This is a genomic window from Kribbella sp. NBC_00889, from assembly GCF_045207705.1.
Lineage (GTDB): Bacteria > Actinomycetota > Actinomycetes > Propionibacteriales > Kribbellaceae > Kribbella.
This window is the reverse complement of the sequence record NZ_CP108783.1, coordinates 2,044,195-2,159,537: the sequence shown is the minus strand read 5'-3', so window position 1 is coordinate 2,159,537 and position 115,343 is coordinate 2,044,195. Positions and strand designations below refer to the sequence as shown.

The following is a 115,343-nucleotide window of genomic DNA, read 5'->3' as shown; positions in this document are numbered from 1 at the left end:
GTCACCGGGCCGTTCACCCGGACGACGACGGGCAACGACTGTGCATCGTGGCCGGCCTTCTCGGCGGTCTCCCGGAACAGGGTGATCGAGCCCTCGAGCATCTCCCACGTCATCATGATCGGGTTCAGCCCGACACCGAGCCGGGCCGCGCGCTCGATCGCGGGCGGTAACATCGACCCGGCCAGCAAGGCCACTCCGTCCGGGCCGACGGGCTTCGGCCCCATCCGCGACGGCGGCCCGACCCGGTAGAACCTGCCGTCGTGCTCGACCGGATCCGGGCCCCAGACAGCCCGCATCGCGGTGATGTGATCCTTCATCCGCGCACCACGCTGCGTCGTGGGCACGCCCGTCGACTCGAACTCGGCCACCATCCAGCCGACCCCGATGCCGGCGAGCAGCCGTCCGCCACTCAAACGATCGACGGTCGCCAGCCTGCGCGCGAGCACGACCGGGCTGTGCAGCAAGGCGTCCAGCACGCTCGTCCCGAGGGTGATGGTGCTGGTCCGGGCGGCGACGTACGCCAGCGTCTCGATCGGGTCGTACACGGAGCCGTACCCCTCCGGCAACGGCACCGGATCTCCGCCACCGATCGGCACGGCTCCGTCGACCGGATCCATCAGCCGCTCGAACGACCACACCGAAGCCAGGCCGATCCGCTCGGCCTCCTCGGCGAACGCACCGATGGACTCCGGACTCGCTTCCGCTCCTGACGTACGAAGTTGCACGCCCAGCTTCATCCCGACTCCCGTCCTCGTCTCCGCACAACCCTCGTCACCGCACAGTGCCGTCGCCCAGCTAAGCCGCTCGCGCTTTCAGATCGCTTTCAGGCCCAGGGCTTTCAGGGTCAGAGCTGTCAGGCCCAGGACTTCAGGCCCAGAGCTGTCAGGCTCAGAAGACGACGCTCCAGCCGGAGCGCTGGGCCTGGGCCGCGGTGTACGCGACGCCGTGGACCTTGAGGCCGGCGCTGTTCAGCAGGGTGATCTCGCCACCCTTGTTGCCCAGCTGGACAGTGGACGGGAGGTGGACGAGGAGCGAGGCACCGGGTGCCAGCACACCCGCCGGGACCGGGCCGACGTGGAGTGCGCGATCGACGAGATGCCAGCCGGTCAGGTCGACCGCGTCCGGCGACGCGTTCAGCAGGGTGACCGTCTCGGCTTCAGGCGCAGGGCCGACCGGGTTGATCAACGCAGCGACGATCTGGACCGCCTCGGCGCCGAACTCCGCGACCGGCGCGTCGACGAGAGTGTGACCGGTCTTGTCGTCGGTGTGCCACGACTGGCTCTGGAACGCCAGGAAGATGCCGACCCAGCGTTGCTGGTCCGGAAGCCCGATGATGATCGCGCCGTCCTGCCAGACCCCGTCGTCCTTGCGGAAGGCACCGACGTTGCCCTGGTTCATGTGGATGTCATGTACGCCGTTGCCCGGCCGGAAGCCGAAGACCTTGTCCGGTACGCCGTCCTCCGGACCCCAGCGCTCGCCGAACGCGTACACGACCGCGGCCGGCTCGCGGATCGCCCGCTGCACCTGATCGTCCAGCAGGTCGGCCAGATCGTTGCCCGGCCCCTCGACCTCGGCCGGCAACGGCCGCAGCAGGGTGCGATCGAACAACGTCTGCCGTACGTAGTCCAGGTTCACCCCGGCCGCACCCGTGTCGAGCCGATGCCAGCCCCGGGTCAGTCCGGTCAACTGTGCGGTGACCGGATGCCGGAAGTCCTCGTCGACCCGGTAGAGCAACTCCGACGGGAACTCCTTCGACTTCACATTCACCGCGATCCGGTAGTCCACCCGGGCGTCGTCCACCAGCCGGATCTGGTAGTGCGGCGTGTCCGAATCACCTTCCCGGCGTACGCCGACCGCCCGGCCGACCAGTACGCCGTACGACTTCAACGGCATGGCTACCCCCTCCATCACATTCCCCACTACCTAGGAGCCCACGAGTCCGCGGGTAATACAACGGGCCGCGTCTTGTCGGTGGTGGCGTGTAGGAAAGGGGGAATGAGATACGGACTGATTCTTCCGGGTGGGTCGGCGGTCGAGCAGCTCGAGCAGGCGGTCGCTGCGGAGGCGGCAGGCTGGGACGGGGTGTTCGTCTGGGAGGCGGCGTACGGAGTCGACGCTTGGGGGCTGCTGACAGCGATCGCGGCCAGGACGAGCCGGATCCGGCTCGGCACGATGCTGACGCCGCTGCCGTGGCGACGGCCGTGGAAGGTCGCGAGCCAGGTCGCCACGCTGGACCAGGTGTCATCGGGCCGCGCGACCCTGGCGGTCGGGGTCGGCGCCGTCGAGACCGACCTGCCACGAACCGGCGAGGAGCTGGACCTGCGGACCCGGGCGGCCAAGATGGACGAGGGCATCGACCTGATCCGCGAACTCTGGGCCGGGCGATCCACCTATCACGGTGAGCACTACGACTACGAGTGCGCCCGCGACGACCTCGCGCAGGTCGGACGGCCGGTGCAGGAGCGGATCCCGATCTGGGTCGTCGGCGTCTGGCCGAGACCCAAGTCGATGCGCCGCGTCCTGCGCTGCGACGGCGTACTGCCGCAGTTCCAGTCAGGCCAGGACTCGCCAGACGAGCTGCGGCAGGTCCGCTCCTGGCTCACCGCCCAAGGCGGCTCACCAGACCTGGACGTCATCGCCGAAGGCGAAACCCCAGCCGACGACCCTGCCGCCGCGTCCGCCTTGGTCAAGCCCTGGGCCGACGCAGGAGCCACCTGGTGGCTGGAAACCCGCTGGGAAATGCCCCACCACTCCCCCGAACGCATGCACCAGGTCCACACCCGAATCACCGCCGGCCCGCCGACCGAACGCTGAGTCCGCCGTACGCCGGGGTGCGGAGCAGATCAGCGGAAGTCGCGGGAGGGGGTTTTGGCCGCTAGAGGGAGGCGTTGGAGGTGGTCGGCGGAGAGGTTGGTGACTTCGCCGGCTCGTTCTACGCGGCCTCGGATGATGAGGGCTCCGGCGGTGCGGGCGACGGTGGCGTGGCGGTGCCAGCAGCCGACGGTGATGACGATGTTGGCCATGCCGGTCTCGTCCTCGAGGTTCATGAAGGTGACACCGGAGGCGGTCGCCGGGCGCTGGCGATGGGTGACCACGCCGGCGACCCGGACCCGGGCGCCGTTCGGGACTTCGCGGAGCTGGGCCGCGGACAGGATGCCCTCGGCACGGAGTCGCTCCCGGACGCGCTGCATCGGGTGACTGGTGGTGGTGATCGAGGTGGACCACAGATCCGCCATGTCGGCCTCGATGTCGCTCATCCCGGGCAGGGTCGGCGGTGGCCCGGCGGCGGTGATCCCGGCGAGCTGGCCCGGCCGCTCCTCGGCGGCACGACCGGCCTCCCACAACGCCTGCCGGCGATCGAGGCCGAAGCAGTCGAACGCCCCGGCCGTGGCGAGCGCCTCGACCTGCGCGGCGGTGATCCCGGTCCGCCGGACGAGGTCGGCCATCTCCGTGAAAGGCCCACCGCGCTCGCGTTCCTCGACGATCAGCTTCGCGCCCTTGTCGCCGATCGTGCGCACCTCGGACAATCCGAGCCGGACCGAGAACACGCCGTCGCGGCGGTGCCTGGTGGTGTCGGACGGCGCCTTCGGATCGAACGGGCCGACCAGCGGCTGCGGATCGTTCAGACAGGCGTCCGATCCCGTCGGGCCGGTGAGCTCCTGACCGTCGACCAGTTGCTCGAGCCCGGCGTCCACCCCCGACAGGTGCAGGTGCGGACGGCGTACCTCGACGCCGTGGCGGCGGGCGTCGGCGACCAGGGACTGGGGTGAGTAGAAACCCATCGGCTGGGCCCGCAGCAGGGCGGCCAGGAACGCGGCCGGGTAGTGCAGCCGCAGCCACGTGCTGGAGTAGACCAGCAGGGCGAAGCTGATCGAGTGGGACTCGGCGAACCCGAAGTTCGCGAAGGCCTCGATCTTGTCGTAGATCTCGTCGGCCAGGTCACCGGTGATCCCGTTGCGCGCCATCCCGGCGTACAGCTTGTCCTTCAGCGACGAGATCTTCTCGATACCGCGCTTGGACCCCATCGCCCGGCGCAGCAGGTCGGCCTCGTCGCCGTCGATCTCGCCGACCGCCATCGCCATCTGCATCAACTGCTCCTGGAACAGCGGCACGCCCATGGTCCGCTCCAGCACCGGCCGCAGCTTCGGGTGCAGGTAGGTGATCGGCTCCTCACCGGTCCGGCGGCGGATGTACGGATGAACCGCACCACCCTGGATCGGGCCGGGCCGGATCAGCGCGATCTCGGTGACCAGGTCGTAGAACCGGCGCGGCTTCAGCCGCGGCAGCGTCGCCATCTGCGCCCGCGACTCGACCTGGAACACGCCCACCGAGTCCGCGCGGCACAGCTGGTCGTAGACGCCCGCCTCCTCCTTGGGGATCGTGTGCAGCAGCCACGACTCCCCGATGTGCTCGCGGACCAGCTCCATGCAGTACTGCAACGCGGCCAGCATCCCCAGCCCGAGCAGGTCGAACTTCACCAGCCCCATCCACGCGCAGTCGTCCTTGTCCCACTGCAGGACAGTGCGGTTCTCCATCCGGGCGTGCTCGATCGGCACCACCTCTCCCACCGGCCGCTCGGTCAGCACCATCCCGCCGGAGTGGATGCCCAGGTGCCGCGGGAACTTCAGCAGCTCGGTCGCCATCGCCACCACCTTCGGCGGGATGTCGTGCTCGGTCGAGGTGATCTCCGGGCTCCAGCCGTCCACCTGCTTCGACCAGGCGTCCTGCTGACCGACCGAGTACCCCAGTGCCTTGGCCATGTCCCGGACGGCGGACTTCGGCCGGTACGAGATCACGTTCGCCACCTGGGCGGCGTTGCGGCGCCCGTACTTGCGGTAGACGTGCTGGATCACCTCCTCGCGGCGGTCGGAGTCGAAGTCGACGTCGATGTCCGGCTCCTCGGTCCGGGTGGTGGCGAGGAAGCGCTCGAACGGCAGGTCGTAGAGGATGCTGTCCACCGCGGTGATCCCGAGCGCGTAGCAGACCGCCGAGTTCGCCGCCGAGCCGCGGCCCTGGCAGAGGATGCCGTTGTCGTGCGCGTACCGGACGATGTCCTCGACGATCAGGAAGTACCCCGGGAACTCCTTCTCCTCGATGACCGCCAGCTCACGCTCCAGCCGCTCGTAGGCGTCCGGCCGCTGCCCGCGGGTCCCGTACCGCTTGGCGGCACCGTCGAAGGTGAGGTGCCGCAACCACGACATCGGCGTCTCCCCCTCCGGTACGTCGCGCAGCGGCAGCTTGGGTTTCGCCCGGGCCAGGTCGAAGGCGAGCTGGTCGGCCAGTGTCACCGATCGCGCCACGGCCCCGTCGTACCGGCGGAACCGGAACGCCATCTCCTCCCCCGAGCGCAGGAACGCCATCCCGCTCGGCGGCAGCCAGCCGTCCATCGTGTCCAGGTCCCGCCGGGCCCGGACCGCGGCCAGTGCGGCGGCCAGCTTGTGCTGCGCCGGGGTGGCGTAGTGAACGTTGTTCGTGGCAACTACCGGGAGGCCTCGGTCGGCCGCCAGCCCGGCCAGGATCCGGTTCCGGGTCGTGTCGGCCGGAAGGTGGTGGTCGATCAACTCGACCACCACCCGGTCCTTGCCGAACAACCCGGTCAGCCGGTCCAGCTCACGCCCCGCGGCGGCCGGGCCGTCGGCGTGCCCGCCGAGCTCCAGCGCCTGCCGGACCAGCCCCTTGCGGCAGCCGGTCAGGATCAGCCAGTGGTCACGCCCCTCCGCGGCCAGCCTCTCCAGGTCGTAGACCGGCTTGCCCTTCTCACCGCCGGCCAGTTGTGCCTCGGTGATCTCGCCGGCCAGCTTGTGATAGCCCTCCTGTCCCTCCGCCAGCACCAGCAGGTGACTGCCCTCGGGATCGGCCACGCCGTTCTGCGGGCCGGTCAGGCCGAGCGACAGCTCCGCTCCGAACACGGTCGGCATGGTGTACGCCGCTGCCGCCTCGGCGAACCGGGCCGCGCCGTAGAACCCGTCGTGATCGGTCAGCGCCAGCGCGTGCAGCCCCTGCCGGACCGCGGCCTCGACCAGGTCCTCCGGCTGGGAAGCACCGTCCAGGAAGGAGAAGTTGGAATGCGCGTGAAGCTCCGCGTAAGGCACCGCGTGCTCCGGGCGACGGACGGTGTCAGGCACATACGGACCGCGGTGCTGCGACCACGCCGGGCTGTCGCCGCCGTCGCCCGTCACCGGCCGCCCGCCGTGACTGCCCGGCCGGGACCGGTCCGACAGCTTCCGCTCCAGCTCCGACCACTTGATCGGCGGATTGTTGTAGCCCATCACACACCCTCCTATCAGGATCAAGACTAGAACATATGTTCGAAGAGGCGGTAATCTGAAACCATGCTTGGTCGGTTCACGGTTCGCCCGGCCGACGACGGATCGAACGGATTCGGCGTCTGGGACGGTGCGGTCAACGGGTGGCGTGCGATGGGTATCGACAGCGAGACGGAGGCCCACCGGATAGCCAGCGATCTCGACGTCCAGTACGACGCTCACGGCCCACGTCCGGCGGACGCCGTACGGCGGGTGGACCCGGCCCAACCGGTCCAGCGCGCCGAGTGGCAGGACGGCGAGCTCGACGTCTGGATCCGCGACAACGGCGAGTGGCTCGGCCGGGTCTGCGACAAGGACGGCCACATCACCTGGATCCCCGGCACCGACCTCCGCCCGTTGTAGGCAGTCGGGTTGGATGGGCGGCATGAGCACTCAGACCGACGCGGAGGTGGCGATCCGGGCGGCCGAGGCCGGCGCCGCGGTCGTCCGCGCCAAGTACGGCGTACCGCTGGCCAGGTACGACAAGTCGCCCACCGACTTCGCCACCGAGGCGGATCTCGAGGCGGAGCGGGCGATCCTCGACGTCCTGCGCACCGCGCGGCCCGGCGACGCGGTGATCGGCGAGGAGTACGGCGCCGACGGTCGGGCGGCCCGGACCTGGCTGGTGGATCCGCTCTGCGGCACCCTCAACTTCGCCGCCGAGACACCGCTGTTCTCGGTGAACGTCGCCCTCCAGGGACCGGGTGTCGCCGCCGTCGCGCAGCCGCTCGCGGGTGAGGTGTTCTGGACCGACGGGACGACCGCCGCGGTGCGCCGCGACGGTGCCGACTCGCCGGCAACACCGTCGGCGACCTCGCTCCTGGTCGACGTCGATGTCGACGATCCGCCCGGGGGCGACTTCATCGGCGCCCGGATCCTGACCGACCCGACCCTCCTGGCGACCTTCGGGCTTCGGGTGTCGTCGACCACCCTCGCGCTCGCCTGGGTGGCTGTGGGTCGCCGGGCCGGTTACATCACCAACGGCTCGCTGGTCGACAGCGTGCACTTCACCGCCGGCATCCAGCTGTGCCAGGCGGCCGGCTGCGTCGTCACCGACTTCCGCGGGCAACCGGTGCACACCGGCCCTGGCCTGGTCGTCGCAGCGGACACCGCAACCCACGATCGTCTGCTGGAGGTCGTTTCCCGCTGCTTGAGGTAGCCGATCGGTGTCAGCGGGCCGGCTCGCGCGAACCGGTGGCCAGGGCGGCGAAGGCGAGAGCGAGCGGACGCCATGCGGCGTACATCTCGGTCTCGGCCGCGCGGATCTCGGCCAGCCCGCGCTCCATCTCCGGACGAGCGGTGCCGGCCCTGCACTGCGCCTCGTACCACCCCTTGACGATCCCGTACGACGCCTCCGGGTGCCACTGAACGCCCCACACCGATCGACCGATCCGGAACGCCAGCAGATCGCCGTCATCGCTTCCGGCCAGTTCGATCGCGCTGGGTGGCGGTACGGCCACGGTGTCGGCGTTCCACGCCACCGCGGGCGGTCCGGCCGGGCCTGGATCGAACACTGGACCGAGCACTGGATCCATGGCGGCTTCGGCGGTCCAGACCGGCCGGAGCACGCGGGAGTTCTGGCCGTGCGATCGGGAGATCACCTTGCCGCCCAAGGCGTCGGCGAGCAACTGGTGCCCGAGGCAGATGCCGAGCGTCGGCACCTCCTGTCGCACCGCGTCGGCGAGGAGCCTCTTGATCGGAGTCAGCCACGGCACCCGATCCGCGTCGTGCACGCCGGGCAGACCACCTAGCACGATCAATCCGGAGATCCCGTCCGCGTTCTTCGGCACGGGATCACCGCCGTACGCGCGGCAGACCCGAAACGGTGACAACCAGTCGGTGAGATGGCCCGGCGGGCAGAGTTCGTCCGGCTGCACGACGAGTAGATTCACGGCCGCCAGACTACGTCGCCGTTCGGTTGACATGTGGTGGCTGGATGCCAGACTCCGAGCATGACCCGCTACGGGCAGCAGTTCGGGCCGGACTTCACGTTTCTCGGGGTGCCGGCCTGTGATCTGGACGATCCGGCCTCGTACGCGGATGCGCAGGTGGTGATTCTCGGTGCGCCGTTCGACGGCGGCACGTCGCATCGGCCGGGTGCCCGGTTCGGGCCGATGGCGATCCGGATGCGGGACTACCTGGGCCACGACGGATCGCGGCCGAGTCTCGCGTTGCGCACCGACGGTCTGGTCGAGCTGAACGTCGTCGACGCCGGTGACGTCGAGATGTACTCCGGCGACATCGAGGTCGCGCTGCCCGCGCTCGAGGCGGCGGTCGAGACGGTGACCCGCTCAGGTGCGATCCCTGTCGTCCTCGGCGGCGACCACTCGATCGCGTTCCCGGACGCGAAGGGTGTCGCGAACGTCCTCGGCCACGGCCGGGTGTCGATGCTGCATTTCGACGCGCACGCCGACACCGGCGACATCGAGTTCGGGTCGCTGTGGGGCCACGGCCAGCCGATGCGCCGGCTGATCGAGTCCGGTGCGTTGCGCGGGGATCGCTTCCTGCAGATCGGGTTGCGCGGGTACTGGCCGCCGCCGGACACGCTGGACTGGATGGCCGAGCAGCGGATGCGCTCCTACGAGATGACCGAGATCGTGCATCGTGGCCTGGACGAGTGCCTGACCGAGGCGTTCGTGATCGCCACCGACGAGTGCGACGGAGTCTTCCTGTCCGTCGACATCGACGTCTGCGACCCCGGCCACGCGCCGGGCACCGGGACCCCCGAGCCCGGCGGCCTGACCGCTCGTCAGCTGCTCGACGCGGTACGCCGGATCTGCCTCGAACTGCCCGTGGCCGGGATGGACGTGGTGGAGGTGAGTCCGCCGTACGATCACGCCGACATCACCGCGGCGCTGGCGAATCGGGTGGTGCTCGAGGCGGTGTCGGCGATCGCTCGCAAGCGCCAGGACGAGCGCAATGGCACGCGGTGGGATCCTGCCCACCCGCTGTTGAGTGACCGGCCGGAGCCGGGCTGACCTGTTCCGTCGGCGAATTCCGAGTGCCACACTCCGGATTGGGGGTGGGGAGACCTCCCTCGAGGGGAGGGCATCATGGGGATGACGGTGCGGCAACTGTTCCGTCGCAAGCCGGTCCCGGAGATGGCGCAGGAGAGCGGCACCGACACCGGGAAGAGCGAACTCGCCCGGACGATCGGCTTGTTCCAGCTCTCCATGTTCGGCATCGGTGCCACCATCGGCACCGGCATCTTCTTCGTCCTCGCCCAGGCGGTGCCGGTCGCCGGACCGGCGGTGATCTGGTCGTTCGTGATCGCCGGTGTGGTCGCTGGACTGACCGCGATCTGTTACGCCGAGCTCGCCAGTGCGGTCCCGGTGTCGGGATCGTCGTACTCGTACGCCTACGCGACGCTCGGCGAGCTGCCGGCGATCGGGGTCGCCGCCTGCCTGCTGCTCGAGTACGGCGTGTCCGCGGCCGCGGTGGCCGTCGGCTGGTCGCAGTACCTGAACGAACTGTTCGACAACCTCTTCGGCTTCACCATCCCCGACAGCCTGTCGCAGGCGCCGGAGCAGGGCGGTGTGTTCAACCTGCCCGCGACGATCCTGGTGCTGCTCTGCACCCTGCTGCTGATCCGCGGCGCGAGCGAGTCGGCCACTACGAACGCCGTCATGGTGTGCATCAAGATCGGCGTCCTGCTGCTGTTCATCGTGCTCGGGCTGAGGGGCTGGGACGCGAACAACCTGTCCGACTTCGCCCCCTTCGGCATCAGCGGGATCACCTCCGCGGCCGGCATCATCTTCTTCTCCTACATCGGTCTGGACGCCGTCTCGACCGCGGGTGAGGAAGTGAAGAACCCGCGGCGGACGATGCCCTTGGCGATCCTGATCGCGCTCGTCACCGTCACCGGGCTCTACATCCTGGTCACCCTCGTCGCGGTCGCCGCCCAGCCGTCCGGCGAGTTCGAGAACCAGGAGGCCGGCCTGTCGGCGATCCTGGAGAAGGTGACCGGCGCGACCTGGCCGGCCACCGTACTCGCCGCCGGCGCGGTGATCTCGATCTTCAGCGTCACGTTGATCGTGATCTACGGCCAGACGCGGATCCTGTTCGCGATGGCGCGCGACGGGATGATCCCGGAGCTGTTCCACAAGGTGAACCCACGCACCCACACGCCGGTGCCGAACACCATCATCGTGGCCGTGCTGATCGCCCTGCTGGCCGGGCTGATCCCGATCAACTTCCTGGCCGAGATGACCAGCATCGGCACCCTCGTCGCGTTCCTGGTCGTGTCGATCGGAGTGATGGTGCTGCGGCGGACCCATCCCGAGCTGCCGCGCGGATTCAAGGTGCCGGGCTATCCGGTCACACCGATCCTGTCGATCCTCGGCTGCCTGTGGATCATCAAGGACCTGCGCGCGGTCACCATCTGGGTGTTCCTGATCTGGCTCGCCGTGGCAATGGCCTGGTACTTCATCTACGGCTTCAAGCACTCACACCTCGGCAGGCACGAGCACGTCGGGCTGATCCACGACGACGACGGGCCGACGCCATGACGATGATCGTCGGCTACGCCTCGGACGAGCGCGGGAAGGCGGCGCTCCACCTCGCGGCGATGCTGGCCCGGTCCGCGCACGACGACCTGATCGTCTGCACCGTCGTACCGGCGCCGTGGACGCCTGGGATGGCGCGAGTGGACGCGGAGTACCAGAACTACCTCGCGCAGACCGCGGACCAGGCGCTCGAGCGGGCCCGGAACTACCTGCCGGGTGACGTGCCGGCGACGTACGTCCGGTACAGCGCCCGGTCGGCGCCGGCCGGTCTGCTCGAGGTGGCCGCGCAGAACGACGCCCGGCTGATCGTGCTCGGGTCGTCGTCGGCCGGCGCGTTCGGCCACATCTCGCTCGGCAGCGTCACCGACCGGCTGCTGCACAGCTCGCATGTCTCGATCGCCCTGGCCACGCGGGGATTCCGCTGCCCGGGGGATGCCAGCGTCCAGCGGGTGACCGCGGCCTTCGGCGGCACCGAGAGCGCGGAGGAGCTGGTCCTCGCTGCGGCAGCGGTCAGCGCCGACGCGGGTGCTTCGCTGCGGATCGCCACGTTCGCGGTGTGGTCCCGTCCGGCGTACACCACTCGGCTCGGCACCGACTCCGAGGACCTGGTGATGGACGAGTGGCGGGCGGAGGTGGAGAAGACCGTCGCCGCCACGCTGACCCAGGTGAAACACCTGCCGCACGGGCCGCGAACGGTCGAGACGGTGATCGGCTCCGGTGCGAACTGGGCCGAGGCGATCGACGACATCGGTTGGGAGCCCGGCGACATCCTCGTGGTCGGGTCGAGCGAGCTCGGGCCGGTAGCGCGGGTGTTCCTCGGCTCGCGGGCGACCAAGATCCTTCGGCACTCCCCCGTCCCGGTCCTCGTCGTACCGCGCAACCGGGCCGAGGAGCTGGCCGGACGCGCCGCTGAGAACTGACCATGCACCAGGCCGACCGGAGCGACCTGCTCTCGCTCTTCCCGGCCGGCAGCGGCCTGACCGGCGACGGCATGCTGGTCGTCGCCGGCTGCCGTGCGGACGACCTGGCCGCCGCGTTCGGTACGCCGGTCCTGGTCGTCGCCGAGGACGCCCTTCGCTCCCGCGCCCGCGAGTACCGCGAAGAGCTGTCCGCCCGCTGGCCGGACTCCCGCGTGGTCTTCGCGTCCAAGGCCTTCCCCTGTACGGCGGTCCAGCGGGTGATGGTCGAGGAAGGACTCGGCCTGGACGTCGCCGGCGGTGGCGAGATCCTGACCGCACTGAAAGCCGGTGTCGATCCCGGCCTGATCGTCCTGCACGGCAACGCCAAGAGCGACGAGGAGATCGCGCTGGCTGTCGAACACGGCATCGGCCTGGTCGTGGTCGACAACGCCGACGACGTCGACCGGCTGGAAGCGACCGGCCGCACCCAGGACGTCTTGGTACGCATCATCCCCGGTGTCACCGCCGATACCCACAGCCATGTGCTGACCGGTCACGAGGGCTCGAAGTTCGGCCTCGCCCCACCCGACGCGGCCCGGTTGATCCAGCGCATCGAACGCAGCCCGCGGCTGCGGATGCGCGGTCTGCACGTCCACGTCGGCTCGCAGATCCTCGATGTCGAGCCGTTCGCGGAGTCGGTGGAGCCGCTCGCGCAACTCGGCGAGTTCGAGGTGTACGACCTGGGCGGCGGCCTCGGCGCCCGCTACACCTGGTCCGACGAGCCGCCCACGGTGGCGGCGTACCTCGATGCTCTGATCGGCGCGGCGAAGCAGCACCTGCCCGCATCCGCGCACCTCATCATCGAACCTGGACGCAGCATGGTCTGTACGGCGGCGACCACGATCTACCGGGTCACCACGGTCAAGCGCGGTGCGATCACCTTCGTCGCGGTGGACGGCGGGATGGGCGACAACCTGGAGGTCGCGTTGTTCGAGCAGCGGTTCGAGGCCGGCATCGTCGGACGGTTCGAGGGTCCCGGGCTGGAGACCGTGACCGTGGTCGGGCGGCACTGCGAGAGCGGCGACGTCCTCGTCGACGGCGTACCGCTGGCGGGGCCGGCTGTGGGTGATCTGCTCGCCGTTCCCGCGACCGGGGCGTACTGCTACACGATGGCGAACAACTACAACGGCAATCGCCGGATCCCGGTGGTCTTCGCAACCGGCGGCCGAGCCCGGCTTGTCGTACGACGGGAGTCCTGGGACGACCTGATGGCCCGGGACGTGGACTGATGGCGACCCATCCGCTCGAACCGCTGGACGAGGACGAGTTCCGGCAGACCGCTGCGATCCTGCGCAGGGACCGGGAAGTCGGCGGGTCCTGGCGGTTCGCGGCGATCGAGCTGCTGGAGCCGGCCAAGTCCGCGGTCCGCGCTTGGCGTCCCGGCGACCCGGTACCGCGGACCGCGTTCGCCGTCCTGTGGAACCGGGCCGACAACCAGACCTGGGAAGGCGTCGTCGATCTGACCGGCGATCGGGTGGTGTCGTGGATCCAAGTCCCCGGCGTCACCCCCAACTTCACCGGCGACGAGTACCACGAGGTCGACGAGGCGATGCGCGCCCATCCGGACGTGATCGCCGCGCTGGCCGAACGCGGCATCACCGACCTGTCGCTGGTGATGATCGAGGTCTGGACGTACGGCAAGGCGCTGATGCCGGAGAAGTACCGCGACCGTCGGCTCGGCTGGTGCGACATCTGGTACCGCGAGACGCCCGACGGCAACCCGTACGCCCACCCGGTGTCGGGCCTCAAGGTCGTCGTCGACATGAACACGCTCGAGTTGCTCGAACTCGAGAACGACCACGACCACGGGCAGCCCGCGGTCGACGCGGAGTACGCGCCCGGACCGTGGACCGGCGTACTCCGCACCGACCTCAAGCCGCTGCACGTCACCCAGCCCGAGGGCGTCTCGTTCACCGTCGACGGCACCGAGCTGAAGTGGCAGAACTGGACCATGCGGCTGGGCTTCAACCACCGCGAGGGCCTGGTCATCCACCAGGTCACGTACGACGACCATGTCAACGGCCGCAGCGCCATCCGGGACATCGCCTACCGGATGTCGTTCGCCGAGATGGTGGTCCCGTACCGGGACGCGTCCTTCGACCACTACCGGCGTACGGCGTTCGACATCGGCGAATGGGGTCTCGGCTTCATGACCACCTCGCTCGGACTCGGCTGCGACTGCCTCGGCGAGATCGTCTACCTGGACGCCGTACTGCACGACACCCACGGTGAGCCGGTCACGATCAAGAACGCGATCTGCCTGCACGAGGAGGACAACGCCGTCTTGTGGAAGCACGTCGACCACACGACCGGTGCCGAGGTACGGCGGATGCGCCGGATGGTCGTGTCGTGTCACGCGACCGTGGCGAACTACGAGTACTTGATCTACTGGCGCTTCTATACCGACGGCAACATCGAGTGCGAGGTCCGGGCGACCGGGCTGATGGTCACTACGCCGTTCGCCGCGGACGGTACGCCGCCGGCCACCGGCACGGTCGTCGACAAGCAGACGTACGCACCGTTCCACCAGCACTTCCTGGTCGCGCGGCTCGACCTCGACGTGGACGGCGACGCGAACACCGTGCAGGAGGTCGACTCCCACGCCCTACCGGTGTCGGACGACAACCCGTACGGGCTGGCCGTCGTCACCGAGGCGACCCCGATCCGGTCCGAGTCCGACGCCGCCCGCGACTTCGACTGGGCGGCCCAGCGCACCTGGAAGGTGGTCAACCCGAACCGCGTGAACGCCCTCGGCACCAATCCGGCGTACAAACTGATCCCGAGCGCGTCGATCCCGGCACTGATGGACCCCGGTACGCCGCAGTACCTGCGGGCACCGGTGATAGGGCACACGCTATGGGTGACCCGGCAGCACGACGAGGAACGCTGGCCGTGCGGCGACTACCCGACTCAGTCGACGGTCGACGACGGGATGACGCGCTGGATCGCGGACGACGAAGCGCTGGAGAACACCGACGTCGTGCTCTGGTACGTGTTCGGCATCCACCACGTCACCCGGGTCGAGGACTGGCCGGTGATGCCGGTGGACACGATCGCCTTCTGGCTGAAGCCGTTCGGCTTCTTCGACCGCAACCCGGCGCTCGACGTCGCTCCCAGCAGCGAGCATCACGACGCAGGGCACTAGCGGCGCCCGTTGCCGCTGGCGTCCGGACCCCCGTTCTGGTCCGCCGGCTGGGGGGCACCCAGCATCTTGCGCGGTGGCGCCTTGAAGTGGCGCAGCGGCATGCCCTTCAAGGCGCCTTCCATCGCGGTCTGCCACAGCGGCCCGGCGGTGCCGGAGCCGGTCGGGTCGGAGATGTCCCGGCCGTCGAGGGTGTGGCGGTACATCAGGTTCGTGTAGGGAAGGTTCGCGTCCGCCACAACTGCGGCGCCGGCCAGGTTCGGCGCGTAACCGGCGTACCAGACGGCGAGGTTGTCCTGGATCGTGCCGGTCTTGCCGGCCAGGTCCCAGTTGCCGAAGTTCAGCCGGCCGCCGGTGCCGCCAGGCTCCATCACCGCACTGAGCACCCGGTTGACGCCGTCGGCGACCTGCGGGGAGAGCGCCTGGTTGCAGTCGATCTGCGGCGTGTCGATGTACTTGCCGGCCTTGTCCCGCACGGAGGCGACGACCAGCGGCTTGCAGTACTTGCCGCGGGCCGCGAACGTCGCGTAGGCGTTCGACAGCATCAGCGGGGTCACATAGCCGACGCCGAGCGTCATCGAGATGACCTGGTCGAGTGGATGCAGCGTCTGTGCGTTGTACATCCCGAGCTTGGTCGCGACCCGGGCGATCGGGCACAGCCCGACCCGCTGCGACAACTGCAGGAAGTAGGTGTTGGTCGAGAACCGCGCCGCGTCGACCATCGTGAGGTTGCCGCCGCGGGTCGAGTTCTGCGGGGTGTAGTCCGGGTCCCGGGTCCAGCCCGAGCAGGTGCGGAACCGCTTCCCGCTCAGGTTGATCTGCTGCGGGGAGTTGATCCGGTAGTTCAGCGGCACGCCTTTCTGGATCGCCGCCGCGATCGTGAACGCCTTCATCGTCGAGCCGTTCTGGAACCCGCCGAACCCGCCGGCGTAGGACTTCTCGACGTTGTAGTTGTAGTTCGTGTGGTTGCGGCCGTTGCCGTACGGCTTGCTCTGCACCATCGCCTTCACCAGGCCGCTACCCGGCTGGACGATCGTGATCGCCGCGATCGCGGTGTCGGTCGACTTGCTGTGCGCGGTGATCGACTTCTGCGCGGCCCGCTGGATCCGCGGGTCGATCGAGGTCCGGATCAGCAGCCCGCCGGTCTTCAGGTAGTGGTCGCGATCCTTGACCGTCACGCCGAGTGCCGGGTTGTCCAGCAGCTTCGAGACGACGTACTCGCAGTAGAAGGGGTAGCGGGAGCTGGCGCAGCCGTTCGGCACCGGCAGGACCCGCTTCAGGTTGATCACCGCGGTCTTCACCGCCGCGTTGGCCTGCCGAAGTGAAATCACCTTGAGCTCGAGCATCCGCTTCAGCACGACGTCGCGCCGCGCCTTCGCGCGCGCCAGGTCGTTGGTCGGGTCGTAGCCGGTCGGGTTCTTCACCAGGCCGGCCAGCATCGCGGCCTGGGGCAGGGTCAGCTTGTCGGCCGTGGTCCGGAAGTAGTGCTGTGCCGCGGCCTGGACGCCGTACGCGCCGTCGCCGAAGTTCACCAGGTTCAGGTACCGCTCCAGGATCTCGTCCTTGGACAGCTGGCTCTCGATCGCGATCGCGTACCGCAGCTCGGTCAGCTTGCGCTCGTAGGTGACCGCGGTGGCCCGCTGGCGTTCCTCGGCGGTCTTGGCCTTCTCGACCAGGCTGAGCTTCACGTACTGCTGGGTGATGCTCGACCCGCCCTGCTGGACCTCGCCCTCGGTCTGGTTGCGGACCATCGCCCGGATCGTGCCCTTCGCGTCCAGGGCCCCGTGGTCGTAGAACCGCGAGTCCTCGATCGCGACGATCGCCCGGCGCATGATCGGGCTGATCCGGCTCAGCGGCACCGGGATCCGGTTCTGCTCGTACAGCGTCGCGATCAGGCTGCCGTCCGAGGCGAGGATCCGGCTCCGCACCGCCACCGGATCGACCACGAGCTCCCGCGGCAGATCCTGCACCGACTTGGCCACCTGCTCGCTGCCCTGTCCGGCGAATCCGGCGAAGGGGATCGCCAGTCCGGCCGCCAACGCGCCGGACAGTACGCTCACGCCGATGAAAGTGATCAACGAGTGAGCCTTACTGCGACCGCCCCTCTCGGTCCGCATACCTCCAGGTTAGGTGAGTGGTCCAACTCCCGGTAGACCGGAGATGATTGCCTCGATCAACCGTGGGCGCAGTTCGTTCGCGGTGATCACCGCATCGACCGATCCGACCTCGACCGCGCGGTGGATGTTGTGCACGCGATCGAACCCGATCGCGACCTCCCCCAGCTTCTCCGCGCGTACGGCGGTGCGTACCTCAGCCAACTCGGTCGCGAGCGCGGCCCGCTCTGCCCCGGTCGCCTCGCCGACCCGCTCGGCCAGCGACGCGACTCGCTCGTCGGCTGCCGTTCGAGCGTCGACCTCACCGGCGAAGACGACAGCGGCCGCCGGCGCTCCGCCGATAACCGACGCGAACGAGCCGTCCACCGCCAGCACGGTCATCGACGGGTTGAGCGCCTTGGAGAAGACCACGAACGCTCCACCGTGGTAGCGCGACACCACGCAGAACACGATCGGGCCCTGGAAATTCACGATCGCGCGGCCGATCTCCGCGCCGTACTCGAGCTGGAGGTTCCGCATCGAGTCCGGCGAGCCGTCGAAGCCGGACAGGTTCGCCAGCACCACCAGCGGCCGGTTGCCGCTGGCCGCGTTGATCGCCCGGGCCGTCTTCTTCGACGAGAGCGGGAACAGCGTGCCTGCGGTGTAGGTGTCCGGCCCGTCGGTGGGCGGGAACCCGCGCCGCGGCACCGACTTGGACTCGATGCCGATCAGGCAGACCGGGTAACCACCCAGGCGCGCGTCCTGCACGACCGCGGTGTCGGCGTCGGCCATCCCGGCCCAGCGCTCCAGCACCGGATGATCCTGGTCCGTGACGGATCGCATCAGCGTGCGGATGTCGAACGCCTTCTTGCGGTCCGGGTTCGTCGCCACGGAGAAGATCTCGCCGACGGTCCGGAAGTCGCTGCCGGGCGCGCTGTGCGGGTACGTCGTGACATCGCGATCCAGCGGATCCGACGTCTCGGCCCGGCGCGGACCGATCTCCCCCGGGACGACGTACGAGTGGTCGTAGTGCGCCATCAGCACATCGCGGGCGCCCTTGAGGTCAGGAGCCCAGTACTGCGCCTGGCCGTTCGGACCCATCACCCGGTCGTAACCGCCGATGCCGAAGTTGTCCTCGGCCGAGACGCCACCGGCGAAGTCCAGCGTTTGCTTGCCGGTCAGCACCATCGCGCTGTCCGGCGTCATCACCAGGATGCCCTTGGTGTGCATCAGCATCGTGGCCTCGGCGTTCCAGTACGGCTGCGCGCCGACGTTGATGCCGGCCACGACGACGTTGATCTCGCCGCCGTCCTGGGTGAACTCGACGATCCGCTTCAGCGCCTTGGCGACCCAGTCCATGTTCTCGGTGCCGGAGTCCATCGAGATCCGGGCACCGGCCGACAGCGAGTACCACTCGACCGGCACATGCATCCGCTCGGCCAGGTCGAGGGCTGCGATGATCCGCGAGCACTCCCCCTCGGCGACCGCGCCGAGGGCCTTGGTCGGATCGCCGCTGAGCGCGACCCGGGTGATGCCTTCGGGGTGCCGGGTGGTCGGCGTACTGACGATGCCGAGGATGACGCCGGCCTTGTTCAGGCCGCGCGGGCGGTCCACCGGGACCAGGGCACCGCTGTCGTCGAGGTCGTACTCGACGAAGGAGCCGCCTGCACCGGCGACCATGCCGCTGACCTCGTACGGGTAGATCGTGTTGCGCCGACGCGACCGCTGCACCTTCTGGGCGTAGTCGTCCAGCGGCATCAGCCGTCCGGTCGGCGGCTGCTCGACCGAGGTGACGACACCCGCACCGGGCTGGTAGTAGAACCGCGCCGCCACCAGGTTGACGCTGCCGTCCGGCGCCGCGACCCGACCCTGGACCAGGACCTCCTCGATCCCGGCGCCCGCGGTCATCGGCGCGATGTTGCGCTGCAGCGCGGTGACTTCGTCGACCTGAGCCTCGACCACCGGCCAGATGTGCACCCAGACGTGGTTCATGTCGAGCTTGGCACCGGCCGCGCCGCGGTCGGTCCGGGCCCGGCGGATCGCCTCCAAGCAGTTCGCGATCGCCCGCTCCGCGTGCGGCAGCGAGGTCACCTGCCCGTCCTCGTCCCGCACGACGACGAACTGGCGAACCTGCGCGAGCGCGACCAGCCGCTGGTCGGCTTCGTTCTCCCGCGACACACAGTGGTACAGCAGTACGTCGTCCGGCCCGTCCAACCGGGTGATCCGGAAGTCCCGCAGCCGCCACAGGTTCAGCCGCCGGCCGACCATCGGGTGGACGCCACGGACGTTGTCGTCCTCGGCCACCGAACCGCCGGCCGGGCGATAGGTGAAGTACGACACCGGCCGCCCCTGACCCGGTGCGATCGCGACCGAGAACCGGCGTACCCGCTGGGCAACCGGCTGGTCGGCGACCATCCGGCGGTACAGGTCGGACGCCTCCTGCTGGGAGGCCGGCAGGTCCGGGCCGTACAGGTAGAGCTCGACCACGGCCTCGTGCCGGGGCGGGCGCGCGTCGATCTGCGCGGTCAGCACACGGGACAGGCCGCTGTCCGGGTCGGCCAGCTCGGCCACCGTGCCCACCGAGGTGACCAGATGACTCGGCCGGTCGTCGATCGTGTAGTCGGCGGTCGCGAACGGCCGACCGTCGACGGCGAACTCGCGCAGGTCGTGCAGTTCGTACTCGCGGTAGTGCCGACGGATCAGCACCTCGAGCATCGGCTCGCGCTCACCCCAGCCACGCTCCAGTCGCTGCGCCAGGAACCGGACGATCGGCTCGGGGATGGTGGCCAGCGCGTCGACCCGCTCCTTGCGGTCCGCTGCCTCCGGATCCGCCGCCAGCGCGGCGACCTCGTCGCCGACACCCTCCAGGACCGACGCCCGCTCCGCATCCACCTGCGGCTGGTCGAACCACCGGAACCGCACGCTCCGGGCCAGGTCGCCGATCACCGGGAACCGCAGCTGGGTCGCCAGCACCAGGCGGTCGAGCAGGTCGTGTGCGGACTCGTCGACCGGCGACACCGGCCGCGGCTCGGCGATCCAGCGCTGCAGCAGCGACGAGACCAGCAGCACGTCCGGAGTGGAGCGCTGCTGGGCCAGGAAGATCCGGAAGACGGCCTCCTCGAGCTCGGTACTGCGCTCCAGGTCGGTCACGCCGTACTGGCCGAGCACCCGGGTCAGCCGGGCGCGGAACTCGGCCGGCAGACCACCTCGGTCCGGATCCAGGCTCTGCAGGTAGGTGTGGAAGTGCTCGCGTGGGCTGTGCACCCGGTTCTCGGTGCTGATCTCCTCGCCGGCCGGCCGGTTGCGGCTCAGCTCGACGAAGTCCGCGAACACGCGCAGCAGGTCGATCTCGGCGACGACCGGAGGGTCCGCCAGCTCGGACCGCGCGGACAGGTAGTCGGCCAGCATGCCGCCCTCGTCCGACGGGTCGATGTCGAACCCGAGCAGCATGCTGCGCAGGTCGTCCAGACCCCGCTCGACCCGCTCGGCCGAAGACTTCTCCCCGGATCCGTTCGGCAGATCCAGCTGTACGCCGTTGTCCGTCGGAGCAGCCGCCTCGGCCCCGGAGTCGTCAGCGACCGGCTCCAACCGCAGCAGGGGTGCACCGGTCTCGACCTGGCTGCCGGTGGCGACGAGCAGTTCCTTCACGGTCGCCTTGAACGGCGCGTAGAGCACCGTCTCCATCTTCATGCTCTCCAGCACGAGCACCGGCGCACCGGCCTCGATCTCGGCCCCGGTCTGCACCGGCGTCGCGACCACCAGAGCCGGCGCGGGAGAACGCAGTACGCCGCCTTCGTCGCGGCTGACCCGGTGGGTCACACCGTCCACCTCGATCAGGTGGACCGGACCGTGCGTCGCGGTGACGAGGCGGAACCGCTGCCCGCCGACCACGAGCCGGCTGGTGTAGTCGTCGAGCCGCTCCAGCTCGGCGTCCACCACCTTGAGGTGGTCGTTGCCGGTCCCGACACCGACCCGGAACCGGTCCGGCCCGATTCGCGCCACCGTCACCCGGTAGCTCGCCCCGCGCAGCTTCAGGTCGATCGCACGACCCACCTCGTGCTGAATCTGCGGACGACCGCCGTGCGCGGTCTCCAGCAACCGCACTCGCTCGACCTGCTCGGAGTCTTCGTACCCCTCGATCGCGGCCGCGACCAGAGCGACGCCCGAGTGCCGGTGCGAGACCAGCCGCCCCTCGCCGCGGACCCGATCGATCCAGCCGGTGTCGGCGCTGCCGTCGATCACCTCGGGCTGGTCCAGCAGTTCGAGGATGAAGCTCTTGTTGGTGGCGCCGCCCTCGATCAGCACCGTGGTCGCCCCGACCGCCCGGCGCAGCCGCGCCAGTGCCTCCTCGCGGGTCCGCCCGTAGCCGATGATCTTCGCGATCATCGAGTCGAAGTCGGCCGGAATGCTGTCACCGGCGCTCACACCGGTGTCGACCCGGATGCCGGGTCCGGACGGCAGGTCGAGTACGGCGATCCGCCCCGGCGACGGTGCGAAGTCGCGGTCCGGGTCCTCGGCGTTCAGGCGTGCCTCGACCGCGTGCCCGCTCTCGACCGGCTTCGTGCCCTCCAGCAGGCCGCCGTTCGCGACGTGCAACTGGGCCTTCACCAGGTCGAACCCGGTGGTCAACTCGGTGATCGGGTGCTCCACCTGGAGCCGGGTGTTCACCTCGAGGAACGCGAAGCTCTTCTCGCCGGGGTGATACAGGAACTCGACCGTCGCCGCACCGCGGTAGCCGACCGCGAGCGCGAGTCGCTCGGCGGAGGCCTTCAGGTCCTCGACCTGGCCGGCCGACAGCAGCGGTGAGGCGGACTCCTCGATCACCTTCTGGTTCCGGCGCTGCACGGAACAGTCCCGGACGCCGAGCGCCCACGCCGTCCCCTGGCCGTCAGCGATGACCTGCACCTCGACGTGGCGGGCGCCGGTGACCAGGCGCTCCAGGAACACCACGCCGCTGCCGAAGGCCCGCGCCGCCTCGTCGCTGGTCCGCGCGTACGCATCGGTGAGTTCGTCCGCCGACCGGACCACCCGGATGCCGCGGCCACCACCGCCGGCCGTTGCCTTGAGCATCAATGGGTAGCCGATCGTCCGGGCCGCCTGCAGCGCGGCCTCCAGCGACTCGACCGGGCCGCGGCTCCAGGGCGCGACCGGTACCCCGACCTCCTCGGCGATCAGCTTGGACCCGATCTTGTCGCCGAGCTTGCGCATCGCCTCGGCCGACGGCCCGATGAAGGTCACGCCGATCCGCTCGCACAGCTCCGCGAAGGCGGGGTCCTCGGCCACGAATCCCCAGCCGACCCAGGCCGCGTCGGCCTTCGTCTCGCGCAGCGCACGCTCGAGCACGGCGAGGTCCAGGTACGGGCGCGCCGACGCCGGCCCGAGCGGGTAGGTGATGTCGGCCTCGCGGACGAAGGTCGCGGTCCGCTCACCGTCGGTGAACAAGGCGACAGTCTCGATCGGGTCACCGCCCTCGGCGTTGACCTCGCGAACCGCGTTGATCAGCCGCATGGCGGCTTCACCCCGGTTCACCACTGCGATACGCTTGAACATCGACCGCCTCCGTGTCTCACCCTGTTGTCACAGTTGGGATCGCCAACCGCTGGCACAGGTTTTCAGCCTTGCCTGCCTACCGTCGAGTCGGCCCCCCATCCAAGCGTGTTTCCGCCATCTTCGGCGTGACCCCGCGCGTGCGGAAGACTGCGGGCCAAGGGTGGAGTCTCTGGAGGGGAGGCACTGTGTCGGGTGTGGATGAGTTGGTCGCGCGGCTGCGGGTCGAGGTCGGCGGGCCGGTCCTGGTTCCTGGTGACGAGGGGTTCGCGGAGGAGGTCGCCGGTTTCAACACGGCGGTTACGCACAGTCCGGCCGTCGCGGTCGGGATCACGTCGGAGGCGGACGCCGCAGCCGTCGTACGGGCGGCGGCGGACAGCGGTCTGCCGGTGCGGGTCCTCGCGACCGGGCACGGATCGCCCGCGGTCACCGATGGGGTCCTGGTCACCACGTCCCGGTTGACGGGCGTGACTGTCGATCCGGACCAGAAGGTCGCCCACATCGCCGCGGGTTCCCGGTGGGCGGAAGTCATCGCCGCGGCCGGACAGCACGGGCTCGCGCCGATCATCGGCGCCTCCGACGCGGTCGGGTGCATCGGCTACACCCTCGGCGGCGGCCTGGGTCCGCTGGCCCGGACCTTCGGCGTCTCGTCGGACTGGGCTCGCGGCTTCCGCGTCGTCACCGGCACCGGCGAGGTGGTGACGGCGAACGCGACCGAGCACCCCGACCTGTTCTGGGCGCTGCGCGGCGGCAAGGGCGGCCTCGGCCTGGTCACCGCGATGGACTTCGCGCTGGTCGAGTTGACCACGCTGTACGGCGGTTCGGTGTTCTTCGACGCTCCGGACATCGCCAGGGTGTTCATGACGTGGGCGAGCTGGACCAAGACGCTGCCCGAGACTGCGAACTCCTCGGTCGTGATCCTGCGGCTGCCGCCGCTGGAGTTCATCCCCGAGCCGTTGCGGGGCAAGACCGTCCTCAACGTCCGCTTCGCCTTCGTCGGCGACCCGTCCACAGGCGAGCGGCTCTTCCGACCGATCCGCGACGCCGGTACGACGATCGTCGACTCCGTCGGCGAGATGCCGGCCACCGACATCGCGCTCATTCACAACGATCCCAAGGGCCCGACGGCCGCGTGGGACCAAGGTGTGTTGCTCCGTGACATCGACGCCGGTTTCGCCTCCGCGTTCCTCGAGGTCGTCGGGCCGGATCAGCAGGTCCCACTCGTCGCGGCGGAGATCCGGCATCTCGGCGGCGCGGCGCACCGCGACGTACCGGAAGGCAGTGCGGTGGGTGGACGCGGTGGCGCGTACAGCCTGGTGATGATCGGTGTCCCCGATCCGGGCTTGTTCGAGACGGTGCTGCCCGCTACGGCGGGTGGCGTGCTGGATCGGCTGTCGGCCTGGGTCTCCCCCGAGACCACCGTCAACTTCGCGGCCGGCTTCTCGCTGCCGGGCTCGTACGAGGCGGCGTGGCCGTCGGACACCTTCGCCCGGCTGGCCGACGTACGAGCGTCGTACGACCCGCAGAAGCTGTTCCCGTACGGGCCTGCCTAGTCGCGCCAGGAGTGCTGGGGTTCGTAGCCGAGCAGGCGGCGGGCCTTGTCGATGGACAGCAGGGTGTCGTTCGGGCCGAACGGGCGCTTGACGGGGACGCCGGGGAACACCTCGGCGAGGAGCTCCTCGTTCGGCCGCGACATCACCGTGTCGGCGTTGGCGACGATGAACACGTCGGTGCCGGTGATGTCGTAGTCGAGCGCGCGGCGGACGGCCTGCGCGCCGTCGCGGGCGTCGATGTAGCCCCAGAGGTTCCACTTGCGCGCCTGCGCGTCGGCGTCGAACGACGGAAACCGTGCATAGTCCTCGGGGTACATCACGTTCGAGAACCGCAGGCCGATCAGCTTCAGGTCCGGATGCCAGCGGCACAGTTGCCGGGCCAGCTCCTCCTCGAGCGTCTTCACCAGCGAGTACGTGCTGTTCGGCCGCGGCGGGTAGTCCTCGTCGACCGGCACGTACGGCGGGAACTCGTCGAACGGCAGGCCGAGCACGGTCTCGCTGGACGCCCAGACGATGTTGCGGACTCCTGCCCGCAAGGCGGCCGAGAACACGTTGTAGGTGGCCGTCATGTTGTTGTGGAAGGTCGCCGCGTTCGGCCGCAGTCCGGGCGCCGGTACGGCGGCCAGGTGAACGACGGCGTCGACGCCGTCGTGGCGGTCGTCGATTCCGGCGATCGCCTCGTAGGCCTGGCCGAAATCGGTCAGGTCGACCCGCGACGCCACGACACCGGTCCGCGCCGGCGGTGCCTGGTCCAGAGCGACCACGTCCCAGCCGTGGTCCAGCAGGTGATCGACCACCGCCCGGCCGAGTTTCCCGCTACTTCCGGTGACCGCTACCCGTGCCATCCGCACTCCTTCGAGTCGCTCGCTGACCCACCAACCCGATCATGGCACGCGTCTCACGACACAGGACCGTTGGCCAGGAAGTGGACACTCCGCCTAGGCTCGAAGGCGTGAAGCTTGCTGGGCGGATGAATCGACTGGGTACCGAATCGGCGTTCGAGGTGCTGGCCAAGGCGAAGGCCCTGGAGGCACGCGGCCGCGAGATCGTGCACCTCGAGATCGGCGAACCGGACTTCGACACCCCGGAGCACGTCGTCGCCGCCGCGCAGCAGGCGCTGGACAAGGGCCACACGCACTACGTGCCGGCGCCGGGCATCCCCGAACTGCGCACCGCGGTCGCGGACTTCCTCGAGCGCACCGGCCGGCTGACCACGACGCCGGACAGGGTGCTCGTCACGCCGGGCGCCAAGCCCATCATGTTCTTCACGATCATGGCGCTGTGCGAGGAGGGCGACGAGGTCCTCTACCCGGACCCGGGCTTCCCGATGTACGCCTCGATCGCGGCGTTCGCCGGCGCGAAGCCGGTGCCGGTGCCGCTGCGCGAGGAGAACGGGTTCGTCATCGACCCCCAGGAGCTCGCGTCGCTGGTCACCGACCGGACCAAGCTGCTGATCCTCAACTCCCCGCACAACCCGTGCGGCAGCGCCTCGACCCCCGAACAGTTGGAGGCGATCGCCGAGATCGCGATCGCCAACGACCTCGTCGTACTCAGCGACGAGGTCTACTGGGCGCTGCGGTACGACGGGGACCACCACAGCGTGCTGGACGTCGACGGCATGGCCGAGCGGACCATCCTGCTCGACGGCTGGTCGAAGACGTTCGCGATGACCGGCTGGCGGCTCGGGTTCGGTGTGTTCCCGGAGCCACTGGTCGAGCCGGTGACCCGACTGCTGATCAACTCGGTGTCCTGTACGTCGGCCTTCAGCCAGTACGCCGCGATCGCGGCATTGGAAGGACCGTGGGACGACGTCGAACGGATGCTCGAGGCCTTCCGGGAACGCCGCGAGGTGATCGTCTCCGGGCTGAACGCCGTACCGGGTGTGTCGTGCGTCGAACCGGGTGGAGCGTTCTACGCGTTCCCGAACATCAGTGAGCTCGGGCTGTCCGCGGCGACGCTGGCCGATCGGCTGCTCGACGAGGCCGGCGTCGCCTGCCTGCCGGGCACATCCTTCGGGGCGTACGGCGAGGACCACCTGCGGTTCTCGTACGCGAACTCGGTCGAGAACATCCGGCGCGCCCTCGACGCGTTCGAGGCACTGGTCACGAGCTGACGAACGCCTGGTGGACTTTCGTCGCGGCGGTGACGATGTCAGACAGCTCCGCCTCGTCGGCCATCAACAGACTCTGACGGATCCACACGACCGTGTCCGCGGCCTCCTCCGCGACCGGGCACGGCTGCAGGTCGGAGTACGCCTGGAGTGCGCTCTCTCGGGACAGCGAGCGGTAGCCGGCATCCAGCGGAACACCTTCGGCCGCCATCGCCGCGAGGAAGTCGTCCTTGCCGTGCCCACCGAACGCGGCCGGGTCGTAGCGGACCAACCCGAGGTGATGGCTGCTCGCGGTAGTGCCCGGCGGCTCCGGCAGAACCTCCAGACCATCAACGCCGGCCAGCTCCCGGCGGAGGAACTCCACCGCGCGATGCCGGGTCTTGACCTGGTCGTCCAGTACGCCGAGTTGCGGCAGCAGCACGGCGGCCTGGAACTCGGTCATCCGCAGGTTCCACCCGACATCCGGATGTTCGTACCACCCGCCCTCGAGACTCCGGCCGACGTTGTGCAGCGCCCAGACCTTCCGGTACACGGCCTCGTCGTCGGTCACGATCAGCCCGCCCTCGCCGGCCGTCATCGCCTTGCTGGACTGGAAGCTGAAGCACGCGGCGTCACCCAGCGTCCCGACCGGCCGATCGCGCCAGGTCGCACCATGCGCCTGCGCCGCGTCCTCGACGATCGGTACGCCGTACTCCGTCAAGGCATCGACGTCCGCGGGGGCACCGGCCAGATGCACCGGCATGATCGCCTTGGTCCGCGGACTGATCAGCCGCCCGACCGCGGCCGGGTCGAGATGGAGTGTCTCCGGCGTGACATCGGCCAGTACCGGCCGCGCGCCGGCCAGCACCACCGCGGTCGCGCTCGCGACGAACGTGTAGGCGGGCACGATCACCTCGTCGTCCCGGCCGACCCCGAGGGCGCGCAGCGCGAGGAAGAGCGCGACCGTCCCGTTCACGACCGAGACGCCGTACCGCGCTCCGATCGACTGAGCGAAGGCGGTGGTGAACTCGGCCACCTTCTGACCGGAGGTCGCACCCCAGTCGCCGCTGTCCAGCACCTCGAGCAGGAGTTCGCGCTGCTCCGCGGTCGCGGGCGGCGGCCAACTCGGCCAGCCCGCGGTCCGGACCGGCGTACCGCCGTCAAGCGCCAAAGTCGTTGCCACTGTCATCGACATCCCTCCAGGAGCCGGGTCATCGTGCCGAACAGCAACAGATCGCGGTCGGCCTGATCGATCGGCGCGAGTTGCACCCGGCCGACCCCGACCCGCAGATCCAGGAACAGCGCGTCGGACCCGAAGACCATCCGGTCCGCGCCCACTGCATCCACCAGCCAGGCCACATGCCGCGCCGTGGTCCGGGACCCGCAGAGCTCCAACGTGACATTCGGGTACGTCGACGCCACCTCGGCCGCCGCCGGGAACCCGGCCGGCAACAGACCGGCGTGACCCATCAACAGCTTCACGGCCGGATGCCGTGCGGCAACGGCCGCGAAGTGCGCCGGACCGCACCACGGCGAACCGAACATGCCATGCGCGAGCACTACGCAGCCGCGCTCGGCCGCCAACTGGAAGGCGGGTTCGTACGCCGGGCCGTCGAGCGCGTGCTCATGCGTGTCCGGGTGCAGCTTCAGCCCGATCACACCTGGCGCGTCGAGCAGATCGGCCGTTCGTCGCGCCGCCTCGGGGTCGTGCGGGTCGTAGACGGCGTACCCGAGAAAGCGGCCTGGAAAGCGCTCGATCTCCTGGAGCAGCAGGGCGTTCCCGGCGCGAGAGTCCGGGCCGATCGCGAGCAGGTGCGAGACACACATCGTCGCGACGCCGCAGCCGTCCATCACCCGCACCAGGCTCTCGGTCGAACTGTCCGGGATCGCGAAGGCGAACCACGCCCCGAGATGACCGTGGGCGTCGATGATGCCCGTCATCCGACCAGGCCCAGGATGTTGCCGCTAGCAATCAGTCCGACCTCGTCCGCCGGCAGCTCCAGGTGGTCGAGCTGGAACCGCGGCCCCGCGTCGTCGGTCAGTGGCGCACCGGTCCCGAACAGCACCCGGTGGGCGCCGTACCGGCGTACGACCCATTCGACCGCGAGGTGACCGCACAACGTCGCCGTATCGACCCGCACCTCGGGATGCGCGTCCATCAGGTCGGCGAGCTCGCGCAACGCGCGGTAGCCGGTGTTGATCAGCACGATCCGCAGCGACGGCACCTCGGTCGCGAGCCGGTGGATCTCCCCCGGACCCACCGACTCCAGCGCCAGCAGTACCGAGACAGCGCCCTCGGCCAACTCCCGCGCCACCGCGATCCCGTGCGGCGCGGTCAGCAGGAACCGATGCTCGGCCGGGCACATCCGCACCACCCGAGCATCCGCCGGCACGCCGGTTCCCAACGGCCCGGGTACGACGACCGGCGCCCGGATCAGCCGTGGATCCGCCGGCAACTCGGCCACCACGGTCGGGTCGTAGTACAGGTCCTGCGAATGCACCACACACGCCGCGTCGATCGCCAACCGGTCGAGCTCGGCCAGCAGACCCGGCGCATCCGCACTCGGTACGTCGCCCGTCGGCACCGGACCGACGATGCGATTGACGTCGACAACTCTCATCCTGTCAGCGCTGTCTGGAGAGCAGATCGTTGGACTGCTTGGCCGCCGCATCCAGGGCCTCTTGCGGTGTCTTCTTGCCGGTCAGCACGGCCTGGATCTCGACCGACAGCAACGTCATCACCTGGCGGGCGGCCGGGTTGACCTCACCTGAGTAGGCGTACTGCAGGGCTTCCTCGAACTTCTTCGCCTGCTCGTCGGCGGCCGGCACCGGCGCGTCGGTGCGTGGGGACAGGAAGTTGGACGCGGTCGCCAGGCTGATCTCCTGCTTCGGCTGGGTCATGAAGCCGAGGAACTCCTCCGCCGCGTCGACGTTCTTCGATCCCGCGTTCACCGCGAGCCCGCCGGGCAGCCCGAACCCGACCCGCTTCTTGTTCTCCAGTGGTGCGCCGACCACGACGTTCGCGGCGCCCCAGCTCGCGGCCACGGTCTTGGCGTCGATCAGGGTGTTCGTGAAGCCCATCGCCACCTGCTGCTTGCCGAGCGCCTGGTCGGCCACCACGTTCGCGTTCGACAGGGCGCTCTTCGGGATCCCGCCGTCGTCATACAGGCCCTTCAGGAACGTCAGCGCCTCGACACCGGGTGCCTGGTTGAACGCCACCGATTTGCCGTCGTCGGCGAACACCTTCCCGCCGGCCTGCCACAGCAGCGGGTAGAAGCTGAGGTTCAGCGACGCCTCCGGCGAGGCGGAGTAGTCCAGCGTGGCGACACCGGCCTGCTTGAACTTCGGCACGGCCGCCTTGATCTCGTCCCAGGTCTCCGGCGGCTTGGTGATGCCGGCCTTCGCGAGCAGTTTCTTGTTGTAGACCGTCGTGGTGACCGTGTGGTAGATCGGCACCGCGTACAGCTTGCCGTCGACCTTCAGCGCGTCCAGGGCGCCGGGCAGGAACTTGTCCTTGTCCGCGTCCAGCACCTTGTCGACCGGTTCGAGCGAGCCGGACGTGACGAACTGAGGGATCTGGTCCGGCCCGAGCAGCAGGACGTCGGGTCCCTTGCCGCCGGAGAACGCCGTCGCCAGCTTCTGGTCCCGGTTCGCCCAGGGCTGCTGCTCGATCCGCAGGTCGATGCCGGCGTTCGCCGCCTCGAAGTCCTTCTCGATCTGCGTCCAGTACGTCGTGGCCGCCTTCTCGTCCGCGATCACGGGGTACATCCAGACCGTCACGACCGCCTGGTCCGAGGACCCGCCGGACCCGCTGGAACCGCCGCAGGCACTCAATCCGGCCACCACCGCTACTGCGGCCACGGACCCCACGACCCGGCTGATACCGACCTTCATCAGGACCTCCCAGACGTACGCACGGCTGTGACCGCCTTTACGGTCATGACCGAAAATAGTGCCTGAGTCACGGGTCACGTCAAGGGGTCGGGCCGGACTAGTCCGTCTTGTTCTTGAGCTCGGCGGCCTGGCGGCGGACGTCGGCCTGGGTGGCCCGTTCGTGCTCGAGCCAGTCGGGGTTCTCCGACTTGATGGCCTCGATCTCGTCCGTGGTCAGCGCCTCGGTGACGCCGGCGCGGGCGAGGCCGCTGATCGAGACGCCGAGCTTGGCCGCGACGACGGGCCGCGGGTGCGGACCGGTCCGGCGCAGCTCGCGGAGCCACTCGGGCGGGTCGGCCTGGAGCGCGTTCAGCTCGTCGCGGGAGACCGCGCCCTCCTGGAACTCCGCGGGGGTCGCCTGGAGGTACACCCCGAGCTTCTTGGCCGCCGTGGCCGGCTTCATCGTCTGGGGTGTCTTACGCGCCGTCATGCCGCAAGGGTAGCGACCATGCCCGTCCTGGCGTGACGCCCGGTAACCTGGCCACCGTGACCGGCCCCCGACCCACCTTCCGGCTGGGCTATGTGCCCGGCGTGACACCTGCCAAGTGGGTTCGGATGTGGGCGGAGCGCCTTCCCCGGATCCCGCTGGAGCTGATCCAGGTCACCGCCGCCGACGCGCCGGCCCTGGTACGTCGCGGCGAGGCGGACGCCGTACTCCTCCGGCTCCCGATCGACCGCGACGGCCTGCACGCCATCCCCCTGTACGTCGAGCAGACGGTCGTCGTGGTTCCGAAGGATCACCTGGTGACAGCGGCCGACGAGGTGACCACCGACGACCTGGCCGACGAACTCATGCTCCACCCGCGGGACGACGTCTTCGACTGGGAACGCCCACCCGGACGGGTGATCGACGAACGTCCCGCGACCACGGCGGATGCGATCGCACTCGTTGCCATGGGCACCGGGTTGCTCGTCGTACCACAGTCACTGGCCCGGCTGCACCACCGCAAGGACCTCACCTACCGGCCGCTCCTGGACGCACCGGAGTCGCAGGTCGCGTTGAGCTGGCCCGAGGACGAGACGTCAGAACTGGTGGAGCAGTTCATCGGGATTGTCCGCGGCCGGACGGTCAACAGCAGCCGCGGCGCCCAGCCCGCCACGACAGCCCCGGCCAAGAAGGCCGCCGCCAAGAAAGCGCCGGCCACCAAGGGAGCGGGTAAGAAGCCGGGCAGACCTCGCCGCCGCTAGCGCGCAGCCGTGGCCCTAGGTTGAGTCTTCAACTATCATCGAGAGGGTCCCGACGAGAGAGGTTGTTCGATGGCGATCTTCCGCTTGAATCATGCGGTGCTGTACGTGCGGAACGTGGCCGAGAGTGTCGCCTTCTACCGCGACGTGCTCGGGTTCGGCTACACCGAGGGCGGCGACGCCTACCAGGGCGCGGCCTTCCTCCGGGCGCCCGGCTCGACCAACGACCACGACCTCGGCCTGTTCGAACTCGGCCCGCAGGCCGGCCCATCCGGTGCCGGGCAGACGACCGTCGGGCTCTACCACCTCGCCTGGGAGGTGGACACCCTCGGCGACCTCGAGGACCTGTCCGCCACGCTGGCCGAGGCCGGCGCCCTGGTCGGTTCGTCCGACCACGGCACCACCAAGTCCCTGTACGGCAAGGACCCGAACGGGCTGGAGTTCGAGATCGTCTGGATCATCCCGGCCGACCTGCTCACCGACGAGGACCGGGCGAAGGCCGGAGTACGCCGGCTGGACCTCGCCGCCGAGGTCGAGAAGTACGGCCGCGACGCCCGCAGCGGCGTCGGCATCTCCCGCATCCTCGCCTGACCATCACCTAGTGAGGTGCTCGGCGATCCGCAGGGAGTTGGCCAGCACGGTGAGCACCGGGTTCACTCCCCCGTTCGTCACGTGCACCGAAGCGTCGGCGATCCGGACGTTGTCGTGGCCCCAGACCCGGCCGTACGGATCGGTGACCGACCGCGCCGGGTCGTCGCCCATCCGGCACGTGCCCGCCTGATGCTGCCCGCTGCTCGCCTGCCGCGTCGTACCCACCCCGCCGACAGCCGTCCGGACCGCGCCCGCTTCCTCCAGCCACTCGTGGGCCTTCGCGCTCATGAAGGCCTGCGACCGGACGTCCTCCGGGTGGATGGAACCGCTGATCCTCACGACCGGATTGCCGAAGCGGTCGCGGACTCGCTGATCGACCTGCACCCGGGATTCCGCCGACGTGACCTCCTGGATCGGCCCGACAACTCGCAGCATGCGTCGCGCCTCCCGCCGCATCGCCAGCTTCCCCTCCGCCCCGGCCCGCGGGATCAACCCGGCGCCGGTCAGATAGTCGTACGTCGCGGCCGGCGTCGGGACGAACTCGTTCGCCAGCATCCCGCCACCCACGATCCCGTCGTTCCCATGCCGGAAGTCGCAGGTCGCGATCGAGACACCTGGGCCGATCAGATCGGCCAGCTCGTCGTCGAACAGCCCGACCGCGCCGGCGTACACATGAGCCTGCAGATGCCGGCCGACCTGGTCCTGGTTGTTGCCGAGGCCATCGGGTTCGCGGTCGTGGGCGCTGTTGAGCAGGAGCCGCGGTGTCTCGGTCGCACCGGCGGCGATCACGACCTCTTCACACTGCACGGTCCGGCGCCAGTGACCGTCCTCGGCGACCAGGGCGACACCGGTCACGCGGCCGGACGCATCGGTGACCAGTCGCTCCGCAGTCGTCTCGGTGACCAACGTGCACCGTCCGGTCGCGAGTGCGGCCGGAAACGCCGTGTTGTGGGTCCCTGACTTTGCTTCGACCGGGCAGGCGAATCCGACGCACTGCCCACACCGCACACAGCCCGCCCGTCCTTGGTAGTCGACCGAGTTGATCAGCAGCGGTACGTCGAGAGTTCCCCAGCCCAGCCGCTCCGCGGCTGCCGCGAGCCGTGTCGCCGGACCGGTGCGTGGCATGGGCGGCATCGGGAGCTCCCGCGGCTCGTGCCACGGGTCCACACCGCCGCCGCTCACCCCGAACCTCTGCTCGGCCAACGCGTAGTACGGCGCCAGGTCGTCGTACGTGATCGGCCAGTCCGACAGAGCGCTCCCTGAAGGAACTCCGTAGGTGCTCGCCATCGCGAAGTCGCGAGGCACGAACCGCCAGGCCTGGGCGCCGTACACCCGAGTGCCGCCACCGACCGTGAAGGCGTTGTTGCCCCATCCACCGTCCGGCGGCACCACCTGCCGCGGTACGCCGTCGACGACCGCGACCCGAGGGCGTCCGAACGGATCCGGGTCGGTCAGCGCGGGCAGCCCGGCCACCGAGCGCGGGTTCCGCAGGTGGTCGCGGGACAACGACGCGGTCGTCGGGTAGCGACCGGTCTCCACGACCAGCACCGACCGCCCGGACTCTGCCAGCACCTGAGCGGACGCACCACTACCCGCGCCGGAGCCGACCACGATGCAGTCGTAGCGATCCACCAACTCCGACCGCGGCGTGATGCGCAGGTCGGTCTGCACCGGCTCCCACGCCCCGGCCTTGTCCGCCTGCCAACCGACCATGGTCCACGCCGACGGCCGGACCTGCCCATCCCCCGCGTAGAAGCCCTGCGCGATCATCCGCACCAGCCAGGCGCCATCCGGATCAGCCAGCACCAGGTCGAGGTCCGGCTCATCCCCCGCGACGTCCAGTGCCCGCTCGACCCGCACGAGCCAGTCCGGCCGGTCCTCGGTCACCACTTGCTCGATGAACCCCACCGCTCCGGCCTCGGCCGCCGACGGGAAGTCGTCCGCCGGGATCGCGATCTCCGCCAACCGCCCGAGCACCATCCGCTGCCGTTCCGACAACCCCACAGTCCGATCCCTTCGCCGATCGACGAGCATCAGCCCCAACTCAATCACGCCGTCGCCGTTTGTACTTGCCGGTCCATTTTTTTCAAGCAACGCTGTGGGCATGGCACTTGACGACTACTACTTGCTCGGCCGGTCCGGACTGCGCGTCAGCCGGCTGGCACTGGGCACGATGAACTTCGGCACCGGCGGACTCCACGCGCCGTACGGGAAGACCGAGGACGACGCGCGATCGATCTTCCGCCGGTACATCGATGCCGGAGGCAACTTCATCGACACGGCGGACTTCTACACCGCCGGTGAGAGCGAAACGATCCTCGGCAAGCTGATCGAGGAAGCCGGACTCCGCGAGCGGATGGTGCTCACCACCAAGTTCACCAACAGCGTCGACCCCGGCGATCCGAATGCCGGCGGCAACGGCCGCAAGCACATGATCCGCGCGGTCGAGGAGTCACTGCGCCGGCTACGCACCGACTACCTCGACCTGTTCCTGCTGCACACCTGGGACCGCATCACCCCGATCGAGGAGGTCCTGCGCACCTTCGACGACCTCACCCAAGCCGGCAAGATCCGGTACGCCGGCCTGTCCGACGTACCGGCCTGGTACGCCGCTCGCGCCCAGACACTCGCGGACGCGCATTCCTCGGTGCCGATGGTCAGCCTGCAACTGCCGTATTCGCTGGTCGAGCGGACGATCGAGACCGAGCACGTCCCGCTCGGCCAGACGCTGGGCCTCGGGATCACGGCGTGGAGTCCGCTCGGCAGCGGATTCCTCACCGGCAAGTACCGCCGCGACGACGCGCAGGGTGTGACCGGCGACGGGCGGCTCACCGGCGACGCCGCTCCGGTGCGGACGTGGACCGACCGGCACTGGGACCTGCTCGACACGGTCAGGTCTGTGGCGGACAAGCTCGGTGTGACGATGGCCCAGGTCGCCGTCAACTGGGTCGCCACGCAGCCCGGCATCGCCTCGGCGATCGTCGGCGCCAGCACCCCGGAGCAACTCGGCTCCTCGCTGGCGTCCCTCGAGTTCGAGATCCCCGCGGAGTTGCGATCCACGCTCGACGAGGCGAGCGCCGTACCGCCGGAGTCGGTGTATCGCATGTTCACGCCGGAGTACCAAGGCTGGCTGGTCAACGCCGGAGCCAAGGTCGCCGACAAGCCGGCCGGCTACCAACCGCCGGTGCTCAACTGGCGGTGATGTCCCCGCGGAGGTAGTCCAGGCAGAGGTCCAGCGCGTACTCCAGGTGCTTGGCCGAGCCGGACGACATGAGGATGACGACCCCGCCCTGGACCGACGCGATCAGGGCCGCGGAGGCGCGGGCGGGGTCCACCTCGGCCCGGATCTTGCCGTCGGCCTTCATCTCCTCGATCCCGGCCTGGACCCGGCGCTGCCACTGTGCGAGCAGCTTGCCGGTCACCGCCTGCGCGGCCGGGGTGTGCCGCCCGATCTCGGTGATCAGCACACCGAGCGGACAGTTCACACCCTGCCGGCGGTACTTCTCCACGACGACGTCACGCCACTCCCGCCACGCTTCCCACGTGGTCAGCCGCCCGAGCTGCGGCTCCTGGTCCTCGATCACCCGGTCGGCCTCGCGCTCGGCGACCGCCAGCAGCAACTGCTCCTTGCCCTCAGGGAAGTAGTGGAACAGCTGGCTCTTGCCCGTCCCGCTCCGCCGCCCGATGTCGTCGAGCGTCACCGCCCCGACGCCACGGTCACGGATCTCCGCGGCCGCCGCGTCCACGATCCGATCCCGCGTCGCCGCACCCTTCGCCGTCAGCACACCGTCGACTGTACCCGCCGGTCCAGTCAGGTGGTCACGGGATGCGGACGGTACGGCGCTTCCACCAGCGCTCGCTCCTCCGCGGTCAGCGTGAGGTCGACAGCAGCCACCGCGTCGTCGACATGCTGGGTGCGGGTGGCACCGACAACGGGAGCGGTGACGCCGCCGGCGCCGAGGAGCCAGGACAGAGCGACCTGAGCCGGGGGCACACCACGATCGGCGGCGACCGCGTGGACGGCCTTCACCACCGCTTGGTCGCTCTCGCCGTACAAGTCGTCGGCGACCGGGTCGCTGCCGGATCGCGTCGTACCTCCTCCGGTCCGGGCCAGCAGACCGCGGGCGAGCGGGCTGTACGGAATGACGCCGACGCCCTGGTCGACGCAGAGCGGGATCATCTCGCGCTCTTCCTCCCGGTAGACCAGGTTGTAGTGGTTCTGCATCGAGACGAACGGGACCTGTGTCAGCTGCTGGGCCACCCGCTGCGCCTTCGCGAACTGCCAGGCGAACATGCTCGACGCTCCGAGATAGCGGGCCTTCCCGGCCCGGACGACATCCGCGAGCGCGTCCATCGTCTCCTCGATCGGCGTGTCGTCGTCCCACCGGTGGATCTGGTAGAGGTCGACGTACTCGGTGCCGAGCCGGCGCAGCGACGCGTCGATCGCGTCCAGGATGTGCTTTCGGGACAGGCCGCGGTCATTCGGTCCGGGGCCTGTCGGGTAGTACACCTTGGTCGCGAGTACGTAGTCCTCGCGGCGGCCGAAGAACTTCCGCAGCAAACGGCCGGTCAGCTCCTCGCCGGTGCCCTTCGAGTACGCGTCGGCGGTGTCGAAGAACGTGATCCCGGCGTCCACTGCTCGCCGTACGATCGGCTCCGCGGCCTCCTCGCCAAGGTGCCACTCCCGGGCGCCACCGGTGCCGAAACTCATCATCCCCAGGCAGATCCGCGAGACCCGCAGACCGGTCCCGCCCAACCGGACGGACTCCATCAACCGCGGCCGCCGTTCAGCTCGGCCAAGGCACCGAAGACGCGCTTCGGCCGCCAGCCACCGTCGTCGTCGGTCGCGACGAGCCCGTACGACGAGAGGTCGAGATCGTGGGCGGGGTCGCCGGGCCGGTGTGGCAGTTCGTACCCGGCGAAGCTGAACCAGAACGTGGCCGCGAGCTCGATCCGGTCGAACTCCTCGACGAGCTCCAGCAGGTACTCCACTTGTTCCTCCTCATCGCGCTCGTAGTGCCCGTTGATCGCGGGCGGGTCGACGGCCCGGTCGACGATCATCCAGCCCGAGCCGCCCCGCGCGGCGGCGCCGCGGTAGGCGCAGCAGCCGAACTCAGTGACGGCGACCGGCTTGCCCCACTTCTGCCGGGCCAGCAACTCGTCGTGGAACGTCGCCGCGTTCTGCTGGTCGCGGTACGCGTCGATGCTGACGATGTCGAAGAGCTCCCAGTTCACGTCCTCCCACATCCCGGCGGCGTAGGTGATCCGGCCGCCGAACTCGGCGCGGGCCGCGGCCACCAGCCGCTGCTGTACGTCGCCCCACCGCGCGAGGCCCTCGTACAGCTGCGCGAGCTTGTCCTGATCGGTCCAGGTCGCCGGATCGGCCATCGTCGACAACCGCTCCCCCGACGTCTCGCCGGGCACGAATCCCTTGCAGAACACGGAAAGCTCGCAGCCCAGCACCAGGACGACGTCGCCCCGGCCGCTCGTCCGCAACGCCTCGGCGCGCGTCGCGCAGCCGGACAGGAAGGCGATGAACTCGTCCGGCTCGAGATCCATCGGGACCGGCGAGAACCACAGGTCCAGGCCGGCGTCGAGGGCTGCCTCGCCCGCGATGGTGAGCCGGTCCGGGTCGTTGCCCGAGACCCGGACGGCGGGAGCGTGCAGGTCGTCGGCGATGGTCCGCAGTTCGTCGCGGACTGTGCCGGCGTCGAAGCGCCGGCGCGTCGAACGGCCGTCGTACTGCAGGCCGGTGTCGTAGTTCACCCCGAGAGGACGCATGGGCACTACGGTAGCAAGCAATCTCATACTCAGTACATCTTTTTATCGAGTACGAGTTCACTTACCCTGGCGACGTGGACCAGCACCCAGCGCCAGGGCGCCGCGAGCGCAAGAAGGCCGAGCTCCGGACCCGGATCTCCGACGTCGCGACAGCGCTCTTCCTGGAGCGCGGCTTCGACGCGGTGTCGGTGTCGGAGATCGCCGAGGCCGCCGACGTCGCCCGGCCGACCGTGTTCGCCCACTTCGCCCGGAAGGAGGACCTGCTCTTCGACCGCTACCCGGAGGCCGAGGCCCTGGTGGTTGCCGCCGTCACCGATCGCCCGGCCGGCACCTCCGCGGTCGCGGCGTTGTCCGAACTGATGATCAGACTGGCCGACGAAGGGCATCCGCTGTCCACGATCCGCGGTCGTTTCGCGGCGTTCTGGCGGCTGGTCGAATCCTCACGTGCGCTGCAGTCACGCGCTCGCGAACTGCTCGACCACCTCGAGCAGGCGATCGCCGCTGCGATGGAGGCCACCGACGTACCCGATGCCCGCCTCACCTCCGCCCTGGCGGTCGCTGCGTATCGGACCGTCCACCTGGAGTCGATCCGCCGGATTCTGGCCGGTGACGACGAGGCTGCGGTCGCCGCTGATCACCGGGCTCGGATCGGCTCCGCGCTCGCGCGGGTCGAGGACGCTGCTACTTCAGGTGGCGGGCGATAGTCCGGGCGCAGTCCAGCGCCTCCATGTGACTCGAGTCGACCTCGACGTCGTAGCTGACGCCCTCATGGACGAGGGTGGCCTGCAGAGCCGCCATCCCGACCGCCCGGTCGCCGCGGGCCAGTTCGCGCCCGGCAGCTACCTCGGGGTCGCAGTGGACTCCGACCCAGAGGATCTCGACCTCGCCCGCAGCGTCCCGCCAGCGCTGCTGCGATGTGGCTCCGCCGAGGAACACGTCGTCGATGACGACATTCGCACCTGCCCGGCACATCGCGACGATCCCGGCCGTCCAGGCCGCTTCCAGCCGCCTGAACTCGGGGCCGACCACGACCTCGCCGTTCGGGCCGATGTGGATCCCGTCGTCCGACGCCTGCATCGCGGCCGGCATCGCCTCGACGAAACTGTCCGCCCCGAACGTCAGCCAGCGCTCGTCCAGGATCGCCTGCAGGCACCGGATCATCCCGGACTTCCCCGAACTGGACCCACCGTTGACCACCATCAGCCGACCCGTCACGCCGGCAACGATAGCGATTCCAGGGGCTTGCGACTGGTCCGGGCCCAGCTCCGCCCGGCCAGCAGCAGGAACGGTACGGCGAGGAGCTGGATCACAGCGCTGATCAGGTAGGCCGTGCCATAGCCCCAGACATCGGCGGACCGGCCGAGCGTGGGCTGGATGACCGCCCCGCCGCCGGAGGCGAGCAGGTTGTCCGACGACAACACCGTCGCTCGCTGGGCCGACGGGATCTGGCTGTTCAGCAGCGCCTGCCGGACCGGCCCGATCGCCGCGAACATGACGGCCCACAGGCTCAGCAGCACGAGCGCCATCCAGAAGCCCGAGACCAGGCCGATCAGCACCAGCGTGAGCACGGTGACTCCGGTCGCCACGAGCATGAGCGTCGTACGAAAACGGAACAGGCGACCCAGGTACGCCGCGGAGGCGCCGCCCACGATCTGCGCACCGGCGACGAGTCCGGCCGACAGCCCGGCGACCGCGTACGAATCGGGGTTGCCGTACAGCTCGAGGAGATACGGCTGTGCGGCGTAGAAGCCGTAGACGCCGACGCCGGCCCCGAACAGACCCGCGAGCATCAGCCAGCGGACCGGCGGATTGAGCAGCCCGTGGGTCAGCGAGGCCCGGAGGATGCCGCGCATCTCACCGGCCACCGACACCCGCGGCTTCGGCGTGAAGCCGACGTCGCGCATCGACCGCCACGCCACGACGAACGTGACCGCGAGCAGGACCGCGCGGACGACGTACGGGACACCGAGGTTCGTCCATTGGGCCAGCAGCCCACCGGAGATCGAGCCGACCAGCATGGCGACGCCGTTCGCGATCTGGCCCTTCGCGAACGCGGCGTCCAGCTCACCGTCGTACCCGGTGGCGTGCAGGCCGTCGACCAGCCAGGCCTCGGTCGCACCGCTGAAGAACGTGAACCCCAGCCCCAACAGCGCTGAAGCGCCCGCCCAGGCGACGAACGGCGCGTGCTGCTGCCAGAGCAGCAGGTAGAGCAACGTGGACCCGAACAGGGTCGCCGCACCCAGCAGGTACGACGCCCGCCGGCCGACCGTGTCGGCGACGACACCGGTCGGCACCTCGAACAGCATCATGCCGATCGTGAAGAACGCGTTCGCGGCGAAGGTCTCGCCGATGCTCAGGCCGGCGTCGAGCAGGAACAACGTGTTGATGCCCCAGATCATCGACGACGCCCCGGTCGCCACCGCGCTCAGCGTGACGTACGTACGCAGGATCCGCTCCGGACTCATCAGGTCCCTCCTTCTCGGTCACCTGGTACGTCGGAGTGGTCCGCCGGTTCTCGACGTCGGTCCGCGGAACGGCCACCCCGGGGCGGTAGGGTTCCGGCCCGTGAACGCTTCTGGTGCGCCCCACGGCTCTGCGCGGGACACGGTGCGGCTGGCGGTGATCGTCGCGGCACTCGGAGTGGTGTTCGGCGACATCGGCACCAGCCCGATCTACACGTTGCAGACCGTGTTCAACCCGGAGGACCCGCATCCGGTCCCGGTCAGCACCGACAACATCTACGGCGTCGTTTCGCTGATCTTCTGGTCGGTCATGATCATCGTCACGCTCACCTACATCGTGCTGGCGATGCGGATCGACAACGACGGCGAGGGCGGCATCATGGCCCTCATCACCCTGCTCCGCCGCTGGGGCAGCCAGCGCGGCGGCCGCGCGGCAGTGGTACTGGCCGCGCTCGGCATCTTCGGCGCCTCACTGTTCTTCGGCGACAGCATGATCACGCCGGCCATCTCGGTGCTGTCCGCGGTCGAGGGACTCAAGACCGTCGAGGCGTCGATGGCCGACTACGTCGTACCGATCACGGCGGTGATCATCGTCGTACTGTTCCTGGTCCAGCGGCGTGGCACCGCGGCGGTCGGCAAGGTGTTCGGTCCGGTGATGATCGTCTGGTTCGTGGTGATCGGTGCCTGCGGCATCAGTGGGATCGTCCAGCATCCCGGCATCCTCCGGGCGTTGTCACCGACGTACGCGGTCGGCTTCCTGACCGGCCACTTCCATTTCGCGTTCTTCGCCCTCGCCGCCGTCGTCCTGTCCGTCACCGGCGCCGAGGCGCTGTACGCCGACATGGGTCACTTCGGGCGCCGGGCGATCACCCGTGGCTGGCTGGGCATGGTCCTGCCGGCCTGCACGCTGAGCTATCTGGGTCAGGGTGCGCTGATCCTCGAGGACCAATCCAACCTCAGCAGTCCGTTCTTCCTGCTCGTCCCGGACTGGGCCCGGCTGCCGCTGGTAGTCCTGACCACAGCCGCGACCGTGATCGCCGCGCAGGCGGTCATCACGGGGGCCTACTCGGTCGCGTCCCAGGCGGCGCAGCTCGGGTATCTCCCGCGGCTGCGGATCGCGCACACCTCGGAAACCACGATCGGCCAGATCTACGTGCCGTGGATCAACTGGCTGCTGCTGACCTCGGTGCTGACCCTGATCTTCGCGTTCCGCAGTTCGGCGGCACTCGCCTACGCCTACGGCATGGCGGTCACGGGCACGATCACGATCACCACGTTGCTGTTCTTCTACGTGGCGCACATCCGGTGGAGCACCCCGCGCTGGATCATCGTCACCGGCGCAGTCCTCCTGCTGTCGGTGGACCTGCTGTTCGTCGCCGCGAACCTGACCAAGATCCTGCACGGTGCCTGGCTGCCGCTGCTGATCGCACTCACCGCGTTCACGATCATGACCACGTGGCAACGCGGCCGGGCGATCGTCACCGCCGAACGCGAACGGCTCGAGGGCCCGCTGGACCAGTTCGTCGAGGAGCTGCGCTCCGGCGGGCTGGTGGCTCAGCGGGTTCCGGGTACGGCGATCTTCCTCAACCGCGGCCGCACGACGGCACCACTGGCCCTGCGGGCGAACGTCGAGCACAACCAGGTGCGGCACGAGCACGTGGTGATCGTCTCGATCGAGACCGAGCCGGTGCCGCGCGTCGCCGACGACCAACGGGTGACCGTCGACGACCTCGGGTACGGCGACGACGGGATCACCCACGTCACCGCGCGGTTCGGGTACATGGAGACGCCGGACGTTCCCGCGGCGCTGGCTCTGCTCGACCCGGAGGCGACCGAGGGCCGGATCGACCTGGAGCGGGCGTCCTACTTCCTGTCCAAGATCGAGCTGCGCAAGGGACCGGCGGCGACGATGGCGACCTGGCGGAAGCACCTGTTCATCGCCACGTCACACATCACCGCGGATGCCGCCGAGTACTTCAACCTGCCCCGCGACCGGACGGTCATCATCGGCTCGCACGTCGAGGTCTGACGACTACAACCAGGGCGGCGGCGGTGGTGCCGGCTGGCCGTCGGGCCTGAGCACATCCTCGTAGGGACGTCCGGTCAGGTACGCCGCGCGCTGGTGCAGCGGACCGTGCACCTGCGGGTCGGCCTCACTCTTCGCGCGGATGTCGGCGCAGAGTTCCTCGAGGAAGTCGGCCGGCAGGTCGGCAAAGGTGATGCCGGTGTCGAGGTCGACGGCATGGATCATCACCTCCATGCTGCGCATCCACGCCACCTCGGTCGCCGGGATCGGGCGCCCCTGCGCGCTCCGCACCTGGGCCTGCCACTGCTCCTCGGTCAGCTCCGACATGGCCTCGGCCAGGGTCTGCGCAGTCACCTGGAACCGCTGCAGCAGTTCATCGGCGGGACGCTGCGACCCGGCTTCGATGTCGGAGTTGCGCTGCTCCGGCGACGTGTACATCCGCCGCTCCTCGCCGGTCCGCGCCCAGTGCACCAGGTTGCCGAGGGCCTCCGCGTTGTTGGACAGGTGCGCGGCGACATGCTTGCGCGTCCATCCGGGCAGTGACGACGGAGCCTCGAGATCCGCGTCCGCGAGCGCTCCGGCGCACAGCGCCGTACCTTGGGCAACCCAACCGTGACTGGTGGCGAGTGTGCGCGTCATGCTCGAAACCTAGCGGACCACGGTGAACCCTTGGTCGGCTGCGTACGGCGCGCGTTCTTGCAGGGGGTCGGTGATCTGGTGAGACTGAGCGCGCCGGACATATGCGCACAGTGAGGAGGACCGCGGATGGTGACGACGATCGGGGTTGTCGGTCCGTCGGATCTGGTCACGTCCACCGGCCGTGTCCTCGCCTCCCAGCGCGGCATCGAGGTCGTGCCGCTGCGCTACCGCCGCGAGACCGACACCCCGAAGGTGATGGCCGAGGCGCCACCCACGGTCGACGCCTGGCTGTTCACCGGAGTCGTCCCGTATCAGATCGCCGCGGCGAACGATCTCCTCGACCGCCCCGCCGTGCACGTCGAGTACACCGGCGCGACCCTGATGCGCGCGCTGGTGCAGCTCCTCCGCGAGGGCCGCGACATCACCTCGATGAGCATCGACATCCTGGACGAGGCCCAGGTCCACGAGACGCTCGGCGAGGTCGGGCTGCCGACCCGCGGCATCCGCGTCCTCCCGTACCGCCCCGGCCTCAGCTCCGACGACGTCCTCGCCTTCCACCGCGAGGCCCGCGCGACCGTCGCCATCACCTGCATCCGGTCGGCGTACGAGAAACTCCGGACCGAGCAGACGACGCTCCGCCTGGCGCCTTCGGTCCACTCGGTCCGCGCGGCGGTCAACGGTCTGCTGTTGGTCCACGACGCTCTGCGCAGTGACGACGCGCAGATCGCCCTCGGCCTGGTCGAGATCGCAGCCGAGGGCGAGAGCGCCCTGCGACGCGAGGCCGGCTCTCTCGGCGGCAGCGTCATCCGGTACGACGACAAGCGGTTCCTGGTCGTGGCCACGCGGGGACCGCTGGAGCAGGCGACCGCGGCGTTCACCGAGCTCGGCATGCTGAACAGGCTCAAGGAGCAGTTCGGACCGGTGCGCATCGGGTTCGGCATCGGCGGCTCGGGCACCGAGACCGAGGCGCTGGCCCGCCGCGCCCTCGGCCGCGCGAAGACCGCCGGACGAACCGCCGCCGTGATCTCGCTGCGCAACGACATCGACCTGGTCCTCGTCGGCGGCGGCGCACCCCGCGCGCAGCAACGCTCGAAGCTCCAACTCCTCGCGCAACGCGCCGGCCTGTCCAAGGCCACCCTCGAGCGACTCCAGGAGTTGGTCCACGCGACCCCCGACGTCGGTCTCACCACCCGGACCGTCGCCGACCACCTCGGCATCCAGCCGCGCACCGCCCGCCGGGTCCTCAACCGCCTCGAACGGGCCGGCCTGGCCGATGCCACCGGCACCCAGGCGGGCCCCAGCAGCGGCCGCCCGCTGATCATCTACCGCGTCCATCTCTGACCTGTTGACGCCCCGAATCGGGCCCGCGTAGGGTTTCGGGATAATTACAGCCATGACCGTAATAGCGGTTGGCTCATCCCGGGAGGCCTTGTGGACAAGCGGTTCACACGGAGACTGATCGGCACTGTCGTCGTTTGCGCAACTTTGCTGAGTGTTGGCAGCTCCGCCACGGCCGCAGTTCCGGCCAACCCCGAAAAGCCGGTCACAATCGACACCCTCGGCCCGGCGTCCGCCGTCACCTCGACCAGCGTGGCCGAGCAGGTCGGTGACCGGATCTGGACCGTGACGTCCGGCGTCTCCCCGGTGCAGGTCGGCGCCTTCGACCCGATCACGCGCACCGTCGATCGCAAACTCGCGCTCCCCACCGGCGCCGGCGCCTGGGCCATGGCGCACCTCGGCACCGATCTGTACGTCGGCCTGTACACCCCCGGCGACGTCTACCGCATCGACACCGCGACCGGCACCGCCACCAAGGTCGCGCAGTTCGGCTCGTTCATCTGGTCGATCGCCGCCACCCCGGACGGCAAGATCGTCGCCGGTACCTACCCCGACGGCGCCGTCCACGAGTACGACCCGGCCAGCGGCACGACCAAGTCTTACGGCGCGGCGATCGCCGGCGAGCAGTACGTGCGCAGCATCGCCGCCGACGCGACCACCATCTACGCGGGCGTCGGCACCAAGGCCCACCTGATCGCGATCGACCGCGCGACCGGCGATCGGCACGACGTACTCCCTGCCAGGTACGCCGACCGCACCTTCGTCGCCACGCTCACCCTGTCCGGCAGCACGCTCGCCGCCGGCCTCTCGCCGACCGGCACGATGCTGCTGTTCGACACCGCCGACCTCAGCAACCCGGTCGAGGTGCAGACGCCCGGCGGAGATCAGTACGTCACCGCCATCACGATCGACCCGCCGACCGGCGACGTCTACCTCGGCACCCGCCCGTCCGGGACGCTCTACAGGTACCGCGGCAGCACGCTCACACCGCTCGGTTCGCCGTACGACGGCGCGTACTTCAACCGGATCTTCGTCGACGGATCGACGATCCGGGCCGAGCTGACGAGCCAGGTCGTCGACTTCGACGAGGCGACCGCCACGTTCAGCGGCACCGACCTCGGCCAGGCCGGACTGCCACCCGCGCCCGAGCAGGCGATGGGTATCGCGGCCACGGAGACCTCGGTGCTCGTCAGCGGCAAGGCCGGCATCCAGGTCCACGATCTCGCCACCGGCACCAGCACGCGGACCTTCCTGCCGGGTGAGGCCAAGACCCTGACCCCGGTCGGCGATGACGTCTACCTCGGCGTCTACACGCTCGCGCGGTTGTGGGCGATGAAGCCGAACGGCTCCGGCCTGCACGAGCTCGGCCAGATCGGCAACGAGCAGACCCGCCCCACCGACGACGCGTACGAGGCCCGCTCGCGGACCTGGCTCATCGCGACCGAGCCCGACTACGGGAAGTACGACGGAACGCTCACCGAGCAGCATCTGGACACGGGTATCCGTGAGGTCCACCGTGGCGTCGTACCGCACCAGTCGGTCCGCTCCGTCACCACGGACTCCGGAATCGCCTACCTCGGCGGAGCCACGCGCAACAGCCTCGGTACGACGCCCATCTTGCCCGAGGCAACGGTTGTCGCCTTCGACCTTCGCAGCAACCGCCCGCTGTGGGAAGTGGCACCGCTGGCCGGCGCCCAGAGCTACAGCGACCTCCTGACCTACCGTGGCAACCTCTACGCGACCACCGACGACGGGCGTCTCGCTGTGCTGGATCCGCACACCGGCAAGCTGCTCTCGACCGTTGTCCTCGGCACCAGTCAGAGCCGGCTGACGATCGCGCGTTCCGGGCTCTTCGGGACGGACAGTCAGCGCGTGTTCCAACTCGTCCCGAACCGCGAGGGCGCGCCGACGGTGACGACGGTCGTCGACGGACTGGCCGCGCAGATCTACAGCTACCCGCTGATCACGACGTCGCCCACCGGCGACGCCCTCTACACCATCAAGGGCCGGGATCTGGTCCGCATCGGAAACCTGCCCGGGGAGAAGTGAGCCGATGACCCAGCTCTCGCGCCGTACGCTCCTGGCCGGGGCCGGGGCCGCGATCACGACCGTGGCCACTGCCGTCCCCAGCGTCGCCGCGGCCGGCGACGGCCCGATCGACGGGAGCACACTGCCGACCTTCGGTCCCGCCTGCCTGACCGCCGCCGTCGTGGCGATGGCCGTCCACGACGGGCATGCGTACGTCGTCCGCCGGGGCATCGTGCCACCGCGACTGAGCGAGATCGACCTGACCACGCGAAGGGTCACCAGGACCGTCGAACTCCCGGTCGGCGAAGGCGGCTGGGGCATAACAGTTGCCGCCGGCAAGGTGTACGTCGGGCTGTACCCGGTCGCCGACGTGTACTGCTTCGACCCGGCGACCGGATCGGTCGCCCGCGTCGGCAGCCTGGCCGGAGCCGGCGGGTTCGTCTGGGACATGGTGACCGCACCCGACGGCCAGGTCTTCGCGGTCAGCTATCCGAACGGCACGATCTGGCAGATCGACCCCAGCACCAACGCACTCACCCGCCTCGGCACGCCGGTCACCGGAGCGCAGTACGGGCGGTACGTCGGCGCCGCGGGCAACTTCGTGTACGCCGGGATCTACACGCCCTCGGAGCTGATCGGCTACGACCGGAGCAGCGGCGAGTTTCGCGATCTCACGCCCGAGCCGATGCGCGGGCAGAAGTTCGGCCCGTTCGCTGCGACGACCGACCGGCTCTTCGCGGGCAGCGACGGAGCGCTGTCCAGCATGGCTCTCGATGGCACCGACGTCCGAACCGTCGCGCTGCCCGCAGGCGAGACGAGCATCGACGCGATCACAGTCGGCGCGGACGGCACGGCGTACGTCACGACCCGCGGCTCGGGGACCGTCTGGTCCTGCGGTCCGAGTGACACGAGTTTGACCGCGGTCGCCACCCCGGCGCCGGCAGACGAGCACCGCACGCTCCACCTCCTCAACGCGACCACACTCCTCGGCTCGACCGGATCCGGGGTGCTCTGGTGGCTCGACCTCACCACCGGCGAGGTCGAACTGCTCGATCTGATCGAAGCCGGCTTCACCCCGGCGGCGGACAAGCCCCAGTCGATCCAGCTCGGCGATCCGCACCTCTACGTCGGCGGCCACTGGGTCGTGACCGAGCACACTGTCCCACCAGGTGCAGGCGCCGGTCGGCGCATCCGGGTGCCAGGTGAGGCGAAGACCCTGACCTGGCTCCGGGGAGAGCTGTACAGCGCCCTCTACCCGAGCACCGAGGTGGTGCGGATCAACCCGCGCAGCAACGAGGTCCACAGCTTCGGGACGATCGGCCACGACCAGCAGCGCCCCTGGCAGGCGGCGTACGACCCGAAATCGAACCTGCTCGCGATCGTGTCGGCACCAGGCACCGGCAAGCTCACCGGCGCGCTCACGCTCCTGGACCCGAGGACCGGCAGCCTGGACGTCCACTACGGCATCCTCCCGGACCAGAGCGTGATGACGGTCGCGATCGACGACGGCATCGCCTACCTTGGCGGCGACGTCGTCGGTGGTGGCGGGATCACCCCGACCCGGACCTCGGCCGCGATCGCAGCGTTCGACCTCCAACGTCGGCGAGTGCTGTGGACCGCCGAGCCGCTCGCCGGTGAGCGCTCGATCCAGAGCGTCGCGGTCAAGGACGGCATCCTGTACGGCGTACTGAAGCGAACCAGCGGCGGCTGGTTCACGTACGACCTCAGGACGAAGGCGGTCGTCCGTGGCATCAACAAGTTGTCGGGCTACGGCCAGATCTTCACCGACCGCACCGGGGTCTATGGTGAAACGAACTTCGGCGGCAATCTGTACCGGCTCGGACCCGGCCTGGCCGAGGCGGAGCTGCTGGTGAACAACCTCGGCGACGGGTGGTACACCGTGCCTCAGCTGACTCCGGTGTCCGGCCGGCGGCACGTCGTCTGGGGCCTCGCCGACCGCGATCTCGTCCAGCTACCGTTGCCGTAAGCAACCTCAACCACGTGAGGACGCGTTTCGATGGACAACACCACGCTCGCCCGTGACGGCGGCACCCCGGTGCGCACCACTCCCCTGCCGTCGGTGTTCGACTCCTCCGGCCGCCGGTTCGGCGACGAGGAGGTCAAGGCCGTGGAGAGGGTGCTGCGCAGCGGCATGCTCTCGGCGACCTGGGGCACCGAGGTCCCCGCTCTGGAGCGGGAGTTCGCGGACCTGCTGGGCGCCGGACATGCGGTCGCGTGCAGTTCGGGTACGGCGGCGCTGCACCTCGCGGTCGCGGCGGTGAATCCGGAACCGGGTGACGAGATCATCACCACGCCGATCAGCGACATGGGCACGGTGTTCCCGATCATGATGCAGAACGCCGTACCGGTGTTCGCGGACGTCGACCCGATCACGGGGAACCTCGATCCGGCTGCCGTCGCCGCCGCGATCACGCCGAGGACGAAGGCCGTGCTGGCCGTGCACCTGTTCGGCAAGCCGGCCCCGATCCGGGAACTGCGGGAGCTGTGCGATCAGCACGGGATCGTGCTGATCGAGGACTGTGCGCAGGCCTACCTCGCTCCGGTCGGTGACACGTTCGCCGGGCGAATCGGGCACATCGGCTGCTTCAGCCTGCAGCAGACCAAGCACATCAGCGCCGGCGACGGTGGTCTTGTGGTCACCGATGACGCGGCCCTGGCCCGGCGGATGCGGCTGTTCGCCGACAAGGGCTGGCCGCGCGACACCGACGAGCGGACCTATCTGTTCCTCGCTCTCAACTACCGGATGACCGAGCTGGCCGGGGCGGTGACCCGCGCGCAGTTGTCACGGGTGCGAGAGATCGTCGCGGATCGTCGTACCGGCGCCGCACGCGCCACGGCCGGGATCAGCGACCTGTCCGGCATCACGGCGCCACCGGACAGCGGCGATCACGTGTACTGGCAGTACCCGCTGATCATCGACCCGGAGGTCGCGGGCGACCTGCACGAGTGGGCGGCGGCCCTGACCGCCGAAGGCGTGCCCGCGGTCGGCGGCTATCTGACCAGCCCGCTGTACGCCGCGCCCGCGGTGCGCGAGCGGATCACCTACGGCCAGTCCCAGTTCCCACTGCAGGATGTCGAGTACCCGCCCGGCCTCTGCCCGAACGCCGAGGAGCTGATCAACAGCCGGCTGCTGGTCCTTCCCTGGAACGAGAACTACACCGACGCGGACGTCGACGACATCGTCGCCGCGATCCGCAAGGTCCACAGCGCATTGGCCCGGGAGGCCTGATGAACGACCCTGCGCACCTGCTGGACTGCGACGTACTGGTCGGGCACGACGTCACGACCGGTCGCTGGAGTCGCCCCGACGCGGTGCAGGACGTGTTCAAGGCCACCGGGATCTCCGGTGGTGTCGTGTCCTCGCTGCGAGCCGTGCACTTCGACGTACCGACCGGGAACGACGAGGCGCGGCAGGTTGCCGACAGCAACGGCTGGTCCGCGGGCCCGGTGCTCGACCTGCGCGACGTGCTGGGCGCCGAGCGGGAACTCGAGCGGATCCTGGCCCAGCCGGACCGGCCGCGGACGGTCCGGCTCGCGCCGACCGCGCAGGGTGTGGAGCCGGGTTTCCCGTCGTTCGACCACGTGGTGCGGCTGCTGGTGGAGGCGGACCTGACGATCTTCGTGGAGGGTGACGTACGCAAGATCGGTACGCCGTTCCGCGGCCTCGGGGCGCGCGTCGTGTTCCTCGACACGCACTTCTACCACCTCGGCGACTTCATCGTGCTGGCCCGCGCGGAGAGCGGGTTCCACACCTCGACCCGGATGCTCACCGGGCCGGACTCGCTGGAGATCGTCGCCGCTGAGGTCGGCGCCGAGCGGTTGCTGCTCGGCTGCCGGACGCCGTTCCACGAGACCCACTCCGTGGTCCGTCGCCTGCTGACCTCGAAGCTCACGCCCGCCGAGGTCGCCCAGGCCGGCAGCAAGTCCCTGACCAACCTCCTGGAGCCGGCATGCTGATCGACGTACACGCGCACTGGGGTCCGTGGTTCTTCTCCATGGACGTGCGCAGCATCGACGTCAACATCGACCTGATCGACCGCTTCGGCATCGACCTCCAGCTGGTCTCCGCGATCGAGGCGATCGTGTACGACGCGCCCGCGGGGAACCGCTCGCTCGCGGCGCAACTCCCGGCCGACTCGCGGCTGCGCGGCATGCTGGTGGTCGACCCACGCCGGCTGGACGAGGCCCGGGCCGATCTCGACGAACTGCTCGCCGGTGACGGACGCTCCCGGTGGGTCGGCGCCAAGATCCACACCGAGTACAGCCGCACCCCGATCGCGTCTCCCGGCATGCAGGCCGCGATCGAGCTCACCACCGAGTTCGGGCTGCCCACCCTGGTCCACACGTGGGGCGAGAACGTCGTCGATCTCGCCGACGTAGCGGCCCGTGTCCCGGACGCTCAGGTGATCGCCGGCCACATGGGCGCCTTCGGCTGGCCGCACCTGCCCGAGGCCGCGTCCCGCTCGGACCGCATCTGGTTCGAGCCGTGCTGGTCCGCCCCCGACGCCCACCGGATCCGCTGGGTCCTGGACCAGATCGGCCACTCCCGTCTCATGTTCGGGACCGACGCCACCCTCATCGACCCCTCGGTCGCCCTGGGCGCCTTCGAAGCCGCCAACCTGACTCCGACCGAGCACGACGCCATCATGTGGCAGAACGCCACCAGTCTGTTCAGCCTCTGAGCGGCTGGTTCGGGGACACGAAGACGACGATGTCGGTCTCGGGGCCCCGAACGGGTGGTTCCAGCCAGCCGATCCGGCGGTAGAACGCGAGCGAGTCGTGATTCTGGTTCCAGGCCAGTAGCCAGGCGCGCGGTTGCTCCTGGGTCGCAGTCTCCAGCAACCGCCGCCCGAGTCCGGTCCCGCGGGCGTGCGCGAGCACACCCAGCTCGTCGATCTCGAAGGCACCGACCAGCAACTCCTCGACCTGCTCCGGCCCGAGCCGCTTCTGCACGCTCCCGTAGGACCGATCGGTCCGGAACGGTGCCGGCGTGATCCAACCGGTCACGAACCCGGCGATCCGTCCGTCATCGGACCGCTCCACCCAGGCCTGGAAGCCGTCCCGCCGAGCGTCGCCTTCCAGCCGCCGCCGGAACGCGACCCGCGTCTCGTCCGGATCCCGGTGCTGCCACGGCGGCACCGTGAACACCTCGACGTACGCCTCCGTCAACTCGTCCGCGATCTCCAGCACGCCGGCCCCATGGCTCTCCACGAGCTCACCCTAATCAGCCCTTGGTGCAGTGGACGCCGGTGGCAGGCGTCCACCGCACGGCGGTCAGGTGGTCGCGGGCTCGGGCTCGGGTTGCGGCGCCGGCCTCGCCGGTGGTGGAGCGGCGGCGATGGCCTCCAGCTCGGTGCGGAACTGAGGGAGCATCCAGCGCAGTGGCTGGTCCAGGACTCTGGCGATGGTCGCCTCGTCGACGCGCAGCAGGTCGGCGATGCGGGCCAGCGCGTCCGGTTCGTCGGTGGCGGCGTGGAGCAGATGCACCACCTCGTGCCGGTGGGCGAAGACGGCCAGTGCGGCGGCGGCCAACCCCGGATCGATCTCGGGCGGACTTGCGATTTCCCCGTTAACAGTCACGCATCATCAACCCGATCCACCCCCGATCGGTTACGTGTCAGTCGTTTCGATCACCCTCCGCCGGGCAGCCAGCCGACCTTGCCGATCAGGTACGTCGCCCCCACCAGGGCAGCGATATCGATCAACGTGTGGGCCACGACGAGCGGGCCGACCCGGCCCCAGCGCCGGTACAGGTAGCAGAAGATGACGCCCATGATGACGTTGCCGGCGAAGCCGCCGAGGCCCTGGTAGAGGTGGTACGAGCCGCGCAGCAGCGAACTGGTGATCGTCGCCTGGGTGGTCGACCAGCCCAGCTGGTCCAGCCGGTGGTTGAGGTAGCCGAGGACGATGACCTCCTCGAGTACGGCGTTCTGGACGGCGACGAGGATCAGGATCGGGATGCGCCACCAGTAGTCGGGCAGCTGGGACGGGTCGACGGACAGGTTGGCGCCGGTGGCGTAGGCGGCGAGGTAGAACGCCAGACCTGCGCCGCCCACGCAGGCGGCGACGGCGGTGCCGCGGCCGAGATCGCGGACCCGCTGCCGCAGGTCGAAGCCGATCGTGTGCAGAGACTCGCCGCCGCGGGCCAGGAAATGAGCGACGAGGGCGACCGGAACCAGGGCGTTGACGATCGCGAACACCTGCCAGGTGAGGTCCAGCCACGGGCGTCCCGGCGCCCGCGAACCGACGATGACCGCCGTCTGCCCGCTGATCGGCTTGGCCGACGTCAGTACACCGGTGAACGAGATCACCGCGGAGAGGGCCGACGCGCCCAACGACAGTGCCAGGACCAGCCAGATCTCCTTCGTCAGGACCCGCCGGTCGGCCACGGCGGGCGCGGGTGGTGGTCCGGCGGCCTCACCCGCGGAGCTCGTCATGCCTCAACTATCCACCGCTCCCCCAGCCGAACCGAGCAGGCCTACGACGTGAGTCAGGAGGTCGGCCGGCTCGACCGGCAGCCCGAACTGCGACTGGACCTGAAGACCGTCCGAGAGCGCGATCAGCACGGTCGCGATCAGCTCCGGGTCCGCGGACGCAGTGAACGTTCCGGCGGCCTGACGGGCGCGCACGGCGTCGGCCAGCGACTCGCGCAGTCGTGCGTAGCGCTCCGCGAAGTACGGGTGGGACGGGTGCTGTGGGTCGCCGGCCTCGGCGGAGAACGTCGAATAGAGCTGGACCAGACCCGGTACGTCGCTGTTGTGGCGGATGATCGCGGTCAGTTTGGCGATCAGGTCCGACTCGTCGAAACGGTCGACGTCGGCCTCGTCGCGGGCCCGGAGCACCGCCTCGAAGAGCTTCTCCTTGGAGCCGAAGTAGTGCAGCAGACCCGCCTCGCTCAGGCCGACCGCGGCGGCGAGTTCCTTGGTCGAGGTCTTGCGGTAGCCGTGCCGGGCGATCACCTCGAGCGCCGCGGTCAGGATCTCCTCCCGCTTCGCGACCCCCTTCGCGTACGGACCTCTGGCAGCCATGCGGGCGATGCTACCGAGACCGGGAACGAAAACCTAGCGATACTCGGTTTTGGCGCGTACAGTCGTCGCATGAACCCCAGCTCAGCCGATCTCGCCGCACTGCTCGGCCGCCTCACGCTCGAGGAGAAGGTCCGGGTCCTGACCGGACAGGACTTCTGGTCGACCCACCCGCTACCCGGCATCGGCCTGCGCTCGATCGTTCTCTCGGACGGGCCGAGCGGCGTCCGCGGTCCCGTCTGGGATGAGCGCGATCCGTCGCTGAACCTGCCGTCGGCCACCGCCCTCTCGTCGTCCTGGGACGTCGAGGTCGCCCACCGGTACGGCGTCGTGTCGGCACTCGAGGCCCGGCGCAAGAACGTGGACGTCGTACTGGGTCCGACGATCAACCTGCATCGCTCCCCGCTCGGCGGCCGGCACTTCGAGGCGTTCAGCGAGGATCCGGTGCTCACTGCCGACCTGGCCGCTGCCTACGTGGCCGGCGTGCAGGAGCTGGGTGTCGGCGCGACGCCGAAGCATTACGTCGCCAACGACTTCGAGACCGACCGCTTCACCGTCGACGTCGAGGTGAGTGAGCGGACGCTGCGCGAGGTCTATCTGCTCGCGTTCGAGAAGGCGGTCTCCGAGTCGAAGGCCTGGCTGGTGATGAGCGCGTACAACTCGGTCAACGGAGCGACCGCGACGGAGAACGACCTGCTGGAGACACCGCTCAACACCGACTGGGGTTTCGACGGGGTCGTGGTGAGCGACTGGACCGCCGTACGCAGCGTCGAGAGCGCCAAGTACTCGCAGGATCTGGCGATGCCCGGACCGGTCGGCGCGTGGGGTGATGCGCTGGTCGACGCGGTACGGGCCGGTGACGTCAAGGAAGAGGCGATCGACCGGAAGGTACTGCGGCTGCTCGCGCTCGCTGCCCGGGTCGGCGCGTTGGAGGGATACGAGAAGCCGGCCGAGGTGCCGCAGGTCGACGGCGTCGCATTCTCCCGGACCGCGGCCGCCGAGGGGTCGGTCCTCCTCCGGAACAGCGGAGAGTTGCCGTGGAGCGCGGTCTCGCGGGTGGCGATGATCGGCCACAATGCCCGCAACGCCCGCACCCAGGGCGGTGGGAGTGCGACCGTCATCCCGTCGTCCGTGGTCTCGCCGCTCGACGGGCTCCGGGCCGCGCTGCCGGATGCCGAGGTCACGTACTCGCTCGGCGCCGTCGTACAGGAAGGTGTCGCCGAGCTACCGCTCGCCGCTATGGTCAATCCGGCGACCGGGCAGCCGGGCGCACGGGTTCGATTCCTGGACGCCGAGGGTGCCGAGTTGTTCGCCGAGGACCGGCTCTCCAGCGCGCTGGTCTACCTCGGCGGCGATGCACCGATCGCCGAGACATCGGTCGTCGAGTTCCACACCACCTACACCCCAGCCGAGTCCGGCGCGGTTCTGCTCGGCTTCGCGTCCGTCAACCGCGGCCGGATCTTTGCCGACGGCAAACTCCTCCGCGAGGACGTCGCCGTACCGGTGGGGACGGATCTTGGTGCGGCGCTGCTGTCGCCGCCGTCGATCTCGGCGCCGCTGGAGGTGACCGCCGGCCAGGCCGTCGACGTTCGAGTGGAACTCGAACTGTCCAAGCCTGACGGCGGCCTCGGCAACGCCATGAGCATCACCGTGGGCGTCGAGCCGGACCGCTCCGACCCGCAGGCGGTGATCGACGAGGCCGTCGCGGCGGCCGCGGCGGCGGATGTCGCGGTCGTGGTGGTCGGGACCAACTCGAAGGTCGAGTCCGAGGGCTACGACCGCAGTTCGCTCGCACTTCCCGGCCGTCAGGACGACCTGGTCCGGGCCGTGGTCGCGGCCAACCCGCGCACGGTCGTGGTCGTCAACGCAGGCTCGCCCGTGCTGCTGCCCTGGCGTGGCGAGGTTGCCGCGCTCCTGGTCACCTACTTCGGTGGCCAGGAGTACGGCAACGCCTTGGCCGACGTACTGCTCGGCGTCGTGGAGCCCGGCGGGCGGCTGCCGACCACCTGGCCGCGCGAGGAGGCCGACGTACCGGTGATCGACGTGACACCACGCGACGGGGTGGTCCGGTACGACGAGGGCGTACACATCGGGTACCGCGCCTGGCTGAAGGCCGGTACCGAGCCGGCGTTCGCCTTCGGCCACGGCCTCGGCTACACGACCTGGGAGCTCACCGACCTCCGCGCGGTCGATCCGTCGTCGGTCGCGCTGACCGTCCGCAACACCGGCGACCGCGCCGGCAAGCACGTCGTCCAGGTGTACGCCGAACGCCCTTCGACTGCTGTGGATCGTCCGGCCCGCTGGCTGGCCGGCTTCGCCGTCGTACGTCTCGCCGCAGGCGAAGCGCGGGAGCTCACCGTCCAGCTCCACAACCACACCTTCGAGCACTGGGACAACGGCTGGACCACCGAACCCGGCACCTTCACGCTCCGCGCCGGCTCGTCGGTCACCGACCTCCCACTCGCCTGCCCGATCGAAATCCGCTGACCGGCGCCGGTCGTCGTACGACGCGACGACCGGTGTCGGACTGCCAGTACAAGACCGAGCGCCCGGACCGGCGACGTTCGAGAAGACCCGCATCGGTCAGCACCCGGAGGTGGTCCGAGATGGTGGCCAGCGACAGACCGGTGGTCGCGACCAGGACCGTCGTACTGACCGGCTCCGCCGCCTCGACCAGGATGCGGGCCCGGTTACGGCCGAGCAGCTGCACGAGTGGCTCGGCGGGTACCTCGGTCCCGGCGAAGATCCCGGTGACCGGATAGGTCAGCGCGAACCGGTCCGGTTTGCGCCAACTCACGTTGACGCCCGGACTGTGGGCCGCGATGAACATCAGGTCGCGACCCCGCACGTCCGTGGTCGGGTAGTCCCATCGGTTCACCTGGATCCGCCCGTCTCCCAGCCAGCGGACATCCGGACCGAGCCCACGCAGTACGCCGGACCACCCCTGCTCGCTGAGTCTCGACGTCCGCGACACGATGTCGGCCTGCAGCACCCGCAACCGCCGCGGCCAGTCCGGCTCGACCGTCTCCACCCACACCCAGCGCAGCAGGTCCGCAGCTTCAGCCGCGAGCCCTGTCGAGGTCAGCAGAATCTCGGGCAGCGGCGTCCGTACGACGCTGAGGTCGGCGCGGATGTGGTCGTCGTTCAGGCTCGTCAGCAACCGGAGCTCGTCGGCCAGCACCTGGTCCGGCTCGAGGGGCGGCACAGTCAGGAAGTCGGCGACCCAACTGCGGCCGAACGCGTTCTCGACGAGCGCGGCCCAGACCGGCCGGGCGGCCAACTGGGCCTCGAACGCGGCCTTGTGCTGGTCCTTCCAGGCCCGGAACCACGGCTCGACCGGCCGCTGCAGCAGCTTCAACGCGGACACGGTCTCAGTCAGCTGCGACGTCCCGAACCTGGCGAGGGCCAGGGTGTCGGCGTCGACGAGAAACTCGGACAAGGTTTCGCCTCCACCCGAAACTGTAGGCCGCGGACGCCCTGCCGTCGAAGCTGCCGACATGAGCACCTACCGGGAGATCTTCAGGAACGCCGAGTTCCGCAACCTCTGGGTCGGCAGCGCCCTCGGCAACGCGTCGTCGACGATGACCAGCCTCACGCTCGCACTGATGGTCGACGCCGCGACCGGGTCGGCGTTGCTGGCGGCCTTGATCATGTTCGGCCCGTCGCTGGCCCAGGTGCTCGGCGCCTCCACGCTGATGTCGGCCGCCGACACCGCACGACCGCGGCGAGTCCTGACCGCGCTCGCCGCCCTGTCGACCGCGGCGGTCGCCGCCCAGGCTGCCCTCGATCTCACCGCGGGGATGCGGCTCCTCCTCGCACTCCTGGTGGCCTACGGGCTCTCGATCGGAGGTGGCGTCCGCTGGGGGCTGCTGAACGAGGTGGTCGACGAGGACCAGTTCATCCTCGGCCGATCCGCGATGAACCTGTCGGTCGGTGCGATGCAGATCGCCGGCTTCGGCATCGCCGGATTGTTGCTGCAGGCACTGAGCCCGGCGACCGTGCTGTGGATGGCGACGGCCTGCTCGGCGCTGAGCATCCCCGTCCTCCGCTTCGGTCTGCACGATCGCGCACCGCGACGCAGGGCCCGGACCAGCCTCGGCGAGACCTGGCGAGGCAACCGCCTTCTCCTCGGTCAGACCAGGACCCGGCCGTTGCTGCTCGCCCTGTCGCTACCGAACGGCCTGATCGTCGGCTGCGAGGCCCTCTTCGTCCCGTACGCCGGTCCGCGCGCGGGCTGGCTGCTGGCCGCGGGAGCCGCCGGGATGATGACCGGCGATCTCGTCGTCGGCCGCTTCCTCAGCCCGTCCGGTCGTCGTACCGCCGGTCGTTGGTTGCGGTACCTGCTCGCTGTCCCGTTCCTCGGGTTCGCCTTCGACCTGCCGATCGGCGTACTCGCGGCTCTGGTCGCTGTCGGCAGTAGCGGCTATTCGGCATCCTTGTCGCAACAGGAGGTGCTGGTCGAGCTGACGCCGGCCGGCCTCCGGGGGCAGGTGCTCGGCGTCGAGTCCGCGCTGCGGATGACAGCGTTCGGGATCTTCGCGATCCTGGCCGGCACGCTCGCCGACCTCACCGCGCCGGCACCCTCGATCACCGCCTTCGCGGCCGCGTCATTGCTCGCCTCGCTCGTCCTCACCCGCCCGCTGGCGAAGGTGATGCGGCCCGGTGGCCGGATAGTCTCGCCGCATGGAGATAGCGCGGCTGAGGAAGGTCTCCAAGCGGTACGGCCGACGGGAGGTTCTGACCGACGTCGATCTGCACCTGCAGGAGGGTGAGTTGCTGGCTCTCGTCGGCGCCAACGGTTCCGGCAAGTCGACAGTGCTGAAGCTGATGGTCGGGCTGTCCCGGCCGACGACCGGCACAGTACGGCGTACTGCGCAGATCGTGAGCTACGTACCCGACGTCTTCGCGTCGCACGACCGCCTCTCGGCCTCCGCTTATCTGCGGCATATGGGACGAATCCGTGGCCTGACCGCTGGGGCTGCCCGGCAACGGTCCGGCGAGCTTCTGGACAGGCTCGCACTGAGCGGCGGCGCGGACACTCCGATGCGGAAGCTCTCCAAGGGCAACGCGCAGAAGGTCGCGCTCGCCCAGGCACTGCTCAAGCCACCGCAACTGCTCGTCCTCGACGAACCCTGGTCCGGCTTGGACACCACGGCCCACGGGACGCTCCGGGAACTGCTCACCGAGACGGCCCGCGAGGGTGGCGCGGTCGCGTTCACCGAGCACTCGGACCAGGTCGTGAAGTCAACGGCCACGAGGGTCTGCGAGATCCATCAGGGCAAGCTCGTCCAACGCACCACGAGCACACCGCACCAACTGACGGAGATCGAGCTGATCCCCGGCGCCGACCTCGAGTGGTCGCACCAGCCCGACGTTCTCGAGGTACGACGCCACGACGCCGGCGTCACGTTGATCCTGCCGACCGGCAGCCACGACGCCGCGTTGCTGACCGCCCTCAATCACGGCTGGTCTGTGGTCTCGGTTCGACAGGTGAAGCCCGAGTGAGTGCCCTCTACCGGTATCTCCTGGCCAGCGTTCTGCTCTCCCAGCGTTACTTGCCGCCGACCCTGATCTTCCTCGCCGCGCTCGCCGTCGGCGTCACCTCGGACAACGGTCCGCTGCAGGCGTCGTACGCGTTCTGTGTGCTGGCCATGCTGATCTGCAGCACCTGGCTGGCCGTCAGCATCGTCAACCACGAGGACCCGACCCAGCGCAAGATCACGCTGGTGATGATGGGCGATTCCCTGCGCGTGCTCGCGATCACGGTCACCGTCGTACTCACCTGGAGCGTCCCGCTCATCGCGGTCGGCCTGATCTATCCGATCGTCACCGGCAAGCACGTCATCACCGCCGGCAACCTGACCGTCGGCGCCGTCGCCCAACTGGCCGCCGCGATGATCGGCACCGCGATCGGTCTGCTCTGCTCGCGCCTGGTCATCCCCCGCATCGGCATCGCGACCCTGACCGCGGCCGCCGCGATCCTCGCTGTCCTGCTGATCCGCTGGGTCTCCCCGATCCGCCCGATCATGACCCTGCTCTCCAACGACCACACGGCGACCGAGGACGCCGTACCGCTGACTCTCCTGACCGTTCTCTGCGCAGCCATCCTCGCCGCCGCCCTCCTCGCGACTCGCGGCATCGCCGACCGCAAGGAGTGACGCACCATGCGAAGTTGTGGTCGGCTCTTGCGTTGCGGCGCACACTGACCGCATGGGGGGATCGGACGGAGACCACGGATCGCTCCCCGGCCGCGACCGGGAGCAGGCGTTGCTGGCTCGCGCCTTACGGAGTGCGGCCGAGGGCAGTCCACGGGCGCTGTTCGTCCACGGCGAGGCAGGCGTCGGCAAGACGCGGCTGGTCCGAGAGACCTGCCAGGCCTCGCAGTTGCGAACGGCGTGGGGCAGCTGCGTCCGTTTCGCCGCCGCCGACCTTCCGTACACACCCATCGCCGGTGTGCTTCAGGACTGGCTGAACAGCGCAGGACCGACCGAGCGGGACGAGGTCCTGGCCGGCGCCGACGAGCTCGCGGCCCTGCTCCCCTCGATCGGCTTCGGTACGGCGATCGCCGGCGGACGACTGGTGCCGCTGGTTGATCTCGTCATCAGCCGGCTGACCGACCGCCGGCCCACGGTGGTGGTCGTCGACGATCTGCAATGGGCGGACGCGGCGTCCCTCGATGTGCTCGCCTACCTGATCGCGGGTTTCCGGAACCAGCCGTTGGCGCTGATCGCCACCTGCCGCGACGAGGCGCGGTCCGAAGGACACCCCCTGCACGGCTGGCTGGCCGACATGCGCCGGATGCCGTCGTTCGAGGAGATCCACCTGGAGCGGCTGGACCTCGAATCGACAGCGGATCAGATCGCGGGCCTGACCCGGCATCCGCGGGATCTGGAGCTGGCCGCGCAGGTGCAGGCGATGTCCGACGGCAACCCTTACCTGACCGAACTGCTGGTCCGCGATCTCCCTGACCCGCAGGCCGCTCCCGTCGCTGTGCCGGACGCCCTGCGGGATGCGCTGATCGCCCAATGGAATCGCCTGTCCCGGGAATCCAGAGATCTCACCCGTCTGCTCGCGGCCGCCGGCCGACCGGTACCGCTCGCTGTCCTGACCAGAGTCGCCGGAGAGCACGGCATCAACCCCGAGTACGTGACCGACTGCCTGACCGAGGCCGAGACCCACGGTGTCATCGAGTCGACCAGCGGCACACCATGGTTCCGCCATCCTCTGATCGCCGACATCCTGTACGACGGTCTCCCGCTGACCGCGGCCGGGAAGGTGCATGCGACGTACGTGCGAGTGCTGGAAGCCACGCCTGACGCAGCCGCCGCCGACCTGGCCGCGCACAGCCACCTGGCCGGACGGACGGACGACGCCTTTCGATGGTCGCTGCAGGCGGCTGACGAATCAGCCCGGTTGCATGCGGCGGCGGAAGAAGCGATCCATCTGCGCCGCGCGTGCGACCTGTGGGCGTCCGTCTCGGTCCGCGGCTCGACGCGCGACCGGATCCAGTTACTGCGGCGAACAAGTGCGGCGTACTCGAAGATCGGCGAACCCGGCGAGGCGGTCGCCTTGCTCGACCGAGCACTGGCGTTGGTCGACCGAGAGGCTGAGCCCCTGCTGGCCAGCGCGATCCTCACGAGTCGATCGAGGGCGCGTTCAAGTGATGGCGCCCCCTCGGATCTGGCCGACGCGCAGGCGGCTGTGGACCTCGCCTCGTCGGATCCGGACAGCCCCGAGTACGCGATGGCACTGGCCGAGACGATGCATGCTCAACAGGCGGTTGAGGTCGCCGAGCGGTCGGGCTCTGAGGACGCGCTCACGAGAGCACTCTGCAAGCGTGCGGCCGCGACGTACCTGCGGAATCCGTCCGACGCGCTGGCAGACGCCACACGAGCCGCGCAACTCGCGTTGTCGCACGGAAACCTGCGCGACCTGCAGGACGCGACGGTTGGCCGGCTCAATGCTCTGATCCAACTCGGCCGGTACGACGAGTTCCTGCAGGACGGCGTGACGGCGTACTGGCACCTGATCGACGGCGGCGCCGGCAAGTCCTGCCACGCCCTGGTCTTCCTGCTGATCGAGGGACTGCTGGATTCCGGTCGGTGGGACGAGGCACGTGCGATGGTCCGGACGGCGCTGGCCGCTCGCTGCTCCGGTGTCACCGGCGCCGGAGTCCGAGTGGCTGCCGCGCTCCTCGCCGCGAGGTCGGGTCAGGACGCCGAGGCCGGACTGCATCTGGCGCGGGCCGGCGAACTCGCACCCGGCACCGTGCGCGATCTCCAGGACGGCTTTGGAACACTGCCGGCCGAACGCCTCGGGCAGTAAGGGCCGGCGTGACAGAACGCGGCTTCCGCCCCATCCCGCCGACCATGGTCGGCGGGATGGGGCGGACTCAGGACACTAGCGGCTGAAGCCGGCGGTCAGACCGCTGAGGAGCTGGCGGCGGCCGAGGGCGTAGAGCAGCACGATCGGCAGCGTGGTCAGCATGACCGACGCGAGAACGGCGGGGACGTTCACGCTGTACTGGCCTTGGAAGGTCCACAACGCCAACGGCAGGGTCCGCTTGTCGGGGCTCTGGGTCAGGATCAGCGGGAGCAGGAAGCCGTTCCAGACGGCGAGGCCGTTGTAGATGCTGACCGTGACGAGTGCGGGCCGGGTCAGCGGCAGCGCGAGCTTGCGCATCATGTCCCACTCGGTCGCGCCGTCGACGCGCATCGACTCGAAGAGTTCCTTCGGTACGTCGCGGATGAAGTTCGTCAGCACGAGCACCGACAGCGGGATCGAGAACGCGACCGACGGCAGGATGAGTGCCAGCAGGCTGTCGTAGAGCTGCATCCGGATGATCAGCAGGTAGACCGGGATGATGGTGGCCTGCAGCGGGATCGCCAGCCCCATCAGGAACAGGCCGTTGACCCCGGCAAGGAAGCGGCCGCCGGCGCCGCGGATGATCGCGTACGCCGCCATGAACGAGATCGCGACGGCCGGGATGATGGTGCCGACCGTGACGATCACGCTGTTCAGGAAGTACCGCGGGAAGTCGGACTCGATCACCAGTTTGTAGTTGGTCATCGTCGGGGCGCTCGGCAGGGCGAACGGGTTCTGGGTGAAGTAGTCGGTCTGGTCCTTGAAGCTCGTGACGACGATCCAGTACAGCGGGATCAGCACGATCGCCAGCCAGATCCAGCCCGCCAGACCGCCGAACCAGTTCAGCTGTAGCAGCTTGTGGGCACGGACAGGCCCGCCGCGCGCGCGCCGGGACGCCGTACTCGTGCTGCTGGTGGCCACGGCCATGTCACGCACCTTCCTGCTGGCTGGCAGTCGTACTGCCACCGAGCCGGCGCAGCAGCAGAGCCAGAGCCAGGCCGAGCAGAACGAGGACGACGGCGATCACACTCGCCGGGCCCATCTGGTTCGACATGAATCCGGTCTTGTACATGTCCAGGGCGAGAACCTCGGTGGCGTCGCCCGGCCCGCCCGCGGTGAGGACGAAGATCAGGTCGAAGAAGGTCAGCGAGCCGACCACCATCAACGTCGACGACGTGATGATCGTGTACTTGAGCTGCGGAATCGTGATGCTGAAGAACTGCCGGATCCGGCCGGCGCCGTCGATCGAGGCGGCCTCGTACATCGTGGTCGGGATCGCCCGCACCCCACCTTGATAGATCAGCGAGTGGAATGGGATGAACTGCCAGGAGACGATGAAGACGACCACCCCGACGGCGAGGTTGCTCTTGCCGAGCCAGTCCTGGGTCAGGAAATCGAGGTGCAGCCCCGGGCCCAGACCGAAGTTCGGGTCGAGCAGAGCCTTGTAGGTGATGGCGATCGCGGCCGAGCTGAGCAGCAGCGGAATGAAGTAGAGGACGGCCAGGAACGCGCGGTACCGCTGCCGTCCGGCCAGGAACGTGCCGAGCAGCAGGCTCATCGGAGTCTGTACCAGCCACGACAGGATCATGATCTCGAAGGTGACGAGGATGCTGTGCCGCAACGAGCTGTCGGTGAGCACGGACTGCCAGTTGGACAGGCCGGCCGGGGTGATCGGGCCCAGGCCGTCCCAGTGGGTGAAGCTGAGGACGAGTACGCCGATCAGCGGGACGGCGCCGAAGACGACGAACATCACCAGCGCGGGCAGCACCATCCAGGCGACCGGACCGCTCCGCCCGGCGGCGGAGCGGGCGCCGGACGAGACCTTCCGCCCGGTCGGCGGCGCGACGGGCGGAGCGGTCACGGTCATGGGGCTTCCCTGCCTGGACCGAGGCGTGGCATCAGCACGGTCACTGGCCGATCACCGCGTTCATGTTGTCGGCGAACTGCTGCGGTGAAATGGACAGCTGGAAGAGCTTGGCGATGTTGTCGAGCAGCGTCTCGGCCTGGGTCGGGCTGAGTGCCTGGTCCCAGGACTGCGCGAAGTTCTTCGCGTTCGCCGCGGTGTCGTAGACGAAGTTCAGCCACGCGGCGTCGTTCTTGTCGGTGATCGAGGAGAGCTTGTCCTTGGCGCTCTTCACGACCGGGATGTTGCCGGACTTCACCCAGGCATCCACCGTGGCGTCGTCGAGAGTGTTGTTCGCGATGAACTTCTTCGCGTTGTCCTTGTCGGCCTGGCTCGCCTTGGAGGAGATCGACATGTACTGACCCGGGTTGCCGACGGTGTCGGTCGGGTCGCCCTTGCCGCCGTCGACCGGCGGGAAGTTCATGTACCCGAGGTGCCCACCGGTGACGAAGTCCTTGCCGGAGGCCTTCATGTTGCCGTAGGTCCAGGCGCCGTGCAGCATCATCGCAGCCTTGCCGGTGTAGAGCAGCGCCTGGTCGGCGTTGGAGTCGGCGGTGATGGACGAGAAGCCCTTGATGAAGCCGTTCGCCTTGATCAGCTTCTGCATCTCGTCGAGCGCCTTCAGTGCGGACGGGTCTGACCAGCCGTCCTTCTTGCCGTCGTAGATGTTCTGGAAGACCTCGCTGCCGCCGATCCGGTCGAACAGGAACTCGAGCCACATCATGTTGGTCCAGCGCGACTGACCGCCGAGCGAGAACGGCGCGATGCCCTTGTCGTTGAACTTCGGCACCAGGTCCATGATGTCGCCCCACGACTGCGGGGGCTCGGCGCCGATCTTCTCGAACGAGCGCTTGTCGTAGAACAGCACGATCGGCGTCACGGTCTCACCAGGCACCGCGTAGAGCTTGCCGTTGACTGTCGCCGCAGTGAAGGCGGACGGGAAGATCGAGTTCTTCAGGTCGGTCTGCTGGTTGAACCAGTCGGTCAGGTCCTCGACCTGGTTGGCTTCGACGTAGGCCTTCAGGCCGCCGCCGCCCCAGCCCCAGATCAGCGTCGGTCCCTGGCCGGCACCGATGGCGGTCTTGATCTTCGCCTTGAAGGCGTCGTTCTGGAACTTGGTGGTCTTGATCTGGCTGCCCGAGTTCGCGTCGTTGAACCGCTTGACCTGCGCGTCCCGGATGGCCTCCTGCGGCTGGCCGGTGAGGTACCAGTACGTCGTGCCGGTGCCGGCAGCCGCGCCGGTGGTCGAACCAGGTGTGGTCTTCGGGCCGGAGCTACCGCAGGCCGCGAGGCCGGCCGCCAGTGCGCCCCCGCCGACGAGGCCGAGGAACGTACGCCGAGATGTCGCCATGGGATCCACTGTGATCTCCGTACTCCATGCTGCTCCGCCGGTCGCGGAAGCACCGGACAATTAAAAGATGTTTCGTAACGTAGATTTCGAACTTGTCGCTGTCAAGACTTGAACTACCGGCTCTTTGCGGTCACAGTGAGGTCACGGAATCGCCTGGTCACACAGGTGATTCCCAGACTTTGTGAGGACGGCGACGATCGCTTAAAGTTTTCGAAACTTTTCGATACTTTGTCACAACCAAGAGCGCTGATTTAGGGAGAATTTCTTGTCCAGCTCGAGCGACCAGCCGTGGCGGGACCCGGGACTGCCGGCCGACAAGCGGGTCGAACTGCTCCTGCAGGCGATGACGCTTCGGGAGAAGATCGCACAGCTGGGCAGCCGCTGGGCGGGCAACGACATGGCCGACACCGAGCTGCCCGCGGACGAGACCCTCAACGTCGCGCCGATGGAGGACGTCTTCGCCACCGGTGCCGCGCCGTCGCTGGCCGAGGCGAGCCGGGACGGCCTCGGCCACCTGACCCGGGTCTGGGGCAGCGTCCCTCGAACGGTCGAGCAGGGCGTGGCCGAGCTGATCCGGCAGCACGAGGTCGTGCTCGAGAGTTCCCGGCTCGGGATCCCCGCGCTCGTGCACGAGGAGTGCCTGACCGGATTCACGACGTACGGCGCGACCGTCTACCCGGCGTCGATCGCGTGGGGCGCGACGTTCGATCCGGAGTTGGTCGAGCGGATGGCAGCCGCGATCGGCCGTGACATGGCCGCGGTCGGCGTTCATCAAGGGTTGTCGCCGGTGCTGGACGTGGTCCGCGACTATCGGTGGGGTCGGGTCGAGGAGACGATCGGCGAGGATCCGTACCTGGTCGCGATGCTCGGCTCGGCGTACGTCCGCGGGCTGCAGAGCGCGGGCGTGCTGGCGACGCTGAAGCACTTCGCCGGGTACTCCGCGTCCCGGGCCGGCCGCAACCACGGGCCGGTGTCGATGGGACGGCGCGAGTTGCTCGACATCATCCTGCCGACCTTCGAGACCGCGATCGCGACGGCCGGCGCCGGATCGGTGATGAGCTCGTACTCCGACATCGACGGGCTGCCGGCGAGCGCGGACTCCTGGTTGTTCACCGAGGTCCTCCGCAACGAATGGGGGTTCGGCGGCACGGTGGTCTCGGACTACTGGGCCGTGCCGTTCCTCGCGTCGATGCACCGGGTCGCCGCCGACAACGCCGACGCCGGCGCGGTCGCGCTGACAGCCGGCACCGATGTCGAACTGCCGGACACCATCGGCTTCGCCGGCCTGCTGGACAAGGTGAAATCGGGCGAACTGTCCGAGGAACTGATCGATCGCGCGGCCCGTCGGCTGCTGTTGCAGAAGGCCCGGCTCGGTCTGCTCGATCCCGACTGGACCCCGGCGGGCTCGGTCGGCGCAGCGGCGATCGACCTCGACTCGGCCGAGAACCGGGCCATCGCGCGGCAGCTCGCCGAGCGCTCGGTCATCCTGCTCGACGCTGGATCGGCGTTGCCGCTGTCAACCGACCTGCGCCGGGTCGCGGTGGTCGGGCCGTGTGCCGGCGATCCGCGGACCCTGATGGGTTGCTACGCCTTCCCCAACCACGTCCTGCCGCGGTACCCGGACCGCGGCCTCGGCGTCGAGGTGGTCACGCCGGTCGATGCCTTGCACAACGAACTCCCGGACGTCGAATTCCTGTCTGCCAAGGGATGTGACGTCATGGGAGACGACCGCTCCGGGTTCGAGGCCGCCGTCGCCGCTACGCGCGACGCCGATCTCTGCATCGTGTACGTCGGTGATCTCTCCGGACTGTTCGGCCACGGCACGTCCGGGGAAGGCTGCGACGCCGAGGACCTGCGGTTGCCGGGAGTCCAAGGCGAGCTGCTCGACCAGTTGCTTGCCACCGGCAAGCCTGTCGTCGTCGTGGTGGTTTCCGGGCGTCCTTATGCGCTGGGTGACATCGCGGACCGGGTCGCCGGACTCGTGCAGGCGTTCATCCCCGGTCAGGAGGGTGCCGCCGCGATCGCCGGCGTACTGAGTGGCCGCATTGTGCCGAGTGGCAAGCTGCCGGTGCAGATCCCGCGGCACGTGGGCGGGCAGCCGGGGACCTACCTGCAGCCGGCCTTGGGCAGTGTCGAGAGTGCGGGCATCAGCGGCCTGGAGGCCGCGCCGCTCTTCCCCTTCGGGTACGGAGCGTCGTACACGACGTTCGAGGTCGGTGACCTGCGGCTGAGCGCGACGGAGATCGGGAACGACGGTGAGTTCACCGCGACTGTCCGGGTCCGCAACACCGGCAACCGGGCCGGTGACGAGGTCGTCCAGCTCTATCTGCACGATGTCGTCGCGCGGATCGCGCGGCCGCTGAAGCTGCTGACCGGGTTCGCTCGGGTCTCGCTCGAGCCGGGTGCGGCGGTCGACGTCACCTTCCGTGTGCACGCGGATCGCACGGCCTACACCGGGCCGGATCTGCGCCGGATCGTCGAGCCCGGCGCCATCGAAGTGATGCTCGGCACGTCGTCGCAGGACCTGCCGTGTCGCGCTGTCGTCCGGATCACCGGGGATGTGAGGGTGGTGGGTCACGAGCGCATGCTGACCACGCCGGTCGACCGCACCCCGGTCACCGCCGATGCCCCGGGAGGAGGGTGATGAGATGTCACGGTTGAAGGGACGCGTCACCCTGGCCACCGTCGCCGGCACCGCCGGGGTGTCGATCGCCACGGTCTCCAAGGTGCTCAACGGGCGCAGCGACGTCTCGCCGGTGACCCGGGCGCGAGTGCAGGAGATCCTGGAGAAGCACGGGTACGTCGGCCGCCGCCCGGAGACGGTCGAGCGGGAAACGGTCGAGTTGTTCTACCAGGGCATCGTCAACGCGTACTCGGTCGAGGTGATCCAGGGCGTCGTCGACGCCGGTCAGGCAGCCGGGGTGGACGTCATACTGAACGCACATCCGCCGCACCCGCAGACGTCCAGCTCCGGACGGGCGGCCCGGTGGATCCGCGAGGTGATCGCGTCCGGGCGGCGGGCCGCCATCGGGATCACCAGTGAGCTGGCCGACGCCGACCTGGCCGCGCTGTCGCGGGCCCGGCTGCCGCTCGTGGTCGTGGACCCGGCCAACATCCCGCAGCCCGACGTGACCAGCGTCGGCTCGACCAACTTCGCCGGCGGCATGGCGGCGACCCAGCATCTGCTCTCGCTCGGCCACCGGCGGATCGCGTACGTCGGCGGTCCGCCGACGTCAGGCTGCAACCAGGCCAGGATGAGCGGGTTCCGGAGTGCGATGGAGGCGGTCGGTGCCGCGGTGCCGTCCGACTACATCTGGCTCAGCGACTTCCTGTACGACGACGGCCTCGCCGGCGGAGCGGCGCTGCTGGACCGACCCGACCGGCCGTCCGCGATCTTCGCCGGCAGCGACGAGGTCGCGCTCGGCGTACTGGAAGCAGCCCGCGCCCGCGGTCTGCGAGTCCCCGAGGACCTGAGCGTGGTCGGCTTCGACGACACCCAGATCGCGCGGCTCGCGTCGCCGCAACTGACGACGGTCAAGCAGCCGCTCCGCGACATGGGAGCGGTCGCTCTTCGCACCGCGCTGCAACTCGCCGCCGGCGAGAAGGTTGCCTCACACCACGTCGAGCTGGCCACCACCCTGATCATCCGAGGCTCCGCCGCCCCCAACCGAATCCGCTCGGTCTCCTGACCGCTAGTCCTTGTCTTGGGCAACGATTTCGGGTTGGTCCTGGGTGGCGGCCCAGCTGGCCAGCAGTTGGAACGCGTCCGCGGTCGGTGAGCCGGCCGGCGCGGTGTAGACGACCAGGGCCAGGCCGGGGTCGGACGGGAACTCCATCGCCTCGAAGTTGATCTCGAGGTCGCCGACCACCGGGTGGTGCAGCTTCTTCACGCCGGTCCGGTGGAAGCGGACGTTGTGCGCGGCCCACCGGGTCCGGAACGTCTCACTGCGGGTGGACAGTTCGCCGATCAGTTCGGTCAGTGCCTTGTCGTGCGGGTTCTTGCCGGCCTCGGATCGCAGTACCGCCGCGATGTCGTCGGCCGCGCGTTCCCAGTCGACGAAGAACTCCTGTGCGGCCGGGTCGAGGAAGATGAACCGGGCCGTGCTGGCCGGGCGGCGCGGATCCGCGAACATCGGCGCGTAGAGCGCGCGGGCCATCCGGTTCGCCGCCACCACCTCGAACCGCGCGGTGCGGATCCAGGCCGGCGCATCGGTGATCGCGTCCAGGATCTGCTGCAGGGCCGGACGAACCCCCTGCACCGCCGGGCGGCGCCGTACCGGGGTGGCGTCGGACTCGTGGGCGAGTGCGAACAGGTGCGTGCGCTCGGCGTCGTCCAGTTGCAGCGCGCGGCAGAGAGCCTCGAGAACGCTCTCCGAGGCGCCGGCCAGGTTTCCCCGCTCCAGCCGGACGTAGTAGTCGACCGAGACGCCCGCCAGCAGGGCGACCTCCTCGCGCCGCAGTCCCTTCACCCGGCGATTGCCGCCGTACATCGGCAGGCCGGCCTGCTCGGGGGTGAGCCGGGCACGGCGGGAGCTGAGGAATTCCTTGATCTCGGCTCGATGGTCCATGTCGTCAACACTACGGACCGTCGCGATCGCAAGGGAGGCACTGGCGTTACCTGGAACGACAGTGACTCCCTCGCCCACGCTCCGTGACCTTCACTGAGACCATGCGAGCGACTTACATGTACAGCGCCGGCGACGTACGGGTGATCGACGTACCGGACCCGGTGATTCAGCAACGAACCGATGCGGTGGTGCGGGTGACCGGCTCCTGTATCTGCGGCAGCGACCTGCACCCGTTCCACAACCTGCCGGCGATCCCCGGCGGCAAGTCGATGGGACACGAGTTCGTCGGCGTGGTCGAGGACGTCGGTGCCGACGTGGCGACGCTGCGGAAGGGCGACTTCGTCATCGCACCGTTCGCCTGGTCCGACGGGACGTGCGACTTCTGCCAGGAGGATCTGCAGACGTCGTGCCGGCACGGCGGGTTCTGGAACGCGAACGGCGTCTATGGCGGTCAGGCGGAGGCGGTCCGGGTTCCGCTCGCGGACGGGACGCTGGTGAAGGTTCCGGCCGGCGAGGATTCCGGGCTGCTGCCGTCGTTGCTCAGCTTGTCCGACGTCTACGGGACGGGTTACCACGCGGCTCTGAAGGGGGGCGTCGACGAGCGCACCTCGGTCACGGTCATCGGCGACGGCGCGGTCGGCCTGCTCGCTGTACTGTCGGCCCGGCAACTAGGTGCCCAGCGCATCATTCTGATGGGACGGCACAAGAAGCGGACCGACCTCGGCGTCGAGTTCGGCGCGACCGAGGTCGTCGCCGAGCGCGGCGAGGAAGGCATCGCCAAGGTCCGCGAACTCACCGGCGGCGACGGCACACACGTCGTACTCGAGGCCGTCGGCCACCTGCCGGCGTACGAGCAGGCTGTTGGTGTTGTTCGCCCGGGCGGCGTGATCAGCCGTGTCGGCGTACCCCAGTACCTCGATGCTCCGGTGGGCTTCCCCAGTCTGTTCGGCCCCAACATCACGTTGACCGGCGGACCGGCGCCCGCCCGCGCCTACATCGAACGTCTGTTGCCCGGCGTCCTGTCCGGAAAGGTGAACCCTGGCAAGGTTTTCGACCAGACCGTCACCTTGGACCAGGTCCCCGAGGGCTACCGCGCCATGGACAACCGCGACGCCCTCAAGGTCCTGATCCGGTGACCCGCTCAAGGCAAGACCGCTACCTCGCAGTGACCGAATCGTCACAGTTGGTAAGATCTTTGGGCAGATGTGTTAATTCCGTGACGAAAATGTCCCGGTGAAGCCCCTCCGGGACTAATCTGCCGGACCATGCACAGACGCGAGCCGGCCCGCCCCAAGGTCGTCCAGTCAGTGGTTCTCTTCCTGCTGACCAGCGCTCTCGCCGGAGCGCTCGTCGCCGGCCTGGCCCTTCCGCTCGCCGGACTGGCCGGGGTGACCACAGCGAAAGCCCACGACACGGTCCAGTACCTGCCGCAGGACCTCAAGGCGGCGCCGGTTTCCCAGAAGAGCATCATCCAGGCGGCCGACGGCTCGCTCATCGCCACTCTGTACCAGGAGAACCGGGTACCGGTGACGTTGCCGCAGATCAGCCCGATGATGCGCAAGGCGATCGTCGCGATCGAGGACGACCGGTTCTACGAGCACGGCGCACTGGACCTGAAGGGCACCCTGCGCGCCCTGCTGCGGAACCAGTCGCAGGGTGCGGTCCAGCAGGGTGGCTCCAGCATCACCCAGCAGTACGTGAAGATGAACCTGGTCGAGAAGGCGAAGACACCGGACGAGGCTGCGGAAGCCACGGCCGACACCTACGAACGCAAGGTCGCCGAGCTCCGTTATGCGATCGCCGTCGAGAAGGAGTACTCCAAGGACCAGATCCTGGAGAAGTACCTGAACCTCGCGAACTTCGGTGATGGTGCCTGGGGCATCGAGGCCGCCGCCTTGCACTACTTCTCCGTGCACGCGTCCCGGCTGACGCTGCCGCAGTCGGCCATGCTCGCCGGTCTGGTGAAGAACCCGACCGGGTACGACCCGACGAACAACATGAAGCGGGCCAAGGAGCGCCGCGACGTGGTGATCCGGCGGATGCAGGAACTGAACATCGTCACCGCCGCGCAGGCCGCGACCGCGCTGAAGACCCCGGTGATCGATCCCAAGAAGGTCCGCAACGTACCGAACGGCTGCGCGAACTCGAAGTACCCGTTCTACTGCGAGTACATCGTCTCCCAGCTGAAGAACAATCCGAGTTTCGGCAAGACCCCGCAGGCCGCGGAGAACTACATCGAGACCGCCGGTCTGGTGATCCGGACGTCGCTGGACCCGAAGATCCAGAAAGCGGCCGAGGACTCGATGAAGAAGCACTCCAAGCCCACTGACCAGGCAGTAGCCGCGGTCACCATCGTCGAGCCCGGCACCGGCCTGGTGAAGGCGATGGCCCAGAGCAAGCCGTACGGCAACGGGAAGGGCCAGACGTCGTACAACTACAACGTCGAGAAGTCCTACGCCGGTGGGTACGGCGGGTTCCAGAACGGTTCGACGATGAAAGCGTTCACGATCGCGGCCGCGATCGAGAAGGGTGTCCCACTCACCTACCGGATCACCTCACCGCAGCAGATCGACCTGAGCGGCAAGAAGTTCAGCACCTGCAGCGGTACGGCGTCCGACCCGGACTACAAGCCGAAGAACTCGACCAAGACGATCCTGGACCCGTCGATGATCGACGCGGCGAAGGCGTCGACGAACACCTACTTCCTGCAGCTGTCCGAGCAGGTCGGTCTGTGCCCGATCGCCACCATCGCGTCCAAGCTCGGCATGCAGGACGCCCAGACGATGAAGCCGCTGCAGCAGGTCCCGTCGTTCACGCTCGGGTCCGCCGGTCTGATCACGCCGCTGATGCTGGCCAACGCGTACGCGACCTTCGCCGCCCGTGGCAAGTTCTGCACACCGCTCCTCGTCACCGCGGTCACCACCAGCAAGGGCAAGTCGATCCCGGTCAAGGGCCAAAGCTGCAAGCAGGCGCTCACCCCGCAGGTCGCGGACGGCGTCAACTACGTGCTGAACAAGGTGATGGGCGACGGCGGCACCGGCAGCAGGCTGAAGTTCGGCCGCAGCGACCTGGCCGGCAAGACCGGAACGATCAACGGCAACATCGCCGTCTGGTTCGCCGGCTACTCGTCCAGGCTCGCGGCCGCGTCGGTGGTGGCCGACGCGACGCCGAAGTACACGGACCTGGCCGGGCTGACGCTGAACGGCAAGAAGATCGGGAACGCGTCCGGCTCCGGGACCGCGGGGCCGATCTGGGAGACGGCGCTGCAGGGAGCCTTGAAGGGTCTGCCGTCGACCCACTTCGTGCAGCCGGACGACAAGACGATCCGCGGCGATGTGAAGGACCTGCCACAGCTCAAGGGGGTCCTCCCTCCGATCGCGATCGTCCAGCTGCAGCAGCTGGGCTTCCAGGCCGAGGTCGCGCCGGCGCCGGTCGACTCGGACGCACCGGCAGGCACCGTCGCGTACACCAGCCCACGCCAGGAGGACGGCGCACCAGCCGGTGCGAAGATCACGCTGTACCTGTCGAACGGCAGTAGGGCAATGCCGCCTCCGCCGCCGACGACACCGGGACCACCCGGTACGCCGCCGACGATCCAGCTGCCGCCGGGCTGGCCGAACTGCCCGCCGACGGACCCGCGCTTCCCGAACTGCCGGAAGCGCTGACCCTGTCCACAGTCGCGGTCGGGTGATCACTAGGCTTGGACCATCACCCGACCGTGAAAGGACTCCCGTGAGCGTCGACGAGCTGACCGCCCAGCGTGACCGTGCCCGCCAGGACTACGAGGCGCTGGTGGCCAAAGGGCTGAAGCTGGACCTGACGCGGGGGAAGCCGTCACCCCGGCAGCTCGATCTTGCCAACGGTCTGCTCGGGCTCGACGGTGATCCGGTCGGAGCCGACGGGACCGACCTGCGGAACTACGGCGGCCTGAACGGGCTGCCCGAGCTGCGGGCGATCTTCGCGGCGGATCTGCAGGTGCCGGTCGAGCAACTGCTGGCCGCCGGGAACTCCAGCCTCGAACTGATGCACGACGCCGTGGTGTTCGCACTGCTCGGCCTGGTGCCGGGCGCCGAGCGGCGATGGGCCGACCAGCCGGAGATCGCGTTCCTGTGCCCGGTGCCGGGGTACGACCGGCACTTCGGCATCTGCGAGCGGTTCGGGATCCGGATGGTCCCGGTGCCGATGACGCCGGACGGCCCGGACATGGACGTGGTCGAGCGCCTGGTCGCCGAGGACGCCCGGATCAAGGGCATCTGGTGCGTGCCGAAGTACAGCAACCCCGACGGCTCGGTCTACTCCGACGAGACCGTACGGCGGCTGGCCGCGATGGAGACCGCGGCGCCGGACTTCCGGATCTTCTGGGACAACGCGTACGCCGTACACCACCTGACCGACGCGCCGGCGGAGATCGCCGACGTGCTCGCGCTGTGCGCGGAGAACGGTCACCCGGACCGGGCCTTCGTGTTCGGATCCAGCTCGAAGATCACCTTCGCCGGCTGCGGCGTCGCGTTCTTCGGCTCGTCCCCCGCGAACGTCGAGTGGTGGCTGAGCCACACGGTCAAGCGGAGCATCGGGCCGGACAAGATCAACCAGTTGCGGCACGTCCAGTTCCTCCGCGACGCCGACGGGCTGCATGAGCACATGCGGAACCTGGCCGGCCTGATCCGGCCGAAGTTCGACGCGGTCGACAAGATCCTCACCGCCGAGCTCGGCGGCACCGGGCTGGCGACGTGGACGAGCCCGGCCGGTGGCTACTTCGTCAACCTCGAGGTGGCAGACGGCTGCGCCCGCGAGGTCGTCGCCAAGGCGAAGGCTGCCGGCATCGCCATCACCCCGGCCGGCGCGACCCACCCGTACGGCGACGACCCGGCCGACCGCACCATCCGGATCGCCCCGACGTACCCGGAACTCCCCGAGGTGGAGGCCGCGATCGCCGGTCTCGCCACCTGCGTCCGCCTGGTCGGCACGGAGAAGCTCCTGGCCGGCTGAGGTCAGGCGGTCGGCAGCTCGAAGATCAAGCAGGTGGAGGTGGCGTGAGCCAGCAGCGCGCCGGCCTCGTCGAACAGCCGTGACTCCGCGACCGCAGTACGGCGGCCGCGGCTGACGATGCCGCCTTCGCAGCGGAGCAGACCCGACTTGATCGTCACCGGCTTGATGAAACGCGTCATCAGGTCCAGCGAGGTGTAGCCGAACCCGGCCGGCAAGGTCGAGTGGACGGTGCAGCCGGCGGCCGTGTCGAGCAGGGTCGCGATGATCCCGCCGTGCACGGTGCCGAGCGGGTTGTAGTGGAATTCCTGCGCCGGCATCAGCACGGTGACCCGGCCTTCCTCTGCCTCCATCCCGGTGGCGCCGACCAGTTGCAGGATCGGCGGCGCCGGGATCTCGCCGTTGCCCATCGCGTGCAGCATCTCGAGCCCGGACGTGGTCCCGATCCGCGCCGCGGTCAGAGCCGGGTCGGTCCACGAGAAGGTCCGGCTGCGCGTCTGCTCCTGAGTCTCCGTCATGGACCGAGCTTCACACGCCCCGGCTGGGTCCGTCAACGAGACCTAGCACTCACTACCGTTCAAGCGTATGAAGACAAGGGGTTCCGACCCCGGCCCTTGCCTCTGGCGCCGCTCTCGCTAGGCTGCTGGGCGTACTGGGGGAGGTTTGCGTGAGGAAGTTCAACACACCGCCTGACTGGCCCGATCCGCCGACGGCGCGGTGGCGGCCGCCGAGACGCTGGCGGCCGAACGAGTCGTGGCCGCCGGCCCCGGCGGGATGGTCCTTCTGGGTCGACGAGCGCGGGCGCCCGGTCCGCGGCCCGTTCGGACGGTACGGCGGTCCGAACACCGTCAAGCTGGCGGCGGTCGTCGTCGTCCCGCTCGCCCTCATCGGCGTGCTGCTCTTCTACAAGCCCTTCAGCAGCGGCGACACGGTCACCTCGACGGCCCCGGAACCAACGGCGATCCGGTCCACATCGGTCGCACCCACCGAGTCGCCGACGCTGCGTCGTACCGAGAAGCCGACCCGGCAGATCGAGCGCACGCCGACGTCGACACCGGCACCGGAACCGTCGCCCACGCCGCAAGGAACGCTGGTCGTCGAGCCAACGGCCCCCGGGCCGTCAGCGACGCCGACCGTCTCGTCGACCTCGTCGACATCGGTCGTGAGCGCGGTCCAGTACCGGGACTGCGCCGAGGTCCGCGCCGCCGGCAAGGCGCCGCTCCATCGCGGCGATCCCGGTTACTCGCGCGACCTGGACCGCAACGGCGACGGCATCGCGTGCGAGCGCGGCAACTCCTGACGCGTCCGGATCACGGCCGGACGACCACCGGCTGGAAGGCGGCCTGCACGTTGGCGCTGGTCGGGGTCACGTACTCCGTGGACGGCACGTAGAAGTCGGAGTCGAAGTGCGTTCTGCCGGCCGCCGCGGTGCCGTGTCCCCTTCCTGCCACCTACAACTGGATGGCCTGCCGGCTACAGGCGGATGGACTTCTTGTTCATGAACTCCTCGATGCCGGCCGGCCCGAGTTCGCGGCCCATGCCGGAGCGCTTGATGCCTCCGAACGGGAGGTCGGCCTGGGAACCGCCGGCCCGGTTCAGGTAGACCATGCCGGCCTCGATCTGTTCGGCGACGCGCCGGGAGCGCTCGTTGTCGGTGCCCCAGACCGAGGCGCCGAGACCGAACGGCGTGTCGTTCGCGAGGGCGATCGCCTCAGCCTCGGTCCCGGCCTTGAACACGATCACCACCGGCCCGAAGATCTCCTCGTAGTACGCGTCCATCTCCGGCGTGACGTCGGTCAGCACAGTCGCCTCGAGGAACGCGCCCGGGGTGATCCGCCGGCCGCCGGTGCGCAGGGTCGCGCCCTGCTCGACCGCCTTCGCCACCTGGCCCGCGACCTCGTCCGCGGCCGCATCGGAGGCGAGCGGCGGCAGCTTCGTCTCCGGGTCGGCGGGGTCGCCGGGGACGTAGTACTCGGCGACGCGCTTGGTCAGGCGGTCGACGTACTCGTCGTAGATGTCGGCGAGCACGATCATCCGCTTCGGCGCGTTGCAGGACTGACCGCAGTTCCGCATCCGGGCTGTGGCGGTCGCGTTGACGGTTTCGTCCATGTCGGCGGTGTCGAGCACGATCAGCGGGTCGGACCCGCCGAGCTCGAGCACGGTCTTCTTCAGGTTCTTACCGGCTTCGGCGGCGACCGACACACCGGCCTGCTCGCTGCCGGTCAGCGAGACGCCCACGATCCGCGGGTCGGCCAGGATCGCCGGGATCTGCCGGCTGGACGCGAACGTGTTCACGTACACGTCGTCCGGTACGCCGGCCGCCCGCAGGATCTCCTCGATCGCGCGACCCGAGCGCGGGCAGATCGACGCGTGCTTGAGCAGGATGGTGTTGCCGAGCACCAGGTTCGGCGCGACGAACCGGGCCACCTGGTAGCACGGGAAGTTCCACGGCATGATCCCGAGCAGCGCGCCGATCGGGCCCTTCGTGATGACCGCCTGTCCGCCCCTGATGTCCAGCGGTTCGTCCGCCAGCAACGCCGGTCCGTTCGCGGCGTAGTACCGGAAGATGTCGACCACGATGCCGACCTCGCCGCGGCCCTCGTTGATCCGCTTGCCCATCTCCTGCGTCATGGTCGCGGCCAGCTCGTCGCTCCGCTGTTCGAACAGATCCGCGGCGCGCGCCACGATCGCGGCCCGCTCCTCGACGGTCCGGCGTCGCCACCCCGGATAGCCGGAGTGCACCCGCCCGATCGACTCCCGCACCTGTTCGTCCGTCGAGTTCGCGACTTCCTCGATCAGCACACCCGTGGCCGGGTCGGTGACTGAATACATGGGTCCTCCATCCACAGTCGACGCAAGCGCCCAGGCTAACCACTTCACTCCATACTGTATACAGTGATCTCACCTGTTGTCGTCAGGGGTGTCGCCAAGGCATGCTCATGGCTGTCCCGCCCACTCGTTGATCGGATGCCCGCCCGTGTCTGAGCTACGGAAATACCGTCTTGTCGTTGTGCGGCTGGTCGCCGTACTCGCTGCTGTCTCGGTGCCGAGTCTCGCGCTCGCCGCGCCGGACGCCACCGCTCCCCCGGATCCCGCGAACGCCTGGCAGTACCCGCACTGGCCACAGAAGCAACCGTGGCAGGAGTCGGGCACGGCCGGGCCGGAACAGCGGATCGCCACCACGGCGAAGGACGGCCTGCCCGGGCCGATCGATCCGCAGAACTGGGAGAACCCCGACCACATGACCTGGAACGACTACCGCAAGCCGCCCGGGACGAACTGGGCCGATCCCGCGGTGCCGGGATCGGCGCGGACGTTCAAGGGTGCGCTGGTGCTGGTCGACTACCCGAACCAGGACTTCGTCATCACCAAGCCGAAGGGCTCCACGCCGTTCGGCAACCCGAGCGCCGAGGCGAACGGCGTACCGCGGGACCAGGTCGCACAGTTCTACAAGAACTTCCTCAACACCCCCAGCGCGCTGAACCACGGACACACCCTGCACGAGTACTGGATGGAGGACTCCGGCGGCCGGTACGGCGTCGACCTGACCGCGTTCGGTCCGTACCGAATGCCGGGCAAGTCGCACGAGTACGCGATGGAGTTCCAGGGCGACTCCGCCTGCCCGGCCGGTGACGACTGCACGAAGGACATCCGCGCCGACGGCCGCGCCGCGTGGGTCGCCGACCAGGGGCCCGAGGTCCCGGCCGGGTTCGACTTCGTGTTCTTCCTCAGCGCCGGGCAGGACGAATCGTCCACCTGGCAGGAGTTCGGGATGATGAAGTTCCCGAACAAGGAGGACGTCACCGACGACTTCGGCCCGCCCGACCCGGCTTTGCCGAACTGGTCGGACACCCGGTACGTCGACTGGACCTCGTGGGCTGCCGGCGCCTCGATCTGGCCGAACGCCGGCGGCGGTTCGTCGACCCAGGCCGAGAGCTCCGGGATGGCGGTCTTCGCACACGAGTTCAGCCACATCCTGGGGATCGGCGACAACTACAACAATCCGTACGGCGTACCACCGAGACGCGCGTACACCGGGATCTGGGAGATGCTCAGCCGCGGCAGCTTCAACGGTCCCGGCGGACCACACAGCCGGTGGATGATCCCGGCCACGGGTGGCGCCTCGATGGGCGCGCAACACATGCTGCGGAACAAGCTGAAGCTCGAGATGGTCGACGAGCAGAATGTGCTCCGGCTGTCCCGCGAAGCCCTCGCCTCGTCCGGTGTCGTGGTCGCCGACGTCACCGCGCGGTCCGTCGAGCCGGGAGCAAAGGGCCTGTCCGGGGTCAACATCGAGCTCGGCGGCGCCGGCGATCTGGCACCGCCCTGTGACGTGAACACCGACGCGTTGTGCGACGGCCGCGGCTACCAGAACTACACGGTCGAGGTGGTCGACCGGATGGGCACCGACTCGTTCACGCCCGACTCCGGGGTCCTGCTGGCGAAGACCAAAAACCAGGACCGGGCGCCGTTCGAGTGGGTCGTCGACGCGAACCCGCAGGACATCAAGATGACCGACTACGTGCTGCCCGACGGCACCGAGGTACCGATCACCATCGGCGACTACCGTCAGCTGTCCGACGCCCTGTTCCACGCGGGTACGAACTCCGGCAGCGAGTACGAGTACACCGACACCGCCAACCGGCTGCACTTCTACATCACCAACATCCACCACGACAGCAAGGGCGTCCTGTCCTACACGGTCGCGATCCGCTCGCTCGACGGCGCCGGCCCGCAGAAGCGTGGTGTCCGGGTCCTGCCCACGGTCGCCAAGCCGGGCCAGGGCGGCGTCCAGACCTGCAACTTCTCACTCACCAACACCGGCATGGCCGGCACCGGAGCACAGCACCCCGAGGACGTCACGTCGTACCTCAAGGGCGATGTGTACCGCATGTCCGTGAAGGTCGACGGCAAGAACTGGAACGTCCAGCTGCCCAACGCCCTGGCCACTGCCAACGCCCGCCAGCACGTGAACGTCCCGGTCTATGCCGAGGCCGGCACCGCTCCACTCGCCAAGATCACTCTCACCGCCACCTCCGAAAGCGACCCCACCAAGCAGTCCACCGCCACCTGCGTCGCTATCAAGCGGTAAACAGGTCGGTCAGTGCGTCGGGCGTCCACGACAAGTGGACGCCCGGCGCGGCGTACAGGTAGTCGACGATCCGCGGTGTGGTCCAGCCGTGGGATTCGGTCAGGCCGGTGGCTATCCATCGCAGGTACGGCGCTGTGGGGGCGACCGGGTCCAGGTCTGAAGCGTTTCCGTGGGTGACGGTGAACATCGGAAGGCCGTCGCGTTCGCCGAGGCGGGCGACGGTTTCGTAGCGGCCCGGACCCATGGTGTGGAGGGACTCGACGTTGGCCAGGAGGCCGGCGAGGTCGCGGGCGAACGGACCGCCCGGCTCGCGACGCATCTCCTGCGCGGCGACGTCGCCGAGCTGGCCCGAAGTCAGCAGGTACGCACGTCCGGCGACACGGCCTGGCCCGGCCGGTTCGTAGAAGGCGGACCCGCCGCCCCAGACCTTGGAGGCCCCGGCGAAGAGAAGCCGCCCGGGTACGTCGACGCCCGCGATCTGCTCGGGATCGCTGTGATCCCGGCAGCCCGGATACACCCGCATCCCGCCGGCCGGGCGACCACCGGCCAGGTAGCAGCGGAAGCGGTCGAGCGCGAGGTTGGAACCGTAGGCGACGTACCAGACTCGCTCCATCGAACCTCTCAGATCGGGAGGGGACGCTCCACGAAGGCCTGCTCGGCCTCCGCCAGCACGATGCGGGAAGCATCACGGTACCGGCGATCCGCCTCGGCCGGAGTGTCGCCCACAGCGGTCATCCCGAGCCGGCCCTTCTCGGTCAGGCAGCTGATCATGTGGAACACCACGCCGACCTGCCGAGCCTGGTCGAAGTGCAGCCCGTGCCGCGCGACGATGTCGAACAGATCCGCGGGCATCAGGCCCTTCAGCAGTTCCGACTCCAGGTGATCGGTCGCGACCAGATGTTTCTCCTGGCCGGTCGACGTCAGGAACAGCGCAGTCCGAGGGTCGTAGCGCCCGTCGGTGAGGTACTGCAGCGTGAGGAACGGATGTGTCGTCCCGCCCTTGCGCAGGTTCAGTTCGATTGCGTACGGCGTCCAGCCGCCGAGCTCGTCCTTGACCACGACGAAGTCGATCGCGAATCGCCCGAGTGCTCCTTCACTCGCCAGCCGCCGCCCGATCGTCGCGGCGTGTTCGGAGATGATCCGCGCGTACTCCGGCGCTGCCGGGAAGATGCACCCCAGATAGCTCTGGCCGCTCGCTCCGCCGAGCAGTTGGTCGTGCGTCGACAACATCTCGACGGCACCGCCGGGCACGACTCGCAGTTGCACGCTCGGACTCTGCAACTCCGTACCGACGATCCGCTCCTCGACGATGCCACCGTTCTCCGCGAACTTGGCGACGTACGTCTCGAACGGCATCTTCTGCGACTCCAGCTCCATCGCCCGCAGTCGTTCCAGCACCTCGTCGCGCTCCCCCGCTGACCCAGGCGCGGGCAAACCCTTCAGCCGCACGACCGCGTTGCCCTCGCCGGACACACCTTCGTTGAGCTTCACGATCGCGCTGTCCATCGTGGGCCGTTCGGCCCGCATCGCCAGCAGTGCGTCGGCGATGTCATCGAGGGTGCGCAGGTTCTCCGCCCCGAGCGGATGCGGTACCCCGATCTCGGCGAACATCCGGCGGCACCCGGACTTCGAACCCAGTGGAGCCAGCCGTGGATCGGCGGCGTACATCGGAATGCCGAGGCTGATCGCGACGTCACGCTCGAGCTCGGTGGTGTTGTAGGGAATCAGGTGCGAACGCATCGGATTGGGGATGAGGTCGGCGAGCCGCTGGAGCAGCCGCGGCCGAGCCAGCAGCTTCTCGCTGAGCGAGATCGGCGTGGCGTCGTTCACCGCGATCAGCGACAGCCGGGCCCGCGCATGACTCGGGATCACGCCGGGCAGCAGCGCCAGGTAGTACTCGATGATCTCGGGCGCGATCGGTACCGAGGTCACGTAGATCATCCGCAGCCGCGGCTCCCGCAACAGGATCAGCAGGAACAGGAACCGTTCCTCGTAGGCCTGCATCATCGTCCCGGTCCCGGCCGACTCGGTCCGATCCAGCGTCAGCGACGGTACGACGACCACCGACTCGTCGTCGTGGTTGAGCCGCATCGCCTCCCACACCCCGGCCATCCGCGACTGCAACTGGTCGAAGTACTGGTACCGCTCGTCCTCGGTCAGTGTGGACAGGCCACGAGCCGCCTCACCCGGAGCGGTCCACAGGTCGCCGGTCATGACGCGACCTTGGAGTTGTCGAGACCGCGAATGCTGTATGCGTGCACGGTCCGGCTGAAACCGCGGACCTCCCGCAGCCCGGCGTCCTCGCCGATGACCGCGTTGCCGGCGGCGCTGTAGACCCGTTCGGTAGCGAGGATCTGCCATGCCTCGGCATCGGCGCACAGCCGCGCGGCCAGGTTGGTCACGCTGCCGATCGCGGCGTAGTCCAGCCGCCCGTCGAACCCGATCGTGCCGAGCGTCGCGTAGCCCTGGGCGATCCCGATGCCGAGCCCGAGGTCGTGCCCGCGACGGCTCCACGCCTCGGCCAGTCCACGGACCCTGGTACGCATCGCGACGCTCATCCGCAGAGCGCGCAGCGGTCCGTCCTCGCAGCGCACCGGGTCGTTGAAGAACACCATCAAGCCGTCGCCCGCGAACCGTTCCAGCGTTCCCTCGAACCGGAAGATCAGGTCACCGAGCGCGTGGTGGTACTCCTCCAGCACGCCCATCACCTCCTCCGGTTCGCTCGCCTCGGCGAACGTGGTGAAGCCGCGCAAGTCGCAGAAGACCACCACGATCTCGCGCCGGTGGCTGGCCAGGAACGACTCGTCGCCGGAGTCCACGATCAGCTCGGCCAACTGCGGGCTGAGGAAGCGACGCAGCCGGTTCATCCGCTGCAGTTGCGAGACCTGGCTCTCGACCCGCGACTCCAGTTCCTGGTTCCACGCCGACAACTCCGACGCCTGGCGCTTGATCGTGTCCTGATAGTCCTTGATCCTCGCCAGCGAGGCGACCCTGGCCAGCAGTTCGCTCTGGTTGACCGGTTTGGTCAGGAAGTCGTCGGCGCCGGCCTCGAGCGCCTTCACCTTCTGCTCGTCGCCGCTGGCCGTGACCATCACCACCGGCAGGTACGCCGTGTCCACCTGGTCGCGGATCCGGCGGCACACCTCGTAGCCGTCGATCCCGGGCATCAGGATGTCGAGCAGCACGAGGTCGACGTCCTCGGCCGCGATCACCTCCAGCGCCTGATCCCCCGATGACGCGGTGAGGACGTCGTACCCGCGCGGTGCGAGGATCGCCTCCAGCAGTCGTACGTTCGGTGGTTGGTCGTCGACCACGAGCACCTTGGTCATCGTGCACCTCCGAGCTGGAGGAAGTCCCGGACTTGCTGTGGCAGGAGGCGGACGCTGATCGGCTTCTCGACGTACCCCGTGAAGCCCGACGCGAACGCGTGCTCCCGATCGTGGTCCATCGCGAACGCGGTCACCGCGACGACCGGTACGGCGCGACTGTGTTCGCTCGCACGGATCCGGCGCAGGGCCTCGGCACCGTCGATCCCGGGCAGCTGCAGATCCATCAGGATCAGGTCCGGTTGCTCGGACTCGGCCAGCCGGACACCGTCCTCACCAGAGGTCGCCTCGATCACGTCGTAGCCGGAGAACCGCAGCACGTCGCGCAACAGCTTCAGGTTCTTCGGGTTGTCCTCCACCACCAGAATCAGTCCTGGACTCATCGATCCTCCCCCTCGTCTCCCGCGACGGCTCCCACTGCCCGCAAGGCCTGGAGCAACGCGTCCCGGCTCACCGGCTTGACCAGATAGGCGGCGGCACCGAGCTGCGTGCCTCGGGTCCGTTCGTCGACAATCGACACGATGATCACCGGGATGTCGCGGGTCTCCGCCTCGGCCTTCAGCGCCTGCAGCACGGCCCAGCCGTCGATCCCCGGCAGCCGGATGTCCAGCAGGACCACGGCGGGCCGCACCCGGCGTACGGCGTCCAGTCCGGACTGGCCGTCGCCGGCCACCGTCACCCGCAGCGCGGCACCGGACAGGTACGCCGTGATCAGGTCGAGCGACGGACGGTCGTCCTCGATCACGACCACGTCGCCGACGGTCCGGGCCGTGTCCCGCCCCGGGTCGCTCTCCCTGCTCCGCAACGAGAATCCGAACGTGCTGCCGACCCCGACCTCGCTGTCCAGCCACATCCGCCCGCCGAGCAGTTCGACGATCCGGCGCGACAGCGTCAGCCCGAGGCCGGTGCCCTCCTCCTGCGACGGGCCGCGGCCGCCCTGCTGGAACGACTCGAAGATCCGCTCCCGGTCCTCCGGCGGTACGCCGCGGCCGGTGTCGGTGACGGCGATGTGGACCTCGGCCCCGGACCGCGTCGCCCGGATCACAACCGCTCCGTCGGCGCCGGTGAACTTCACCGCGTTGGTCGCCAGGTTCAGCACGACCTGCTTCAGCCGGAGCTCGTCGGCGTACACCTGGTCGATGCCCGGACCGACCTCGACGTGCAGCTCGATGCCGTGCGCGGCCGCCCGTTCGCGCAGCATCGACGCGGTGTTGTCGAGCACGCGGCGCAGCGGGAAGGTCGAGTACTCCAGCTCCATCCGGCCGGCCTCGACCTTGGACAGGTCGAGGATCTCGTTCAGCAGTTCGAGCAGGTGCTTGCCCGAGCCGTGGATGTCGCGCAGGTACTCCTCCTGGCGTTCGTTCAGGTCGCCGAACATGCGCTCCAGCAGGACTTCGGAGAACCCGAGGACGGCGTTCAGCGGCGTACGGAGCTCGTGGGACATGCTGGCGAGGAACTCCGACTTGTGCCGGCTCGCGACCTCGAGCTCCGCGCTGCGCCGCTTCAGCTCGCGGTAGAGCTGCGCGTTCAGCAGGGCGAGCGTCGACTGATCCGCGAACATCTCCAGCAACGTCAGCGTCTCCTCGGCGAACTCGCCCGGCCGCATCCGGCGGACCACCAGTGAACCGACGATCTGTCCCTCGCGCAGCATCGGTACGGCGACCAGCGAGCGCCAGCCGGCGTCGTACAGAACCTCCAGATGCGGGTCGCGCTCGACCGCGCTCAGGTCGGGCACCGCCAAGGGCCGGCCGAGCTTGGCCGCCCGACCGACCAGAGTCTCGTCGAGATGGATGCGGGTATCGCGCAGCCGCTCGATCACGCTCGGAGCGGTCTGGTAGACGCTGCGGACCAGGAAGCACTGCGCGTCGTCGTCGTACTCCATGATCGAGCCGCCGTCGGTCGCGGAGATCCGGACCGCGTGCTTGGCGATTGTCGACAATACGTTCGCCACGTCGAGACTGGAGTTGACCGCTTCCCCGACCTCGCGCAACGCCTCCAGCTCACCGAGCCTGCGGGTCAGCTCCGCGCCCCGCGCCTCGAGTTGCTGGACGAGCTTGACGCTGTTCACCGCCATCGCCGCCTGCCCGGCGAACGCGGTGACGAGATCCTGCTCGCCCTGGCCGAAGGGGCTGACCTCGTTACGCCAGACGGCCAGTGCGCCGACCACCTCGTCGTCGACGAGCATCGGCGCTCCCATCGTGGTCCGGAACCCGGCCAGCCGCTGGAGGTCCTGACGCCCGTACGCCGGATCCGCGAGAACGTCGGGGATCTGCTGAGTCGCGCGATCGAGGCCGACCCGGCCGATCAACGTGCCCCGGTCGACCGGCGTCGGATGCTCGATCAGGTAGCGAGTCGCCTCGGCCGACAGCCCGACCGCCTTGCTCAGCTGGAAGTTCCCGCCTTCGAGCAGGTAGAGCTGGGCGGCCTGCGATCGGCACAGCCGGCACGCACTCTCGACCACGGTGGTGAGGACCGTGTCCGGGTCTCCGGCGGAGCGGCCGACGGCGGAGAGGACCTCGTTGGCAGCGGCGAACTGGTCGGTCAGGGCCGCGAGCTGCCCTCGGAGCCGCTCCTGCTCCGCCCGTGTTCCGGCGCCCCCAGCGAGCGCCCGCCCACCCATCGCAGCCCCCTGCCCCGAGTCCCCCAGGCCGCGCCAGTCCAGTCTCCGCCCGTTGCCCGTAAGGGGCAATCCATCGACCGCATCGGGCCACCCCTTGAACGCGCAGGACGGTTTGGAACCGACGGGAACGGAGCAGCAAAGTTCATCTTCCGTCGGTTAATCGTTCAAGCTAGGGTGCCTGCGATGCCGTGCTGGTGCTGAACCCTCCATCCGTCCCCTCCGCCCACAAGGAGAGCAGGCATGCCAGACATCAACCGCCGCAGGTTCCTGCAGCTCGCCGGTGCGTCCGCCGCGTTCGCCGCGATGGCCAACAGCATCGAGCAGGCCGCCGCGATCCCCGCGCACCGCCGGTTCGGTGACATCAAGGACGTCGAGCACATCGTCGTCCTGATGCAGGAGAACCGCTCGTTCGACCACTACTTCGGCACTCTCAAGGGCGTCCGCGGCTTCGGCGATCCGCGGCCGGTGACGCTGCCCAGCGGCAAGCCCGTGTGGCACCAGACCGACGGCGCCGGGAAGGAGATCCTCCCGTTCCGGCCCGAGGCGGACAACCTGGGCCTGCAGTTCATCCAGGACCTCGCGCACAGCTGGTCCGACGCGCACCAGGCGGTGAACAACGGCAAGTACGACCAGTGGATCCCGGCCAAGACCGCGACCACGATGGCCTACCTGACCCGCGAGGACATCCCGTTCCACTACGCGCTCGCCGACAAGTTCACCCTGTGCGACGCGTACCACTGCTCGTTCATGGGTTCGACCGACCCGAACCGGTACTACATGTGGACCGGGTATACCGGGAACGACGGCACCGGTGGCGGCCCGGTCCTCGGGAACGACGAGGCCGGCTACGGCTGGACGACGTACCCGGAACGGCTCGAGCAGGCCGGGGTCTCGTGGAAGATCTACCAGGACATCGGCGACGGGCTCGACGCGGCCGGCGGCTGGGGCTGGATCGACGACGCCTACCGCGGCAACTACGGCGACAACTCGCTGCTGTACTTCAACAACTACCGCAACGCCCAGCCCGGGAACCCCTTGTACGACAAGGCGCGCACGGGCACGAACGCGAAGGCCGGCGAGAGCCTGTTCGCCCGGTTGACGGCCGATGTTAAGGCGGACCGGTTGCCCGAGATCTCCTGGATCGCGGCGCCGAAGGCGTTCACCGAACACCCGAACTGGCCGGCGAACTACGGCGCCTGGTACATCTCCCAGGTCCTCGACGCGCTCACCTCGAACCCGGAGGTGTGGAGCAAGACCGCATTGTTCATCACGTACGACGAGAACGACGGCTTCTTCGACCACACCGTTCCGCCGTACCCGCCGCTGTCCGCGGCGCAGGGTCTGTCGACCGTCGATCCGGCGCCCGACCTGTACACCGGCACGCAGGTCTCGCACGGTGCGTACGGTCTCGGTCAGCGGGTGCCGATGCTGGTCGTGTCGCCGTGGAGCACCGGCGGCTTCACCTGCTCGGAGGTGTTCGACCACACCTCGATCATCCGGTTCATGGAGCGCCGGTTCGGCGTCCACGAGCCGAACATCTCCCCATGGCGCCGGGCGATCTGTGGTGACCTGACGTCGGCCTTCGATTTCGGTACGACGAGTTCCCGGCCGGCCCAGTTGCCGGACACCTCGGCGTACGAGCCGCCGGACAACGAGCGGCACCCGGACTACGTGCCGACGCCGCCGTTGGTCGGCCGCGTCCCCGGTCAGGAGCGTGGCGCCCGCCGTACCCGGCCGTTGCCCTACGCACCGGTCGTCGACGGATCGGTTGCCGGTGGCAAATACACACTGAGCTTCCGGTCCGGTGCGCACGCCGGGGCGCAGTTCCTGATCACGTCGGCGAACCGGACCGACGGGCCGTGGACCTACTCGACCGAGGCCGGCAAGGGCATCGCGGACAGCTGGAACACGATCTACTCCAACGGCGTCTACGACCTGACCGTGCATGGACCGAACGGCTTCCTGCGCACCTTCCAGGGCAAGCCCGCCACCGGTCTGGAGATCACCGCCCGCGAGAACGCCCGCACCGGCAACGTCGACCTCACGCTGACCAGCGACACCGCCTGCCGCGTCACCATCACCAGTGCGTACGGCGGCAAGCCCCAGCGTCTCGACCTCCGCCCGGGCAAGACCACCCACACCATCGACACCACCGAGCACTGGTACGACGCAACCGTCACCACCACGACGGACGCGACGTACACCCGCCGCCTCGCTGGCCACGTGGAAACCGGCACCCCAGGCCGCAGCGACCCCGCCATCAAAACCGTCTGACCTCAAGCAAGCACGCCCAGCCCGGCGAGGCTCAGGTAGACCCCACTCGGCGTCTACCTGAGCCGCCGTCCCTTCGCCTATCACGTCATTGAGGCGGCACCGGCCTAGAGGCCGCACCGCCTAGAGGATGGGCACTTCCGGCTTCGTGGCGCCGGCCGGGGTGGTGTCGTCCAGCTCCTCAACGGCGTCGACGTTGATGCGGGTGGTCCAGCGGTTGTCGGGGTCGGGTTGAGGGATGGAGTCGAGCAGAAGCTGCGTGTACGGGTGGGACGGCTCGTGCATCACGGTCGAGACCGGGCCACGTTCGACGATCGAGCCCTTGGTGATCACCATGACCTCGCCGCCGAGGTAGTAGACGGTGGACAGGTCGTGGGTGATGAACAGCGTCGTCATCCCGTGCTCGCGCTGGAAGTCGAGCAGGATGTCCAGGAAGTGCTTGCGCACCTGGGCATCCAGCATCGACACCGGTTCGTCGGCGATGATGAACGACGGCCGCAGCATGTGGACCCGAGCCAGCATGATCCGTTGCCGCTGGCCACCGGACAGCTGGTGCGGATACCGGCCGAGAACGTTCTCCGGCTCCAGCCGCACCGCCCGCAACGACTCCTCGATCAGCTCCAGTCCCTTGGATCGGCTGCTGGTGAGCCCGAACTTCTTCACCGCCTTCCACAGCACCCGATCCACCCGGTAGAACGGGTTGAAGATCGCGTACGGGTCCTGGAACACCGGCTGGACGTCGCGCCGGTACTCGTCGTACTCGGAGCGGCTCAGCTTGAAGATGTCCTTGCCGCCGTAGAGCACCGAGCCTTCGGTCGGCTTCTGCAGGCCGAGCACGTTGCGGGCGATCGTGCTCTTCCCGCTGCCGCTCTGGCCGACCAGGCTGACGACCTGCGGCGGCTCGGCCGCGAGCGTGAAGCTCACGTCATCGACAGCGGTGATGTAACCACCTTCCACGCCACGCGCGTGGAATCGTTGCTGTACGCCACGAAGTTCGAGCTCGGACTTCACGAGGCCCTCCGTCCTAGCCGTGGGATCGACTCGATCAGCTGCCGGGTGTAGGGATCCCGCGGGTCCTTGAACACCTGGCGTACGTCGCCGACCTCGACCAGCCGGCCCTCGTACATCACCGCGACCCGATCGGCCAGCTGCGCGTGCACTCCCATGTCGTGGGAGATCACCATCAGCGTCACGCCGAAGTCGCGGCGCAGGTCGCCGAGCGACTGCAGGATGACCCGCTGGATCGTCACGTCCAGCGCGGTGGTCGGCTCGTCCGCGATCATCAGGTCCGGTTCCAGCGCGACCGCGATCGCCATCAGGACACGCTGTTTCATCCCGCCGGACAGCTCGTGCGGGTACATCCCCGCGACCCGCGGCTCCAGCCCGACCTCTCCGAGCAGCCGCGGGATCATCGTGTCGACCTCGCCCCTGCGGCCGGGCGCGTGCTCGAGGATCACGTCCTTGAACTGGTCCCGGACCCGCATCACCGGGTTGAGCGAACTCATCGATCCCTGCGGGAGATAGGACAGCGCGCTCCAGCGCAGTACCCGAAGCTCCTCGCCGTTCACCTTCAGCAGGTCGATCGGTGAACGGCCGCCCGGATAGAACTTCACCGAGCCCCCGGTCACCTTGCCGGGCGGCTTGAGCAGCCGGAGCAGCGCCACCGCGAGGGTGCTCTTGCCACTGCCCGACTCCCCCGCGATCCCGAGGATCTCGCCACGCCGTACGTCGAGATCCAGCCCGCGCACGGCTTTCACGTCACCGCGGTTGGTCGAGTACGTGACGTCGAGGCCCTTCACTTCGAGCACGGAGTCACTCACCGGCCACTCCTCTCAGCCGCGGGTTGTAAACCTCTTCCAGCCCGATGTTGACCATGTTCAGCGCCGCGAACAGCAAGGTCAGCAACACGATCGGTACGACGAACATCGGCCAGGCGCCCAGCGTCAGCGCACCGGTGCCGATCGCGTTGAAGATGATCTGCCCGAGGTCGATCACCCCACCGGGCCCGAGCCCGATGATCTCCAGACCGACCAGACCGAAGATCGCACCGAGGGCGGACGACGCGAATCCGACGCCGATGAACGGCAGCAGGTTGGGCAGCAGTTCGGTGACGATGATCTCCACGTCTCTGGACTTGCTCACTCTGGCGAGGTCGACGTACGGGCGCGATCGCAAACTGAGCACCTGCGACCGGATCGTCTTGGCCGCGAACGGCCAGGAGAAGATCGAGATCATCACGCCGACCTGGAACAGGCTGACGTTCTTGGCGTACGCCGACAACGCGATGAGCAGTGGGAACGTCGGGATCACCAGCAGAATCCCGGTGAACGTCGACAGCACCCCGTCGATCCACCCGCCCTTGTACCCGGCCACGAACGCCACGATCACGCCGACGACGGTCGAGATCACGCCCGCGATGGCGCCGATCTGCAGCGACACCGAGAGCGCCTTCACCACCATCGCGAACACGTCCCGGCCGAACTGGTCGGTGCCGAGCAGGTGCTGTGACGACGGCACCAGCCACTTCTCGTACGCCGCCAACTCGATCGGATCCTGGCCACCACCGACGGCCTTCGCGATCAACGGGCTGCACAGTGCCAGCAGCACCAGCAGCACGAGGACCACCAGTCCGATGGCCAGTCGCCGGCTGTTCCGGATCGTCCGCAGTACCGCTGTCAGGAGTCTCATCGTGATCACTTCCAGTACTTGACCCGCGGATCGAGCAGCGGGAGCAGGAGGTCGAGGATCAGGACGGCAGTCAGCACCGAGAAGATCGCGATGTTGGTCACCCCAAGGATCGTGTTGAAGTCGAGCTGCTGGATCGCGGTGACCAGCGTCGTCCCGAGACCCGGGTAGTTGAACAGCTGCTCGACGAGCACGTTGCCGTTGAAGATGAAGCCGAGCGAGATACCGAACGCGGTGATCTGCGGCAGGTAGCAGTTCCGCAGCGCGTACCGGGTCAGGATCCGCGAGCCCTTCAGGCCCTTGGCCTCGGCGTACACCAGGTAGTCCTCGCCGAGGATCGGGATCATCAGCATCCGGGTGGACAGGATCCAGCTGAACGTCCCGATCACGACGATGGACAACGCCGGCAACAGCCCGTACTTGAGCACACTGCCGATGAACTCCGGCGTGATCCCCGGACTGATGTTGGAGTCGTACGCCGATCTGGCCGGCAGCATTCCGAGTGAGTACGCGAAGATGTACACCAGGATCAGCGCGACGAAGAAGTACGGCACGTGCGACAGCGCGATCGACAGGTTGGTCGCGATCCGTGATCCGAGCTTGCCGCGACGCCAGCCCGCGACCGCGCCGATCACGACGCCGAAGATCCAGGCCAGCACCGCGGAGATGCCGAGCAGACCGATTGTCCAGGGCAACGATCTGAGGATGACCGTCTGCGCCGAGGTCGGGTAGTTGATCAGCGAGGGCCCCATGTCACCGTGCAGGACCAGCTTCTGCATGTATCTGAGGTACTGGGAGAACAGATTGCCGTCGAGACCGAACTCGTGCCGGTAGCGCGTGATGATCTCGACACTCGCCTGCTGGTTGTAGATGTAGTTCTGCTGCAGGGTCTGGATCAGCGTCTGGATCGGGTCACCCGGCATCAGCCGGAAGAAGAAGAACGCGATGGTCAGCGCTCCCCACAGCTCGACCAGGTAGAGCCCGAACCGGCGGATCGCGTACGCCGCCAGCGGATGTCGCGACAGCCAGGCCCGCACCCCCGAGACGGGCGCGGAGTCCTGGCTCTCGTCGACAGCTACCGCGGGCGGGGCCTCCGCCGTCACGCGGGTCCCTTCTGCCCGGTGGCCTGGATCTTGCCGAGCACGAAGATGAAGTGCGGCCACCAGTTCAGCGGTACCTCGTAGAGATCCTGGTCCGTCGGCCAGTCCTTCCAGAACGCCGTGTTGAAGTACGACGGGTAACCGGTCTGGATCACCGGGAGCAGCGGCAACTGCTGGTAGTAGATCTCCAGCGCCTTGTCCAGCAGCGGCTTCGCCTCCTCGCTCTCCGGGTCCATCCCGGCCAGCTTCTTGGAGACCTCGTCGAACTCGGGGTTCCGGAACCGCATCTTGTTCTTCTGGGCAGCGTTCTTGCCGACCGGCTGGGCCTTGCTGCTCTCCCAGTCGGTGTAGAGCTGCTCGGGGTCGATGGCGAAGCCGGCCCAGTTGGAGTCGATGTCGTACTCACCGCGCTGGAACTTCTCGTCGTGCACGCTGCCGGCCAGGCTGCGCAGCGTGGCCGGCACGCCGACCTTGCCCAGCTCGGTCTTCAGCAGGTTCCCGATCGCGTACTCCGGGCCGTCGACCGGAGAGACCGTGATGATCTCGAGGTTGATCTCCTTGCCCTTGTACGTCCGCTTGCCGGCCGCGTTCTTCGGCGCGATCTCGTCCAGCAGCTTGGTGGCCTTGTCCGGACTGAACTCGAACTTGTACTTGTTCGCGAGATCGTCGTTCTTCCACTTGTCGTTCGTCGGGTAGTCCGCCCACGGGTACTGCGCCGGCGGCACCTCGACCGGCCAGATGGACTTGCCGACCTTCTCCCGGTCCACGCAGTAGTTGATCGCCCAGCGCATCTTCTCCTCGGCCATCACCCCGCGGGCCGGGTCGCAGTTCAGCCAGATCGTCCGCGGGTTCGGGTCGTGGAACTGCGTGGTCACCAGGTTCGGGTAGCCGGTGTTGCGCAGTTGTTTGGCGTGCGGCTCGTCGACCGAGCCGACGTCGAACTCGGCCCGCTCGAACGCCAGCGAGGCCTGGTCGAGCTGCTTGGACGTGCTCTGGAAGACGACGTACTGCGGCTTGACGTCGAGCTTGTCCTTGTTCCAGTAGTTCGGGTCCTTCTCCCAGACGAACATCTTCTGGTTCCGGATCGCCTGCTTCAGCTTGTACGGGCCGGACCGCACCGGCGGGTTGTCCTTGTACTTCGTCGGGTCCTGCGGCTTCCAGATGTGTTCGGGCATGAGGTTGATCGGCGCACCGGCGATCGCGGCGATGAAGTTGTAGTGCAGCCGCGGCGTCGGCTTGAGTAGCTTGACCACCGCGGTGTGGTCGTCGGTCACCTCGACGTCCTTGACGAACTCCTTCAGGTCACCGCCGCCGCCGAACAGGTCGGGCCGGTCCTTCAGCAGCATCACGGTGAACTTGAAGTCGTTCGCGCCCAGCGGCTTGCCGTCGTTCCAGTGGGCCTTCGGATCGAACTTCATCGTCAGCTCGGAGTGGTCGTCGTTGTACTTGTACTCCGTCGCCAGCCACGGCGTGAGCTTGCCGGTGGCGAAACTGAGGAAGAACAGCGGCTCGGTCGCCAGCTCCACGCCGGCACCGCCCGGCGTACCGTTCGGGATCATCCCGTTGAAGCTGTCGAACACCGTGTACTCGACCTGACCGACGATGAGGGTCTGGTCGCGCGGTGTCGGGATGTTGGCCTTGCCGATCTGGATCGACTTGGTCGCGACGGGCTTGTTGTCGGCGGGCTTGTCGGAGTACGAGCCGCCGCCACCGGAGCAGGCGGCCAGGAAGGCGGTCATCGCCGCCGCGGCGCCTCCGCCGACGACACTTCGCCGACTCAGCTGATAGCGGACGACTTCTTCGACATTTTCGAACTGGGGACGCGGTGTTTCGTTCATGACGAAAGTCACCTCCGTTTTCATTGCGCGGACAGGGCGATCACCGACCGAGAGGTGTGACGGACTATAAGTAGCGTTGACAACGTTGGCAAGAGTTCATCGCCACGTTGGAACCCGGTCATCGAATGCGCAGATCAGTGGATATACCAACCTCTGACAACGATGTTTTGCTCTGCGTGACCAGGCGCACGGTTGGCCTAGTCGTGGTCGTCACACGCCGCGTCACACGGTGACCGAGTTCGATGTCCGGTATCGGCCATCGCAGCGGCCGGAAACGATTCCGAAGTGGTAGTGACTTCCAGGGGGAGAGACATGACGAGTACGGCCGTGGATTTCGAGGCGATCAAGGACAAGCAGCGGGCCGGTTGGCAGACCGGCGACTACCCACGCGTGGGCAACACGTTGCAGATCATCGCCGAGCTCCTGGTCGAGGCGGCCGATGTGCGCGCCGGGCAACAGGTGCTCGACGTCGCGTGCGGTCAGGGGAATGTGGCGATGGCGGCAGCGCGCCGTTTCGCCGAGGCGACCGGCGTGGACTACGCCGTGAACCTGCTGGAGCAGGGGCGTGAGCGGGCCGTCGCGGAGCATCTGCCGGTGACGTTCACCGAGGGGGATGCGGAGAACCTTCCGCTGCCTGACAAGGCGTTCGACCTGGTCGCGAGCACCGTTGGCGTGATGTTCGCGCCGAACCATCAGCAGGCCGCGGACGAACTGGTCCGGGTCACCAAGCCGGGCGGGAAGATCGCGCTCGCGTCCTGGACGCCGGCCGGGATGATCGGCCAGCTGTTCAAGGTCGTCTCGAAGTGGGCGCCGCCGCCCGCCGGTGTCCAGCCCGCCACGCTGTGGGGAGCCGAGGAGCACTTGTTCGAGCTGTTCGGCGACCGGGTCGAGTGGACGGCGCTGACCAAGCGCGAGTACGTGTTCCGCTACCACTCGCCGGAGCACTTCGCCGAGTGGTTCATGGACTTCTACGGCCCGATCACGCGCATCGCGGGCAGCCTGGACGGCGAGGACTACCGCCATTTCGCCAGCGATCTCGCCGACGTACCGCGAGCGTTCGACTACGCGGACGACGGAACCGTTGCCGCCCGCGCCGAATATCTCGAGGCGGTCGGAACCCGCCGCTAGGGAGATACGCCCTCGCGGGTACTCGCCGGATCGCGGGAGGCGGGCGACACTGGAGACCTCACGGAGGGGGTGAGGTCCTTGGCGACGATCCGTCTGCTGGGACCACCGGAGATCGAGGTTGACGGCCAACCGGGCCGTCAACCTCGGGGGCGCAAGGCGTGGGCGCTGCTCGGCTATCTGCTACTGGCCGAGCGGCCGCCCAGCCGGCGTCGTCTCGCCGAGCTGTTCTTCGCCGACGCCGAGGATCCACTCGGCGCCCTGCGCTGGACGCTGGCAGAGCTCCGCCGTGCGATCGGCGTACCGGATCTGCTCACCGGTGATCCGGTGGTGACAGCTCTCGACGATGCCACGAGAGTCGACGTACTGATGGTCGGCGAACCGTCCACGGCGCCGGAATTCCTGCTGTCATTGGGCGGAGAGCTCTTGGAGGGCATGGAGCTGGAGTCCTGCCCGGAGTTCGAGTCGTGGCTGCTGGTCGAGCGGCGCCGGGTGGCCGGCGCGCTCGAGGCACGGCTACGGCAGAACGCGGTCGCACACCTCGCGGCCGGGCAGGCTGACCAGGCGATCCCCTTCGCGGCCAAGGCGGTCGCGATCAATCCGCACGAGCAGGGCAACCATGAACTCCTGATCCGCAGCTTGGCCACATCAGGTGATCGAGTGGCGGCACTGCGGCAGATCGCGATCTGCGAGGACTTGTTCCGGCGCGAACTGGGCGTCGAGGTGTCGACCTCGCTGCAGGAGGCCGCGACGGTCGCACCGCAGTCGCCCGCTCCCCTGAGCGGCCGGGCGGCTGCCGTCAGTCAGCTTCAGGCAGGACGCGCCGCGATCGTTGCCGGTGCGGTCGATGCCGGTCTGCAGTGTCTGCGACAGGCTGCTGCGCTGGCGGTGCAGTGTCGTGACAAGACGCTGGAAGCGCGCGCACTGGCCGCTCTTGGCGGCGCGCTCGTACACGCGATCCGCGGTCATGACGAGGAAGGCGCGATCGTTCTGCACGAGGCGCTGCTCGTGGCGGATCAGGCCGGAGAGCGCTCCACCGCCGTTCTCGCGTTCCGTGAGCTGGGGTTCATCGAGGTCCAGGCGGGTCGCCGGAAGACGGGTGACGAGTGGTTGGCGAAGGCCCAGGCTCTCGCCGCATCGGATGAGGAGAACGCCGCGATCCTCGGCGTACGGGGGATGAACTCCTCCGACCGATCCGACTACCCGACCGCCTTCGAGCAACTGGGCCAGTCGGTCGAACTCGCAGGACGGTGCGGCGACCGCCGTCAGCAGGCGTGGTCGCTGTCGCTGGTCGGACGCGCACACTTGCTGCGCGGCGAGTACGACGAGGCCGCGGCAGCGCTGGCGGAATCACTGAACCTGGTCCACCAGGAGCGCTGGATCGCCTTCCTGCCCTGGCCGCAAGCACTCGCCGCCGAGCTCGACCTGCGGGCCGGCAAGCTCGACGCCGCGGTCGACGGGTTCGAACAGGCCTGGGCCCTGGGATGCCAGCTCGGCGACCCCTGCTGGGAAGGGATGGCGGGTCGAGGCCTCGCGATGCTGAACACGAAGCAAGGCGACCACTCCGCGGCGACCAAGTGGCTCGACCTGGCCCTCACCCGCGCCAGCACCGAACCGGACCGCTACCAGTGGGTCCACGCCCACGTCCTCGACGCCGCGATCACCGCAGCCCTGGACCAATCCGACCACGACCGCGCCCTGCAACTAGCCGGCCGACTGTCCGCCCTGGCCGCCCGCTGCGACCTCCGCGAACTCCTCGTCCACGCCAACCTCCACCTGAGCCACCTGGGCAACCCCCAAGCAGCCCTCACGGCCCACACCATCAGCACCACAATCGACAACCCCGCCCTCCGCGAGCTCGTCGGCCATCAGTCGTAGGCGGCGTCGGTGAGGAGTTCGGAGCTTCGGTGGGGTTCGTTGAGTACGGCGCGGATCACGTGGCGCTGGTCCCACCGGCCACTGGCCCACGCCAGTGCCTTGGCCAGGCCGTCGAACGTCGCGGCGTGCGGCGCGCCGTCGCCGTCCACCCACCACGACACCTCGATCCCGTCGACCGTGAGTTCCTCGTGCTCCCACCAGGTCTGCGGGACCCCGGGGACAAGCTCACGCACGATCTCCGGCACCTCGGCCGCCGTACCCTCGCCATCGATCTTGCCCTCGGCAACTTCATGCGCCATCGGTACGTCGAACAGGTCGCTCAGCCCGTCCGCCGCCGCGCCGGACGCGACCACGAACCCACCGAGATCGTCGCGCTGCAACCACATCGGCCCGTCGACGACCACCGCCTGACCCGCGGCGATCACCTGGGTCGTCCCGTCGTCGCCGAGCACGCGCACCTGATCCGGCGCATCGCCCGGGAAGAGCGACAACGTTCCCAGCTGACGCCACAGACGCAGGAGAGCACTCTCGTCGACCTCGCGCTCCGGGTCCGCGATCCGCTCCAGCACCAGGCTGATGCCATCGGCATCGAGGTCGCCGACCTCACGGACCAGGCCGATCGCCGTCCGTACCTCAAGATCAAGCACCGCGGTCCATTCCGGAGCCTCGTCCAGGAACGTCGCCAGCACCGGCTCCGCATCCGGATCGGCCCGCCCGGCCAGCGGTTCCCCGTCCTCCAGCACAACACGCTCGCGGATCCACCACGCCGAGTACGACGGTACGCCGAGCGGCCGGTCGTCCGGCCCGACAACGCGCACCTGCGTCGCCAGGGCGCGACGCAGGTCCGGAGACGATCCGAGCAGCTCGAGCACCCGTGGCCAGGCGTCGTCGGTGATCCAGTCCAGATCGCGGATCGCGCTCAGCTCGCCAACGGTCGCGCCGTATCGAGATCCATCCGGCGCCACGTCGTACGCCCAATCCTCGATGCCGTCCAAGTCCTTCAGCGACTCGGGCAGCTGGTCGAGCGCGACGTCCGAAGCCGTCACCAGGCCGAGCGTCGCGAGGACGCCGACGGCCTCCAGCGCCGGCAGACCGTAGCGGTCGAGTACGGCGCGATCGATCGGCGCGACTTCCTCGTCGTCGAGCACCTCCGCAGCCTCGGACCCGGGAATCACGAGCGCGTTCGCCGGCACCAACTCGCCGTCAGCGTCACGCAGGACAAGGTCCGAGAGCCACCACAGACCCTCGGCCTGCGACGGATCGGCGGCGACCAGACTGAGCACGGCCTCCGCGATCGCCTCCGGATCGTCGGCATCGACGGAGTGCTCGACAGCCGTCCGTACGGCGCTGTCCTCGAGCAACGACCGCGGTGTCGCGGGCAGCGCCCCGAGCCGCTCGAGCGCCGGGTCCACCGCCTCCGGATGAACGATCCGTACGCCGTACTCCCCGAAGGCGGCCAGGATGCCGGTGGGAATCTCCGGGCCCGGCAGGAGCAGGCCGCGCACACCACGCACGAGCCGGCCGTCGGCGAGCGGGACCGGAAGCGTGCCAAGGGATTCACGCAGCAAGGCATCGGTCACCATGCCGCTGAGAGACGCGTAGAGAGCGCTCCACCAGGCAGGAGGTTCGTCGGCGGCTACTCCCCCGAGTTGATCCACCACCTCGGCCAACTCGAGCCTGCGGACGCCGAGCGCCTCGAGGGCCAGCCTGTCCTGCAAGGTCGACCGGATCAGCCCGCGGACGATCGGCGCGAGTACTGCGTTGAACGCGGCGTCGGCTCCATCGACCACGACGGCGTCACGCGGCCGGAGCACCGCCTCGTCCTCGACCGCCCGGACGATCGGAGTCCCAGGGAGGACGGCAGCGATCTCCTCCCGGAGGGCGCGATCAAGCGTTCCCGCCGCGAGCCCGGTCGGCACGAGGTGGAGGACGTCGCCGCCGTCCTCGACGCGCGTTCGCAGCAGCTCGGCGTACGCCGTCGCCGCCTCGCGGACCAGTCGATCGGTCAGCGGACCCTTGGCGACGTGCCGCCGGGTCGGGTCCAGCGGGAAGCTCGCGAGCAACAAAGCCTGCAGCGAAAGCGGTTCGTCGGTCGGAGTGGGCGCCTGCACAACCCCGGGCAGCTCCACCTGATCGCGTGGGAGTGCCCAGAGGACCGACCAGGTCGGGCGGGAGCGCTCCTCGATCGGGCGATCGGCCAGCAGTTCCTCACGTTCACGGTCGTCGAAGACACCGGCGGCGCGACCCACCCACCAGCGGGATTCCGTGTCTTCGAGGACCCTGCGCCCGTCCTCGGTCTCGATGTCGATCCGCTCGAGATCCGGTAACGCGAGCAGCAGCGCGTCGCCCGCCTCCTCGAGCAGCCGGCGAACGAGCGCGGCCGCGTTCTCGTCCCGCAGCGGCAGGATCACCGCGGTGTCATATCCCTCCGGCGGCTCACCGTCGGCTTCGAACGGCAGCCGCAACACCGGTACCTGCCCGTCGCGCCGCCGTACCTCGGTGTCCAGCCCGGACGACCCGACCGCCGTGATCGCCGCCGCCGTGTCCGCCTTCGAGAACCGCACGCCGCCGGTGCGCGACAGGATCACCGGCTCGTCGCTCACCGCGAGGACGGCGGAGAACCCGACCCCGAACCGCCCGACCGCTGCCTCGTCCCGCTTGGCCGAGGCGCGCAGAGTCGCGAGTGACTCGACTCCGTCGGCGGACAACGGCATACCCGTGTTCGCCACGACCAGAGTGCTGCCACGGAACTCGTAGAGAACGCGTCCCGGCGTGCCGGCCCGTGCCGCGGCGTCGGCCGCGTTCTGCGCCAGTTCGATCACCAGGCGGTCGGCGTACCCGCCGAGGGCGAGATCCTCCTCGGCGTTCGCGTCCTCGCGGAACCGCACCGGCGCCGCCGACCACCCGGCCAGCACCCGCTCGCGAATCCCCGCCGTACCGAACACGTCGTCGCTCACCGGTGGAAGTATGGCGCGCTCTCACTGGAACGAACAGCGGGGGTTCGGGTGCGTCCTCCGGACAGCTCGCTATCGTGGTCGGGTGATCGAACCCGGCAGCCGGTACGTCGCCCTTGGCAGTTCCTTCGCGGCCGGACCGGGAATCGACCCGATCGTGCACCGGCCGGCGGGTCGATCGGGCCGCAACTACGCGCACCTGGTCGCCGCTGAGTTCGGCCTGGAACTCGTGGACGTGACGTACTCCGGCGCCACCACCGCCAACGTCCTGGACACTCAGCAGGATGACGCGCCGCCGCAACTCGACGCCGTCACGCCGGACACCGCCCTCGTCACGATCACTGCCGGAGGCAACGATCTCGACTACGTCGGGACGTTCATCCGCGGCAGCATGCTCAACACCCTCGCGAAACCGGCCACTCTCCTCGGCCGTCGCGTCGCGAACCGGATCCGTGCCCGGGTCAGCTACCTGAAGGACGACGCGGAGTACCAGGCTGTCACCGACTCGCTGACGAACGTCGTCGAGCAGGTCCGCGAACGTGCCCCGCACGCCCGCATCGTGCTCGTCGACTACCTGACCCTGGTCGGGCCGGGCACCCGGCCGCGTCTCGACGTACCGCTGAACGAGGAGCAGTTGCCGAGCGTCGCGATGATGGCCGACAGTCTCGCTGCCGCCTTCGCAAAGGCTGCCGCGGCCGGCGGCGCGGACCTGGTCGCCGCGTCGGCCGCCAGCCGCGACCACGCCATCGGCTCGCCGGAGCCGTGGACCACCGCATTCACGCTGCGCCCGCCGGGGATGCTCGGCGGCGTCGTTCCGTATCACCCCAACGCGGCCGGCATGCGCGCTGTCGCGGATCTCCTCATCGACACACTGAAGGTCTGACGTCATGGGCAGCCAACAGGTGCGGCAGGCAACGGTCGCGGACGTCGAGCCGGCGGTCCGCACGCTGGCTCGCGCGTTCGAGGACTACCCGATGACCCGGATGGGCCTCGACCCGGACGACTACGTCACCAGACTCGCGCAGTACCAGCGCCTCTTCCTGACCGAGATCGGCCTGGCGCATGGGCGGGTCTGGGTCACTGATGATGTCAGCGCCGTCGCGATCTGGACGACTCCGTCGACGCCGGCGGACGTCTTCGCGCCGCATGCGGACGCGTTCGAGGCGCTCGCCGGATCGCGGGCCGCGCTCGTCGCGGAGTACGAGCAGGCAATGGGGATCTTCCGTCCGCGGGAGCCGGTCTGGTTCCTGGGTCTGCTCGGTGTCGAGCCTGACCTTCAGCACCAGGGACTCGGGCGAGCGGTGGTCGCGCCCGGTCTGTCCGCGGCTGATCAGGACCGCTCGCCGGCGTTCCTCGAAACCCAGCTGCCCGCGAACCTGCCGTTCTACGAGTCCCTGGGCTTCGTCACCGTCGCGGAGCTGCAACTCCCCCACGACGGACCGATGCACTACGCCCTCTACCGGCCGCCCGCTCCCGGCGTGTGACGTCGACCGACGTGCGGTCGGTCGGCGGGTGAGGTCGGCCCGGGCTAGGCCGGGGTGTGGACGTACGGCGTGGTCGTGGTGATGGCGAGGAAGCCGAGACGCTGGAGGATCGGGGAGCTGTCGTCCGAGGCGTCGACGTGGAGATACCGATAGCCGAGCTCGACCGCGCGGGCGGCACGAACCGCCACGAGCGCCTTGTAGATGCCCTTCCCGCGCCAGTCGGCCAGCGTCGAACCACCCCACAGGCCGGTGAACTCAGTGCCCTTCTTGTACACCGCCCACGCCGCGGACACGACCTCGCCGTCGGCCTCGGCGACATAGATGTCGGTCAGGCCGGTCGCGTGGCGACGTTCCAGGTCGTCGGCCAGCCAGGACCAGTTCTCGTTCCACACGACCGACTCCATCGCGGCGATGCGCTCGAAATCGGCGCGGTCGTTCACCAGGCCGATCGTCACGCCGTCGACGGTCGCACGGCCACGCAGGCGTTCGGCGATGTCCGCACTCTCGGCCACGAGAACGGTCTCCTGCTCCTCCGGCTCGAATCCCGCCGCACGCAGCCGATCCGGCAGGTCCACCGGGAGGTCGTGGCCGCGGAGCTTCCACTCGACCGCCTGACCCTTGGCGGCGAAGTAGTCGCGCTGGCGTGCGATCAGTGCATCGACGTCGGCATCGTCGAGGCCCTCGAGCGTGCGGTAGCTGACGAACCCCCGCATCGGGTACTCGACCCGGATCACCGGCCCGTCCATGCTCGTCGGTACGTCAGCGCCCTCGCTCGTCCCGCGCAACTGCGCGTCGTACACCGCCAGCAGGCGCTCTGCCAGATCAGTCTTCGCTCCATCACTCACGCAAGGACTCTGGCACGTTTCGGGGTGATCCCGCGTCCCATTTCACGTGAATTCAGCGTGTCGCCACTCTCGTCGCTCCCCGCCACCCGAGCCGCAACCAGCCGCGAGCGCTCTGACGAGAGCGCCGCTTGCTCCTGCGCTCGACCCGGCTGTCACTCTCCGTCGTGATCGGATCGGTCTTCTGCTCGCGTCGGTCCGCGGCGTTGTGACTTAGCGACACCATCAGGTTCAGCGGTTCCATCGTCCCGTCCTCCGGCTCCGGGCACCGTCTCCCGGCGCCCACACCCCTACGTCGGAGCCGACGGGCCGACTTTGACATCGAGAAGCGAGATCAGGCGGATTCAGTGGACCTCAGGAGCCGGCGGAGGAGGGATTCGAGGCGGATCTGGTCGGAACTGGACAAGTTGTGGATCAGTTCCTGCTCCACTTGCTGGATCTGAACGATCCCTCGCTGCCAGATCTTGTGACCCGCGGGAGTGAGGGCCGCCAGGACCTTGCGGCGGTCGTCGCGGTCACGGGTGCGGTCGACGTACCCACGACCTTCGAGGGCGTCGAGCCGGTTGGTGAGGGCTGCGGCTGACATGCCGAGCTGCTTGGCGAGCTCACCGGGCGTCGCTTGGTACGGCGTCCCGCCGCGGCGAAGCATGTGGAGGGTCTTGAACTCCCACCACTGCAGGTCGTACTCCGCCAGGACCGCGTCTCGGTGACGATCCAGGTAGCGGGCCAGCGCTTGGAGCCGGACCGCGATGCCTTCGACGCGGCGGTCGAGGTCCGAGAGCTCGTTCGACCACAGGTCGACGTGGTCGTCCACAGAATCCTTCACCTGGCTAACTTTTCAGCCGCTGAAGGTTAGTTGTCAAATCTTTCGACGTCGAAATACTCTCGTGAATATTCGAGATCGCTCACCCGTGAGGACATCCGCCATGGCCCAACTCGCTGCCTCTTCCGTCGTGACTGCCGCCCTCAACCTGATGCACGCGGGCCAGTGGTCCGCTGCCACCGACCTGCTCCGGGCAGCGGAGATCGACGATCCGGCCGAGGTCCGCGCACTGGCGATGACCCTGGCCGAGGTCGCGGTCGATCAGGACTTCGCACAACAGACCGACACCGCCGAGGAACCACTGGCCGCAGCCGAGCAGACACTGAAGACGTCGCCGGACCCAACAAGCCGGTGGGATCTCAACATGCTGCACCTACGAAAGGACTACGCAACAGAACTGTTCCACCGGCCGGCCAGCGCGGCGAGCACCTCACACAACGACTCGCATCACGCAGACACCGGCGAACTCGACGCCAGGCCCGAGCACGGTGCCGATGGTCGAGAAAGCGCAACGTCCGGCACCGCCGAGGCCCAAAGCAGCGCGGACAATCGTGAGCGCCGGGTCAGCGGCGCCGCCCGGGCCCAGGTCGGCGCGGATGCTGACGGCGCCGTTGGCGGCACGACCGAGGCGTGGGGTGGGGCAGTTGGGCTGGGCGAGCGGGCCGTGGGGCTTCGGGATGGTGGTGCTGATGACGGGCGGCGGGGGTTGGCTTCGTTTTATGCGGGGTTGATTGCTGACAACCTTCAAGGGGAACCCGAGGCTGCGTTTGGGCACTTCACGGCGGCGTTCGAGTTCGGGGAGAGGGCTTCCGACGAGCTTCTGATGTCCTTCGCTCTTCGGCACCTCGGCGATCACGCGTACACCGCTGGGGACTTGAAGCTGGCCCGGGAACACTGGGAGCAGTCCACGGAGCTTCGGCAGAAGGTGGGACATCTGTTGGGCGCACTTGCTCAGCAGGCGTTGCTGTCCGTCCTCCTGCGCGACGAGGGTGATGCGGCCGGCTCACGTGCACTTGCCGTCGAGATCAACCGCTGGTCCAGCCAGGTCAACATCCCGTTCCTCGTTCACGAGACGGCAGGATTGATGCGCTGACCTGCATCCCGGCGGATATCTGGGGCAGCGTGACGTCGTCGACGGTCAGCCGCCGCTCCGGACCTCGATCTGATGTCCTTCAGATGGATCCGTGGATCCGCGGATCCCGTGGTGAGTTCGAGCGGCTGATGCATCCGAGCCATGAGGCCCTACCGATCGGTGGGTGGATCCACGTCAGCGCTTTAGTGAATGCGCGTCAGCGCAGTTGGCGAATGCTCATCGAACTACCTTGGTGAGTGCTAGCCGGGTTCGGATTTGCGTAGTGGCCTAGGTGGTAGCGGCTGCGCGTCCTGGTGCTGGCTCGCCGGAGGGCTGTCCCCAGACGGCGAATCGGGCAGCCCCCTCCATCGTTGCTGCGTCCGCCCGCCGCAACGGCTGATCGGGTCGACCAGCTGTAGTGGAGTCATCCCAGGGGTCCGCGTCCCCGGAACGTCGGTCCGCTGACCTCACCGGAGTCAGTACGGCGGGACGGACGTCCTGCCCGACAGACCACGCAGGCTCAGCCGGGTCGGCGGCGGCCCGCTGCCCGGTAGTCGCCTGCGGTGCGTCTGGTTTCAGCGATGGCCGTGTCAGTAATGGACGCGGAGGGTTGGCTGACTGCGCCGTTGGCCTGTTGTCGCTCGAGGCAGGTGAGGCGACGGACGCAGGCGTCGCAGCAAACGCGGGCGTGCCGGCAGACGCAGGATTCGCAGCAAACGCCGGCGTGGCGACGGAGGCGGGCAGGGTTGCGGGGGCCGGGTAGGGGCTGTTCGGCGTCGCGGGCTGGCGGCGTGCGGTCGCGGGGCACGGCGGTGGGTTGTTCCTCGAGGCGTGCGTGGGCGGCCGAGTGAGGGCCGGTGGCTGTGGGGTGGTTGGGGGTTGTTTGGTGTTTGGAGGTGGTGGGTCGGCCCAGGTGGGGCGGGTGACGTGGACTTTGCCGTTGGTGATGGTGATGGTCCAGTGGCCGGCGTGGAGGTCGACGTGGTGGCGGCGGCAGAGCAGGACGAGGTTCCAGATGGCGGTGGTTCCGCCGTCGAGCCAGGAGCGTAGGTGATGGGCATCGCACTGGATGGGTGGGGCGCCGCAGACGACGCAGCCCTTGTCGCGGGCGTTCAGGGCGCGGCGCATGGCGCGGGTGACGAGTCGTTCGGAGCGGCCGACGTCGAGGGGTTCGGAGTTGGAGCCGAGGACGAGCGGGATGATGTTGGCGTCGCAGGCCAGGCGTCTGATCGCGGCCGCGGACAGGTTGTCGCCGTAGACGAGTCCGCCGGTGGCCTCCGCGGTAGCCGACTTCAGGTCCTCCAGGTCGATGGTGACCGTGATGTTCGCCTTCGCCCCGAACCCCGGAACCCAACCAGCCGGGCCCGCACCATGACCGGGGTCGGTCGTCGTACCAGCGCCGGAAGCGGTGGTGGTGGTGCCATGGTCGGCGGCGACGCCGGCTCCCGGGACGGTGATCGCGGGGCCGGCGGTATCGGTGACCGTGCCGGTTCCGGGGCCCGTCGTGGCGATGACGGTGGCGGTGCTGGCGGTGGCGGTGCTGGCGGTGGCGGCGAGGGTTAGGGCGGTGGTGAGGGCGTCGGCTTGGCGCTTTTCGCGGGGACGGGGGTCGAGTTCGCCGTCGAGGGTTTTGTGGGGACGGGCGCCGGTGTGGATGAGGGTGCGGAGGAGTTCGGCGTTCTCGTTGGCCAGGTAACCACGGAACTTGACGCCGTTCTCGGCGGTGATCAGGGCCAGGGATTCGCGGGCGTAGGCCTTGTGCTCATCGGGTTCGGGGCCGTCGGTGTCGAGGAGGTCGCGGATCTGCTTGGCGGCTTTGCGCAGTTCGCTGGGAGTGAGGTGGCGCGCGAGGGTGACCAGTTGTTGTTCGGCGACCTGGAGGTCTTCGACCGGGACCGTGGTGGGGACGCGTTCCAGGGCGGACACGATCGCTTCGGCCTGGGCGGGCCGCAGCAGCCACGCGGTCGAGCGATCCTCGCCGCCCGCACCCGCACCCTCACCACTACCCTCACCAGCGCCGCCCTCACCTCCGCCCTCGCCCGCACTGGCGCCCTCGCCCGCACTGGCGCCCACGCCCGCACTGGCGCCCACGCCCTCGCTGGCGCCCACGCCCTCACCCGCGTCGGCGTCGGCGCGGGCGGTCTCCCCGGCGTCGGGGCTGTTGGTGACGGCCTCGGGCTCCGTCAGCCCGTTCGCGATGTCGTCGTCGCACTCGGACTCGGACTCGGACTCGGCATTTGAGGCCAGGCTGTCGACGGGGGCTGTGAGGGCGGTGGTGACGGCTGGGTATTTGGGCAGGGCTCTGGCCAGGCGGACGTCTCGGTGAGCGGTGGGGCGGTCCAGGCGGTAGCGGAACGCCAGGAGTTGGGCGGTGTCGTGGGCGCCGAGGTCGGCTGCGTGGCCGGTGGTGTCCAGGGCGGCGATGAGTTGGAGGCGGTAGGTCTGACGGCGGGCGAGGTCGGCCTCCAACTCGTCGAGAGCGGTCAGCATCTCGCTGCCGCTCATCGACCAGATCGGCCGCTCACCCAGAAGTTCCATACCGACAACACTAACCACGCCCACCGACAGTTCTCAAACCCAGAACCCCTTATCCACAAGGGAATCCGAGGCAATCTACTTGTCCACAGGGTGGTACGGCTTGTGGATGTTGCCTTAGGCAATACACGGGAACGTGTAGGTCTCAGATGCGGACCGGTAGTGCGAAAGTCGCGGGGACGCCGGGGCTGTGGAGGACGTGGTCGGGTGGGCGGGTCGGTTCGGCGAGGCCTACGGAGGGGAAGAGGCCGTCGATCTCCAAGGTCCTGAGGGTGGCGGCGCGGAACGACCAGACAGGGTGGTGGTTGGGGAGGTACCAGGTACGCCGGGCTCGGCGCGTGTGGAGGCCCCACCGAGCGGTGAGGAAGTCGGTCAGCGGATCTGAGGCCACGGGCGAGCCGATCGCGACGGTGATCGTCGATGTCGCGTGCACACCCGGCCAGCGAAGGACCGACGTGTACGTGTGTTGGTCGGCAACCTGCGTGTGGGTCATTCGAGCCCAGCGATACGGCAGGCCGAAGATCGTGCGGGCGGCCGCGACCACGGCGAGGCGGTCGGCGTCGAGGCTGAGGAAGACGACTCCACGACGCCCGGACTCGTCGACGGAGTACAGCCGGATGTTGGTCTCGAGGAACGATCCCAGCACAGGTACGGCGGGACCGTGCGGGAGCCCGGTGCCGGTCATCCGGAACGGCACCAGCCCGACGTAGGTGCGCCCCTCGAAGGTGTCCGGATGTGTACCCGGCGGGAAGAGGTGCGCGACGTCAACCGGATCCAGCGCCCAGTGCAGGAACGTCAGATCCAGCCACCGTTGCCGCAGGATCCGTGACCGCTCGAGCTCCGGTGCATCCGGCCAGATCGCGTCCACCGTGTTCAGTCGACGGTCGGGCGAACCTCGCAGGTCGGCGGGCCGTCGTTCAGTTCGCACACCAGGTACGGCGACGAGGACTCGTCCGGGGACCGCCATGGCATGACCGCCTCGCCGGTCAGCAACGCGTCGAGCGTCTGGAGCTCCGGGTCGCGCTGCTCGGAGTGATGCCGGTACCCGGCGGCACCGAGTGCGAGCGCGATCGCCATACCGAGGAGGTTCACCTCGGTCGGCTGATCGGGAGCGACCGAGTCCTCCGCCGGCTCGAGCTTGATGCCGTGATCCGGCACCTCGACGATGCGCGCGACGTACCTGCCAGCTGTCATGGGTCGAGCCTAGCCCCAGACCGTCAGCCACCGTGGGAGGTCCCCGAGAGGACCTCCCACGCAGGACCTACGAGGAGAAGGCCGCGTCGAAGGACGCGGTGGGTGGGTCGAAGGCGAGGGAGCGGACGAACTGGAGGGCCTCGGCGGCACCGACGAGACGGTCCATGCCCGCGTCCTCCCATTCGACCGAGATCGGGCCGGTGTACCCGATCGTGTTCAGCATCCGGAAGCACGCCTCCCACGGGACGTCGCCGTGACCGGTCGAGACGAAGTCCCAGCCGCGCCGCGGGTCGCCCCAGGCAAGGTGTGAACCCATCCGGCCGTTGCGGCCGTTGCCGACCTGACGCTTCGCGTCCTTGCAGTCGACGTGGTAGATCCGGTCCTTGAAGTCCCACAGGAAGCCGACCGGGTCGAGGTCCTGCCAGACGAAGTGCGACGGGTCCCAGTTCAGGCCGAACGCCTCCCGGTGGCCGATCGCCTCCAGCGTCGCGGTGGTCGACCAGTAGTCGTACGCGATCTCCGACGGATGCACCTCGTGCGCGAACCGGACGCCGACCTCGTCGAACACGTCGAGGATCGGGTTCCAGCGGTCCGCGAAGTCCTTGTACCCGGCCTCGATCATGGCCGGCGGCACCGGTGGGAACATCGCGATCGTCTTCCAGATCGACGAACCGGTGAAGCCGACGACCACATCGACACCGAGCGCCCGGGCTGCGCGGGCGGTCGTCTTCATCTCCTCGGCGGCGCGCAGGCGCACACCTTCGGGATCGCCGTCGCCCCAGATGTGCGCGGGCAGGATCGCTTGATGCCGCTGGTCGATCGGGTCGTCGCAAACCGCCTGGCCCAGCAGGTGGTTGGAGATCGTCCACACCTTGAGGTTGTGCTTCTCCAGGATGTCGCGGCGATCGCGCACGTACGCCTCGTCCTCGGCGGCACGCCGCACATCGAGGTGGTCACCCCAGCAGGCGATCTCCAGCCCTTCATAGCCCCAGGAGGACGCCAGCCGGGCGACCTCCTCGAACGGCAGGTCGGCCCACTGGCCGGTGAACAGGGTGATCGGTCGAGCCATGGTCATCTCCTTGGTCGAACAACAACTTCTTCCGGTACGTCGGTCCAGCCGGGGCGGGCTGCACGAATCGGGTCGGGTGTCCCCCGGCGGCGCCTGGAGCGCGGGGCGGCGCCGGGGGTCCCCGCCGGCCGTGGGAGATCGCGCTGCCGGGCGCCCCGGTTGGGGCCGAACCAGCCGCGGCGGCGGCAGGTGTCACGGCGGACGAGTGCGATCTCCCACGGCGACGTCATCAGGTCAGCCTGTCCTTCAGGTCCTGACCGACTGCGGTCAGCAGCGTGCGGCTGGGCACGTCACGAACCGTTCGGGCCTGCGAGAGGAACAGGTTGAGGGCGACGGTGGCGACGAGAGGCTGATTCCGGCGCACGGCGCGCTCCGCCGACGCCAGCTGAACCTTCATCACCGTGGCGGTTGCCAATGGCACCTTCCCGGCGGCCAGGAAGCGATCGACCAACTTGACCGCCTCCGGGTACGACGCGATCACGGTGAACGGGACCGTGGTCACCGCCTTGTTGCCCGCGGCATCCATCGCCGTGGCCGTCAGTGTGTGCGCCCCGAGCCCGAGCACTGCGCCATCAAGCGTCCCAGCCAGGGGCTTGCCATCGACGGCGAGAGTGACACCGGCCGGTCCGGACAACGCATCTGCGGCTGTCGCGGCAACCACGACCGCTGAGGCCACGCCGAGCGAACCACCGCTGGCGAGACCAGTGACGGCTGCGGTCGGTGGAGTGCTGTCGATCTTGACGGTGACATACGCGGGCGCCGAGACGTTGCCCGCCGTGTCACTGGCACGGACCGCGACAGTGTGCGTCCCATCAGCCGTCAACGACACCGGCGCCGTGTACTCGGACCAGTCGCCGTCTCCGACCTTCTGCTCCAGATACACCTGCCCGCCTTGGTCGTCGGTCGCCATCGCGGTGGCAGTCACCGCGGATGTCCACCAACCCGCCAGACCCGACGGTGTCGACGGGTTCACCGACAACGTGACGGACGGCGCAACCGTGTCCCGGACCAGCTTGAAGTAGTCGAACTTCGCGGTCTTCGACGCCGTCTGGTCAACTCCGAACGCATAGACACCGAAGGACGCCGATCCGAGCGCCGCATTGGTCACCGGAGGCAGGGCAGTCCAGGCCAGACCGTCCGGGCTGTAGGAGCCGGTGAACGTCGATCCGGACTTCGAGAGCCGGAGATACCAGACACCCTGCGTAGGAGCCGGCGCATTCGGTTGCGGTGACTGAACCACGTCCCCCACCTCGCTGCGCAGTTCCAGCGCTCGGGTGACCGCGGAACCCGCCGCATTCGTCGTCAGGTAGTCGAGCTTCACGTAGTTCGCGTCATCGGCGTACACCAGCAGCCCGGCCTGCTGGAACGCTTCGTCAAAGGAGGAACCATCCACCTTCGTCTCGATCGTCCAGTCCCCGTCCGGCGCCGGCTGCAGCATCAGGTTGCGCGGATTGGTCGCGGTGCCCTGATAGATGTCGCCCTTGCTGGTGTCGATCTCGAGCCCGCCATCGGCCATCCGGTACGCCGCAGGATCCGGTCGTACGACGTCCGACCAGCGGCACGCGTCGAGCGTCGTACCTGCGAACTCGTCGTCCGGCGCCGGCTGCTCGGCCGTGTCGTCCGGCGTGATCGTGAAGTAGTCGAACGACGCCGTGATCGGCAAGGCCTCGGTCCGGTTGGTCAGCCCGAACAGCCCGATCCTCGGATTGGAGATCCCGGCCAACTGCTTCGTCTCCGGCATCTGGGCGAACGTCGCTCCGTCCGCGCTGTACGCCGCTGTCAGCGAAGACCCGTCCGAGGTGAACCGCACCCACACCGTGTCCGGGTACGTCGCTCCCAGGTTCGCCGTGTTCGACGCGGCGACCTCGTTCGGTACGGCGGCCTCCTCGCGAATGAACTGGAAGATCCGGTCGGCGGCGGACGGTGCGCCCGTCGACCGGCCCTGGATCACCATCTTGGCGTAGTTGTCGTCGTCGCCGTACACGATCAGCCCAGCCTGCTGATAGGCCAGCCGGGCCGGCAACGTCACCTTGGTCGTTGCCTGCCAAGGACCGGCCGGCAACGGCTGCAGCACGATGTTCGGTGTGCCTGTGTTCCCGGTCCCGTAGATGTCGGTCGCGGTCAACGGCAGCGATAACTTGCCGTCAGCAACTGCCAGCTCCTGGTTGCCCCGGACAACCTCCGACCAGCGGCCGGTGTCCAGAGCGGCGCCGTCGAACCCGTCCGACCGTCCGGTCAGACAAGTCGGCAGCGAAGGCGAGTCCACCGTGATCACGACCTTCGCCGTACCGGCCGCGCCGCGCGAGTCGGTCACCGTGGCCACGGCGGTATGAGTCCCGGCTGTCGTGTAGGTGTGGCTCACGGACGCACCGGTGGCCGTCGCGCCGTCGCCGAAGCTCCACGCGTACGACAACGGCAGATCGCCTTCGGGATCCGTCGCCGTCGCCGTGAAGTCGACCGCCAATGGCGCCTTGCCCTGTGTGACCGAGGCGTCGGCGGTCACCGCCGGCCGCTCGTTCTCCGTCACACCCTTGCCGATGAAGCGCACCCAGTTGACATTGAGCTGCCCGGTGGTCTTCACGAAGTACAGCGGACCGCTCTCCAGCGACGCCCCGCTGACCGCACCGGTGAAGTCGCCGTACGTCTGCCAGCCGCCCGTCGGTGACACCTGGATGGTGGCCACCACCGGACCGTCCGTCGGTGAACCCTGCCGGACCTGGACGGTCGCACCCAACTCGGGCGACGCGGCGCGCAACTGGAGCTGACCGATCGCCGTCAGGTTGGTCGGCTTCCAGCCCCACCAGTCGCCGTCCTCGATGAAGCCGATGTTCTTCCCACCACCGGCCGTGTCACCGGTGTCCTCGACCTGTACGCCGGGCGCGGTGCCGGGCCCACCGGTCTCGTTGAAGTACTCCGCCTCGCGGGTCTTCGGCTGCAACTGGACCACCTTCTGCGAGGTGATCTTGCCCGTCCCCGGTGCACCCTTGTCGGTGTACGTCACGGTCACGATGCCGAAGATGTTCGCGCCGACGTGCCCCTCGTCACCGGGCAGCGGGAACGTCCCCTCACAGCCGTGGTACTGCTCGTAGCCGTGGGCATGCTCGTCATGCCCGAGCGCCGGCTGCGTGATGACGTCGTTGCAGTCGACCACCCCGTCCTCGGGATCGGTGACCGTCACCTTGTAGCGGATCGTGTCGCCGAACTCGAAGAACCCACCGTCGACGGGCGCCTCCACGGTGATCGTCGGCGCGGTGTTCCCGGCCGTGATCGTCCGGTTCGAGACCGCTGTCCGGCCGTCCGGATCGCTCACGGTCAGCCGGGCGGTGAACATGCCGGCCGTCGAGTAGGTGTACGACGGTTTGGCCTCGGTACTGTCCGTCGTACCGTCCCCGTCGAAGTCCCAGGCCAGCGTCACCGGCTGCCCGTCGGGATCCCGCGAGCCGGTCGAGTCGAAGGCCACCGTCAACGGAACCGGCCCGGACGTCTTGTCGGTGCTGAACTGCGCGATCGGCGCCCGATTCCCTTGCACATAGTCGATCCGGTAGATCCCGGAGTCGGCGTTGTTGCCGCCGAACCCGCTCCCCCACTCGATCACGTACAGCGCACCGTCCGGCCCGAACTGCAGCGCGTGCGGCCGGATGAAGTTCAAGCCTTGCAGCATCCGCGACACATCGGTCACGCCACTGCGGCCGTCGTTCAGCTGAACCGAGAACAGCCGGCTGTCGTTCCAGTCGGCGAACACGGCCTTGCCGTCGAAGTACGCCGGCCACTTGCGATCCGACGTACTCGCGGCATCGAACCGATACGCGCCACTCGTCATCGGTGCACCGCTGCCACCGATCTCCGGTACGCCGCTCGTCGACTTGCCCATCCACATCGTCGCCGGGATGGCGGCCGGGAGTTGGGTGATACCGGTGTTGTTCGGCGACTCGTTCACCGGCGCGCCGCAGTTGAAGGTCGGGCCGGACGTACCGGTGGCGAAGTCGTAGTCGTTGTACGGCGTGTTGGCACCGACGCAGTACGGCCATCCGTAGAAGCCCGGCTTGTCGATGATGTCCCACTCGACCCGCCCGTCCGGGCCACGCGTCGGCGAGACCGCGCCCGCGTCCGGTCCGTAGTCCGCGACGAACAGGTGGTTCGTGGTCGGGTCGATCCCGATCCGGAAGGGATTGCGGAAGCCCATCGCGTAGATCTCCGGCCGCGTCTTCGCGGTACCGGGCGGGAACATGTTGCCGGCCGGGATCGTGTACGAACCATCTGCTGACGGGTGGATGCGGAGGATCTTGCCGTTCAGGGCGTTGCTGTTGGCGGCACTGCGTTGCGAGTCCCAGGCCGCACGACCAGGTCGCTCGTCGATCGGCGCATAGCCGTCGGAGTCGAACGGGTTGCTGTTGTCGCCGGTGGCAACGAAAAGGTTGCCGTCGCCATCGAACTCCAGCGCACCGCCGGCATGGCAGCACTGGTCCCGCTGCGTGTCGATCCGCAGCACCTGCTTCTCACTCGCGAGGTCGAGGGTGTCACCAGTCACCGTGAACCGCGAGACTCGGTCGAAGGGCTCAGCGCCCGCCGGAGAGTAGTACAGATAGACGAAGCCGTTGGACGCGAACGACTGGTCCAGCGCGATCCCAAGCAGGCCGAACTCCTGTCCGGTGTAGACATTCAGCGTTCCCGCGGTGACCACGGACCCGTCCGTCCTGACGATCTTCACCGCGCCGTTCCGGTCGATGTAGAACACCCGGCCGTCGGGCGCGATCGCCAGTTCCATCGGGTTCGACGTGTCGTCGTCCAGCGTGACCTTCTGGTAGCTGTCGCTCAGCGACGCACCACAGTCCGCCGGCTCGACACCGGCCGCGGTCTTGATCCCGCCGAGCAGCAGTTCCCGGAAGGCAGGTTCGGCGTACGACGCGATCGTGTGCCCCATGCCGGTGTACCAGGCACGGCCGCCGTCGTAGTCCTGGCACCACGTGATCGGGTGCTCCGGGCCCATGTTGCCGCCCGTGTACGACGTCTCGTCCAGCGATGCGAGCACGTGGACGCTGCCGCGCGGATTGGTGCGGTAGTTGTACCACTCATCCGTCCGCGGCCAGATAGTCGGCGCGTTCGCGGTGGACGGGTGTGCGTGGTCCTCCACCTTGACCGTCGCGTCCGGCGTACCGGCCGGATGGCTGTCGAAGTAGCTGCCGACGAGCTGCCCGTACCAGGGCCAGTCGTACTCTGTGTCGGACGCCGCATGCACACCGGCGTACCCGCCACCACCGCGGATGTAGCGCTCGAAGGCGGCCTGCTGGTCGGCGTTCAGGACGTCGCCGGTCGTCGACAACCAGATGACGACCTCGTACTTCGCCAGTTCGGTGTCGTTGAACATCGACGCGTCCTCGGTCGCGGTGACCGTGAAGTTGCCGGCCGCGGCAAGCTCGGTGACGGCCTGGATGCCGGCCGGGATCGAATCATGCCGGAAACCGGCGGTCTTGCTGAAAATCAGGGCGTTGAAGGTCTCGTCACCGTGGCCGGGATGAGCCCGGGCCGGTAACGGCGCCAACATCGCCGCGATCAGGGCGAGCACGAGAACACACAACAAGGTGCCGTGCCTGCGTAGCTGGATCATGCGGAGCTCCTCATGGGTCGGATAAGGGCGCGCGCTCCATGACTACAGATCCCGTGCTCTGCCCTGCGCGGGAGTGTTACAACCGGATCAGCGAACGCCGAGCAGGTGCTCCATCGCCAACTGGTCCAGCTTCTCGAACCCGAGACCGCGCTCGGCCAGCGCTTCCCGGTCGTACTTGGAGTTGCGGAGGTCGGCCAGGCTCTCACCCTCGGCCAGGGTGGGCTCGGACAACTCCGCCACACGTGCGGCGGCCAGCGCCTCGGCAACCTCGGGGTCGGCACGGAACGCCTGAACCTTGTCGCGCAGGATCAGGTAGTTGCGCATACAGCCCCGCGCGGTCTCCCAGACGCCTTCCTCGTCCTCGGTCCGCGGCGGCTTGTAGTCGAAGTGGATGTATCCCTCGTAGGCCGGCTGGTTCCCGGATCCCTGCAGTACGTCGACCGTCCAGAAGGCCTCCCGCAGGTTCCCGGCACCGAACCGCAGGTCCTGGTCGAAGCGCGGACCGTGCTGCCCGTTGAGGTCGATGTGGTACAGCTTCCCGTGCCACAGCGCCTGCGCGATGCCGTGCGCGTAGTTCAGGCCGGCCATCTGCTCGTGGCCGACCTCGGGGTTGATGCCGACCAGTTCCGGGTCCGCCAGATCGTTGATGAAGGCAATCGCGTGCCCGATCGACGGCAGCAGGATGTCGCCGCGCGGCTCGTTCGGCTTCGGCTCGAGCGCGAACCGGATGTTGTAGCCCTGCTCGCGCACGTACGCGCAGAGCAGGTCCATCGACTCCTTGTACCGGTCGAGCGCCGCTCGCACGTCCTTGGACCCGCCGGACTCCGCACCCTCGCGACCACCCCAGAGCACATAAGTCGTCGCCCCCAGTTCGGCCGCGAGATCGACGTTGCGGAGCACCTTCGCCAGGGCGTACCGCCGGACCTGGCGATCGTTGGCGGTCAGCCCACCGTCCTTGAAGACCGGGTGACTGAACAGGTCGGTGGTCATCATCTCGACGACCATGCCGGTGTCGGCCAGGGCCTTCGTGAAACGCTCGAGGTCCTGTCCGCGGGTGGCGTCGTCCGGTACGACGTCCTGGTCGTGGAACGTGACTGCCGCGGCTCCCAGTTCCGCGAGCTTCTCGACCGCGTGGGCCGGGTCCATCGCCGGGCGGACGGCCGTACCGAACACGTCGACGCCTCGCCAGCCGACGGTCCACAGACCGAACGAGAACTTGTCGTCCTTGGTCGGGGTGTAGCTGTTCATTCAGAGATCTCCTGCCATTGTCGGGAGGTCGAACTGGCCTCGACCGCGGCCAGCACACGCTGGACCCGCAGCCCGTCGGCGAACGACGGCGTCGGATCGGCTCCTTCGGCGATCGCGGTCACCAGGTCGACGGCTTGATGGGTGAACCCGTGCTCGTACCCGAGCAGGTGGCCGGGCGGCCACCACGC

At 68.8% G+C, this 115,343-nt stretch carries 90 protein-coding genes (2 of these 90 only partly in view); 39 read left to right on the top strand and 51 right to left on the bottom strand.

Annotated features, from left to right (window positions below; genetic code table 11):
* Window positions 1–737 carry the 5' portion of a TIGR03619 family F420-dependent LLM class oxidoreductase gene (locus OG817_RS10490; RefSeq protein WP_406053554.1) on the bottom strand. It extends 166 nt beyond the left edge of the window, so 737 of the gene's 903 nt are visible here — the first part of the coding sequence; the start codon lies at window positions 735–737; its stop codon lies beyond the left edge, outside the window.
* A gap of 151 nt (window positions 738–888) precedes the next feature.
* Window positions 889–1,893 carry a DUF2278 family protein gene (locus OG817_RS10485; protein ID WP_406053552.1) on the bottom strand — a complete coding sequence of 335 codons (1,005 nt, stop codon included), beginning with the start codon at window positions 1,891–1,893 and terminating at the stop codon, window positions 889–891.
* Between the two features lie 102 nt (window positions 1,894–1,995).
* Between OG817_RS10485 and OG817_RS10480 the strand changes: the two genes are divergently transcribed.
* On the top strand, window positions 1,996–2,814 hold the full coding sequence (locus tag OG817_RS10480; protein ID WP_406053550.1) for an LLM class flavin-dependent oxidoreductase: 819 nt from the start codon (window positions 1,996–1,998) through the stop codon (window positions 2,812–2,814).
* Window positions 2,815–2,843: 29 nt separating this feature from the next.
* Here OG817_RS10480 and OG817_RS10475 read toward each other — a convergent pair whose 3' ends face one another.
* Window positions 2,844–6,269: an error-prone DNA polymerase gene (locus tag OG817_RS10475; RefSeq protein WP_406053548.1), complete on the bottom strand. Its 3,426-nt coding sequence runs from the start codon at window positions 6,267–6,269 to the stop codon at window positions 2,844–2,846.
* Window positions 6,270–6,332: 63 nt separating this feature from the next.
* Here OG817_RS10475 and OG817_RS10470 point away from each other — a divergent pair, with 63 nt between their 5' ends.
* Both OG817_RS10470 and OG817_RS10465 read left to right on the top strand, forming a co-directional pair.
* Window positions 6,333–6,668: a hypothetical protein gene (locus OG817_RS10470; RefSeq protein ID WP_131353872.1), complete on the top strand. Its 336-nt coding sequence runs from the start codon at window positions 6,333–6,335 to the stop codon at window positions 6,666–6,668.
* A 22-nt stretch (window positions 6,669–6,690) separates the two neighbouring features.
* On the top strand, window positions 6,691–7,464 hold the full coding sequence (locus OG817_RS10465; RefSeq protein WP_406053546.1) for an inositol monophosphatase family protein: 774 nt from the start codon (window positions 6,691–6,693) through the stop codon (window positions 7,462–7,464).
* Between the two features lie 10 nt (window positions 7,465–7,474).
* On the opposite strand, the gene OG817_RS10460 is transcribed toward OG817_RS10465, so the two are convergent.
* On the bottom strand, window positions 7,475–8,197 hold the full coding sequence (locus OG817_RS10460) for a type 1 glutamine amidotransferase (RefSeq protein WP_406053544.1): 723 nt from the start codon (window positions 8,195–8,197) through the stop codon (window positions 7,475–7,477).
* A gap of 60 nt (window positions 8,198–8,257) precedes the next feature.
* Between OG817_RS10460 and speB the strand changes: the two genes are divergently transcribed.
* The 5 genes from speB to OG817_RS10435 all read left to right on the top strand — a co-directional run bounded on the left by speB (window position 8,258) and on the right by OG817_RS10435 (window position 14,914).
* Window positions 8,258–9,283 (top strand): agmatinase, encoded by a 1,026-nt coding sequence (gene speB / locus OG817_RS10455; RefSeq protein ID WP_396393350.1) that lies wholly within the window; start codon window positions 8,258–8,260, stop codon window positions 9,281–9,283.
* 75 nt (window positions 9,284–9,358) lie between these two features.
* Entirely contained in the window at window positions 9,359–10,813 is a 1,455-nt protein-coding gene (locus OG817_RS10450; RefSeq protein WP_406053541.1) for an amino acid permease, read from the top strand.
* The gene (locus OG817_RS10445; protein ID WP_406053539.1) at window positions 10,810–11,730 is read left to right on the top strand and encodes a universal stress protein; all 921 of its coding nucleotides are present in this window, start codon (window positions 10,810–10,812) and stop codon (window positions 11,728–11,730) included. Before OG817_RS10450 ends, OG817_RS10445 begins: the two co-directional genes overlap by 4 nt.
* Window positions 11,731–11,732: 2 nt before the next feature.
* Window positions 11,733–12,998 carry a diaminopimelate decarboxylase gene (gene lysA / locus OG817_RS10440; RefSeq protein WP_406053537.1) on the top strand — a complete coding sequence of 422 codons (1,266 nt, stop codon included), beginning with the start codon at window positions 11,733–11,735 and terminating at the stop codon, window positions 12,996–12,998.
* Window positions 12,998–14,914 (top strand): primary-amine oxidase, encoded by a 1,917-nt coding sequence (locus tag OG817_RS10435; RefSeq protein ID WP_406053535.1) that lies wholly within the window; start codon window positions 12,998–13,000, stop codon window positions 14,912–14,914. The genes lysA and OG817_RS10435 overlap by 1 nt, the downstream gene beginning before the upstream one ends.
* On the opposite strand, the gene OG817_RS10430 is transcribed toward OG817_RS10435, so the two are convergent.
* Together OG817_RS10430 and OG817_RS10425 are read right to left on the bottom strand one after the other, a co-directional pair.
* Window positions 14,911–17,028: a transglycosylase domain-containing protein gene (locus OG817_RS10430; RefSeq protein ID WP_406053533.1), complete on the bottom strand. Its 2,118-nt coding sequence runs from the start codon at window positions 17,026–17,028 to the stop codon at window positions 14,911–14,913. The genes OG817_RS10435 and OG817_RS10430 overlap by 4 nt on opposite strands.
* A gap of 9 nt (window positions 17,029–17,037) precedes the next feature.
* Window positions 17,038–22,554 carry a carboxyl transferase domain-containing protein gene (locus OG817_RS10425; protein WP_406053531.1) on the bottom strand — a complete coding sequence of 1,839 codons (5,517 nt, stop codon included), beginning with the start codon at window positions 22,552–22,554 and terminating at the stop codon, window positions 17,038–17,040.
* A gap of 194 nt (window positions 22,555–22,748) precedes the next feature.
* Between OG817_RS10425 and OG817_RS10420 the strand changes: the two genes are divergently transcribed.
* Window positions 22,749–24,104: an FAD-binding oxidoreductase gene (locus OG817_RS10420; RefSeq protein ID WP_406053529.1), complete on the top strand. Its 1,356-nt coding sequence runs from the start codon at window positions 22,749–22,751 to the stop codon at window positions 24,102–24,104.
* Here OG817_RS10420 and OG817_RS10415 read toward each other — a convergent pair.
* The gene (locus OG817_RS10415) at window positions 24,101–24,949 is read right to left on the bottom strand and encodes an NAD-dependent epimerase/dehydratase family protein (RefSeq protein WP_396393342.1); all 849 of its coding nucleotides are present in this window, start codon (window positions 24,947–24,949) and stop codon (window positions 24,101–24,103) included. The two genes, OG817_RS10420 and OG817_RS10415, sit on opposite strands and share 4 nt — an antisense overlap.
* 107 nt (window positions 24,950–25,056) lie before the next feature.
* Here OG817_RS10415 and OG817_RS10410 point away from each other — a divergent pair, with 107 nt between their 5' ends.
* Complete coding sequence (locus tag OG817_RS10410) at window positions 25,057–26,217, top strand: pyridoxal phosphate-dependent aminotransferase (RefSeq protein ID WP_406053527.1); 1,161 nt, start codon at window positions 25,057–25,059, stop codon at window positions 26,215–26,217.
* Here the strand turns inward: OG817_RS10410 and OG817_RS10405 are convergent.
* From OG817_RS10405 to OG817_RS10385, 5 genes are all read right to left on the bottom strand, one after another.
* The gene (locus OG817_RS10405; RefSeq protein WP_406053525.1) at window positions 26,207–27,382 is read right to left on the bottom strand and encodes a DegT/DnrJ/EryC1/StrS family aminotransferase; all 1,176 of its coding nucleotides are present in this window, start codon (window positions 27,380–27,382) and stop codon (window positions 26,207–26,209) included. The genes OG817_RS10410 and OG817_RS10405 overlap by 11 nt on opposite strands.
* Window positions 27,379–28,134 carry an amidohydrolase family protein gene (locus OG817_RS10400; protein ID WP_406053523.1) on the bottom strand — a complete coding sequence of 252 codons (756 nt, stop codon included), beginning with the start codon at window positions 28,132–28,134 and terminating at the stop codon, window positions 27,379–27,381. Before OG817_RS10400 ends, OG817_RS10405 begins: the two co-directional genes overlap by 4 nt.
* On the bottom strand, window positions 28,131–28,814 hold the full coding sequence (locus OG817_RS10395; RefSeq protein WP_406053521.1) for an amidohydrolase family protein: 684 nt from the start codon (window positions 28,812–28,814) through the stop codon (window positions 28,131–28,133). Before OG817_RS10395 ends, OG817_RS10400 begins: the two co-directional genes overlap by 4 nt.
* A gap of 4 nt (window positions 28,815–28,818) precedes the next feature.
* Window positions 28,819–30,087, bottom strand: a complete 1,269-nt coding sequence (locus tag OG817_RS10390) for an ABC transporter substrate-binding protein (RefSeq protein ID WP_406053519.1) — start codon at window positions 30,085–30,087, stop codon at window positions 28,819–28,821.
* A gap of 97 nt (window positions 30,088–30,184) precedes the next feature.
* A complete protein-coding gene (locus OG817_RS10385) occupies window positions 30,185–30,556 on the bottom strand; it encodes a DUF5997 family protein (protein ID WP_406053517.1) in 372 nt (123 codons plus the stop codon).
* 56 nt (window positions 30,557–30,612) lie between these two features.
* On the opposite strand from OG817_RS10385, the gene OG817_RS10380 reads away from it, so the two are divergent.
* Both OG817_RS10380 and OG817_RS10375 read left to right on the top strand, forming a co-directional pair.
* The gene (locus tag OG817_RS10380) at window positions 30,613–31,314 is read left to right on the top strand and encodes a LysR family substrate-binding domain-containing protein (protein ID WP_406053515.1); all 702 of its coding nucleotides are present in this window, start codon (window positions 30,613–30,615) and stop codon (window positions 31,312–31,314) included.
* 69 nt (window positions 31,315–31,383) lie between these two features.
* Window positions 31,384–31,902, top strand: coding sequence for a VOC family protein (locus tag OG817_RS10375; RefSeq protein WP_406053511.1), 519 nt, complete (start codon window positions 31,384–31,386; stop codon window positions 31,900–31,902).
* 3 nt (window positions 31,903–31,905) lie between these two features.
* Here OG817_RS10375 and OG817_RS10370 read toward each other — a convergent pair whose 3' ends face one another.
* Window positions 31,906–33,906: a GMC oxidoreductase gene (locus tag OG817_RS10370; RefSeq protein ID WP_406053509.1), complete on the bottom strand. Its 2,001-nt coding sequence runs from the start codon at window positions 33,904–33,906 to the stop codon at window positions 31,906–31,908.
* A 100-nt stretch (window positions 33,907–34,006) separates the two neighbouring features.
* Here OG817_RS10370 and OG817_RS10365 point away from each other — a divergent pair, with 100 nt between their 5' ends.
* Window positions 34,007–35,104 (top strand): aldo/keto reductase, encoded by a 1,098-nt coding sequence (locus OG817_RS10365; RefSeq protein ID WP_406053507.1) that lies wholly within the window; start codon window positions 34,007–34,009, stop codon window positions 35,102–35,104.
* On the opposite strand, the gene OG817_RS10360 is transcribed toward OG817_RS10365, so the two are convergent.
* Genes OG817_RS10360 through OG817_RS10350 form a run of 3 tightly spaced genes read right to left on the bottom strand, consistent with a single transcriptional unit; the run spans window position 35,091 to window position 37,683 of the window.
* Window positions 35,091–35,687, bottom strand: coding sequence for a TetR/AcrR family transcriptional regulator (locus OG817_RS10360; RefSeq protein ID WP_360449262.1), 597 nt, complete (start codon window positions 35,685–35,687; stop codon window positions 35,091–35,093). The genes OG817_RS10365 and OG817_RS10360 overlap by 14 nt on opposite strands.
* 26 nt (window positions 35,688–35,713) lie before the next feature.
* Window positions 35,714–36,673: an aldo/keto reductase gene (locus OG817_RS10355; RefSeq protein ID WP_406053505.1), complete on the bottom strand. Its 960-nt coding sequence runs from the start codon at window positions 36,671–36,673 to the stop codon at window positions 35,714–35,716.
* Complete coding sequence (locus OG817_RS10350) at window positions 36,673–37,683, bottom strand: hypothetical protein (protein WP_406053503.1); 1,011 nt, start codon at window positions 37,681–37,683, stop codon at window positions 36,673–36,675. Before OG817_RS10350 ends, OG817_RS10355 begins: the two co-directional genes overlap by 1 nt.
* Before the next feature lie 74 nt (window positions 37,684–37,757).
* On the opposite strand from OG817_RS10350, the gene OG817_RS10345 reads away from it, so the two are divergent.
* Entirely contained in the window at window positions 37,758–38,387 is a 630-nt protein-coding gene (locus OG817_RS10345) for a TetR/AcrR family transcriptional regulator (RefSeq protein WP_406053501.1), read from the top strand.
* On the opposite strand, the gene cpt is transcribed toward OG817_RS10345, so the two are convergent.
* A complete protein-coding gene (cpt, locus tag OG817_RS10340; RefSeq protein ID WP_406053499.1) occupies window positions 38,365–38,898 on the bottom strand; it encodes a chloramphenicol phosphotransferase CPT in 534 nt (177 codons plus the stop codon). The two genes, OG817_RS10345 and cpt, sit on opposite strands and share 23 nt — an antisense overlap.
* Window positions 38,895–40,148: an MFS transporter gene (locus OG817_RS10335; protein WP_406053497.1), complete on the bottom strand. Its 1,254-nt coding sequence runs from the start codon at window positions 40,146–40,148 to the stop codon at window positions 38,895–38,897. The genes cpt and OG817_RS10335 overlap by 4 nt, the downstream gene beginning before the upstream one ends.
* A gap of 100 nt (window positions 40,149–40,248) precedes the next feature.
* Here OG817_RS10335 and OG817_RS10330 point away from each other — a divergent pair, with 100 nt between their 5' ends.
* The gene (locus OG817_RS10330) at window positions 40,249–42,174 is read left to right on the top strand and encodes a potassium transporter Kup (RefSeq protein ID WP_406053495.1); all 1,926 of its coding nucleotides are present in this window, start codon (window positions 40,249–40,251) and stop codon (window positions 42,172–42,174) included.
* Between the two features lie 3 nt (window positions 42,175–42,177).
* On the opposite strand, the gene OG817_RS10325 is transcribed toward OG817_RS10330, so the two are convergent.
* Window positions 42,178–42,810: a maleylpyruvate isomerase family mycothiol-dependent enzyme gene (locus OG817_RS10325; protein WP_406053493.1), complete on the bottom strand. Its 633-nt coding sequence runs from the start codon at window positions 42,808–42,810 to the stop codon at window positions 42,178–42,180.
* 126 nt (window positions 42,811–42,936) lie between these two features.
* Between OG817_RS10325 and OG817_RS10320 the strand changes: the two genes are divergently transcribed.
* From OG817_RS10320 to OG817_RS10295, 6 genes are all read left to right on the top strand, one after another.
* On the top strand, window positions 42,937–44,151 hold the full coding sequence (locus OG817_RS10320; protein ID WP_406053491.1) for a helix-turn-helix domain-containing protein: 1,215 nt from the start codon (window positions 42,937–42,939) through the stop codon (window positions 44,149–44,151).
* Window positions 44,152–44,241: 90 nt separating this feature from the next.
* Entirely contained in the window at window positions 44,242–46,197 is a 1,956-nt protein-coding gene (locus tag OG817_RS10315; protein ID WP_406053489.1) for a PQQ-binding-like beta-propeller repeat protein, read from the top strand.
* A gap of 4 nt (window positions 46,198–46,201) precedes the next feature.
* On the top strand, window positions 46,202–48,163 hold the full coding sequence (locus OG817_RS10310) for a hypothetical protein (RefSeq protein ID WP_406053487.1): 1,962 nt from the start codon (window positions 46,202–46,204) through the stop codon (window positions 48,161–48,163).
* A 30-nt stretch (window positions 48,164–48,193) separates the two neighbouring features.
* Window positions 48,194–49,426: a DegT/DnrJ/EryC1/StrS family aminotransferase gene (locus OG817_RS10305; RefSeq protein ID WP_406053485.1), complete on the top strand. Its 1,233-nt coding sequence runs from the start codon at window positions 48,194–48,196 to the stop codon at window positions 49,424–49,426.
* Window positions 49,426–50,154 (top strand): hypothetical protein, encoded by a 729-nt coding sequence (locus OG817_RS10300; RefSeq protein WP_406053483.1) that lies wholly within the window; start codon window positions 49,426–49,428, stop codon window positions 50,152–50,154. The genes OG817_RS10305 and OG817_RS10300 overlap by 1 nt, the downstream gene beginning before the upstream one ends.
* Window positions 50,148–50,879, top strand: a complete 732-nt coding sequence (locus OG817_RS10295) for an amidohydrolase family protein (protein ID WP_406053481.1) — start codon at window positions 50,148–50,150, stop codon at window positions 50,877–50,879. The genes OG817_RS10300 and OG817_RS10295 overlap by 7 nt, the downstream gene beginning before the upstream one ends.
* On the opposite strand, the gene OG817_RS10290 is transcribed toward OG817_RS10295, so the two are convergent.
* The 4 genes from OG817_RS10290 to OG817_RS10275 all read right to left on the bottom strand — a co-directional run bounded on the left by OG817_RS10290 (window position 50,869) and on the right by OG817_RS10275 (window position 53,225).
* On the bottom strand, window positions 50,869–51,408 hold the full coding sequence (locus OG817_RS10290) for a GNAT family N-acetyltransferase (protein ID WP_406053479.1): 540 nt from the start codon (window positions 51,406–51,408) through the stop codon (window positions 50,869–50,871). The genes OG817_RS10295 and OG817_RS10290 overlap by 11 nt on opposite strands.
* Window positions 51,409–51,471: 63 nt before the next feature.
* On the bottom strand, window positions 51,472–51,777 hold the full coding sequence (locus OG817_RS10285) for a hypothetical protein (RefSeq protein ID WP_406053477.1): 306 nt from the start codon (window positions 51,775–51,777) through the stop codon (window positions 51,472–51,474).
* Window positions 51,778–51,827: 50 nt separating this feature from the next.
* Entirely contained in the window at window positions 51,828–52,634 is an 807-nt protein-coding gene (locus OG817_RS10280; RefSeq protein ID WP_406053475.1) for a CPBP family intramembrane glutamic endopeptidase, read from the bottom strand.
* 3 nt (window positions 52,635–52,637) lie between these two features.
* Complete coding sequence (locus OG817_RS10275) at window positions 52,638–53,225, bottom strand: TetR/AcrR family transcriptional regulator (protein ID WP_406053473.1); 588 nt, start codon at window positions 53,223–53,225, stop codon at window positions 52,638–52,640.
* Between the two features lie 69 nt (window positions 53,226–53,294).
* On the opposite strand from OG817_RS10275, the gene OG817_RS10270 reads away from it, so the two are divergent.
* Complete coding sequence (locus tag OG817_RS10270) at window positions 53,295–55,709, top strand: glycoside hydrolase family 3 protein (RefSeq protein ID WP_406053471.1); 2,415 nt, start codon at window positions 53,295–53,297, stop codon at window positions 55,707–55,709.
* On the opposite strand, the gene OG817_RS10265 is transcribed toward OG817_RS10270, so the two are convergent.
* A complete protein-coding gene (locus OG817_RS10265) occupies window positions 55,669–56,661 on the bottom strand; it encodes an ArsR/SmtB family transcription factor (RefSeq protein ID WP_406053469.1) in 993 nt (330 codons plus the stop codon). The genes OG817_RS10270 and OG817_RS10265 overlap by 41 nt on opposite strands.
* Before the next feature lie 58 nt (window positions 56,662–56,719).
* Here OG817_RS10265 and OG817_RS10260 point away from each other — a divergent pair, with 58 nt between their 5' ends.
* From OG817_RS10260 to OG817_RS10245, 4 genes are read left to right on the top strand one after another with little or no spacing between them, the layout of a single operon-like run.
* Entirely contained in the window at window positions 56,720–57,994 is a 1,275-nt protein-coding gene (locus OG817_RS10260) for an MFS transporter (protein ID WP_406053467.1), read from the top strand.
* Window positions 57,906–58,727, top strand: coding sequence for an ATP-binding cassette domain-containing protein (locus OG817_RS10255; RefSeq protein ID WP_406053465.1), 822 nt, complete (start codon window positions 57,906–57,908; stop codon window positions 58,725–58,727). Before OG817_RS10260 ends, OG817_RS10255 begins: the two co-directional genes overlap by 89 nt.
* On the top strand, window positions 58,724–59,380 hold the full coding sequence (locus OG817_RS10250) for a hypothetical protein (RefSeq protein ID WP_406053463.1): 657 nt from the start codon (window positions 58,724–58,726) through the stop codon (window positions 59,378–59,380). The genes OG817_RS10255 and OG817_RS10250 overlap by 4 nt, the downstream gene beginning before the upstream one ends.
* A gap of 52 nt (window positions 59,381–59,432) precedes the next feature.
* Complete coding sequence (locus OG817_RS10245; protein WP_406053461.1) at window positions 59,433–61,547, top strand: ATP-binding protein; 2,115 nt, start codon at window positions 59,433–59,435, stop codon at window positions 61,545–61,547.
* 75 nt (window positions 61,548–61,622) lie between these two features.
* On the opposite strand, the gene OG817_RS10240 is transcribed toward OG817_RS10245, so the two are convergent.
* Genes OG817_RS10240 through OG817_RS10230 form a run of 3 tightly spaced genes read right to left on the bottom strand, consistent with a single transcriptional unit; the run spans window position 61,623 to window position 64,840 of the window.
* Complete coding sequence (locus OG817_RS10240; RefSeq protein WP_396393308.1) at window positions 61,623–62,513, bottom strand: carbohydrate ABC transporter permease; 891 nt, start codon at window positions 62,511–62,513, stop codon at window positions 61,623–61,625.
* A gap of 1 nt (window position 62,514) precedes the next feature.
* Window positions 62,515–63,453, bottom strand: coding sequence for a carbohydrate ABC transporter permease (locus tag OG817_RS10235; RefSeq protein ID WP_396393307.1), 939 nt, complete (start codon window positions 63,451–63,453; stop codon window positions 62,515–62,517).
* A gap of 40 nt (window positions 63,454–63,493) precedes the next feature.
* A complete protein-coding gene (locus OG817_RS10230; protein WP_396393306.1) occupies window positions 63,494–64,840 on the bottom strand; it encodes an extracellular solute-binding protein in 1,347 nt (448 codons plus the stop codon).
* 265 nt (window positions 64,841–65,105) lie between these two features.
* Between OG817_RS10230 and OG817_RS10225 the strand changes: the two genes are divergently transcribed.
* Window positions 65,106–67,484, top strand: a complete 2,379-nt coding sequence (locus tag OG817_RS10225; RefSeq protein ID WP_406053458.1) for a glycoside hydrolase family 3 N-terminal domain-containing protein — start codon at window positions 65,106–65,108, stop codon at window positions 67,482–67,484.
* Between the two features lie 4 nt (window positions 67,485–67,488).
* Window positions 67,489–68,529, top strand: a complete 1,041-nt coding sequence (locus OG817_RS10220) for a LacI family DNA-binding transcriptional regulator (RefSeq protein WP_396393304.1) — start codon at window positions 67,489–67,491, stop codon at window positions 68,527–68,529.
* Between the two features lie 3 nt (window positions 68,530–68,532).
* Here OG817_RS10220 and OG817_RS10215 read toward each other — a convergent pair whose 3' ends face one another.
* Window positions 68,533–69,408 carry a helix-turn-helix transcriptional regulator gene (locus OG817_RS10215; RefSeq protein ID WP_406053455.1) on the bottom strand — a complete coding sequence of 292 codons (876 nt, stop codon included), beginning with the start codon at window positions 69,406–69,408 and terminating at the stop codon, window positions 68,533–68,535.
* 101 nt (window positions 69,409–69,509) lie between these two features.
* On the opposite strand from OG817_RS10215, the gene OG817_RS10210 reads away from it, so the two are divergent.
* The 3 genes from OG817_RS10210 (at window position 69,510) to OG817_RS10200 (ending at window position 74,397) form a co-directional block, all read left to right on the top strand.
* On the top strand, window positions 69,510–70,544 hold the full coding sequence (locus OG817_RS10210; RefSeq protein WP_406053453.1) for a zinc-binding dehydrogenase: 1,035 nt from the start codon (window positions 69,510–69,512) through the stop codon (window positions 70,542–70,544).
* Between the two features lie 129 nt (window positions 70,545–70,673).
* Window positions 70,674–73,073 carry a penicillin-binding protein gene (locus OG817_RS10205; RefSeq protein WP_406053451.1) on the top strand — a complete coding sequence of 800 codons (2,400 nt, stop codon included), beginning with the start codon at window positions 70,674–70,676 and terminating at the stop codon, window positions 73,071–73,073.
* Between the two features lie 67 nt (window positions 73,074–73,140).
* The gene (locus tag OG817_RS10200; protein ID WP_406053449.1) at window positions 73,141–74,397 is read left to right on the top strand and encodes an aminotransferase class I/II-fold pyridoxal phosphate-dependent enzyme; all 1,257 of its coding nucleotides are present in this window, start codon (window positions 73,141–73,143) and stop codon (window positions 74,395–74,397) included.
* A gap of 2 nt (window positions 74,398–74,399) precedes the next feature.
* On the opposite strand, the gene OG817_RS10195 is transcribed toward OG817_RS10200, so the two are convergent.
* Window positions 74,400–74,912: a PaaI family thioesterase gene (locus tag OG817_RS10195; RefSeq protein ID WP_406053447.1), complete on the bottom strand. Its 513-nt coding sequence runs from the start codon at window positions 74,910–74,912 to the stop codon at window positions 74,400–74,402.
* Between the two features lie 149 nt (window positions 74,913–75,061).
* On the opposite strand from OG817_RS10195, the gene OG817_RS10190 reads away from it, so the two are divergent.
* Window positions 75,062–75,694, top strand: coding sequence for an excalibur calcium-binding domain-containing protein (locus OG817_RS10190; protein ID WP_406053445.1), 633 nt, complete (start codon window positions 75,062–75,064; stop codon window positions 75,692–75,694).
* A 10-nt stretch (window positions 75,695–75,704) separates the two neighbouring features.
* Here OG817_RS10190 and OG817_RS10185 read toward each other — a convergent pair whose 3' ends face one another.
* Window positions 75,705–75,845 carry a hypothetical protein gene (locus tag OG817_RS10185; protein ID WP_406053443.1) on the bottom strand — a complete coding sequence of 47 codons (141 nt, stop codon included), beginning with the start codon at window positions 75,843–75,845 and terminating at the stop codon, window positions 75,705–75,707.
* Between the two features lie 22 nt (window positions 75,846–75,867).
* Entirely contained in the window at window positions 75,868–77,226 is a 1,359-nt protein-coding gene (locus OG817_RS10180) for an NAD-dependent succinate-semialdehyde dehydrogenase (RefSeq protein WP_406053441.1), read from the bottom strand.
* 145 nt (window positions 77,227–77,371) lie between these two features.
* Here OG817_RS10180 and OG817_RS10175 point away from each other — a divergent pair, with 145 nt between their 5' ends.
* Window positions 77,372–79,486, top strand: a complete 2,115-nt coding sequence (locus OG817_RS10175) for a M6 family metalloprotease domain-containing protein (RefSeq protein ID WP_406053439.1) — start codon at window positions 77,372–77,374, stop codon at window positions 79,484–79,486.
* Here the strand turns inward: OG817_RS10175 and OG817_RS10170 are convergent.
* From OG817_RS10170 to OG817_RS10150, 5 genes are read right to left on the bottom strand one after another with little or no spacing between them, the layout of a single operon-like run.
* Window positions 79,476–80,099 carry a histone deacetylase gene (locus tag OG817_RS10170; protein WP_406053437.1) on the bottom strand — a complete coding sequence of 208 codons (624 nt, stop codon included), beginning with the start codon at window positions 80,097–80,099 and terminating at the stop codon, window positions 79,476–79,478. The genes OG817_RS10175 and OG817_RS10170 overlap by 11 nt on opposite strands.
* 8 nt (window positions 80,100–80,107) lie before the next feature.
* The gene (locus OG817_RS10165; RefSeq protein ID WP_406053435.1) at window positions 80,108–81,700 is read right to left on the bottom strand and encodes a peptide ligase PGM1-related protein; all 1,593 of its coding nucleotides are present in this window, start codon (window positions 81,698–81,700) and stop codon (window positions 80,108–80,110) included.
* On the bottom strand, window positions 81,697–82,815 hold the full coding sequence (locus OG817_RS10160; RefSeq protein ID WP_406053433.1) for an adenylate/guanylate cyclase domain-containing protein: 1,119 nt from the start codon (window positions 82,813–82,815) through the stop codon (window positions 81,697–81,699). Before OG817_RS10160 ends, OG817_RS10165 begins: the two co-directional genes overlap by 4 nt.
* A complete protein-coding gene (locus OG817_RS10155; protein WP_360443575.1) occupies window positions 82,812–83,195 on the bottom strand; it encodes a response regulator in 384 nt (127 codons plus the stop codon). The genes OG817_RS10160 and OG817_RS10155 overlap by 4 nt, the downstream gene beginning before the upstream one ends.
* The gene (locus OG817_RS10150; RefSeq protein ID WP_406053431.1) at window positions 83,192–85,432 is read right to left on the bottom strand and encodes a GAF domain-containing protein; all 2,241 of its coding nucleotides are present in this window, start codon (window positions 85,430–85,432) and stop codon (window positions 83,192–83,194) included. The genes OG817_RS10155 and OG817_RS10150 overlap by 4 nt, the downstream gene beginning before the upstream one ends.
* A 240-nt stretch (window positions 85,433–85,672) precedes the next feature.
* Here OG817_RS10150 and OG817_RS10145 point away from each other — a divergent pair, with 240 nt between their 5' ends.
* Complete coding sequence (locus OG817_RS10145) at window positions 85,673–87,706, top strand: phosphocholine-specific phospholipase C (RefSeq protein WP_406053429.1); 2,034 nt, start codon at window positions 85,673–85,675, stop codon at window positions 87,704–87,706.
* A 120-nt stretch (window positions 87,707–87,826) separates the two neighbouring features.
* Here OG817_RS10145 and OG817_RS10140 read toward each other — a convergent pair whose 3' ends face one another.
* The 5 genes from OG817_RS10140 to OG817_RS10120 are packed head-to-tail and all read right to left on the bottom strand — an operon-like array spanning window position 87,827 to window position 93,326.
* On the bottom strand, window positions 87,827–88,714 hold the full coding sequence (locus OG817_RS10140; RefSeq protein WP_406053427.1) for an ABC transporter ATP-binding protein: 888 nt from the start codon (window positions 88,712–88,714) through the stop codon (window positions 87,827–87,829).
* Window positions 88,711–89,523 (bottom strand): ABC transporter ATP-binding protein, encoded by an 813-nt coding sequence (locus tag OG817_RS10135; protein WP_396393289.1) that lies wholly within the window; start codon window positions 89,521–89,523, stop codon window positions 88,711–88,713. The genes OG817_RS10140 and OG817_RS10135 overlap by 4 nt, the downstream gene beginning before the upstream one ends.
* On the bottom strand, window positions 89,516–90,391 hold the full coding sequence (locus OG817_RS10130) for an ABC transporter permease (RefSeq protein ID WP_396393288.1): 876 nt from the start codon (window positions 90,389–90,391) through the stop codon (window positions 89,516–89,518). The genes OG817_RS10135 and OG817_RS10130 overlap by 8 nt, the downstream gene beginning before the upstream one ends.
* A gap of 5 nt (window positions 90,392–90,396) precedes the next feature.
* Entirely contained in the window at window positions 90,397–91,491 is a 1,095-nt protein-coding gene (locus tag OG817_RS10125) for an ABC transporter permease (RefSeq protein ID WP_396393287.1), read from the bottom strand.
* On the bottom strand, window positions 91,488–93,326 hold the full coding sequence (locus OG817_RS10120) for an ABC transporter substrate-binding protein (protein WP_360443608.1): 1,839 nt from the start codon (window positions 93,324–93,326) through the stop codon (window positions 91,488–91,490). Before OG817_RS10120 ends, OG817_RS10125 begins: the two co-directional genes overlap by 4 nt.
* 312 nt (window positions 93,327–93,638) lie before the next feature.
* On the opposite strand from OG817_RS10120, the gene OG817_RS10115 reads away from it, so the two are divergent.
* Together OG817_RS10115 and OG817_RS10110 are read left to right on the top strand one after the other, a co-directional pair.
* Window positions 93,639–94,454 (top strand): class I SAM-dependent methyltransferase, encoded by an 816-nt coding sequence (locus OG817_RS10115; protein ID WP_406053423.1) that lies wholly within the window; start codon window positions 93,639–93,641, stop codon window positions 94,452–94,454.
* 78 nt (window positions 94,455–94,532) lie between these two features.
* Window positions 94,533–96,329, top strand: coding sequence for a BTAD domain-containing putative transcriptional regulator (locus OG817_RS10110; protein ID WP_406053421.1), 1,797 nt, complete (start codon window positions 94,533–94,535; stop codon window positions 96,327–96,329).
* Here OG817_RS10110 and OG817_RS10105 read toward each other — a convergent pair.
* Complete coding sequence (locus OG817_RS10105) at window positions 96,320–99,286, bottom strand: sacsin N-terminal ATP-binding-like domain-containing protein (RefSeq protein ID WP_406053419.1); 2,967 nt, start codon at window positions 99,284–99,286, stop codon at window positions 96,320–96,322. The genes OG817_RS10110 and OG817_RS10105 overlap by 10 nt on opposite strands.
* Before the next feature lie 82 nt (window positions 99,287–99,368).
* Between OG817_RS10105 and OG817_RS10100 the strand changes: the two genes are divergently transcribed.
* Entirely contained in the window at window positions 99,369–100,166 is a 798-nt protein-coding gene (locus OG817_RS10100) for an SGNH/GDSL hydrolase family protein (protein ID WP_406053417.1), read from the top strand.
* Between the two features lie 4 nt (window positions 100,167–100,170).
* Window positions 100,171–100,767: a GNAT family N-acetyltransferase gene (locus tag OG817_RS10095; RefSeq protein ID WP_406053415.1), complete on the top strand. Its 597-nt coding sequence runs from the start codon at window positions 100,171–100,173 to the stop codon at window positions 100,765–100,767.
* 44 nt (window positions 100,768–100,811) lie between these two features.
* Here the strand turns inward: OG817_RS10095 and OG817_RS10090 are convergent, their stop codons facing one another.
* Together OG817_RS10090 and OG817_RS10085 are read right to left on the bottom strand one after the other, a co-directional pair.
* Window positions 100,812–101,612, bottom strand: a complete 801-nt coding sequence (locus tag OG817_RS10090; RefSeq protein WP_406053413.1) for a GNAT family N-acetyltransferase — start codon at window positions 101,610–101,612, stop codon at window positions 100,812–100,814.
* Between the two features lie 331 nt (window positions 101,613–101,943).
* On the bottom strand, window positions 101,944–102,435 hold the full coding sequence (locus OG817_RS10085; protein WP_406053410.1) for a MarR family winged helix-turn-helix transcriptional regulator: 492 nt from the start codon (window positions 102,433–102,435) through the stop codon (window positions 101,944–101,946).
* A 232-nt stretch (window positions 102,436–102,667) separates the two neighbouring features.
* Here OG817_RS10085 and OG817_RS10080 point away from each other — a divergent pair, with 232 nt between their 5' ends.
* A complete protein-coding gene (locus tag OG817_RS10080) occupies window positions 102,668–103,525 on the top strand; it encodes a hypothetical protein (protein ID WP_406053408.1) in 858 nt (285 codons plus the stop codon).
* 267 nt (window positions 103,526–103,792) lie between these two features.
* Here OG817_RS10080 and OG817_RS10075 read toward each other — a convergent pair whose 3' ends face one another.
* From OG817_RS10075 to OG817_RS10045, 7 genes are all read right to left on the bottom strand, one after another.
* A complete protein-coding gene (locus OG817_RS10075; RefSeq protein ID WP_406053406.1) occupies window positions 103,793–106,042 on the bottom strand; it encodes a DUF222 domain-containing protein in 2,250 nt (749 codons plus the stop codon).
* A 142-nt stretch (window positions 106,043–106,184) separates the two neighbouring features.
* Window positions 106,185–106,907: a YqjF family protein gene (locus OG817_RS10070; RefSeq protein WP_406053404.1), complete on the bottom strand. Its 723-nt coding sequence runs from the start codon at window positions 106,905–106,907 to the stop codon at window positions 106,185–106,187.
* Window positions 106,908–106,912: 5 nt separating this feature from the next.
* Entirely contained in the window at window positions 106,913–107,233 is a 321-nt protein-coding gene (locus tag OG817_RS10065) for a hypothetical protein (protein WP_406053402.1), read from the bottom strand.
* 67 nt (window positions 107,234–107,300) lie between these two features.
* A complete protein-coding gene (locus tag OG817_RS10060) occupies window positions 107,301–108,302 on the bottom strand; it encodes a sugar phosphate isomerase/epimerase family protein (RefSeq protein WP_396393275.1) in 1,002 nt (333 codons plus the stop codon).
* 229 nt (window positions 108,303–108,531) lie between these two features.
* Window positions 108,532–113,907 (bottom strand): ThuA domain-containing protein, encoded by a 5,376-nt coding sequence (locus tag OG817_RS10055; protein ID WP_406053400.1) that lies wholly within the window; start codon window positions 113,905–113,907, stop codon window positions 108,532–108,534.
* An 87-nt stretch (window positions 113,908–113,994) separates the two neighbouring features.
* Window positions 113,995–115,155: a xylose isomerase gene (gene xylA / locus OG817_RS10050; protein ID WP_406053399.1), complete on the bottom strand. Its 1,161-nt coding sequence runs from the start codon at window positions 115,153–115,155 to the stop codon at window positions 113,995–113,997.
* A protein-coding gene (locus OG817_RS10045) for a Gfo/Idh/MocA family protein (protein ID WP_406053398.1) crosses the window boundary here: on the bottom strand, window positions 115,152–115,343 show its end. 972 nt of this gene lie beyond the right edge of the window; the window shows 192 of its 1,164 coding nt (coding positions 973–1,164); the start codon falls outside the window, past its right edge — the gene reads right to left on this strand; it ends in the stop codon at window positions 115,152–115,154. The genes xylA and OG817_RS10045 overlap by 4 nt, the downstream gene beginning before the upstream one ends.

Coding starts and splice junctions, on each gene's coding strand:
- OG817_RS10485 (WP_406053552.1), bottom strand. CDS start 1,893: ATGCCGTTGAAGTCGTACGGCGTACTGGTCGGCCGGGCGGTCGGCGTA.
- OG817_RS10480 (WP_406053550.1), top strand. CDS start 1,996: ATGAGATACGGACTGATTCTTCCGGGTGGGTCGGCGGTCGAGCAGCTC.
- OG817_RS10475 (WP_406053548.1), bottom strand. CDS start 6,269: ATGGGCTACAACAATCCGCCGATCAAGTGGTCGGAGCTGGAGCGGAAG.
- OG817_RS10470 (WP_131353872.1), top strand. CDS start 6,333: ATGCTTGGTCGGTTCACGGTTCGCCCGGCCGACGACGGATCGAACGGA.
- OG817_RS10465 (WP_406053546.1), top strand. CDS start 6,691: ATGAGCACTCAGACCGACGCGGAGGTGGCGATCCGGGCGGCCGAGGCC.
- speB (WP_396393350.1), top strand. CDS start 8,258: ATGACCCGCTACGGGCAGCAGTTCGGGCCGGACTTCACGTTTCTCGGG.
- OG817_RS10450 (WP_406053541.1), top strand. CDS start 9,359: ATGGGGATGACGGTGCGGCAACTGTTCCGTCGCAAGCCGGTCCCGGAG.
- OG817_RS10445 (WP_406053539.1), top strand. CDS start 10,810: ATGACGATGATCGTCGGCTACGCCTCGGACGAGCGCGGGAAGGCGGCG.
- lysA (WP_406053537.1), top strand. CDS start 11,733: ATGCACCAGGCCGACCGGAGCGACCTGCTCTCGCTCTTCCCGGCCGGC.
- OG817_RS10435 (WP_406053535.1), top strand. CDS start 12,998: ATGGCGACCCATCCGCTCGAACCGCTGGACGAGGACGAGTTCCGGCAG.
- OG817_RS10430 (WP_406053533.1), bottom strand. CDS start 17,028: ATGCGGACCGAGAGGGGCGGTCGCAGTAAGGCTCACTCGTTGATCACT.
- OG817_RS10425 (WP_406053531.1), bottom strand. CDS start 22,554: ATGTTCAAGCGTATCGCAGTGGTGAACCGGGGTGAAGCCGCCATGCGG.
- OG817_RS10415 (WP_396393342.1), bottom strand. CDS start 24,949: ATGGCACGGGTAGCGGTCACCGGAAGTAGCGGGAAACTCGGCCGGGCG.
- OG817_RS10405 (WP_406053525.1), bottom strand. CDS start 27,382: ATGACAGTGGCAACGACTTTGGCGCTTGACGGCGGTACGCCGGTCCGG.
- OG817_RS10400 (WP_406053523.1), bottom strand. CDS start 28,134: ATGACGGGCATCATCGACGCCCACGGTCATCTCGGGGCGTGGTTCGCC.
- OG817_RS10395 (WP_406053521.1), bottom strand. CDS start 28,814: ATGAGAGTTGTCGACGTCAATCGCATCGTCGGTCCGGTGCCGACGGGC.
- OG817_RS10390 (WP_406053519.1), bottom strand. CDS start 30,087: ATGAAGGTCGGTATCAGCCGGGTCGTGGGGTCCGTGGCCGCAGTAGCG.
- OG817_RS10385 (WP_406053517.1), bottom strand. CDS start 30,556: ATGACGGCGCGTAAGACACCCCAGACGATGAAGCCGGCCACGGCGGCC.
- OG817_RS10375 (WP_406053511.1), top strand. CDS start 31,384: ATGGCGATCTTCCGCTTGAATCATGCGGTGCTGTACGTGCGGAACGTG.
- OG817_RS10365 (WP_406053507.1), top strand. CDS start 34,007: ATGGCACTTGACGACTACTACTTGCTCGGCCGGTCCGGACTGCGCGTC.
- OG817_RS10355 (WP_406053505.1), bottom strand. CDS start 36,673: ATGGAGTCCGTCCGGTTGGGCGGGACCGGTCTGCGGGTCTCGCGGATC.
- OG817_RS10350 (WP_406053503.1), bottom strand. CDS start 37,683: ATGCGTCCTCTCGGGGTGAACTACGACACCGGCCTGCAGTACGACGGC.
- OG817_RS10335 (WP_406053497.1), bottom strand. CDS start 40,148: ATGAGTCCGGAGCGGATCCTGCGTACGTACGTCACGCTGAGCGCGGTG.
- OG817_RS10325 (WP_406053493.1), bottom strand. CDS start 42,810: ATGACGCGCACACTCGCCACCAGTCACGGTTGGGTTGCCCAAGGTACG.
- OG817_RS10320 (WP_406053491.1), top strand. CDS start 42,937: ATGGTGACGACGATCGGGGTTGTCGGTCCGTCGGATCTGGTCACGTCC.
- OG817_RS10310 (WP_406053487.1), top strand. CDS start 46,202: ATGACCCAGCTCTCGCGCCGTACGCTCCTGGCCGGGGCCGGGGCCGCG.
- OG817_RS10305 (WP_406053485.1), top strand. CDS start 48,194: ATGGACAACACCACGCTCGCCCGTGACGGCGGCACCCCGGTGCGCACC.
- OG817_RS10300 (WP_406053483.1), top strand. CDS start 49,426: ATGAACGACCCTGCGCACCTGCTGGACTGCGACGTACTGGTCGGGCAC.
- OG817_RS10295 (WP_406053481.1), top strand. CDS start 50,148: ATGCTGATCGACGTACACGCGCACTGGGGTCCGTGGTTCTTCTCCATG.
- OG817_RS10280 (WP_406053475.1), bottom strand. CDS start 52,634: ATGACGAGCTCCGCGGGTGAGGCCGCCGGACCACCACCCGCGCCCGCC.
- OG817_RS10275 (WP_406053473.1), bottom strand. CDS start 53,225: ATGGCTGCCAGAGGTCCGTACGCGAAGGGGGTCGCGAAGCGGGAGGAG.
- OG817_RS10270 (WP_406053471.1), top strand. CDS start 53,295: ATGAACCCCAGCTCAGCCGATCTCGCCGCACTGCTCGGCCGCCTCACG.
- OG817_RS10260 (WP_406053467.1), top strand. CDS start 56,720: ATGAGCACCTACCGGGAGATCTTCAGGAACGCCGAGTTCCGCAACCTC.
- OG817_RS10255 (WP_406053465.1), top strand. CDS start 57,906: ATGGAGATAGCGCGGCTGAGGAAGGTCTCCAAGCGGTACGGCCGACGG.
- OG817_RS10245 (WP_406053461.1), top strand. CDS start 59,433: ATGGGGGGATCGGACGGAGACCACGGATCGCTCCCCGGCCGCGACCGG.
- OG817_RS10240 (WP_396393308.1), bottom strand. CDS start 62,513: ATGGCCGTGGCCACCAGCAGCACGAGTACGGCGTCCCGGCGCGCGCGC.
- OG817_RS10235 (WP_396393307.1), bottom strand. CDS start 63,453: ATGACCGTGACCGCTCCGCCCGTCGCGCCGCCGACCGGGCGGAAGGTC.
- OG817_RS10230 (WP_396393306.1), bottom strand. CDS start 64,840: ATGGCGACATCTCGGCGTACGTTCCTCGGCCTCGTCGGCGGGGGCGCA.
- OG817_RS10220 (WP_396393304.1), top strand. CDS start 67,489: ATGTCACGGTTGAAGGGACGCGTCACCCTGGCCACCGTCGCCGGCACC.
- OG817_RS10215 (WP_406053455.1), bottom strand. CDS start 69,408: ATGGACCATCGAGCCGAGATCAAGGAATTCCTCAGCTCCCGCCGTGCC.
- OG817_RS10210 (WP_406053453.1), top strand. CDS start 69,510: ATGCGAGCGACTTACATGTACAGCGCCGGCGACGTACGGGTGATCGAC.
- OG817_RS10205 (WP_406053451.1), top strand. CDS start 70,674: ATGCACAGACGCGAGCCGGCCCGCCCCAAGGTCGTCCAGTCAGTGGTT.
- OG817_RS10195 (WP_406053447.1), bottom strand. CDS start 74,912: ATGACGGAGACTCAGGAGCAGACGCGCAGCCGGACCTTCTCGTGGACC.
- OG817_RS10180 (WP_406053441.1), bottom strand. CDS start 77,226: ATGTATTCAGTCACCGACCCGGCCACGGGTGTGCTGATCGAGGAAGTC.
- OG817_RS10170 (WP_406053437.1), bottom strand. CDS start 80,099: ATGGAGCGAGTCTGGTACGTCGCCTACGGTTCCAACCTCGCGCTCGAC.
- OG817_RS10165 (WP_406053435.1), bottom strand. CDS start 81,700: ATGACCGGCGACCTGTGGACCGCTCCGGGTGAGGCGGCTCGTGGCCTG.
- OG817_RS10160 (WP_406053433.1), bottom strand. CDS start 82,815: ATGACCAAGGTGCTCGTGGTCGACGACCAACCACCGAACGTACGACTG.
- OG817_RS10155 (WP_360443575.1), bottom strand. CDS start 83,195: ATGAGTCCAGGACTGATTCTGGTGGTGGAGGACAACCCGAAGAACCTG.
- OG817_RS10150 (WP_406053431.1), bottom strand. CDS start 85,432: ATGGGTGGGCGGGCGCTCGCTGGGGGCGCCGGAACACGGGCGGAGCAG.
- OG817_RS10145 (WP_406053429.1), top strand. CDS start 85,673: ATGCCAGACATCAACCGCCGCAGGTTCCTGCAGCTCGCCGGTGCGTCC.
- OG817_RS10130 (WP_396393288.1), bottom strand. CDS start 90,391: ATGAGACTCCTGACAGCGGTACTGCGGACGATCCGGAACAGCCGGCGA.
- OG817_RS10120 (WP_360443608.1), bottom strand. CDS start 93,326: ATGAACGAAACACCGCGTCCCCAGTTCGAAAATGTCGAAGAAGTCGTC.
- OG817_RS10115 (WP_406053423.1), top strand. CDS start 93,639: ATGACGAGTACGGCCGTGGATTTCGAGGCGATCAAGGACAAGCAGCGG.
- OG817_RS10095 (WP_406053415.1), top strand. CDS start 100,171: ATGGGCAGCCAACAGGTGCGGCAGGCAACGGTCGCGGACGTCGAGCCG.
- OG817_RS10080 (WP_406053408.1), top strand. CDS start 102,668: ATGACCCTGGCCGAGGTCGCGGTCGATCAGGACTTCGCACAACAGACC.
- OG817_RS10075 (WP_406053406.1), bottom strand. CDS start 106,042: ATGGAACTTCTGGGTGAGCGGCCGATCTGGTCGATGAGCGGCAGCGAG.
- OG817_RS10065 (WP_406053402.1), bottom strand. CDS start 107,233: ATGACAGCTGGCAGGTACGTCGCGCGCATCGTCGAGGTGCCGGATCAC.
- OG817_RS10060 (WP_396393275.1), bottom strand. CDS start 108,302: ATGGCTCGACCGATCACCCTGTTCACCGGCCAGTGGGCCGACCTGCCG.
- OG817_RS10055 (WP_406053400.1), bottom strand. CDS start 113,907: ATGATCCAGCTACGCAGGCACGGCACCTTGTTGTGTGTTCTCGTGCTC.
- xylA (WP_406053399.1), bottom strand. CDS start 115,155: ATGAACAGCTACACCCCGACCAAGGACGACAAGTTCTCGTTCGGTCTG.